The 115,343-nt window shown below is 55.0% G+C and carries 110 protein-coding genes and 1 pseudogene (1 of these 111 only partly in view); 74 read left to right on the top strand and 37 right to left on the bottom strand.

What is annotated here, in order from left to right; all coding sequences use genetic code 11:
- Positions 1-159: 159 nt before the first annotated feature.
- Positions 160-663: a non-heme ferritin-like protein gene (locus ACOTX2_RS00850; RefSeq protein ID WP_022648520.1), complete on the bottom strand. Its 504-nt coding sequence runs from the start codon at positions 661-663 to the stop codon at positions 160-162.
- Between the two features lie 504 nt (positions 664-1,167).
- On the opposite strand from ACOTX2_RS00850, the gene ACOTX2_RS00845 reads away from it, so the two are divergent.
- From ACOTX2_RS00845 to otsA, 6 genes are all read left to right on the top strand, one after another.
- Entirely contained in the window at positions 1,168-1,725 is a 558-nt protein-coding gene (locus ACOTX2_RS00845; RefSeq protein ID WP_045308667.1) for a DJ-1/PfpI family protein, read from the top strand.
- Positions 1,726-2,040: 315 nt separating this feature from the next.
- Positions 2,041-3,030, top strand: a complete 990-nt coding sequence (gene araF, locus ACOTX2_RS00840; RefSeq protein ID WP_023300466.1) for an arabinose ABC transporter substrate-binding protein AraF — start codon at positions 2,041-2,043, stop codon at positions 3,028-3,030.
- 71 nt (positions 3,031-3,101) lie between these two features.
- A complete protein-coding gene (araG, locus tag ACOTX2_RS00835) occupies positions 3,102-4,616 on the top strand; it encodes an L-arabinose ABC transporter ATP-binding protein AraG (RefSeq protein WP_023300465.1) in 1,515 nt (504 codons plus the stop codon).
- Positions 4,617-4,630: 14 nt separating this feature from the next.
- Entirely contained in the window at positions 4,631-5,611 is a 981-nt protein-coding gene (gene araH / locus ACOTX2_RS00830; protein ID WP_022648516.1) for an arabinose ABC transporter permease AraH, read from the top strand.
- A gap of 153 nt (positions 5,612-5,764) precedes the next feature.
- Positions 5,765-6,568 carry a trehalose-phosphatase gene (gene otsB, locus ACOTX2_RS00825; protein ID WP_022648515.1) on the top strand — a complete coding sequence of 268 codons (804 nt, stop codon included), beginning with the start codon at positions 5,765-5,767 and terminating at the stop codon, positions 6,566-6,568.
- On the top strand, positions 6,543-7,967 hold the full coding sequence (gene otsA / locus ACOTX2_RS00820; RefSeq protein ID WP_022648514.1) for an alpha,alpha-trehalose-phosphate synthase: 1,425 nt from the start codon (positions 6,543-6,545) through the stop codon (positions 7,965-7,967). Before otsB ends, otsA begins: the two co-directional genes overlap by 26 nt.
- A 15-nt stretch (positions 7,968-7,982) precedes the next feature.
- On the opposite strand, the gene uspC is transcribed toward otsA, so the two are convergent.
- Positions 7,983-8,411 (bottom strand): universal stress protein UspC, encoded by a 429-nt coding sequence (gene uspC / locus ACOTX2_RS00815; RefSeq protein ID WP_022648513.1) that lies wholly within the window; start codon positions 8,409-8,411, stop codon positions 7,983-7,985.
- A gap of 796 nt (positions 8,412-9,207) precedes the next feature.
- Between uspC and flhD the strand changes: the two genes are divergently transcribed.
- The 6 genes from flhD to cheW all read left to right on the top strand — a co-directional run bounded on the left by flhD (position 9,208) and on the right by cheW (position 14,613).
- On the top strand, positions 9,208-9,558 hold the full coding sequence (gene flhD / locus ACOTX2_RS00810; protein ID WP_074136341.1) for a flagellar transcriptional regulator FlhD: 351 nt from the start codon (positions 9,208-9,210) through the stop codon (positions 9,556-9,558).
- A 2-nt stretch (positions 9,559-9,560) separates the two neighbouring features.
- The gene (gene flhC, locus ACOTX2_RS00805; RefSeq protein ID WP_022648512.1) at positions 9,561-10,139 is read left to right on the top strand and encodes a flagellar transcriptional regulator FlhC; all 579 of its coding nucleotides are present in this window, start codon (positions 9,561-9,563) and stop codon (positions 10,137-10,139) included.
- A gap of 123 nt (positions 10,140-10,262) precedes the next feature.
- Positions 10,263-11,150, top strand: a complete 888-nt coding sequence (gene motA / locus ACOTX2_RS00800; RefSeq protein WP_003859696.1) for a flagellar motor stator protein MotA — start codon at positions 10,263-10,265, stop codon at positions 11,148-11,150.
- Positions 11,147-12,076, top strand: coding sequence for a flagellar motor protein MotB (gene motB, locus ACOTX2_RS00795; RefSeq protein ID WP_022648511.1), 930 nt, complete (start codon positions 11,147-11,149; stop codon positions 12,074-12,076). The genes motA and motB overlap by 4 nt, the downstream gene beginning before the upstream one ends.
- 4 nt (positions 12,077-12,080) lie before the next feature.
- Entirely contained in the window at positions 12,081-14,090 is a 2,010-nt protein-coding gene (cheA, locus tag ACOTX2_RS00790; RefSeq protein ID WP_063147770.1) for a chemotaxis protein CheA, read from the top strand.
- 19 nt (positions 14,091-14,109) lie between these two features.
- The gene (gene cheW, locus ACOTX2_RS00785; RefSeq protein ID WP_003859699.1) at positions 14,110-14,613 is read left to right on the top strand and encodes a chemotaxis protein CheW; all 504 of its coding nucleotides are present in this window, start codon (positions 14,110-14,112) and stop codon (positions 14,611-14,613) included.
- A 96-nt stretch (positions 14,614-14,709) separates the two neighbouring features.
- Here the strand turns inward: cheW and ACOTX2_RS00780 are convergent, their stop codons facing one another.
- Positions 14,710-15,969: a dicarboxylate/amino acid:cation symporter gene (locus tag ACOTX2_RS00780; protein WP_023300461.1), complete on the bottom strand. Its 1,260-nt coding sequence runs from the start codon at positions 15,967-15,969 to the stop codon at positions 14,710-14,712.
- Positions 15,970-16,396: 427 nt separating this feature from the next.
- On the opposite strand from ACOTX2_RS00780, the gene ACOTX2_RS00775 reads away from it, so the two are divergent.
- From ACOTX2_RS00775 to ACOTX2_RS00690, 18 genes are all read left to right on the top strand, one after another.
- On the top strand, positions 16,397-16,969 hold the full coding sequence (locus ACOTX2_RS00775; RefSeq protein ID WP_022648508.1) for a spore coat protein U domain-containing protein: 573 nt from the start codon (positions 16,397-16,399) through the stop codon (positions 16,967-16,969).
- Between the two features lie 7 nt (positions 16,970-16,976).
- Positions 16,977-17,522: a Csu type fimbrial protein gene (locus ACOTX2_RS00770; protein ID WP_022648507.1), complete on the top strand. Its 546-nt coding sequence runs from the start codon at positions 16,977-16,979 to the stop codon at positions 17,520-17,522.
- Between the two features lie 16 nt (positions 17,523-17,538).
- Complete coding sequence (locus tag ACOTX2_RS00765) at positions 17,539-18,300, top strand: fimbrial biogenesis chaperone (RefSeq protein ID WP_023300459.1); 762 nt, start codon at positions 17,539-17,541, stop codon at positions 18,298-18,300.
- Positions 18,260-20,611 (top strand): fimbria/pilus outer membrane usher protein, encoded by a 2,352-nt coding sequence (locus ACOTX2_RS00760; RefSeq protein WP_063843761.1) that lies wholly within the window; start codon positions 18,260-18,262, stop codon positions 20,609-20,611. Before ACOTX2_RS00765 ends, ACOTX2_RS00760 begins: the two co-directional genes overlap by 41 nt.
- Positions 20,608-21,570 carry a Csu type fimbrial protein gene (locus ACOTX2_RS00755; RefSeq protein ID WP_063147773.1) on the top strand — a complete coding sequence of 321 codons (963 nt, stop codon included), beginning with the start codon at positions 20,608-20,610 and terminating at the stop codon, positions 21,568-21,570. Before ACOTX2_RS00760 ends, ACOTX2_RS00755 begins: the two co-directional genes overlap by 4 nt.
- Before the next feature lie 86 nt (positions 21,571-21,656).
- Positions 21,657-23,324 (top strand): methyl-accepting chemotaxis protein II, encoded by a 1,668-nt coding sequence (gene tar, locus ACOTX2_RS00750; RefSeq protein ID WP_063147774.1) that lies wholly within the window; start codon positions 21,657-21,659, stop codon positions 23,322-23,324.
- 44 nt (positions 23,325-23,368) lie between these two features.
- Entirely contained in the window at positions 23,369-24,970 is a 1,602-nt protein-coding gene (tap, locus tag ACOTX2_RS00745) for a methyl-accepting chemotaxis protein IV (RefSeq protein WP_063147775.1), read from the top strand.
- A gap of 19 nt (positions 24,971-24,989) precedes the next feature.
- Positions 24,990-25,856, top strand: coding sequence for a protein-glutamate O-methyltransferase CheR (gene cheR / locus ACOTX2_RS00740; protein ID WP_017384409.1), 867 nt, complete (start codon positions 24,990-24,992; stop codon positions 25,854-25,856).
- Entirely contained in the window at positions 25,853-26,902 is a 1,050-nt protein-coding gene (locus ACOTX2_RS00735) for a protein-glutamate methylesterase/protein-glutamine glutaminase (protein WP_014884341.1), read from the top strand. Before cheR ends, ACOTX2_RS00735 begins: the two co-directional genes overlap by 4 nt.
- A gap of 17 nt (positions 26,903-26,919) precedes the next feature.
- Entirely contained in the window at positions 26,920-27,309 is a 390-nt protein-coding gene (gene cheY, locus ACOTX2_RS00730; RefSeq protein ID WP_000763862.1) for a chemotaxis response regulator CheY, read from the top strand.
- Positions 27,310-27,319: 10 nt separating this feature from the next.
- Complete coding sequence (cheZ, locus tag ACOTX2_RS00725) at positions 27,320-27,964, top strand: protein phosphatase CheZ (RefSeq protein ID WP_022648501.1); 645 nt, start codon at positions 27,320-27,322, stop codon at positions 27,962-27,964.
- A 149-nt stretch (positions 27,965-28,113) separates the two neighbouring features.
- Complete coding sequence (gene flhB, locus ACOTX2_RS00720; protein WP_022648500.1) at positions 28,114-29,262, top strand: flagellar biosynthesis protein FlhB; 1,149 nt, start codon at positions 28,114-28,116, stop codon at positions 29,260-29,262.
- A complete protein-coding gene (flhA, locus tag ACOTX2_RS00715; protein WP_003859723.1) occupies positions 29,255-31,333 on the top strand; it encodes a flagellar biosynthesis protein FlhA in 2,079 nt (692 codons plus the stop codon). The genes flhB and flhA overlap by 8 nt, the downstream gene beginning before the upstream one ends.
- Complete coding sequence (flhE, locus tag ACOTX2_RS00710) at positions 31,333-31,725, top strand: flagellar protein FlhE (RefSeq protein WP_063147776.1); 393 nt, start codon at positions 31,333-31,335, stop codon at positions 31,723-31,725. Before flhA ends, flhE begins: the two co-directional genes overlap by 1 nt.
- A 261-nt stretch (positions 31,726-31,986) precedes the next feature.
- The gene (locus tag ACOTX2_RS00705) at positions 31,987-33,570 is read left to right on the top strand and encodes an MFS transporter (protein ID WP_100148666.1); all 1,584 of its coding nucleotides are present in this window, start codon (positions 31,987-31,989) and stop codon (positions 33,568-33,570) included.
- Between the two features lie 4 nt (positions 33,571-33,574).
- Complete coding sequence (locus tag ACOTX2_RS00700) at positions 33,575-34,714, top strand: glycoside hydrolase family 88/105 protein (RefSeq protein ID WP_063147840.1); 1,140 nt, start codon at positions 33,575-33,577, stop codon at positions 34,712-34,714.
- A gap of 244 nt (positions 34,715-34,958) precedes the next feature.
- A complete protein-coding gene (locus tag ACOTX2_RS00695; protein WP_022648496.1) occupies positions 34,959-35,249 on the top strand; it encodes a hypothetical protein in 291 nt (96 codons plus the stop codon).
- A 45-nt stretch (positions 35,250-35,294) separates the two neighbouring features.
- Complete coding sequence (locus ACOTX2_RS00690; protein WP_063147777.1) at positions 35,295-35,735, top strand: DUF3421 domain-containing protein; 441 nt, start codon at positions 35,295-35,297, stop codon at positions 35,733-35,735.
- A 45-nt stretch (positions 35,736-35,780) separates the two neighbouring features.
- On the opposite strand, the gene argS is transcribed toward ACOTX2_RS00690, so the two are convergent.
- Positions 35,781-37,514 carry an arginine--tRNA ligase gene (argS, locus tag ACOTX2_RS00685; protein ID WP_048966691.1) on the bottom strand — a complete coding sequence of 578 codons (1,734 nt, stop codon included), beginning with the start codon at positions 37,512-37,514 and terminating at the stop codon, positions 35,781-35,783.
- A gap of 238 nt (positions 37,515-37,752) precedes the next feature.
- Between argS and ACOTX2_RS00680 the strand changes: the two genes are divergently transcribed.
- Positions 37,753-38,313 (top strand): VOC family protein, encoded by a 561-nt coding sequence (locus ACOTX2_RS00680; protein WP_015570274.1) that lies wholly within the window; start codon positions 37,753-37,755, stop codon positions 38,311-38,313.
- Between the two features lie 78 nt (positions 38,314-38,391).
- Entirely contained in the window at positions 38,392-39,135 is a 744-nt protein-coding gene (gene cutC, locus ACOTX2_RS00675) for a copper homeostasis protein CutC (RefSeq protein ID WP_023300450.1), read from the top strand.
- A gap of 198 nt (positions 39,136-39,333) precedes the next feature.
- Here the strand turns inward: cutC and cmoB are convergent, their stop codons facing one another.
- Genes cmoB through ACOTX2_RS00650 form a run of 5 tightly spaced genes read right to left on the bottom strand, consistent with a single transcriptional unit; the run spans position 39,334 to position 42,914 of the window.
- Entirely contained in the window at positions 39,334-40,305 is a 972-nt protein-coding gene (gene cmoB, locus ACOTX2_RS00670) for a tRNA 5-methoxyuridine(34)/uridine 5-oxyacetic acid(34) synthase CmoB (RefSeq protein WP_015570275.1), read from the bottom strand.
- Entirely contained in the window at positions 40,302-41,045 is a 744-nt protein-coding gene (cmoA, locus tag ACOTX2_RS00665) for a carboxy-S-adenosyl-L-methionine synthase CmoA (RefSeq protein WP_045345030.1), read from the bottom strand. Before cmoA ends, cmoB begins: the two co-directional genes overlap by 4 nt.
- A gap of 40 nt (positions 41,046-41,085) precedes the next feature.
- Positions 41,086-41,481 carry an MAPEG family protein gene (locus ACOTX2_RS00660; RefSeq protein WP_003859737.1) on the bottom strand — a complete coding sequence of 132 codons (396 nt, stop codon included), beginning with the start codon at positions 41,479-41,481 and terminating at the stop codon, positions 41,086-41,088.
- 51 nt (positions 41,482-41,532) lie between these two features.
- Positions 41,533-42,351 (bottom strand): DUF72 domain-containing protein, encoded by an 819-nt coding sequence (locus ACOTX2_RS00655; RefSeq protein WP_063199258.1) that lies wholly within the window; start codon positions 42,349-42,351, stop codon positions 41,533-41,535.
- Positions 42,348-42,914, bottom strand: a complete 567-nt coding sequence (locus ACOTX2_RS00650) for a hydrolase (RefSeq protein ID WP_023300447.1) — start codon at positions 42,912-42,914, stop codon at positions 42,348-42,350. The genes ACOTX2_RS00655 and ACOTX2_RS00650 overlap by 4 nt, the downstream gene beginning before the upstream one ends.
- A 263-nt stretch (positions 42,915-43,177) precedes the next feature.
- Between ACOTX2_RS00650 and aspS the strand changes: the two genes are divergently transcribed.
- From aspS to ruvB, 6 genes are all read left to right on the top strand, one after another.
- Entirely contained in the window at positions 43,178-44,950 is a 1,773-nt protein-coding gene (gene aspS, locus ACOTX2_RS00645; RefSeq protein WP_023300446.1) for an aspartate--tRNA ligase, read from the top strand.
- A gap of 1 nt (position 44,951) precedes the next feature.
- Entirely contained in the window at positions 44,952-45,395 is a 444-nt protein-coding gene (gene nudB / locus ACOTX2_RS00640; RefSeq protein ID WP_023300445.1) for a dihydroneopterin triphosphate diphosphatase, read from the top strand.
- Between the two features lie 27 nt (positions 45,396-45,422).
- Positions 45,423-46,163, top strand: a complete 741-nt coding sequence (locus ACOTX2_RS00635; RefSeq protein WP_003859747.1) for a YebC/PmpR family DNA-binding transcriptional regulator — start codon at positions 45,423-45,425, stop codon at positions 46,161-46,163.
- Between the two features lie 34 nt (positions 46,164-46,197).
- The gene (ruvC, locus tag ACOTX2_RS00630) at positions 46,198-46,719 is read left to right on the top strand and encodes a crossover junction endodeoxyribonuclease RuvC (RefSeq protein WP_014884319.1); all 522 of its coding nucleotides are present in this window, start codon (positions 46,198-46,200) and stop codon (positions 46,717-46,719) included.
- 80 nt (positions 46,720-46,799) lie between these two features.
- Complete coding sequence (gene ruvA / locus ACOTX2_RS00625; protein ID WP_022648487.1) at positions 46,800-47,414, top strand: Holliday junction branch migration protein RuvA; 615 nt, start codon at positions 46,800-46,802, stop codon at positions 47,412-47,414.
- A gap of 8 nt (positions 47,415-47,422) precedes the next feature.
- Positions 47,423-48,433 (top strand): Holliday junction branch migration DNA helicase RuvB, encoded by a 1,011-nt coding sequence (gene ruvB / locus ACOTX2_RS00620; RefSeq protein WP_006811035.1) that lies wholly within the window; start codon positions 47,423-47,425, stop codon positions 48,431-48,433.
- Between the two features lie 52 nt (positions 48,434-48,485).
- Here ruvB and znuB read toward each other — a convergent pair whose 3' ends face one another.
- Both znuB and znuC read right to left on the bottom strand, forming a co-directional pair.
- A complete protein-coding gene (znuB, locus tag ACOTX2_RS00615) occupies positions 48,486-49,271 on the bottom strand; it encodes a zinc ABC transporter permease subunit ZnuB (RefSeq protein WP_022648485.1) in 786 nt (261 codons plus the stop codon).
- Entirely contained in the window at positions 49,268-50,023 is a 756-nt protein-coding gene (znuC, locus tag ACOTX2_RS00610) for a zinc ABC transporter ATP-binding protein ZnuC (RefSeq protein WP_063147804.1), read from the bottom strand. The genes znuB and znuC overlap by 4 nt, the downstream gene beginning before the upstream one ends.
- A gap of 77 nt (positions 50,024-50,100) precedes the next feature.
- On the opposite strand from znuC, the gene znuA reads away from it, so the two are divergent.
- The 3 genes from znuA to lpxM all read left to right on the top strand — a co-directional run bounded on the left by znuA (position 50,101) and on the right by lpxM (position 53,471).
- Positions 50,101-51,045 (top strand): zinc ABC transporter substrate-binding protein ZnuA, encoded by a 945-nt coding sequence (gene znuA, locus ACOTX2_RS00605; RefSeq protein ID WP_032622452.1) that lies wholly within the window; start codon positions 50,101-50,103, stop codon positions 51,043-51,045.
- A 15-nt stretch (positions 51,046-51,060) separates the two neighbouring features.
- Positions 51,061-52,380, top strand: coding sequence for a murein DD-endopeptidase MepM (gene mepM, locus ACOTX2_RS00600; protein ID WP_022648483.1), 1,320 nt, complete (start codon positions 51,061-51,063; stop codon positions 52,378-52,380).
- A gap of 119 nt (positions 52,381-52,499) precedes the next feature.
- Positions 52,500-53,471 (top strand): lauroyl-Kdo(2)-lipid IV(A) myristoyltransferase, encoded by a 972-nt coding sequence (gene lpxM / locus ACOTX2_RS00595; RefSeq protein WP_022648482.1) that lies wholly within the window; start codon positions 52,500-52,502, stop codon positions 53,469-53,471.
- A 43-nt stretch (positions 53,472-53,514) separates the two neighbouring features.
- Here lpxM and pyk read toward each other — a convergent pair whose 3' ends face one another.
- Positions 53,515-54,957 carry a pyruvate kinase gene (gene pyk, locus ACOTX2_RS00590; RefSeq protein WP_003859767.1) on the bottom strand — a complete coding sequence of 481 codons (1,443 nt, stop codon included), beginning with the start codon at positions 54,955-54,957 and terminating at the stop codon, positions 53,515-53,517.
- 114 nt (positions 54,958-55,071) lie between these two features.
- Entirely contained in the window at positions 55,072-55,941 is an 870-nt protein-coding gene (locus ACOTX2_RS00585) for a MurR/RpiR family transcriptional regulator (protein ID WP_003859769.1), read from the bottom strand.
- Positions 55,942-56,295: 354 nt separating this feature from the next.
- On the opposite strand from ACOTX2_RS00585, the gene zwf reads away from it, so the two are divergent.
- From zwf to ACOTX2_RS00540, 9 genes are all read left to right on the top strand, one after another.
- Positions 56,296-57,771: a glucose-6-phosphate dehydrogenase gene (gene zwf / locus ACOTX2_RS00580; RefSeq protein WP_022648481.1), complete on the top strand. Its 1,476-nt coding sequence runs from the start codon at positions 56,296-56,298 to the stop codon at positions 57,769-57,771.
- A 234-nt stretch (positions 57,772-58,005) separates the two neighbouring features.
- On the top strand, positions 58,006-59,817 hold the full coding sequence (gene edd, locus ACOTX2_RS00575; RefSeq protein WP_063147805.1) for a phosphogluconate dehydratase: 1,812 nt from the start codon (positions 58,006-58,008) through the stop codon (positions 59,815-59,817).
- Between the two features lie 39 nt (positions 59,818-59,856).
- Positions 59,857-60,498, top strand: a complete 642-nt coding sequence (gene kdgA / locus ACOTX2_RS00570) for a bifunctional 4-hydroxy-2-oxoglutarate aldolase/2-dehydro-3-deoxy-phosphogluconate aldolase (RefSeq protein ID WP_023300441.1) — start codon at positions 59,857-59,859, stop codon at positions 60,496-60,498.
- A 338-nt stretch (positions 60,499-60,836) separates the two neighbouring features.
- Positions 60,837-63,350 (top strand): DUF2345 domain-containing protein, encoded by a 2,514-nt coding sequence (locus tag ACOTX2_RS00565; protein WP_063147806.1) that lies wholly within the window; start codon positions 60,837-60,839, stop codon positions 63,348-63,350.
- Positions 63,347-65,461, top strand: coding sequence for a T6SS effector phospholipase Tle3 domain-containing protein (locus tag ACOTX2_RS00560; protein WP_063147807.1), 2,115 nt, complete (start codon positions 63,347-63,349; stop codon positions 65,459-65,461). The genes ACOTX2_RS00565 and ACOTX2_RS00560 overlap by 4 nt, the downstream gene beginning before the upstream one ends.
- 9 nt (positions 65,462-65,470) lie before the next feature.
- Positions 65,471-66,178 (top strand): T6SS immunity protein Tli3 family protein, encoded by a 708-nt coding sequence (locus ACOTX2_RS00555; protein WP_063147808.1) that lies wholly within the window; start codon positions 65,471-65,473, stop codon positions 66,176-66,178.
- Between the two features lie 3 nt (positions 66,179-66,181).
- Positions 66,182-66,901 (top strand): T6SS immunity protein Tli3 family protein, encoded by a 720-nt coding sequence (locus tag ACOTX2_RS00550; RefSeq protein WP_063147809.1) that lies wholly within the window; start codon positions 66,182-66,184, stop codon positions 66,899-66,901.
- Positions 66,902-66,913: 12 nt separating this feature from the next.
- Positions 66,914-67,171, top strand: coding sequence for a PAAR domain-containing protein (locus ACOTX2_RS00545; RefSeq protein ID WP_063147810.1), 258 nt, complete (start codon positions 66,914-66,916; stop codon positions 67,169-67,171).
- Entirely contained in the window at positions 67,171-68,565 is a 1,395-nt protein-coding gene (locus ACOTX2_RS00540) for a hypothetical protein (protein WP_063147811.1), read from the top strand. The genes ACOTX2_RS00545 and ACOTX2_RS00540 overlap by 1 nt, the downstream gene beginning before the upstream one ends.
- A 61-nt stretch (positions 68,566-68,626) precedes the next feature.
- Here ACOTX2_RS00540 and purT read toward each other — a convergent pair whose 3' ends face one another.
- The gene (gene purT / locus ACOTX2_RS00535) at positions 68,627-69,805 is read right to left on the bottom strand and encodes a formate-dependent phosphoribosylglycinamide formyltransferase (protein ID WP_022648471.1); all 1,179 of its coding nucleotides are present in this window, start codon (positions 69,803-69,805) and stop codon (positions 68,627-68,629) included.
- A gap of 172 nt (positions 69,806-69,977) precedes the next feature.
- On the opposite strand from purT, the gene ACOTX2_RS00530 reads away from it, so the two are divergent.
- Both ACOTX2_RS00530 and ptrB read left to right on the top strand, forming a co-directional pair.
- Entirely contained in the window at positions 69,978-70,628 is a 651-nt protein-coding gene (locus tag ACOTX2_RS00530; RefSeq protein ID WP_022648470.1) for a tellurite resistance TerB family protein, read from the top strand.
- A gap of 75 nt (positions 70,629-70,703) precedes the next feature.
- Positions 70,704-72,779, top strand: coding sequence for an oligopeptidase B (ptrB, locus tag ACOTX2_RS00525; protein WP_063147812.1), 2,076 nt, complete (start codon positions 70,704-70,706; stop codon positions 72,777-72,779).
- Here ptrB and exoX read toward each other — a convergent pair.
- The 3 genes from exoX to ACOTX2_RS00510 form a co-directional block, all read right to left on the bottom strand.
- Positions 72,761-73,423 (bottom strand): exodeoxyribonuclease X, encoded by a 663-nt coding sequence (gene exoX, locus ACOTX2_RS00520; RefSeq protein ID WP_022648468.1) that lies wholly within the window; start codon positions 73,421-73,423, stop codon positions 72,761-72,763. The two genes, ptrB and exoX, sit on opposite strands and share 19 nt — an antisense overlap.
- Before the next feature lie 24 nt (positions 73,424-73,447).
- The gene (locus ACOTX2_RS00515) at positions 73,448-74,086 is read right to left on the bottom strand and encodes a nitrilase-related carbon-nitrogen hydrolase (RefSeq protein WP_045623249.1); all 639 of its coding nucleotides are present in this window, start codon (positions 74,084-74,086) and stop codon (positions 73,448-73,450) included.
- Positions 74,087-74,197: 111 nt separating this feature from the next.
- Entirely contained in the window at positions 74,198-74,428 is a 231-nt protein-coding gene (locus tag ACOTX2_RS00510) for a DNA polymerase III subunit theta (RefSeq protein WP_003859784.1), read from the bottom strand.
- 137 nt (positions 74,429-74,565) lie between these two features.
- Between ACOTX2_RS00510 and yobA the strand changes: the two genes are divergently transcribed.
- Genes yobA through ACOTX2_RS00495 form a run of 3 tightly spaced genes read left to right on the top strand, consistent with a single transcriptional unit; the run spans position 74,566 to position 76,163 of the window.
- Complete coding sequence (yobA, locus tag ACOTX2_RS00505; RefSeq protein WP_063147813.1) at positions 74,566-74,937, top strand: CopC domain-containing protein YobA; 372 nt, start codon at positions 74,566-74,568, stop codon at positions 74,935-74,937.
- 1 nt (position 74,938) lies between these two features.
- The gene (copD, locus tag ACOTX2_RS00500) at positions 74,939-75,808 is read left to right on the top strand and encodes a copper homeostasis membrane protein CopD (protein WP_023300432.1); all 870 of its coding nucleotides are present in this window, start codon (positions 74,939-74,941) and stop codon (positions 75,806-75,808) included.
- A gap of 16 nt (positions 75,809-75,824) precedes the next feature.
- Positions 75,825-76,163: a YebY family protein gene (locus ACOTX2_RS00495; RefSeq protein ID WP_022648464.1), complete on the top strand. Its 339-nt coding sequence runs from the start codon at positions 75,825-75,827 to the stop codon at positions 76,161-76,163.
- Between the two features lie 125 nt (positions 76,164-76,288).
- Here ACOTX2_RS00495 and ACOTX2_RS00490 read toward each other — a convergent pair whose 3' ends face one another.
- Together ACOTX2_RS00490 and ACOTX2_RS00485 are read right to left on the bottom strand one after the other, a co-directional pair.
- Positions 76,289-76,486: a hypothetical protein gene (locus ACOTX2_RS00490; RefSeq protein ID WP_032609507.1), complete on the bottom strand. Its 198-nt coding sequence runs from the start codon at positions 76,484-76,486 to the stop codon at positions 76,289-76,291.
- 45 nt (positions 76,487-76,531) lie between these two features.
- Entirely contained in the window at positions 76,532-77,512 is a 981-nt protein-coding gene (locus ACOTX2_RS00485) for a VirK/YbjX family protein (protein WP_063147814.1), read from the bottom strand.
- Positions 77,513-77,679: 167 nt separating this feature from the next.
- Here ACOTX2_RS00485 and pphA point away from each other — a divergent pair, with 167 nt between their 5' ends.
- Complete coding sequence (gene pphA / locus ACOTX2_RS00480; RefSeq protein WP_063147815.1) at positions 77,680-78,324, top strand: protein-serine/threonine phosphatase; 645 nt, start codon at positions 77,680-77,682, stop codon at positions 78,322-78,324.
- A gap of 34 nt (positions 78,325-78,358) precedes the next feature.
- On the opposite strand, the gene ACOTX2_RS00475 is transcribed toward pphA, so the two are convergent.
- The 4 genes from ACOTX2_RS00475 to yebS form a co-directional block, all read right to left on the bottom strand.
- Entirely contained in the window at positions 78,359-78,598 is a 240-nt protein-coding gene (locus ACOTX2_RS00475) for a YebV family protein (RefSeq protein WP_006811010.1), read from the bottom strand.
- A 104-nt stretch (positions 78,599-78,702) separates the two neighbouring features.
- Entirely contained in the window at positions 78,703-80,166 is a 1,464-nt protein-coding gene (gene rsmF, locus ACOTX2_RS00470; protein ID WP_063147816.1) for a 16S rRNA (cytosine(1407)-C(5))-methyltransferase RsmF, read from the bottom strand.
- A 56-nt stretch (positions 80,167-80,222) separates the two neighbouring features.
- Entirely contained in the window at positions 80,223-82,856 is a 2,634-nt protein-coding gene (locus tag ACOTX2_RS00465) for a PqiB family protein (protein WP_022648460.1), read from the bottom strand.
- Complete coding sequence (yebS, locus tag ACOTX2_RS00460) at positions 82,825-84,108, bottom strand: membrane integrity lipid transport subunit YebS (RefSeq protein ID WP_022648459.1); 1,284 nt, start codon at positions 84,106-84,108, stop codon at positions 82,825-82,827. The genes ACOTX2_RS00465 and yebS overlap by 32 nt, the downstream gene beginning before the upstream one ends.
- A gap of 132 nt (positions 84,109-84,240) precedes the next feature.
- On the opposite strand from yebS, the gene ACOTX2_RS00455 reads away from it, so the two are divergent.
- From ACOTX2_RS00455 to htpX, 4 genes are all read left to right on the top strand, one after another.
- A complete protein-coding gene (locus ACOTX2_RS00455; protein WP_023306473.1) occupies positions 84,241-84,738 on the top strand; it encodes a GAF domain-containing protein in 498 nt (165 codons plus the stop codon).
- Positions 84,739-84,834: 96 nt separating this feature from the next.
- Complete coding sequence (gene proQ, locus ACOTX2_RS00450; protein ID WP_063147818.1) at positions 84,835-85,521, top strand: RNA chaperone ProQ; 687 nt, start codon at positions 84,835-84,837, stop codon at positions 85,519-85,521.
- Positions 85,522-85,540: 19 nt separating this feature from the next.
- Entirely contained in the window at positions 85,541-87,589 is a 2,049-nt protein-coding gene (gene prc / locus ACOTX2_RS00445) for a carboxy terminal-processing peptidase (protein ID WP_421625867.1), read from the top strand.
- Between the two features lie 193 nt (positions 87,590-87,782).
- Positions 87,783-88,664: a protease HtpX gene (gene htpX / locus ACOTX2_RS00440; protein WP_003859899.1), complete on the top strand. Its 882-nt coding sequence runs from the start codon at positions 87,783-87,785 to the stop codon at positions 88,662-88,664.
- 50 nt (positions 88,665-88,714) lie between these two features.
- Here the strand turns inward: htpX and ACOTX2_RS00435 are convergent, their stop codons facing one another.
- Positions 88,715-90,088, bottom strand: a complete 1,374-nt coding sequence (locus ACOTX2_RS00435) for an MFS transporter (protein WP_022648456.1) — start codon at positions 90,086-90,088, stop codon at positions 88,715-88,717.
- 178 nt (positions 90,089-90,266) lie between these two features.
- On the opposite strand from ACOTX2_RS00435, the gene kdgR reads away from it, so the two are divergent.
- Complete coding sequence (gene kdgR, locus ACOTX2_RS00430) at positions 90,267-91,058, top strand: DNA-binding transcriptional regulator KdgR (RefSeq protein WP_022648455.1); 792 nt, start codon at positions 90,267-90,269, stop codon at positions 91,056-91,058.
- A gap of 63 nt (positions 91,059-91,121) precedes the next feature.
- Here kdgR and ACOTX2_RS00425 read toward each other — a convergent pair whose 3' ends face one another.
- Positions 91,122-91,361: a YobH family protein gene (locus tag ACOTX2_RS00425; RefSeq protein WP_032624062.1), complete on the bottom strand. Its 240-nt coding sequence runs from the start codon at positions 91,359-91,361 to the stop codon at positions 91,122-91,124.
- Between the two features lie 160 nt (positions 91,362-91,521).
- Between ACOTX2_RS00425 and mgrB the strand changes: the two genes are divergently transcribed.
- From mgrB to rlmA, 6 genes and pseudogenes are all read left to right on the top strand, one after another.
- Complete coding sequence (mgrB, locus tag ACOTX2_RS00420; RefSeq protein WP_003859906.1) at positions 91,522-91,665, top strand: PhoP/PhoQ regulator MgrB; 144 nt, start codon at positions 91,522-91,524, stop codon at positions 91,663-91,665.
- A 74-nt stretch (positions 91,666-91,739) separates the two neighbouring features.
- On the top strand, positions 91,740-92,027 hold the full coding sequence (locus ACOTX2_RS00415; RefSeq protein WP_023300358.1) for a YebO family protein: 288 nt from the start codon (positions 91,740-91,742) through the stop codon (positions 92,025-92,027).
- Between the two features lie 669 nt (positions 92,028-92,696).
- Positions 92,697-92,841, top strand: a pseudogene (locus ACOTX2_RS00410) (DUF2627 domain-containing protein).
- A 12-nt stretch (positions 92,842-92,853) separates the two neighbouring features.
- On the top strand, positions 92,854-93,063 hold the full coding sequence (gene cspE, locus ACOTX2_RS00405) for a transcription antiterminator/RNA stability regulator CspE (protein WP_001062678.1): 210 nt from the start codon (positions 92,854-92,856) through the stop codon (positions 93,061-93,063).
- Between the two features lie 216 nt (positions 93,064-93,279).
- A complete protein-coding gene (gene ftsI, locus ACOTX2_RS00400) occupies positions 93,280-95,025 on the top strand; it encodes a peptidoglycan glycosyltransferase FtsI (protein WP_023300357.1) in 1,746 nt (581 codons plus the stop codon).
- A 39-nt stretch (positions 95,026-95,064) separates the two neighbouring features.
- On the top strand, positions 95,065-95,880 hold the full coding sequence (gene rlmA / locus ACOTX2_RS00395) for a 23S rRNA (guanine(745)-N(1))-methyltransferase (protein WP_100148670.1): 816 nt from the start codon (positions 95,065-95,067) through the stop codon (positions 95,878-95,880).
- Here rlmA and mntP read toward each other — a convergent pair.
- The 5 genes from mntP to manX all read right to left on the bottom strand — a co-directional run bounded on the left by mntP (position 95,877) and on the right by manX (position 100,031).
- Entirely contained in the window at positions 95,877-96,443 is a 567-nt protein-coding gene (gene mntP / locus ACOTX2_RS00390; protein ID WP_032622454.1) for a manganese efflux pump MntP, read from the bottom strand. The two genes, rlmA and mntP, sit on opposite strands and share 4 nt — an antisense overlap.
- A 400-nt stretch (positions 96,444-96,843) precedes the next feature.
- Positions 96,844-97,302: a DUF986 family protein gene (locus tag ACOTX2_RS00385; RefSeq protein ID WP_063147819.1), complete on the bottom strand. Its 459-nt coding sequence runs from the start codon at positions 97,300-97,302 to the stop codon at positions 96,844-96,846.
- Positions 97,303-97,356: 54 nt separating this feature from the next.
- Complete coding sequence (locus ACOTX2_RS00380) at positions 97,357-98,208, bottom strand: PTS mannose transporter subunit IID (protein WP_006810994.1); 852 nt, start codon at positions 98,206-98,208, stop codon at positions 97,357-97,359.
- Between the two features lie 12 nt (positions 98,209-98,220).
- Positions 98,221-99,021: a PTS mannose transporter subunit IIC gene (gene manY, locus ACOTX2_RS00375; protein WP_022648448.1), complete on the bottom strand. Its 801-nt coding sequence runs from the start codon at positions 99,019-99,021 to the stop codon at positions 98,221-98,223.
- 47 nt (positions 99,022-99,068) lie between these two features.
- Positions 99,069-100,031: a PTS mannose transporter subunit IIAB gene (gene manX / locus ACOTX2_RS00370; RefSeq protein ID WP_022651434.1), complete on the bottom strand. Its 963-nt coding sequence runs from the start codon at positions 100,029-100,031 to the stop codon at positions 99,069-99,071.
- 463 nt (positions 100,032-100,494) lie between these two features.
- Here manX and yoaE point away from each other — a divergent pair, with 463 nt between their 5' ends.
- On the top strand, positions 100,495-102,054 hold the full coding sequence (gene yoaE, locus ACOTX2_RS00365; RefSeq protein WP_023300354.1) for a CNNM family cation transport protein YoaE: 1,560 nt from the start codon (positions 100,495-100,497) through the stop codon (positions 102,052-102,054).
- 6 nt (positions 102,055-102,060) lie between these two features.
- Here the strand turns inward: yoaE and ACOTX2_RS00360 are convergent, their stop codons facing one another.
- The 4 genes from ACOTX2_RS00360 to pabB form a co-directional block, all read right to left on the bottom strand.
- The gene (locus ACOTX2_RS00360; RefSeq protein ID WP_023300353.1) at positions 102,061-103,659 is read right to left on the bottom strand and encodes an EAL domain-containing protein; all 1,599 of its coding nucleotides are present in this window, start codon (positions 103,657-103,659) and stop codon (positions 102,061-102,063) included.
- Positions 103,660-103,789: 130 nt separating this feature from the next.
- Positions 103,790-105,154 carry an L-serine ammonia-lyase gene (gene sdaA / locus ACOTX2_RS00355; RefSeq protein WP_022648444.1) on the bottom strand — a complete coding sequence of 455 codons (1,365 nt, stop codon included), beginning with the start codon at positions 105,152-105,154 and terminating at the stop codon, positions 103,790-103,792.
- A gap of 184 nt (positions 105,155-105,338) precedes the next feature.
- The gene (locus tag ACOTX2_RS00350) at positions 105,339-105,917 is read right to left on the bottom strand and encodes a CoA pyrophosphatase (RefSeq protein WP_022648443.1); all 579 of its coding nucleotides are present in this window, start codon (positions 105,915-105,917) and stop codon (positions 105,339-105,341) included.
- Positions 105,914-107,248, bottom strand: coding sequence for an aminodeoxychorismate synthase component 1 (gene pabB, locus ACOTX2_RS00345; RefSeq protein ID WP_063147820.1), 1,335 nt, complete (start codon positions 107,246-107,248; stop codon positions 105,914-105,916). The genes ACOTX2_RS00350 and pabB overlap by 4 nt, the downstream gene beginning before the upstream one ends.
- 61 nt (positions 107,249-107,309) lie before the next feature.
- Between pabB and ACOTX2_RS00340 the strand changes: the two genes are divergently transcribed.
- A complete protein-coding gene (locus ACOTX2_RS00340; protein WP_022648441.1) occupies positions 107,310-107,489 on the top strand; it encodes a YoaH family protein in 180 nt (59 codons plus the stop codon).
- 6 nt (positions 107,490-107,495) lie between these two features.
- Here ACOTX2_RS00340 and ACOTX2_RS00335 read toward each other — a convergent pair whose 3' ends face one another.
- Positions 107,496-107,840: a RidA family protein gene (locus ACOTX2_RS00335; RefSeq protein ID WP_022648440.1), complete on the bottom strand. Its 345-nt coding sequence runs from the start codon at positions 107,838-107,840 to the stop codon at positions 107,496-107,498.
- A gap of 133 nt (positions 107,841-107,973) precedes the next feature.
- Here ACOTX2_RS00335 and ACOTX2_RS00330 point away from each other — a divergent pair, with 133 nt between their 5' ends.
- The 5 genes from ACOTX2_RS00330 (at position 107,974) to rnd (ending at position 114,353) form a co-directional block, all read left to right on the top strand.
- Positions 107,974-109,884, top strand: coding sequence for an ATP-dependent DNA helicase (locus ACOTX2_RS00330; protein WP_421625866.1), 1,911 nt, complete (start codon positions 107,974-107,976; stop codon positions 109,882-109,884).
- 66 nt (positions 109,885-109,950) lie between these two features.
- Positions 109,951-110,646 carry a tRNA (adenosine(37)-N6)-threonylcarbamoyltransferase complex dimerization subunit type 1 TsaB gene (tsaB, locus tag ACOTX2_RS00325; RefSeq protein ID WP_023300348.1) on the top strand — a complete coding sequence of 232 codons (696 nt, stop codon included), beginning with the start codon at positions 109,951-109,953 and terminating at the stop codon, positions 110,644-110,646.
- A gap of 37 nt (positions 110,647-110,683) precedes the next feature.
- The gene (locus tag ACOTX2_RS00320) at positions 110,684-111,265 is read left to right on the top strand and encodes a Slp family lipoprotein (protein ID WP_023300347.1); all 582 of its coding nucleotides are present in this window, start codon (positions 110,684-110,686) and stop codon (positions 111,263-111,265) included.
- 203 nt (positions 111,266-111,468) lie between these two features.
- Complete coding sequence (gene fadD / locus ACOTX2_RS00315; RefSeq protein WP_074136346.1) at positions 111,469-113,154, top strand: long-chain-fatty-acid--CoA ligase FadD; 1,686 nt, start codon at positions 111,469-111,471, stop codon at positions 113,152-113,154.
- Between the two features lie 83 nt (positions 113,155-113,237).
- Entirely contained in the window at positions 113,238-114,353 is a 1,116-nt protein-coding gene (gene rnd, locus ACOTX2_RS00310) for a ribonuclease D (RefSeq protein ID WP_421625874.1), read from the top strand.
- Between the two features lie 86 nt (positions 114,354-114,439).
- Here rnd and minE read toward each other — a convergent pair whose 3' ends face one another.
- Together minE and minD are read right to left on the bottom strand one after the other, a co-directional pair.
- Positions 114,440-114,706, bottom strand: coding sequence for a cell division topological specificity factor MinE (minE, locus tag ACOTX2_RS00305; protein ID WP_003859937.1), 267 nt, complete (start codon positions 114,704-114,706; stop codon positions 114,440-114,442).
- A gap of 3 nt (positions 114,707-114,709) precedes the next feature.
- On the bottom strand, positions 114,710-115,343 hold the 3' portion of the coding sequence (gene minD / locus ACOTX2_RS00300; RefSeq protein WP_003859938.1) for a septum site-determining protein MinD. 179 nt of this gene lie beyond the right edge of the window; 634 of the gene's 813 nt are visible here — the last part of the coding sequence; the start codon falls outside the window, past its right edge; it ends in the stop codon at positions 114,710-114,712.

Below are 115,343 nucleotides of genomic sequence, written 5' to 3'. Positions count from 1 at the left end.
GCCGTGACAGAGTAGCAAGGAACATAAAGTGAACGGAATGACCACCAGAGCCGTATGTTCCCCCTCACCCCAGCCCTCTCCCTCAAGGGAGAGGGGGCCGTCTGTGCAGGCATTATTTTGTGGGGAACTCTCAGCCCTGACGGGAGCGGGTGAAGGGACTTAGTGGTGTTGCACGGTAGCTATGTCGAGAAGATGGCGGTCCGTCTGCTCCAGACAGATCCCCGCGCGTTTCGCGTTGCGGATTTCGTCTGCGAGCGTTTTCAGCAGCATGCCATCCTGCTGCTGCTCTCTGTCCATATCACGTAAAAACTTGAGGGTAATGATGTCCTGTTGCGCTTTGGCTTCATCGGCCAGCTTGTTCAGCTTTGTACAGCGTTGCTCATACTCTTCAAGCGTTTTCTGGAACAGTTCCTCCAGAGAGGAGTAATTATCTTCAATCGTTTCAAGCTCTTTGACTGTGGGATTGGCGCCGATGGCTTTCAAAAAGTTAAAGACACGCATCATGTGCGTGACGTTACTTTGCGCCTGAGTACGAAAGAAGGTGGCAGTGCCGTTGAGGCTTTTTCTGGAACACCAGGCGCTCAAATGCAGATGCAGATTTGAAGCATAAAACTCCAGGTTCATCTGGGCATTCAGTTTTTGCATCATCGTTTGGGTAGTCATACTCATATCCTTATTGACTGTGGGACTTGATGTCCGCTACGAAACCTGACCCGGCAGGTACTGACGATTGAATAACAGAAAAAGATTTCTGCAAGGTAAACAAACTCGAAAATTCACGTCCTGTGTTCGATTTAAATAAGCATACGCTTCTCTTGGAATTAAGAAAACTCTTAGTTGGGCTGTGTTTACCATACATTACAAATTTAAATATAGCGCAGAACAGAAAACAGGTGACGAGATGTAATATTTTTTATCTATATGATTTTAATGATATTAAAATCAGTGCTTCCCATTTTTATCGTTTCAGGAAACCTTCTGTGGCGGGAAATTCTGTGAAAGTGTTAAATCAGAAATAATAACTGCAAATATATCCTGCTGTAGCAAATTTGAGCTAAATCAATTTTCACATAATATACGGTTCTGTGATCGCGTCGTAAGATTGTTATCTAACAAATCTGGAAAATGAAACGATGTTTTATATCTTTTCACCCGTAGAGGTTTATGATGACAAAAGTTGCGGTGCTGCTGGCACCTGGTTTTGAAGAAGCAGAAGCGATTATCACAGTTGATATCCTGCGTCGCTTGCAGATTGAGGTGGAAACGCTGGCCTGCGCGGAGTCCCGTGCGGTAGTGAGTTACCACAATATCCCCATGGTGGCTGACAGTACATTAACGGAACGTATTAATACGCTGTATGACGCGGTCGTGTTACCCGGTGGGCCGCAGGGGAGTATCAATCTTGCGGCTAACCAGGAGGTGATCCGCTTTGTTTCCGCGCATGACGAGCACGGCAAACTCATCTGCCCGATCTGCTCTGCGGCTGCGCGGGTGCTGGGCGCAAACGGGCTACTGAAGGGGCGGCGCTACGTCTGTTCCGGCGATCTGTGGCAGACCGTTGATGATGGAGTATATGTGGATGCGCCGGTGGTGGAGGATAACAACCTCATCAGCGGCAAGGGGCTGGGGCACGCTTTTGACTTTGCGCTGACGCTCTCTGCGCGTCTGTTGGGCGACGATGCCCCCGTGCGCGATCATGCTGAACACATCTATTACCGCTGGTAATTTTCTGCCGGACGCTAAGGCGTCCGGGTTACAGGGATTTCTTAGCTGACCTTATGGATAATCCTGCTTAACTCCTTTCCATTTGTAGGACAATTACGTCCTTTTTTATGTCATTTTTCGCTGAATTTATGTACGCAATTACTGTAATTCTGCGGTGTGATGTCGCTCTCTTATGGATGATTAATTTCCCGCTAAAACTATCTCCAGCAATAACGCTTATAACGAGGTAAGCGCTAATGCCTTGTTTTAAGTCCGATTAAATAAGTTGTTCGCCATTATTCCCTACAGATAAGAATGCTAAAGCTGGAGTTTACCATGCACAAATTTACTAAAGCGCTGGCGGCCATCGGCCTGGCTGCCGTTATGTCACAATCCGCTATCGCTGAAAATTTAAAGCTCGGCTTTCTGGTTAAGCAGCCGGAAGAACCGTGGTTCCAGACCGAATGGAAATTTGCTGATAAAGCCGGAAAAGATTTGGGATTTGAGGTAATTAAAATCGCCGTACCTGACGGCGAGAAAACGCTTAACGCCATTGATAGCCTGGCGGCGAGCGGCGCGAAAGGTTTCGTTATCTGTACGCCGGATCCAAAGCTGGGTTCAGCGATTGCCGCGAAAGCGCGCGGTTATGACATGAAAGTGATTGCGGTGGACGATCAGTTCGTGAATGCCAAAGGCAAACCGATGGATACCGTTCCGCTGGTGATGATGGCGGCCACCAAAATCGGCGAGCGTCAGGGCCAGGAGCTCTATAAAGAGATGCAAAAACGCGGCTGGGATGTAAAAGAGACCGCCGTGATGGCGATTACCGCTGACGAGCTGGATACCGCCCGTCGTCGTACCACGGGCTCCATGGACGCGCTAAAAGCGGCTGGCTTCCCGGAAAAACAAATCTACAAAGTCCCGACCAAATCCAACGATATCCCGGGCGCCTTTGATGCGGCGAACTCCATGCTCGTCCAGCATCCGGAGGTGAAACACTGGCTGGTGGTGGGGATGAACGATAACACCGTGCTGGGCGGCGTGCGTGCAACGGAAGGCCAGGGCTTTAAAGCACCGGACATTATCGGGATCGGCATCAACGGCGTGGACGCCGTGAGCGAACTGTCTAAAGCGCAGGCGACCGGCTTCTACGGCTCTCTGCTGCCAAGCCCGGATGTCCACGGCTATAAATCCAGCGAAATGCTTTACAACTGGGTGACCAAGGGGGTTGAGCCGCCGAAATTCACCGAAGTAACCGATGTGGTGCTGATCACCCGCGATAATTTCAAAGAGGAGCTGGCGAAAAAAGGACTGGGCGGTAAGTAATACGCTGTGATTGCGCCCCTCACACGCCGTGAGGGGCCTGACGTACACACTACAGGAATCACGGAGTCGTTATGCAACAGTCTGATCCGTATCTCTCTTTCCGCGGCATCGGTAAAACATTCCCCGGCGTAAACGCGCTGACCGATATCAGCTTCGACTGCTATGCCGGTCAGGTTCATGCCCTGATGGGGGAGAACGGCGCGGGAAAATCCACGCTGCTAAAAATTCTCAGCGGCAACTACACGCCCACCACCGGCACGCTGGCCATTCGCGGCGAAGAGGTGGCCTTTGCCGATACCACGGCAGCGTTAAACGCGGGCGTCGCCATCATCTATCAGGAGCTGCATCTCATTCCTGAAATGACCGTGGCGGAGAACATCTACCTGGGCCAGCTTCCGCATAAAAGCGGCGTGGTCAACCGCTCGCTGCTCAACTATGAAGCGGGCTTGCAGCTCAGGCACCTTGGGCTGGATGTCGATCCGCAAACGCCCCTTAAGTATCTCTCCATCGGCCAGTGGCAGATGGTGGAAATTGCCAAAGCGCTGGCGCGTAACGCCAAGATCATCGCTTTTGACGAGCCAACCAGCTCGCTCTCGGCGCGTGAAATTGAAAACCTCTTTCGCGTGATCCGCGAGCTGCGCAAAGAGGGCCGCATCATTCTGTACGTCTCCCACCGTATGGAAGAAATTTTTGCCTTAAGCGATGCCATCACCGTGTTTAAGGATGGCCGCTACGTGCGCACCTTCACCGATATGCAGCAGGTCAATCATGACCAGCTGGTGCAGGCGATGGTCGGGCGCGATCTGGGGGATATTTACCACTGGAAGCCGCGCGAGTACGGCCCTGAGCGTCTGCGTCTGGATAGCGTTAAAGCCCCAGGCGTGCGCACACCTATTTCACTCTCGGTGCGCAGCGGCGAAATCGTCGGGCTGTTTGGCCTTGTGGGGGCAGGGCGCAGCGAGCTGATGAAAGGGCTGTTTGGCGGTACGCGCATTACCCAGGGCCAGGTCTTCGTCGACGGTAAAAAGGTCGATATACAGAAGCCTGCGCAGGCGATTAACGCGGGCATCATGCTCTGTCCGGAGGATCGAAAGGCCGAAGGCATTATTCCAGTGCACTCGGTGCGCGACAACATCAACATCTCTGCCCGGCGCAAGTTCATCCGCGCGGGATGTCTGATTAACGACGGCTGGGAGGCGCGCAACGCTGATCACCATATCCGTTCGCTGAACATCAAAACTCCCGGGGCTGAACAGCTGATCATGAATTTGTCCGGCGGCAACCAGCAAAAAGCCATTCTGGGGCGCTGGCTGTCGGAAGACATGAAGGTCATTTTGCTGGATGAACCAACGCGCGGTATCGACGTGGGGGCGAAACACGAAATCTATAACGTCATCTATGAGCTGGCAAAACGCGGCGTGGCGGTGCTGTTCGCCTCCAGCGATCTGCCCGAGGTGCTGGGCGTCGCTGACCGCATTGTAGTGATGCGTGAAGGCGAAATTGCCGGTGAATTGCTGCATGAACAGGCGAATGAACAACAGGCGTTGAGTCTCGCCATGCCTAAAGTTAGCCAGGCTGTCGCCTGAGTAAGGAGTCAATGATGTCCTCTGTTACTACATCCGGAGCGCCGAAGTCGGCTTTCAGTTTTGGCCGCATCTGGGACCAGTACGGCATGTTGGTGGTTTTTGCCGCCCTGTTCGTTGCGTGCGCGATTTTTGTGCCAAACTTCGCGACCTTCATCAACATGAAGGGGCTGGGGCTGGCCATCTCCATGTCCGGCATGGTGGCCTGCGGAATGCTATTCTGCCTGGCCTCCGGCGATTTTGACCTGTCGGTCGCCTCGGTGATTGCCTGTGCCGGGGTCACCACTGCCGTGGTGATCAATATGACCGAAAGCCTGTGGATCGGCGTGCTGGCGGGGCTGATGCTCGGCGTGCTGAGCGGTCTGGTGAACGGCTTTGTGATTGCGCGCCTGAAGATTAACGCCCTGATCACGACGCTTGCGACCATGCAAATCGTGCGCGGTCTGGCCTATATCATCTCCGACGGTAAGGCGGTGGGGATTGAAGACGAGCGCTTCTTTACGCTGGGCTATGCCAACTGGCTGGGCTTGCCTGCGCCTATCTGGCTGACGGTAGCCTGTCTGATCCTGTTTGGTTTCCTGCTTAACCGCACCACCTTTGGTCGTAATACCCTGGCGATAGGCGGGAACGAGGAAGCGGCGCGTCTGGCGGGTGTCCCGGTCGTACGGACCAAGATCATTATCTTCGTGCTTTCCGGGCTTGTGTCGGCAGCGGCGGGGATTATTCTGGCGTCGCGTATGACCAGCGGTCAGCCAATGACCTCTATCGGTTATGAGCTGATTGTCATTTCAGCCTGCGTATTGGGGGGCGTATCCCTCAAGGGCGGCATCGGAAAAATCTCATATGTGGTGGCGGGGATCCTGATTCTGGGGACCGTGGAGAACGCCATGAACCTGCTTAATATTTCTCCGTTCTCTCAGTACGTCGTACGCGGCCTAATCCTGCTGGCAGCAGTGATCTTCGACCGTTACAAGCAAAAAGCTAAGCGTACCGTCTGATTTATTTTTAGCCACTTATCTGCTTAACTATTAACCATAGTTGACCGACTGACCGGCCCGCCAGTTATGCTGACGGGCCGGTTGCTAAATGGCGAGCGCCGTCACACTGTCTATACTTACATGGCTGTTTTGTTCACTGTAAGGAGGATTAGGGTGGCTGACTTGTTAACCGCACCGCCTGTACTGCCCGGAAAATTTGCTTTCTTTTTTGACCTCGACGGGACGCTCGCCGGGATTGAACCGCATCCTGACGACGTCGTTGTACCGGATCTGGTGTTAGAGAATTTGCAGCAGCTCTCCCGACAGAACGAGGGGGCACTGGCATTGATTTCAGGGCGCTCAATGGCCGAGCTGGATGTGCTCGCCAGTCCTTATCACTTTCCGCTGGCCGGTGTGCACGGAGCGGAGCGCCGCGATATCCATGATCAACTGCATATAGTTTCACTCCCCGATACGCTGGTTCAGGCGCTGCATGCGCAACTCTCTTCTGCTCTGGAACTGCTTCCCGGTACGGAACTGGAAGCCAAAGGCATGGCCTTTGCGCTGCACTACCGTCAGGCGCCTCACCATGAGGCGGCGATCTTTTCGGTAGCAAGAAGCGTGGCGGAAGCCCATCCGGAGCTGGCGTTACAGCCCGGTAAATGTGTGGTCGAGATTAAACCAGCAGGAATTAATAAAGGCGCTGCCATTGCAGCGTTTATGGCGGAAGCGCCGTTTAAAGGGCGTACGCCAGTATTTTTTGGGGATGACCTGACCGACGAGGCCGGGTTCAGCGTGGTAAACCAGGCCAGTGGCATGTCTGTCAAGGTAGGGCCGGGTGAAACCGTTGCCGGATGGCGGCTGGAAAACGTCGCCAGCGTCTGGCAGTGGATATCTGATGTCGCTAACCAGCAACAACAACAAATAGCGCAAAACAACGGGAGAAATCATTATGGGTCGCTTAGTCGTCGTCTCTAATCGCATCGCACCGCCGGATGATAAAAAAGCCAGTGCCGGTGGCCTGGCGGTCGGGGTATTAGGTGCCCTCAAAGCCGCGGGTGGTCTCTGGTTTGGCTGGAGCGGGGAAATCAGTAATGATGAGAAACCGCTTAAAAAGGTGTCACGGGGCAATATCACGTGGGCTTCCTTCGCCCTCAGTGAGAAGGACTATGATGAATATTATTCCGAGTTCTCAAACGCCGTGCTGTGGCCAGCGTTTCACTATCGTCTGGATCTGGTGAAATTCCAGCGTGAATCCTATGAAGGCTATATGCGCGTTAATGCGCTGCTGGCAGATAAACTGCTGCCGCTGATCGAAGAAGACGATATTTTATGGATCCACGATTACCATCTGCTGCCTTTCGCCAGAGAGCTGCGAAAACGTGGTGTGAATAACCGAATCGGTTTTTTCCTGCACATTCCTTTCCCGACGCCGGAGATTTTCACGGCACTGCCGCAGCATGAAGAGATCCTTGAGGCGCTGTCCGATTACGACCTGCTCGGTTTCCAGACGGAAAACGACAGGCTGGCCTTCCTCGACAGCGTGTCCGGTAAAACCCGACTGGTCACTCACGGCGGCAAATCTCACACCGCGTGGGGACGTAATTTCCATACCGAGGTCTACCCGATTGGTATTGAGCCAGACGAAATTGCCGAGCAGGCCTCCGGTCCATTGCCTCCGAAGCTTGCCCAGCTTAAGGATGAACTCAAGCACGTTAAGAATATCTTTTCGGTTGAACGACTTGATTATTCCAAAGGGTTGCCGGAGCGATTCCTCGCGTACGAAACCCTGCTGGAAAAATTCCCGCAGCATCACGGCAAGATTCGTTATACCCAGATAGCGCCGACCTCACGCGGTGAGGTTCAGGCCTATCAGGATATCCGTCACCAGCTTGAGACCGAAGCAGGGCGCATCAACGGGCGCTACGGGCAGCTTGGCTGGACACCACTTTTCTATTTGAATCAGCACTTTGAGCGCAAAATTCTAATGAAAGTGTTCCGCTATGCGGACGTCGGGCTGGTCACGCCCCTACGCGACGGGATGAATCTGGTGGCAAAAGAGTATGTTGCAGCACAAGATCCTGCTGACCCGGGTGTGCTGGTGCTGTCTCAATTTGCCGGTGCGGCAAACGAGTTAACCTCAGCGCTGATTGTAAACCCTTACGATCGCGATGACGTGGCAAATGCCCTGAACCGTGCGTTAACTATGCCGCTTGCGGAACGTATTTCACGCCATTCGGAAATGATGGAGACCATCATGAAGAATGATATTAACCGCTGGCAGGCGCGTTTTATTGACGATTTGCGCGCGATCCAGCCGCAAAGTCAGGAAGGTGATCTGCAAAAAAAGATCGCGACCTTCCCTAAACTCGCCTGATTTTCTCCGGGGGCATTAATTGCCCCCAAGAGGCACCAGCAGGACATCAACCTGGCTTGACGAAACGATAGATTTTGCCGAGCATGCCGCACGAGAAAAAAAACTCTGGTTATGATTTCCGCAAATAACCAGGTCAATATTCTCTTTCTGACAGATGTCGAGTATATGCGCGCTTAATTCACCGGTCGCGATAACGGTCTGATGAATCGGATAGTCTGCCCTCTCCACCAACTCTTGCAGGAATTGGTGCGTTTCCTCCTGCAATACCTCACGTATATCTTCCAGCATCGGCGCAGCCAGCTGATTATACATTTCGGGTTCTGCAGCTAGCGTGATCAAGCTGATGCGGGCATTGGCGGGGCGGGCGATGGATACGGCTCGGGCGACAAGCTGGTGGCTTTCGGGAGAAACAGCAACTGAAACAAGCAGATGGGAGTAACTCATCACGCACTCCTTTGATGTCAGAATGACAAGTTTCCCCAGCTTTACCGCGAAACTGCCATTACTGCAAGAGGTGAATGCGTCATTAGTGTGAAGCTTATCATAATTATTCATTAATTATTCTTATAAGAAGAATAACTGAAAAGATGGCCTAAATGAAAAAAATTAACAGCTTAACGTAAATTACACATTTTCCCTTCCGGGTGGTTAACTCGCCTTAACTCATCATCAACCCGGCGTAGATCGTTACGCAACGAAACTGATTTTTGTGTTGCCAGCGTTAACCTCCTGTTTTTACTTTATTAATTAATGGTAGTTTCAACGTGAAGTTTTCCCCATAGCAGATCAATGCGGATTTGCCCTGTCTTTACATTTCCCAGACCCAATTCCCCCGTCCGGATGCATGAGTATTCGTTCCTGAAGAATATAAACAAGCTTGGGTTGGATAAAAAACACCCAAATTACAAGTCACGCTGATGGATTTATGGGTTACATTCGCGTAAATTATGTGACGCAGATCACATTTTTTTTAAATTCCAGGGGGGGCTGCATTGTATGTGTCAAAACTGACGAGTAGAGTTTGCGTCGAATTAGGAAAAATCTTAGTTATTTGTAAGAAAAGATAAAATGTGTAACCGACATTTTGGCCATGTTAACCGGTCACGCGCTTTACGACGTACAAACCTAAATTCAACTATGCATTTGGCCTTTTCTTTTTATACCGGGTGATTTCCCGGCGACATCACGGGGTGCGGTCTTTCCGCATAAAAATAATAGTTGGTTATTCGGGATGGGAAAAATGCATACATCCGAGTTGCTAAAACATATTTACGACATCAATTTGTCGTATTTATTGCTCGCGCAGCGTTTGATTAGTCAGGACAAACCGTCAGCGATGTTTCGTCTGGGTGTTAACGAAGAGATGGCAACCATGCTGGGGGGATTAACACTTCCGCAGATGGTCAAGCTGGCTGAAACCAATCAGCTTGTCTGCCAGTTCCGTTTCGATAACCCGGAGACCATTACGCGTCTGACTCAGGAATCCCGCGTGGACGATCTGCAACAGATCCACACCGGTATTCTTCTCTCCACCCGCCTGCTCAACGAAATCAGCCAGCCTGACGACGTAGCCCGGAAGAAAAGGGCTTAACAATGAGCGAAAAAAGCATTGTTCAGGAAGCCCGTGATATCCAGCTGGCAATGGAACTCATCACGCTGGGTGCGCGTTTACAAATGCTGGAAAGCGAGACGCAACTGAGCCGTGGTCGTTTGATCAAGCTGTACAAAGAATTGCGTGGTAGCCCACCGCCAAAAGGCATGCTGCCGTTTTCGACTGACTGGTTCATGACCTGGGAGCAGAACATCCATGCTTCCATGTTCTGTAACGCCTGGCAGTACCTGCTTAAAACGGGCTTATGCAGCGGCGTGGATGCCGTGATTAAAGCCTACAAACTTTACCTTGAGCAATGCCCGCAGCAGGAACAGGGACCCCTGCTGGCGCTGACCCGCGCATGGACGCTGGTGCGTTTTGTTGAAAGCGGAATGCTTGAATTGTCGCGCTGCAACTGCTGTGACGGCAATTTTATTACCCACGCGCACCAGCCTGCGGGCAGCTTCGCCTGTAGTTTATGCCAGCCTCCATCCCGAGCCGTAAAAAGACGTAAACTTTCCCGGGATGCTGCCGATATTATTCCACAACTGCTGGATGAACAGATCGAACACGCTGTTTAACCCGAACCTGTGGGCAAGATTCCAGCAGCGGTAAGCGATTACCGCTGCTTTTTTTTACCCTGCGTTCAGGTCACGCGCTCGAAATGAACGTCCTGCCATAGTCACTAGCGGAAGGATGATGTCGTGCTTATCTTATTAGGTTACCTGGTAGTTCTCGGTACAGTTTTCGGCGGTTACATGATGACCGGCGGGCACCTTGGAGCACTCTATCAACCGGCTGAACTTGTCATCATCGGCGGTGCAGGGGTAGGGGCTTTTATCGTTGGTAACAACGGTAAATCGATCAAGGGCACGCTGAAGGCGATTCCGCTGCTGTTTCGTCGCTCGAAATACACCAAAAGCATGTATATGGATCTTCTGGCGCTGCTCTATCGCCTGATGGCTAAGTCACGTCAGCAAGGAATGTTCTCGCTGGAGCGGGACATTGAAAACCCGAAAGAGAGCGAAATTTTCGCCAGCTACCCGCGTATTCTGGCTGACGCGATGATGCTCGATTTTATCGTCGATTACCTGCGACTGATCATCAGCGGCAACATGAACACCTTCGAAATTGAAGCCCTGATGGACGAAGAGATCGAAACCCACGAGAGCGAATCCGAAGTGCCAGCCAACAGCCTGGCGCTGGTGGGCGACTCGCTTCCGGCGTTCGGTATAGTGGCGGCGGTCATGGGCGTCGTTCATGCCCTGGCCTCGGCGGATCGCCCGGCGGCTGAACTGGGCGCCCTGATTGCCCACGCAATGGTGGGGACGTTCCTCGGTATTTTACTGGCATACGGCTTTATCTCCCCGCTGGCGAGCGTGCTGCGCCAGAAGAGCGCTGAAACCACCAAAATGATGCAGTGCGTGAAAATTACGCTGCTCTCAAACCTCAACGGTTATGCGCCACCGATCGCCGTCGAATTTGGCCGTAAGACGCTCTACTCCAGCGAACGTCCGTCGTTTATCGAACTGGAAGAGCACGTGCGCGCGGTGAAAAACCCCAACCAACAGACGACAACTGAGGACGCATGAAAAACCAGTCCCATCCGATCGTCATCGTAAAAAAACGCAAGCATAAGGGGCACGGACACGGTTCCCACGGCTCGTGGAAAATTGCTTACGCCGACTTTATGACTGCCATGATGGCGTTCTTTCTGGTGATGTGGCTGATCTCCATCTCCAGCCCGAAAGAGCTTATTCAGATTGCGGAATATTTCAGAACGCCGCTGGCGACGGCGGTCACCGGCGGGCCGCGCATATCGAACAGCGACAGCCCGATCCCCGGCGGCGGTGACGATTACACCCAGCAGCAGGGCGAAGTGAAAAAACAGCCTAACATCGACGAGCTGAAAAAACGGATGGAGCAGGCGCGCCTGAAAAAACTGCGCGGTGACCTGGATCAGCTGATTGAGGCGGACCCTAAACTGCGCGCGCTGCGTCCGCATCTGAAAATTGATCTGGTGCAGGAAGGGTTGCGTATTCAGATCATCGACAGCCAGAACCGACCGATGTTCAAAACCGGCAGTGCCGACGTGGAGCCCTACATGCGCGATATTCTGCGTGCGATTGCACCGGTGCTGAACGGCATTCCGAACCGCGTTAGCCTCTCCGGTCACACGGATGATTTCCCGTACGCCACGGGAGAGAAGGGATACAGCAACTGGGAGCTTTCTGCCGATCGCGCCAACGCCTCGCGTCGCGAGCTGGTGGCGGGTGGGCTTGATGATGGCAAGGTCCTGCGCGTGGTCGGCATGGCTGCAACCATGCGCCTGACCGACCGCGGACCGGATGACGCCATCAACCGTCGTATCAGTCTTTTAGTGCTGAACCAGCAGGCGGAGCAGGCCATCCTGCATGAAAACGCCGAAAGTCAGAATGAGTCACTGGACGATTTAAAACAGCCTGGGGCCGTCCCTTCGGCTGCCGTTCCAACATCGCCACCAGCCAATCCGAGGTGATAGCGTGAGCATGGATATTACCGATTTTTACCAGACATTTTTTGATGAAGCCGACGAATTGTTGGCCGATATGGAGCAACATTTGCTGGATCTGGTGCCCGAGGCACCGGACTCAGAACAGCTCAACGCCATCTTCCGTGCGGCGCATTCCATTAAAGGCGGAGCCGGAACGTTTGGATTTACCATTTTGCAGGAAACGACCCATTTAATGGAAAACCTGCTGGATGAAGCACGACGCGGTGAGATGCAGCTCAATACCGACATTATCAACCTGTTTTTGGAAACGAAAGATATTATGCAGGAACAGCTCGACGCCTATAAAAGTTCGGCAGAGCCTGATGCCGCCAGCTTTGAATACATCTGCAACGCGCTGCGTCAGTTAGCGCTGGAAGCCAAAGGTGAGGCGTCTGCGCCCGTTGTCCCTGCGGCAAAACTGAGCGTTGTTGACGCCGCGGCCAGACCAGACAGTGCGCCTGATGCGCCCGCAGGAAAATTGCGCGTAGTGCTGTCACGGCTGAAAGAGAACGAGGTCAACCTGCTGGAAGAGGAGCTGGGTAACCTGGCGACGCTCAGCAACGTGGTGAAGGGTAAAGACAGCCTGGCCGCGACGCTCGACGGCGGGATCGGTCAGGATGACATTGTGGCGGTGCTGTGCTTCGTGATTGAAGCGGATCAAATTGCGTTTGAAACCGAGGCGGCGGCCGTTGAAGTGCCCGCGCCGGCAGAAATTGCCCCTGCGGTAGTTGCCGCTTCCCCTGCACTGAAAGCCGTGCCCAAAGAGACGGCCGCCCCGGCCCGCGGTGAAAAACCGGCGGCGCGCTCCAGCGAGTCAACGAGCATTCGCGTGGCGGTGGAGAAAGTGGATCAGCTGATCAACCTGGTGGGTGAACTGGTGATCACCCAGTCGATGCTGGCCCAGCGCTCCAACGAGCTGGACCCGGTGACCCACGGCGATCTCATCACCAGCATGGGCCAGTTACAACGTAACGCCCGCGATTTGCAGGAATCGGTGATGTCCATCCGCATGATGCCGATGGAATATGTCTTCAGCCGCTTCCCGCGCCTGGTGCGCGACCTGGCCAGCAAGCTCAACAAACAGATCGAACTCACGCTGATGGGCAGCTCCACCGAGCTGGATAAGAGCCTGATTGAACGCATTATCGACCCGTTAACGCACCTGGTGCGTAACAGCCTCGACCACGGCATTGAGCTGCCGGAAAACCGCGTGGCAGCCGGAAAATCGCCAGTGGGCAACCTGGTCCTGTCAGCAGAACATCAGGGCGGCAACATCTGCATCGAAGTGACCGATGACGGCGCAGGCCTGAACCGCGAGCGCATTCTGGCGAAGGCGATTTCGCAGGGCATGGCGGTCAACGAAAACATGACTGACGAAGAAGTGGGCATGCTGATTTTTGCCCCGGGCTTCTCAACCGCAGAGCAGGTCACCGACGTTTCCGGCCGCGGCGTGGGCATGGACGTGGTGAAACGTAACATTCAGGAGATGGGCGGTCACGTTGAGATCCAGTCTAAGCAGGGCGCGGGCACCACGATCCGTATCCTGCTGCCGCTGACGCTGGCCATTCTTGACGGCATGTCCGTTAAAGTGGCGGACGAAGTCTTTATTCTGCCGCTGAACGCGGTGATGGAATCCCTCCAGCCGCGCGAAGAAGATCTGCATCCGCTGGCGGGCGGCGAGCGCGTGCTCGAAGTGCGCGGCGAGTACCTGCCGCTGGTGGAACTGTGGAAAGTGTTCGAAGTGGACGGGGCAAAAACCGAGGCCACGCAGGGTATCGTTGTGATCCTGCAAAGCGCCGGACGCCGCTACGCGCTGCTGGTCGATCAGCTGATTGGTCAGCATCAGGTGGTGGTTAAGAACCTGGAAAGTAACTACCGCAAAGTGCCGGGGATCTCTGCTGCCACCATCCTGGGTGATGGTAGCGTCGCGCTGATCGTCGATGTATCGGCACTTCAGGGATTAAATCGTGAACAACGTGTGGCGAACACAGCCGCCTGATTAAGTAAAAGGTAATAACATGACCGGTATGAGTAACGTAACGAAACTGGCGGGCGAGCCATCTGGGCAGGAATTCCTGGTTTTCACTTTAGGTGATGAAGAGTACGGTATCGACATCCTGAAAGTGCAGGAAATTCGCGGGTACGATCAGGTAACGCGCATCGCGAATACGCCAGCGTTTATCAAGGGTGTGACCAACCTGCGCGGTGTGATTGTGCCTATCGTGGATCTGCGCGTGAAGTTCAGCCAGGGCGATGTGGAGTACAACGATAACACGGTGGTGATTGTTCTGAATCTGGGGCAGCGCGTGGTGGGGATTGTGGTGGACGGCGTGTCAGATGTGCTGTCGCTGACCGCCGATCAAATCCGTCCTGCGCCGGAGTTTGCGGTCACGCTGTCGACGGAATACCTGACGGGGCTGGGTGCGCTCGGCGAGCGTATGCTGATTCTGGTGAATATTGAGAAGCTGCTGAACAGCGAAGAGATGGCGCTGCTCGATATTGCGGCGAATCACGTGGCATAAAATAATGCCGGGTGGCGGCTTCGCCTTACCCGGCCTACAAATGGCTCCAACACGTAGGCCGGGTACGCGTCAGCGCCACCCGGCTCTTATGTATCTTTACGCCTCCTGCTCCACCAGCTCAGCCTCAACTTCCCGCGCCCCTTCATTCTGCGACAGCATCGCCGTCGCAATCCCGTTCCCCAGCACGTTAATGGCCGATCTCCCCATATCCAGGAAATGATCAATCCCCATCAGCAGCAGGATCCCGGCCACCGGAATATTAAAGCTCGGAATGGTTGCCGCCAGCACCACCAGCGACGAGCGCGGTACGCCCGCAATGCCCTTCGAGGCCAGCATCAGCGTTAACATCAGCACCGTCACCTCGGTAAAACTCAGGTGAATGTTGTACGCCTGGGCAATAAACATTGAGGCGAACGAGCAGTACACCATGGAGCCGACCAGGTTAAACGAGTAGCCGATCGGCAGGACGAAAGAGGCGATATTCCGTGAACAACCAAAGCGCGCTAACTGCTCCAGCGTTTTAGGGTATGCCGCTTCAGAGCTGCTGGTGGTAAACGCCACCAGCACCGGATCTTTCAGCATCGCCACCAGACGGAAAATCTCTTTCTTCAGTACCATGTAACCCACGGCCAGCAATACCAGACAGGTCAGGAGGATCGCCACATAATAACCGCCAATAAACGAGGCATAGTTCAGCAAAATGCCCAGCCCCTGGGTGGCAATGACGGACGAAATCGCCGCGAAAATGGCCAGCGGCGCAACGTACATCACGTAGCCCGTCACCTTCAGCATTATGTGGGATACCACATCCAGCGCCGCGACCAGCGGGGCGTTGAATTTTTGGCCCAGTGACGCGCCGCCAATGCCGAAGAACATCGAGAAGACCACAATTTGCAGGATCTCATTGTTGGCCATCGCGCCGGCAATGCTGGTTGGAATGGTGTGTGACAGAAAGGCTTTCAGCGACATCCCGCTCACGGCCAGGCCGGTATCAACCGTCTCTGTCGGAATGCTCAGGTTCAGACCGCTGCCGGGTTGTTCAAGGGTAACAATAAACAGCCCCACCAGAATGGAAAGTACGGATGAGCTGATAAACCACACCATCGCTTTACCCCCGACACGCCCAATCGTCGACGTTTCACCTAGCCTCATAATGCCCACCGTCAGGGTGCTGAACACCAGCGGGGCTATCACCATCTTGATCAGCCGCAGGAAAATATCGGTCAGCAGGGTGATGTTCTCCGACCAGGCCTGTATCGCGTCGGACGAAGCATACTCATGGATCGCCGCACCGGAAAGAATGCCCGCCAGCATGAAAATCACGATGAAGAGCGTGAGTTTGTTTGCACTTGCCACAAAAAGATCCTCTATGCGCTAAAAGAGTTTCCTGCGTCAATGCATACAAAATTTTTATTTAAGCGCAGGAAAATATTCGGGGCATAAATTGAAGTAAAGCTGCGTGAGTTACAACTTGTTTTTAATTTTTATGAAATTCGTTGTTTTTATCATGACGATATATTGTGACTCAGATCACACTGCAGGCGATATATCCTCAAGTTAAGCAAGAATAATGCCCATTTTTTTTTGCTAACCCTTTGTAATGTTTGTTAATAACCTGTTAATTCGAGCGGGGTTGCCCTCTTTTTGATGAAAGTGGTTGAAGTGCTAACCATAAACTAAATTCTCTGTAACCGCGCCGGGGAATGTTTAAGCGGGGCTAACATACTGAACAGTATGAATAAAATATGGCAAGCGAACCTATATTTCTTCTGGAGGGTGGTAAATGAAAAGAAAACTTCTTTTTATCTGCGCGGGCACGCTGCTGACGGCGGCAACGGTCGGTCAGGCTCTCGCGGTCACCAGTAGCGGCACTATCGGCGCGACGTTGACGCTGACCAACGGCTGCTTGATCAACGGCTCGCCAACGCAAAACGGCATTAACTTCGGGACGCTCGATTTCGGCACTCATCCTGCAACATTCTCCACCCTGACAACCCAGTTAACCGGTGCCAGCGGAGGAAACACCTTTACCATTCAATGTACCACTGCCAGTTACACGGTGGCGATCACCGGCAACACCAACGCTACCGCACCCGGAACCGTTGTCGGCACCCCAGGTACGCCGGGCCGCTATCTGGTCAACACCGCCAATGCGGCGCAGGGCGTTGCCTACAGCCTGTTCAGCGATAGCGGTTACAACAACGTGGTTGCGAACAATGCCGCGTTGCCGGTCGCCTCTACTGCGGGTGGGGTGGATAGCTACACCCTCTACGCACGCATTACGGGCGGCGGCAATAGCGTAACGGTCGTACCGGGAACCTATACCGACACGATTAACGTCAGCGTCACCTACTGATTCAGCCATGAAGGCATTGTTATGTCTGCGCGACAGCGCAGAGGGCGTCGTGCACCCTTTTTTAACCCTGTTGGTCGGGCTGATGTTGATCCCAGACGCCGGGGCGGTGACGTCTCAGTCATTCAGGGTGAGCGCGACGGTTGTGCCTGGATGCTCGGTGAGCACCGGCACCGGCGGGCGTTTCGGTACGCTGAATTTCGGGACCCGCAGCGGCGTGGAGAGCGCACCGGTCAGCACCAGCTTTGTTGCCGACGGCGCGTTGTCCATCGCCTGCACACCGGGTGTGGCGCTAAGTATGAGCATTAATGGCGGTCAGAATTATAGCTCTGTGCGGCGGATGACGCGTTCAGGCGGGACAGAGGTGGTCGGTTACCGGCTCTACAGCAGCAGCTCTCTGGCCGCAAACAGTGAAATTGGGGTTAACCAGGCAATACCGATTACCTATACCAACAGCAATAACATCGCGCTGCCTCTTTTTGGCGTCGCGCTTTTGACCGGGTTTAGCCCGTCAGGAACGTATTCAGATCAACTCACCGTGACCTTGTCATGGTAGGAAAGGGAGAGCATTGATGAAGCCATTTTTCAGGCGGTCAGGCCTGTTGAGTCTGTTGGGGATAACGGCCCTTACAGCGGTTAAGGCGCAAGCAGCCGCAACCATTCTTCTTTGGCCTATCGATCCGTGGCTTTCGGCAGACGCCAGAGCAACTGAATTGTGGATCCAGAATCAGGGCAACAGCGCCACGACAATGCAGATACGCATTGTGCGCTGGAAACAGGAGGGCGGATATGAGCGTTACACCGCCCAGCAGGATGTGGTCGCCAGCCCGCCGATCGTGACTATCGCTAAGGGCAGTAAACAGCTTATTCGCCTGATTAAGCAGGGGACGATCCCGTCCGGCGTCGAGCAAGCCTACCGCATCATTGTGGATGAGATTCCCCAGCCGGATGCAAAAGCGGAACCGTCTATGGGCCTCAAACTGCAAATGCGCTATTCCATTCCCTTATTTGTTTATGGACAGGGGATCCCCACCCTCAACGAAGGAGAGCATCACGCGCTGGCGAACACTCAGCAGCTCAACTGGCGGGTCATTCAGGAGGAGGGGAAACCCGCGCTTGAGGTCCGCAATCAGGGGAACGTTCACGTCAGGCTCAGCCAGGTTGCGGTTGAGCAGGGCGGGCAAAAACGCACGGTTGCCGAGGGGCTGCTGGGTTATGTGCTGCCAGGCAGCACCCGAAGCTGGCCGCTTCCGGCAGGGATTTATCAGCCGAATCGGATGAGCGCGCAAATTAATGCCAGGGATACGCAATGGCAATCGACGCCCGTCAACTGAAACCGGCGACGACAGTTTACCGCCGCCGCCGGACGCGCGGACGATGAACGGCGAAGCTGTATTCCAGCTCGCCCTGGTGCTGAACCACTATGACACGGGTCTGGTGGTGCCGGTGACGCAGCGCGAGGGCGCCTGGTTTATTTCAGGAGCGGATTTGCTTCGCGCCGGACTGCCGCAGGATCATGTGCCTGCCGGAGAGGTGAACCTTTCAACGCTCTCATCGGTACGCGTAGAGTATGACAGCAGCGCCCAGCGGCTCATGCTGACGGTCCCCCGGGACTGGGTTGCGGCGCGGATCACGTCGTTTAGCGGTCAGAGCGCGCAAAGCAAGCCGCATTATGGCCGGGGCGCGCTGCTCAACTACGACGTTTATACCAACCATACCGAACACACGGGCGGCCAGGCGTCGGTGTGGCATGAGTTCCGCTATTTCAACGAAGACTATTCGTTTTCTTCGACAGGGTACGCCCGACAGAATTTCGCCGGAAGCAGCGGGCAGCAGGAAGGATACGTGCGCTATGACTCAACCCTGCTGATCACCAACGAGGAGGATGCCACCACCTGGACCGTCGGGGACGTCATCAGCGATGCGCTGAGCTGGAGCACCAGCGTGCGGATGGGCGGGATCAGCTACGGGCGCGACTTCTCCCTGCGTCCGGATCTGGTGACCTGGCCGCTGCCGGCGTTTTCCGGTGAGGCGGCCGTCCCGACCTCGGTCGATCTCTTTATTAATGGCTACCGTTCCGGCTCCACCCGCCTTCAGCCGGGGCCGTTTACCCTCACTAATCTGCCGTACATCAACGGCGCAGGGGATGCGGTACTGGTCACCACCGACGCGCTGGGACGTCAGGTGAGCACCACGCTGCCGTTTTATGTCAGCAGCGATCTGCTGAAGCAGGGGTTAAGCGACGGCGCCGTGACGCTGGGCAGCCTGCGGCGCAACTACGGTATAGAGAATTTTGACTATGGCCCGGCGGCGGGCAGCGGATCGTATCGCTACGGGGTGACCGACTGGCTGACGCTGGAGGGGCATGCGGAAGGGGCGGAGTCGCTGGCGCTCGGCGGCGCGGGCACGGTGCTGAAGCTCGGGCGTTTTGGCGTGGTGAATACGTCTTATACCCAAAGCCGGATGCGCGGCGACGAAGGGGGCCAGATGAACTGGGGCTATCAGTACAGCACCAGCGAGTTTAGCGTAGCGACCCAGCATACCCGACGCGACCGCGGCTTCGGCAACCTCGCCCTGTACGATCAGCCCACCGTTTATGATGAATATGATAACCCCGTTGCCAGCCTGAGCCGCAATACCGACCAGTACTCCTTAACCTTTAACCTCGGTGATTACGGCAATATCGGTGCGGCGTGGATCGGCGTGGAGAGTTTTGACAGCCGGAAAACCGAGCTGCTCAACCTCTCCTGGAGCCGAAATCTGTGGCGCTCAAGCAGTATTTACCTGGCGGCCAGCCGTGACCAGCAGCGGGACGACTGGACGGTTGCGCTGTCGTTGCAGGTCCCTCTGGGCGAACGTGACAGCGCCGCCGTTACCTTTGAAAACACGCCTGACGCAGGCAGCACTCAACGCATTAACTACAACCACTCGATGCCGTCTGACGGCGGCTTTAGCTGGAACATGGCCTGGGCCAACCAGTCGCGGTCGAGTAACTATCAACAGGCCACGCTCGGCTGGCGGAACAACAATGTTGAGCTTCAGGGCGGCGGCTACGGTGAGAAGGGGATGATGACCTGGTGGGGGGAGGCGATGGGCTCTGTCGTCCTGATGGACGGTGAGCTGTTTGCGGCGAACAAAATCAACGATGCGTTTGTGGTGATCAGCACCGACGGACATCCGGACGTACCCGTCAGCTACGAGAACCAGCCGGTTGGTAAAACCAATAATAAAGGTTATCTGCTGGTCAGCGGCGTTTCCGCCTATTACCCGGCGAGCTACCGCATTGATACCCTAAACTTACCTGCGGATACCCGGCTGAAAGAGACCGAGCGTCGGGTGGCGATTCGTCGGCATAACGGTTATCTGGTGGATTTCCCGATGGAGCAGGAGCGGGTTGCCAGCGTGATCCTGCATGACGCGCAGGGCAATGCGATCCCGGTGGGAAGCCAGGTCAAACGCGCGTCCCGCAGTAGCGCGGTTGTTGGCTACGACGGCCTCGCCTGGCTGGAAAACCTCAACGATGTGAATCCTCTGGAGGTCATCACCCCGGACGGTAAACGCTGTATGGCAACGTTGAACGTGGGCGCAAATCCCGAGCATAAGCTGCAAACCTACGGTCCGCTGACCTGCCGGGAGGCGCCGTGAAACGCCTGATGATAGCCATACTGCTGCTGTTCTCGGGCAGCGGCTGGGCGGCCTGCACCGTCAGTACGGTGAACGCCTCGTTTGGCAGCGTCACCTCATTCGCCCTGAGCAGTACGGGGGAGGTGCAAACCACCGGCACGCTGGTGGTGTCCTGCGATACTGTTCTCAACCTGCTAACCAACGACTCGGTGACGCTGACCTACACCTCGGCGTCGATAGCCGCCAACAGCCGCGCCACCATGAAACGTACCGATAATGCGGCCATCGCGGACGTTATCCCCACGCGCCTGTGCGGTGCCACTGGCTGCGGCGGAAACAGTGAAGTACAAATCAGCAAAACCTATACCTGGAATGGCAACACCCTGCTCGGGCTGCTGGGGTCAAGGCGCTACAACATTCCGCTTTATTTCCGTACTGTGCCGGGGCAGAACGTCACGGCCGGGCCGTACCAGGTGTTGTTAACGTTCAGCATCAACTACAACGTGTGCGCCGTTGGCGCGGGCGGGCTATGCCTGACCCCGCAAACCGGCACGGCAACTACCTCCATTCTCCTCAACATGACCGTCACCAACGATTGCAGCACGATGACCACGCCGGACGTGAATTTTAACAGCGCGCCGCTGGTGCAAAATTTTCCCACCGTTTCGCAGTCGATCGCCGTCACCTGCACCAAGGGCAGCACCTACACCATAGGCATTAATAATGGAGCAAACGCCCTGAACAACGTTCGTCGTATGGTTAGCGGCAGCAATTTTATGAGTTACGACATCTATAAAGAGGCGACCAGCAACCGCTGGGGCGGCAGTGGCAGCGAGCGCTGGGCCAGCGCCAGCTCATCCCAGGTCAGTACCGACGGGCTTTTACGCACCTATAACTACAGCGCTAAGGTCCTGACCAGCCAGGCCACGCCGCCTGCCGGAACCTACACCGACACGCTGATCGTTGACGTCGCGTTCTGACTCCCCGCGCTTTTCCCTTTCGCAAATGTAAAGTTCCCGTGGCCCCTGCCGATAACACCGTTAATCAATCGATGAGAAGGTGTTGTATGTTGAACCGTATCCGCGTTGTCACAATGCTTATGATGGTGCTGGTCATTTTCGCACTTCTTCAGCTTATTTCTGGCGGCCTCTTTTTCTCCTCGTTAAAACAGAACCAGGACAGCTTCGCGGCCTCGAACGACTTGCGGATGCAGCAAAGCGAACTGACCACGACCTGGGATCTGATGTTGCAGACTCGTATCAATCTGAGCCGCTCGTCTGCCCGCATGATGATGGATCCGAACAACCAGCAGAGCAGCGCAAAAACGGAACTGCTGAAGAATGCGCGCGCCACCCTGGTAGACGCGGCGAAACATTACGAGGCCTTCAAAAAAATCGCCCCTCAGCCCGCAATGGCGCAGGCGAGCGCGAACATAGATGAAAAATATCAGGCCTACTTCGCCGGCCTCACGGAGCTGGTGCAGTTCCTGGAGAAGGGCAATATGGATGCCTATTTCGCGCAGCCGACCCAGGGCATGCAGAACGCACTCGGCGCGGCGCTCGGCGAGTACGCCAAAGCCAGCGGCGAGCTTTATCACTCCGCCTTTACGCAAAGCCAGAACGACTACCGTTTCGCGAAATGGCAGATGGCGGTGCTCGCCCTCGCGCTGGTTATCGTGCTGGTGGCCGTGTGGTACGGCATTCGTCATATCCTTCTTAACCCGCTTGGCCGCGTCATTGCCCATATCCGCGATATTGGCCGGGGCGATCTCACGAAAACGCTGACCGTTTCTGGTCGCAACGAGATCACCGAGCTGGCGACCAGCGTCGACCATATGCAGCGTTCGCTGATTGATACCGTCGCCAACGTGCGCGAGGGGGCGGATGCCATCTATACCGGCACGAGTGAAATCGCGATGGGCAACAACGATCTCTCGTCCCGTACCGAACAGCAGGCGTCCGCTCTGGAAGAGACGGCGGCCAGCATGGAGCAGCTCACCGCGACCGTGAAGCAGAATGCCGACAACGCCCGTCAGGCGTCGCAGCTTGCAGAAAGCGCGTCCGACACCGCCCAGCGCGGCGGTCGGGTGGTCGACGGCGTGGTGAAAACCATGCATGACATTGCCGACAGCTCGAAGAAAATCGCCGATATCATCAGCGTTATCGACGGCATCGCCTTCCAGACCAACATTCTCGCGCTGAACGCGGCCGTTGAAGCGGCGCGTGCGGGCGAGCAGGGACGTGGGTTTGCCGTGGTCGCTGGCGAAGTACGTAACCTCGCCAGCCGCAGCGCCAATGCGGCGAAAGAGATCAAAGCCCTGATTGAAGACTCTGTTTCACGCGTGGATACCGGCTCGGTGCTGGTGGAAAGTGCGGGTGAAACCATGAATGACATCGTGAATGCCGTGACGCGCGTGACGGACATCATGGGTGAAATCGCCTCTGCATCGGATGAGCAGAGTCGTGGTATTGACCAGGTCGCTCTGGCGGTATCGGAAATGGATCGTGTGACGCAGCAAAACGCCGCCCTGGTGCAGGAGTCCGCTGCCGCGGCCGCTGCGCTTGAGGATCAGGCGAGCCGCCTGAAAATGGCCGTCTCGGCGTTCCGTCTTACTTCAAAAACAACAAATACGGTCAGCTCGCGGTCGGCGTACAGCGAAGCAACCCCGGCGCCCGTGACAAAACCTACGCGCGCAGCGGTGACCGGACAAGATGAAAACTGGGAAACATTTTGACTGACAATTAAACCGCGGCTGCTTGCCGCTTGATGGGAGCGTGGATGTTAAATCGTATTCGTATCTCGACCACACTGTTTTTGATTCTGATCCTGTGTGGGGTTTTGCAGGTTGGCAGTAACGGGTTGTCTTTCTGGGCGTTTCGCGATGGCTATCAGAATTTGCAGGAAGTTGAGACGAGCAATCAGCAGCGCTCCGCACTGGCACAAACGCGTGCCGTGCTGTTGCAGGCAAGCACTGCGCTGAACAAAGCAGGGACGTTAACCGCGCTGAGTTATCCGCCGGATGATATTAAGGCGCTGATGGTCGTGGCCCGCAACAGCCTGAAGCAGGCCGACGCGCAGTTTAAGGCGTTTACGGCGCAGGAGGCGGTGAGTGAGAAAGAGAAAACGCTGAAGGTCGCCATGAAAAAGAACTTTGATGTGTGGTACGGCGATCTCGACCATCAGGCGACGTGGCTGGAGAACAACCAGCTCTCTGACTTCCTGACCGCGCCGGTGCAGGCGTCTCAGGCGGCATTTGACGACAGCTTTAACGCATGGCAGCAGGATATTAACCAGTTTGTGGCGCGTGCCGGTGCGGACAGCCGTACCAGCTACCGCATGTCAGGGGTGATTTTCCTGACCATGGTGATCCTGGCCGCCCTGCTGACCGGCGGCTCGCTGTGGTGGTCGCGCAAAATGATCGTCCAGCCGCTGGCGATCGTCAGCAGCCACTTCGACAGTATGGCGAAGGGCGACCTGGCGCGTCCGGTGGCCGTGTATGGCAGGAATGAAATATCAGCGATTTTCGCCAGCCTGAAGGCGATGCAGAGTTCGCTGCGGGAAACGGTAAGCAATGTTCGTCAGGGCAGTTACGCCATGCATACCGGGATCTCCGAAATTGCGGCAGGCAATAACGACCTCTCATCCCGCACCGAACAACAGGCGGCATCGCTGGCGCAGACGGCGGCCAGCATGGAGCAACTGACCGCGACGGTAAGCCAGAACGCCGATAACGCGCGTCAGGCGTCCGACTTGTCAAAACAGGCGGCGATGACGGCGAAACGTGGGGGCGACCAGGCTTCTCACGTCGCCAGCACGATGCAGCAGATTGCCGCCAGCTCGCAGAAAATTGGCGACATTATCAGCGTCATCGACGGTATCGCGTTCCAGACCAATATTCTGGCGCTGAACGCGGCCGTTGAAGCGGCGCGTGCCGGAGAGCAGGGGCGCGGGTTCGCGGTGGTTGCCGGTGAAGTCCGAAACCTCGCCAGTCGCAGCGCCAACGCGGCGAAAGAGATCAAAGGGCTGATAGAAGAGTCGGTCTCCCGCGTTCAGCAGGGCTCCGCGCTGGTGGATACCGCCGCGCAGACCATGCACGAGATTGTCACCTCCGTGACGCGGGTTAACGACATTATGGGCGAGATTGCCTCGGCGTCTGATGAACAACGCCGTGGTATTGAGCAGGTGGCGCAGGCCGTTACACAGATGGATCAGGTTACGCAGCAGAACGCCTCACTGGTGGAAGAGGCGGCGGCGGCTACCGATCAGCTGGCAAACCAGGCGGATCACCTTACCGGGTTGGTCGCCGTATTTAATGTGAAAGAGCACGTTGAAGCAGTAACAGAAGTCGGACGGTCACAGGCCGTACCCGTTGTATCCTGAATGTGATTGAGAAGGCGCTATGACATCACCCATGCCCTCAGGGCAAACGTCATTATTGTTGCAGATGACACAGCGCCTCGCGCTGTCCGACGCGCATTTTCGTCGGATATGTCAGTTAATCTACCAGCGTGCGGGGATCGTGCTTGCGGACCATAAGCGAGACATGGTCTACAACCGGCTGGTGCGGCGCTTGCGCACGCTGGGGCTGGATGATTTTGGCCGCTATCTGAGCATGCTCGAAGCGAACCAGAACAGCGCCGAATGGCAGGCATTTATCAACTCATTAACCACCAACCTGACCGCGTTTTTCCGCGAGGCGCATCACTTCCCGGTGCTGGCGGAACACGCCCGTCGCCGTAGCGGAGAGTATCGCGTCTGGAGCGCGGCAGCCTCTACCGGGGAAGAGCCGTACTCGCTGGCCATCACCCTTGCAGACACCCTGGGAATGGCGCCGGGCCGCTGGAAAGTGTACGCCAGCGACATCGACACCGAAGTGCTGGAAAAAGCCCGTAACGGCGTTTATCGCCAGGATGAACTAAAAACGCTGTCTCCTCAGCAGCTACAGCGTTACTTCATGCGCGGTACCGGCCCGCATGAAGGACTGGTGCGCGTACGCCAGGAGCTGGCGAACTGCGTGGAATTTGCTCCCGTTAATTTACTGGATAAGCAGTACAACGTGCCGGGGCCATTCGACGCCATTTTTTGCCGTAACGTGATGATCTATTTTGATAAAACGACGCAACAGGACATTCTGCGTCGCTTTGTTCCGTTGCTCAAGCCTGACGGTTTACTGTTTGCCGGGCACTCGGAAAACTTCAGCAACCTCGTGCGTGAGTTTAGCCTGCGTGGGCAAACGGTTTATGCGCTGAGTAAGGAAAAAGCATGAGTAAAATCAGGGTATTGTCTGTCGATGATTCGGCGCTGATGCGTCAGATCATGACCGAAATCATCAATAGCCACAGCGATATGGAGATGGTGGCAACAGCGCCCGATCCGCTGGTCGCGCGGGATTTAATCAAAAAATATAACCCCGACGTGCTGACGCTGGATGTCGAAATGCCACGCATGGATGGCATCGATTTCCTGGAAAAATTAATGCGCCTGCGCCCGATGCCGGTGGTGATGGTCTCTTCCCTGACCGGGAAAGGCTCGGAGATAACCCTGCGCGCGCTGGAGCTGGGGGCGGTGGATTTTGTCACCAAGCCGCAGCTCGGCATTCGCGAGGGGATGCTGGCGTACAGCGAGATGATCGCCGAGAAAATCCGTACCGCGTCGCGCGCAAAACTGGCGGCCCACAAGCCGATGGCCGCGCCGGCAACCCTGAAGGCCGGACCGTTACTCAGCTCGGAAAAACTGCTGGTCATTGGGGCGTCAACCGGAGGAACAGAGGCAATTCGCCATGTACTCCAGCCATTGCCGCTCTCAAGCCCGGGTATCCTGATTACGCAACATATGCCGCCGGGCTTTACCCGCTCATTCGCGGAGCGCCTGAATAAGCTGTGCCAGATCAGCGTGAAAGAGGCGGAAGACGGCGAGCGCGTGCTGCCAGGTCACGCGTATATCGCCCCGGGTGACAAACATATGGAGCTGGCGCGCAGCGGGGCGAACTATCAAATCAAAATTCATGACGGGCCGCCGGTTAACCGGCACCGTCCGTCGGTGGATGTGCTGTTTCATTCGGTGGCGAAACATGCGGGGCGCAACGCCGTGGGGGTGATCCTGACGGGGATGGGCAACGACGGCGCCGCCGGAATGCTCGCGATGCACCAGGCTGGCGCCTGGACGATTGCGCAGAATGAAGCAAGTTGTGTGGTGTTCGGCATGCCGCGCGAGGCCATCAATATGGGTGGCGTAAGCGAAGTGGTCGATCTTAGCCAGGTAAGCCAGCAGATGCTGGCGAAAATCAGTGCCGGACAGGCAATACGTATTTGACTCAGGAGTATTATTTTATGGCGGATAAAGAGCTTAAGTTTTTGGTTGTGGATGACTTTTCCACCATGCGTCGCATTGTGCGCAACCTGCTAAAAGAGCTAGGCTTCAACAACGTTGAAGAAGCAGAAGACGGGGTGGATGCGCTGAACAAACTCCAGGCTGGCGGGTTTGGTTTTGTGATTTCCGACTGGAACATGCCGAACATGGACGGTCTCGAACTGCTGAAAACCATCCGCGCGGATGCAGGCATGGCCTCTCTGCCGGTGCTGATGGTGACCGCAGAAGCGAAGAAAGAGAACATTATTGCCGCTGCACAGGCGGGCGCAAGCGGCTACGTGGTGAAGCCATTCACCGCGGCGACTCTGGAAGAGAAGCTCGGGAAGATCTTCGAGAAACTCGGCATGTGAGGTGATGGAAATGTTGCAACCTGCTATGAAACCCGTTGAAGAACATTCGCCGAGCGACATTATTGCCCGTATTGGTAGCCTGACCCGCATGCTGCGCGACAGCCTCCGTGAGCTGGGGCTGGACCAGGCTATCGCCGAAGCGGCGGAAGCCATCCCCGACGCGCGCGACCGTCTGGACTACGTGGTGCAGATGACCGCGCAGGCGGCCGAGCGAGCGCTGAACAGCGTTGAGGCGTCACAGCCGCACCAGGATGCGATGGAGAAGGGGGCGAAAGCGCTGACCCAACGCTGGGATGAGTGGTTTGAGAACCCCATTGAGCTGGCGGATGCCCGCGAACTGGTAACGGACACCCGTCAGTTCCTGGGCGATGTGCCAGGACACACCAGCTTCACCAATGCGCAACTGCTGGACATCATGATGGCGCAGGATTTCCAGGACCTCACCGGCCAGGTGATCAAGCGCATGATGGATGTGATTCAGGAGATTGAACGTCAGCTGTTGATGGTGCTGCTGGAAAATATTCCGGAACCGGCTGCCCGACCAAAACGCGAGAACGAAAGCCTGCTCAATGGTCCACAGCTTGACACCAGCAAAGCGGGCGTGGTGGCAAGCCAGGATCAGGTGGACGATCTGCTGGACAGTCTTGGTTTCTGATTGCCCTTCTGCCTCAGGCTGTGAACGCGGCCTGAGGTGGTTCAGAACAAAAACAGCGAAAAGAGCCCGAATAAACGGGCTTTTCCCGCCATTGGATTTTCTCTGCGCTGGCATGATACCCGTGAATTAATGGGCTGCGAGCAGGCACAGTGGCAGAAGAGAACGACGACAAAACAGAAGCCCCCACACCCCACCGACTTGAAAAAGCCCGTGAGGATGGGCAGATCCCCCGATCCCGAGAGCTGACCTCCCTGCTGATCCTGGTGGTGGGCGTCTGCATAATCTGGTGGGGCGGGGAGATGCTTGCCCGCAGACTGGCGGGAATGCTCTCTGCTGGCTTACGTTTTGATCACAGCATGGTCAATGACCCCAATCTGATCCTCATTCAGATCATCAACCTGGTAAAAAGCGCCATGATCGCTCTGCTGCCGTTGATTGCCGGGGTGGTCATCGTGGCTCTTGTTTCGCCGGTCATGCTCGGTGGCCTGGTGTTCAGCGGTAAATCGCTGCAACCGAAATTCTCCAAGCTCAACCCGCTACCCGGTATTGCGAAAATGTTTTCAGCTCAAACCGGGGCTGAGCTTCTTAAAGCGATCCTGAAATCGCTTCTTATGGGCAGTGCTGCCGGGTTTTTTCTGTGGCACCACTGGCCGGAGATGATGCGTCTGATCAGTGAATCCCCCATGACGGCGATGAAGAATGCCCTGAACCTGGTCGGATTAGGCTCGCTGCTGGTGGTTCTCAGCATTATTCCGATGGTGGCGTTCGACGTTATCTTCCAGATCTTTTCCCATATCAAGAAGCTGCGAATGTCGCGTCAGGATATTCGCGATGAATATAAACAGATGGAAGGCGACCCGCACGTCAAGGGCCGTATCCGCCAGATGCAACGTGCTGCCGCGCGTCGTCGCATGATGGAAGATGTGCCGAAAGCCGATGTGATTGTCACTAACCCGACCCACTACTCCGTGGCGCTTCAGTACGACGAAAACAAAATGAGCGCACCGAAAGTGGTGGCGAAAGGGGCCGGGCTGATTGCGCTGCGCATTCGTGAAATCGCGACGGAAAACCGCGTACCGATCCTTGAAGCACCGCCATTAGCCCGTGCGCTGTATCGCCACGCGGAAATTGGACAACAGATCCCGGGCCAGCTCTACGCCGCTGTCGCAGAGGTGCTGGCCTGGGTGTGGCAACTGAAACGCTGGCGTTTAGCGGGCGGTCAACGACCTGTAAAACCTGAGAACCTTCCGGTGCCTGAAGCACTGGATTTTTTGAACGAGAAGGACACTGATGGCTAATCTGGTGGCAATGTTGCGCCTGCCCGGCAACCTGAAATCGACGCAATGGCAGATCCTTGCCGGACCGATTCTGATCCTGCTAATTCTGTCGATGATGGTGCTGCCGTTACCGGCATTTATCCTCGACCTGCTTTTCACCTTCAACATTGCGTTGTCCATCATGGTGCTGCTGGTGGCGATGTTCACCCAGCGCACGCTGGAGTTCGCCGCGTTTCCAACGATCCTGCTGTTCACCACGCTGCTGCGCCTCGCGCTGAACGTTGCCTCCACGCGTATCATCCTGATGGAAGGGCACACCGGCGCGGCGGCGGCGGGAAAGGTGGTCGAAGCCTTCGGTCACTTCCTGGTGGGCGGCAACTTCGCCATCGGTATCGTGGTGTTCGTCATTCTGGTGATAATCAACTTCATGGTTATCACTAAAGGGGCGGGGCGTATCGCAGAAGTGGGCGCGCGCTTCGTGCTCGACGGGATGCCGGGCAAGCAGATGGCAATCGACGCCGACCTGAATGCCGGGCTGATTGCGGAAGATGAAGCAAAAAAACGCCGTGCCGAAGTGACCCAGGAGGCAGATTTCTACGGCTCCATGGACGGTGCGAGTAAGTTTGTGCGCGGTGACGCCATCGCGGGCATTCTGATCATGGTGATTAACGTCGTCGGCGGCCTGCTCGTCGGCGTGCTGCAACACGGCATGGACATGGGCCACGCAGCCGAAAGCTATACGCTGCTGACCATTGGTGATGGTCTGGTGGCGCAGATCCCGGCACTGGTGATCTCCACCGCGGCGGGCGTAATTGTGACCCGCGTCAGCACCGATCAGGATGTAGGCGAGCAGATGGTGGGGCAGTTGTTCAGCAACCCGCGCGTTATGCTGCTCTCCGCGGCGGTACTGGGCCTGCTCGGTATGGTGCCGGGCATGCCAAACCTGGTATTCCTGCTGTTCACTGCCGCGCTGCTGGGCCTTGCCTGGTGGATGCGTGGCCGCGAAACGCAGCCTAAGGCAGAGCCAGCGCCGGTCAAAATGCCTGAGAACACCCAGGCGGTGGAAGCCACCTGGAACGACGTTCAGCTCGAAGATTCGCTGGGGATGGAAGTGGGGTACCGCCTTATCCCGATGGTGGACTTCCAGCAGGATGGCGAACTGCTTGGCCGTATCCGCAGCATTCGTAAAAAATTCGCCCAGGACATGGGCTTCCTGCCGCCGGTGGTGCATATCCGGGACAATATGGATCTCCCGCCCGCACGCTATCGCATCCTGATGAAAGGGGTGGAAATCGGCAGCGGTGATGCGTACCCCGGCCGCTGGCTGGCGATTAACCCTGGCACGGCCGCAGGCACGTTGCCGGGTGAGCAGACGACCGACCCGGCCTTTGGTCTGGCGGCCATCTGGATTGAGAGCGCCCTGAAAGAGCAGGCGCAGATCCAGGGTTACACGGTTGTTGAGGCCAGTACCGTGGTCGCGACGCACCTCAACCATCTGATTGGCCAGTTCTCCGCGGAACTGTTTGGACGTCAGGAGGCGCAGCAGCTGCTTGACCGCGTAACGCAGGAGATGCCGAAGCTGACCGAAGATTTGGTGCCGGGCGTGCTGACCTTAACCACCCTGCACAAAGTGCTGCAAAATCTGCTCGATGAGAAGGTGCCGATCCGCGATATGCGCACCATTCTGGAAACACTGGCCGAGCATGCGCCGCTCCAGAGCGATCCACATGAGCTGACGGCGGTGGTGCGCGTGGCGCTCGGGCGCGCCATAACCCAGCAATGGTTCCCGGGAACCGGCGAAGTGCAGGTGATTGGCCTGGACACGCCGCTGGAACGTCTGCTGCTTCAGGCCCTACAGGGCGGTGGCGGGCTGGAGCCGGGTCTGGCGGACAGATTGCTGGCGCAAACCCAGGAGGCGCTGGCGCGTCAGGAGATGTTGGGCGCGCCGCCGGTGCTGCTGGTGAATCATGCGCTGCGTCCGTTGCTGTCGCGCTTCCTGCGCCGGAGCCTGAACCAGCTGGTGGTGCTGTCGAATATGGAGCTGTCCGATAACCGCAATATTCGCATGACGGCGACCATAGGAGGGAAATAATGCGTAAGTGGCTGTGGATCTTATTTTTCCCGCTGGCGGTGCAGGCCGCAGGCGAGGGGGCATGGCAGGCCAGCAGTATCGGCTTAACGCTCAACCATCGGGGGGAGTCGATCTCCTCCCGTCCGCTGTCAGCCTCTGAGCCCGTCTCCGGGCAGATGACGCTGGTGGCCTGGAATTACACCCTGACGGGACCCACACCGGCCGGGTTGCGGGTGCGGCTGTGCTCGCTGACCCGCTGCGCGGAAATCGAGGGCCAAAGTGGCATCACCCAGGCCTTCAACGGGGTGTCTGCTCAGGAACCTTTACGCTTTATCTGGGAAGTGCCAGGCGGCGGACGTCTGATCCCGGCGCTGAGGGTTCAGCGCAACGAGGTGCTCGTCAACTACCGCTAACTGCCCGCCTTTTCGCCAGTCTTCAGGCATTTCTGAAGGCTGGCTCGCAAAATTGACCTTCCCTTTTGATACAAAAGAAACGCTGTTTTATAAATCAGTGACACGCGTATTGACACTCTTTGCATTTTTGCCATTCACCACCCTGAGATGGCAGAAACAGAAAGGTTTCACCAGGTCGATACTTTTACTGTAGCCGTGTAAAAACTCCCGGACGAGGTTTGCTTACAGGGAGTCTCCCAAAACTGATTAGGGTTGACGGCAATGAAAACACGTAAAATTGGACTCGCAAATTATCTTGCTTACGGTTCAGGGGACTTCCTCGGAGCGGGGACTACCGCCCTGACGGCCGCCTGGCTTTTGTATTTTTATACGACCTTCTGTGGACTCACACCGATTGAAGCAACCTTTATCTTCGCCGCCGCAAGGGTGCTGGATGCGGTTGTCAGTCCGTTAATGGGCTTCTTAACCGATAATTTTGGTACCACCTGGCTGGGTAAGCGTTTTGGCCGGCGTAAGTTCTTCATCCTGCTCGGTATTCCCTGCGTTTTCAGCTACTCGCTGATGTGGGTAGGGGACATGAGTTTCTGGTATTACCTGCTGACGTATCTGATCTTTGATATTGTTTACACCATGATTCTGGTGCCGTATGAAACGCTGGTGCCGGAAATGACTGACGATTTCAAACAAAAAACCAAATTCTCCGGGGCGCGTATCTCCATGGCCCAGATGTCAGCCATTCTGGCCTCCTTTCTGCCGGGGATCCTGCTCACGCATTTCGGCAAAGACAACGCGATCTCCTTCTTCTATGCAAGCCTGGTCTTCTCCGTACTTTGCGCGCTGATGCTTACTTTCGTCTGGTTCTTCACCTGGGAGCGTCCGCGGGAAGAGTGGTCTGAAGCAGCCCTGCGCGCTGAAGAAGAGAAGAAAAAGCTGACCCTGGGACAGAGCCTGAATCGTCTTTTTGTCGAATTAAGTTCGACGCTGCGTATCAAGATTTTCCGCCAGCATCTGGGCATGTATCTCGGCGGCTATATTGCCCAGGATGTGTTCAACGCCGTATTCACCTATTACGTGGTGTTTGTGCTGATGCAGGAAGCATCCATGGCGTCCAACCTGCTGGGCACGATGGCCATCTTCCAGTTCCTCGCCGTGATTGGCATGATCCCGCTGTGCATTCGCTTCGGACCTGCGCCGTCTTACCGCATGGTGGTCGTGCTGTTTGGCCTGGCCTCGCTCTCTTACGCGGTGCTTTATTACGCGGGCCTGAGCGACGTTTACGCTCTGCTGCTGCTGATCTCTGCGGTTGCCGGTCTTGGCCGCGGGGGTATCAACTACGTACCGTGGAATACCTACACCTACATTGCTGACGTGGACGAAGTGATCACCGGTCAGCGTCGCGAAGGGATCTTCGCGGGCATCATGACGCTGACCCGTAAAGCGTCCCAGGCCGGTGCGGTAATGCTGGTGGGGATCGTGATGCAGATGTCTGGCTTTGTCAGCGGTCAAAAAGTGCAGCCTGCGGAAGTGAGCCACACTATCCTGATGATCCTGAGCGTCGGCACCATTCTGGTACTGTTCTGCGGCTTCCTGGTCTCCCTGCGCTTCAAACTCAATTTGCAGACCCACAGCACCCTGCGTGAAGAGACCGCGAAAATGCGCGAGTCCGGCCATGCGATGCCGGAGGCGGCGACCCCGCAGGCCCGCGCCACCGTGGAGATGCTGGTCGGTATGCCGTATGAATCCCTGTGGGGCAACAACAATATCGGTTACCTGAATCGCAACAAGCCGGCGGCCCCTTCACTGAAGGATCGTGCGGTACTGAATTCGACATACAACAGAGGTTAAGATGATGAAAGTTTGGCCTGTCAAACATAGCCCGTTACTGCGTCAGCCTGAGCGCTTTATCGCCAGGGATGAACTGAAATCGCTGATTCAAAAGGTGACGCATAATCTGGTCAATATCCACGACAAAACGGGCGAGTTTTTGCTGCGGCTGGACGACGGGCGCGTGATCGACACCAAAGGCTGGGCCGGATGGGAATGGACGCACGGCGTTGGTTTGTACGGTATCTGGCAGTATTACTGCCAGACCGGTGACGCAGGCATGCGCGAGATTATCGACAGCTGGTTTAATGACCGTTTCGCAGAAGGCGCAACCACCAAAAACGTGAATACCATGTCGCCGTTCCTGACACTGGCGTATCGCTACGAAGAGACCAAAAACCCGGCCTGGCTGCCGTGGCTGGAAAGCTGGGCGGAATGGGCGATGAAGGAGATGCCGCGCACCGAACATGGCGGCATGCAGCACATCACACTGGCGGAAGAGAACCATCAGCAGATGTGGGATGACACGCTGATGATGACGGTGCTGCCGCTGGCGAAAATCGGCAAGCTGCTTAACAAGCCGGAGTACGTCGAGGAGGCGATCTATCAGTTCCTGCTCCACGTACAGAACCTGATGGATCGTGAGACGGGGCTGTGGTTCCACGGCTGGAATTACGACGGCAATCACAACTTTGCCCGGGCCCGCTGGGCGCGCGGCAACAGCTGGCTGACCATCGTGATCCCGGATTTCCTCGAACTGGTGGATCTGCCAGAAAACAACGCCGTTCGTCGCTATCTGGTGCAGGTGCTAAATGCGCAGATCGCCGCACTGGCAAAATGTCAGGATGAGAGTGGATTGTGGCATACGCTGCTGGACGATCCTGATTCTTATCTGGAGGCGTCGGCCACGGCAGGGTTTGCCTACGGCATTCTGAAAGCCGTGCGCAAGCGGTATGTCGGCGCAGAGTATGCAGAGGTGGCGGAGAAAGCGATCTGCGGTATCGTGCAAAACATCTCGCAGGAAGGGGAACTGCTGCAAACGTCCTTCGGGACGGGGATGGGCAGCGATCTGGCGTTTTACCGCCAGATACCGCTGACCTCGATGCCGTATGGACAGGCAATGGCGATTCTGTGTCTGACGGAATATTTACGGAAATATTTTTAATACCTGAATAATAATCTCATTACTGCAAAGCCTCTTTTAGAAGAGGCTTTTTTTATAATGGCACCGGGAAAATACCTTACGCCATCAATATCAGACGTGTTATATATTGATGGGGTGAATACTAGGCTGGCAATACATTACGCTTAGTATTAAATCGTGATTTTCTTCACAAAACACAATCCGTATTTATCCTATTTTTTATCTGCGTTAAGATTCTTCTAATATTCATGCAAGGAGTGATGCAATGGAAAATACAATGGGCGGTATTATCGTTAACCCTGCTGTAAATATGCATGCCGATAAAATGTCTGATGAACATATCAATATGTTCGACACGGTTTTCAAGGATATTGATGGTGCGGGTTATTTCCCACTACTGTATGTCGGAAGCCAGCTTGTGGCTGGCCAGTTCCATACCTTTATTGCGCTTCGCCGTTTTATCCATGCGGAAGGCCCGGAAAAATCACTGGTTAAGGTGATTATTTTTCAAAGCCTGAATAATGACTTTGCCATTCATTCAATTTCTGAGTTTTAATGATTTTAACTACGGATGATTATTTAGACTGAAAAGGACATCATTATGTGGAAATCAGCGAAAAGGGATGAGTTTATCCCATTGGACGCGCCTGTAGCAGGTTATGAAATAGGTGTTCCTGGTATCAAAGGACCATCTCCATTGTTTATTATTTGCGCAAAAGTGAATGGTGGGATTCATCCGGGGAAATGGGTGTTCGGCAATACGGCATGGGTCCCATGGGGAGGAAGAGAGCACTTTTGTAATGAATTTGAAGTTTACGTGGGCGCTTTAAAATGGGTAGACGTTAAGGATAAACATTTCCCACCGAATATGGTTGAGGCGGGACATGAGGCCAATGGCACTAAGCTCTACGTTGCCCGTGCAAAATTCGATAACGGTCTCTTTGTGGGTAAAGCTGGAAGTCACCTCAGCAGAGGTTGCTGCATCGGCTATAACGGCAGAGAGTATGAATTAGATACCTTCCAGGTACTCGTTCACGACTGATGGCGTTCATTTATAAAAAAACCCGGCAACCGCCGGGTTTCTTTTTTACATACGTTCTATGGTTTCGATACCCAGAGTATCCAGACCCAGTTTCAGGGTCTTCGCCGTCAGCTGCGCCAGCTTCAGGCGGCTGTTACGCACCGCTTCGCTCTCGGCGGTCAGGATAGGGCAGTGTTCGTAGAAGCCAGAGAACAGACCGGCCAGATCGTAAAGGTAAGCACACATAACGTGCGGCGTACCGTCGCGCGCGACCACAGAGAGCGTCTCTTCGAACTGAAGCAGGCGGGCAGCCAGCTGTGCTTCACGGTCTTCGGTAAGGGTCACCGTGGCGTTCGCCAGCACGCTTTCGTCAATACTGGCTTTACGGAAGACGGAGAGTACGCGGGTGTAAGCGTACTGCATGTATGGCGCCGTGTTGCCTTCAAACGCCAGCATGTTGTCCCAGTCGAAGATATAGTCGGTGGTACGGTTCTTGGAGAGATCCGCGTATTTTACCGCACCGATCCCAACCGCGTTAGCCAGTTTCTCCAGCTCGTCAGCAGGCATATCCGGGTTCTTCTCGGCCACCAGGCGACGGGCGCGCTCCAGCGCTTCATCCAGCAGATCGGAGAGCTTCACGGTGCCGCCCGCACGGGTTTTGAACGGCTTACCGTCTTTACCCAGCATCATGCCGAACATGTGGTGTTCCAGCGGCACGGAATCCGGCACATAACCCGCTTTACGCACGATAGTCCACGCCTGCATCAGGTGCTGGTGCTGACGGGAGTCGATGTAATACAGCACGCGGTCCGCATGCAGGGTTTCGTAACGGTATTTCGCACAGGCGATATCGGTGGTGGTGTAGAGATAGCCGCCATCCTTTTTCTGGACGATCACGCCCATCGGTTCGCCTTCCTTGTTTTTATACTCATCAAGGAATACTACCGTTGCGCCTTCGCTTTCCACCGCCAGGTTTTTGGCTTTCAGGTCCGCCACAATGCCCGGCAGCATCGGGTTATACAGGCTTTCACCCATTACGTCGTCGCGGGTCAGGGTCACGTTCAGACGGTTATAGGTAAGCTGGTTCTGGGACATGGTGATGTCCACCAGCTTGCGCCACATCTCGAGGAAGTACGGATCGCCGCCTTGAAGTTTCACCACGTAGCTGCGCGCGCGCTCGGCAAAGGCTTCGTCTTCGTCGTAGTGTTTTTTGGCTTCACGGTAGAAACCTTCCAGGTCTGCCAGCGCCATTTCGCCTGCGTTTTCCTGCTGCTGTTTTTCCAGATATGCGATCAGCATACCGAACTGCGTGCCCCAGTCGCCTACGTGGTTAGCGCGGATCACCTTGTGACCGAGGAACTCCAGGGTACGCACGGCCGCATCACCGATAATGGTGGAGCGCAGGTGACCGACGTGCATCTCCTTCGCCACGTTTGGCGCGGAGTAGTCAACCACCACAGTCTGCGCTTCTGGCTGAGCCACGCCAAGACGGTCAGATTTCAGCGCCGCGTCAACGTGGCTTGCCAGGAACGCAGGCTCAAGGAAAATGTTGATAAAGCCCGGACCGGCGATTTCGGTTTTGCTGGCGATGCCGGTGAGATCCAGATGCGTCAGTACCTGCTCAGCGAGCTGTCGCGGCGGCATGCCCAGTTTTTTAGCCACTGCCATCACGCCATTAGCCTGATAGTCGCCAAACTGTACTTTCGCTGACTGACGAACCTGTGGTTCGCAATCCGCAGGCGCACCTGCGGCAATCAGTGCCTGACTGACTTTTTCTGAGAGAAGAGCCTGAATATTCACCTGGATACCTTACGTTTTTGATGCGGGTAAAAAACACCCACGCCAGTTTAAGAATTTAGGGCGGGAGTATACTGCAAATGGCCTCGGGCGTCAGCCCTGCGGGGGGCGAAGATCGCTCAGAATCCAGGCGAAGACGGTATGCATAATCATGCAGTCGAAAAAACCGTGATTATGCGGTTGGTCGACAGAGGGCAACAGAGTAAATTAGCGGCTTTGCGACACGAAACGAGACTGACCTATGGCGAACTGGCACACCATTGACGAACTGCATGATATTTCCGCAGATTTACCGCGCTTCACCCAGGCGTTCACAGAACTTGCGACCCGTCTCGGGCTGGATATCGCGCCGCTTGAGGCCGATCACATCTCTTTGCGCTGCCACCAGAATGCCACCGCAGAACGCTGGCGGCGTGGCTTTGAACAGTGCGGTGAACTGCTGTCAGAGAATATCATTAACGGTCGCCCGATTTGCCTGTTCAAACTTCACGCGCCGGTTACGGTGGCGCACTGGCAATTCACCGTTGTGGAACTGCCCTGGCCAGGAGAGAAGCGTTATCCGCACGAAGGCTGGGAGCATATCGAAATTGTTCTGCCTGGGGAGCCCGAGACGCTGAACGCCCGTGCGCTGGCGCTGCTTTCCGACGAGGGGTTAAGCCAGCCGGGTATTTTCGTCAAAACCAGCTCGCCAAAAGGTGAGCGCGAACGCTTACCGAACCCTACGCTTGCCGTAACGGACGGCAACGTGACGGTGAAATTCCATCCCTGGACTATTGAGCAGATCGTCGCCAGCGAAGCGTAAGCACTGTGAGCGTCGATCCAGACACGAATCGGGCAACGTGCCACGATGGTACGTTGAGTGAAATTTAAGGAGGATGACATGGCGCTGCTGGAAATTTGTTGTTACAGCGTGGAGTGTGCCGTCACTGCGCAACGGCAGGGGGCCGATCGCATCGAGCTTTGCGCGGCACCGAAAGAAGGGGGATTAACCCCGTCCTTTGGCGTGCTGAAATCAGCCCGTCAGGCCATCACCATTCCGGTGCACCCGATTATTCGCCCGCGCGGCGGTGATTTTTGTTATACGGCGGGTGAGTTCAGTGCCATGCTTGAGGATATCGCCCTCGTCCGTGATTCCGGTTTTCCGGGCCTGGTGATCGGTGTGCTGGACGAAGACGGAAACATCGATCTTTCGCGTATGCGCCAGGTCATGCGTGCAGCCCAGGGAATGGCGGTCACTTTTCATCGTGCGTTCGATATGTGTCAGGATCCGATACAAGCCTTTGATACGCTGGCAGAACTGGGCGTGGCGCGCGTTCTGACGTCAGGCCAGCAGCCCTCGGCTGAAAAAGGACTGAAATTAATTACGGAACTAAAAGCACATTCCGGTGTTCCAATAATCATGGCGGGCGCAGGAGTACGCGCCAGCAATCTGGAACTGTTTTTAAACGCAGGGGTGGAAGAGCTACACAGCTCGGCGGGTAAATGGATACCTTCACCCATGCGTTATCGCAATACAGGGTTGTCAATGTCGACGGATGCTGAAGCGGATGAGTACTCGCGCTACGGTGTGGATGGAGAGTCGGTTGCGGAAATGAAATCGCTGATTGAACGTCATCACGTGTAGCAACGTACCGATTTTTACCGCGCATCATGTCGCCCAATATGATGCTTGCTTGTACCAGGCCCCTGCAATTTCAACAGGGGCCTTTTTTTATTCTTGCCCCTCACCCTAACCCTCTCCCCACAGGGGAGAGGGGACTGCACGGTGCGGTCTTTTCACCCTCGCCCCTTTGGGGAGAGGGCCGGGGTGAGGGGATAAATACTACGGCTTCGTTGCAATCAGCACCGCACGCATCGGGGCCGGATAGCCTTCGATGGTTTTACTGTGATCGTCCGGGTCGAGGAACTGCTCCAGCGATTCGGTGATCATCCAGTCGGTGCGACGCTGTTCCTCAACCGACGTCACGCACACATCGGCGATGCGTACATCGACAAACCCACATTTCTCCAGCCAGTTCTTCAGCGCCAGCGCGGAAGGGATGAAGTAAACGTTGCGCATCTGCGCATAGCGATCGCCTGGCACCAGAACGGCATGTTCATCCCCTTCGATGACCAGCGTTTCCAGCACCAGCTCACCGCCGCTGACCAGCTGATCTTTCAGTTGCCAGAGATGCTCCAGCGGGGAACGACGGTGGTACAGCACGCCCATCGAGAACACGGTATCAAAGGCTTTCAGAGCAGGGAGTTGCTCGATACCCAGCGGCAGCAGGTGCGCGCGCTGGTCGTTACCCAGCAGCTTTCTCACCGCTTCAAACTGGCACAGGAACAGCTGCATCGGATCGATACCGACGGCCAGATGCGCGCCTGCGCCGATCATGCGCCACATGTGATAGCCGCTACCGCAGCCCACGTCCAGAATGGTGCGCCCGGTCAGGTCGGATAAATGCGGCAGAACGCGATCCCACTTCCAGTCTGAGCGCCATTCGGTATTGATGTTCACGCCGTACAGCGAGAACGGCCCTTTGCGCCACGGCATCAGGTTACGCATCAGCGTTTCGATGCGGTTGATCTGCCCGGCCGGGAGCGGCTCTTCGCTCTCCGCCGTCACGCTGTGCAGTAAATCCAGACGATGAGGCGTCAGTTCAGGCAGAAACTCCACGGCGTTGGACCACTGCTTCAACAGACCATGCTGCTGATCGCGCTGCCAGGTGGCAATTTGCGCAGGCAGGGTTTCCAGCCAGTGGGATAGGTGGTTTTTGGCAATCAGCTGATAGAAATTACCGAACTCGATCATGCTGCGTCTCCGGCTTTCAGCGCCACCAGAGAACCAAAGTTAAAGCACTGGAACCACAGTTCGCTGTGTTCAAATCCGGCTTTGCGCAGGCGCGCTTTGTGTGTTTCAACGGAATCCGTCAGCATGACGTTTTCAAGCATGCTGCGCTTCTGGCTGATCTCCAGCTCGCTGTAGCCGTTTGCACGCTTGAAATCATGGTGCATGTTGAACAGCAGTTCGCCCACGCTGGCGTCTTCAAAGCTGAATTTCTCAGACAACACCAGCGCGCCGCCCGGGTTCAGGCCCTGATAAATTTTATCCAGCAACCGCTGACGATCGTCCGGCACCAGGAACTGAAGGGTAAAGTTCAGGACCACCATCGAGGCGTTCTGGATGTCGATATCGCGGATATCGCCTTCCACCACCTCCACAGGCGTAGGGGCTTTATACGCGTCAATGTGGCGACGGCAGCGCTCAACCATGGCCGGTGAGTTATCGACAGCCACAATCTTGCAGCCTTTGTGATGAACGTTACGACGAATGGACAGCGTTGCCGCTCCCAGCGAACAGCCCAGGTCATAGACCTGCGTGCCGGGTTGAACAAAACGCTCCGCCAGCATGCCGATCATGGAGATGATATTGGAATAACCGGGAACAGAGCGCTGGATCATATCCGGGAAGACTTCGGCTACCCGTTCATCAAAGGTCCAGTCGCCCAGGCTGGCGATAGGCGCGGAAAAAAGCGTGTCGCGATCTGACATAACGTAAAAATCCGGGAAAAATAAAGGGGCATATTGTGCGCTAATGGAAGGAGAAAACCAACTCCCACGGCATATACCAAAGGTTAGCCAGCACCATCAGCAAAAGCGAGCACCAGGTCGCGCTCATGCCGGAACGACGCCAGCGGATCAGGCGGTGGTGAAAACCATAATAATGCATCAAACGACCTGCAATCAGCAGCAGCCCACAGACGTGCACCATCCAGGTTTCAGCGCCATCCATCTCCATTAACAGCAGTAAAATTAACGCGACGGGAATGTACTCGACCGCGTTGCCGTGGATCCGGATTGCGCTTTGCAGCTCAGAAAAGCCCCCGTCACCGTAGGAGACGCGGTACTGCATTCTCAGGCGCACAACATCAAATGAAAATTTAATCAGCAGTAATGCACCTAACACCGCGTACAGCGCGCTGACCATACTAACTCCCTGTTTTTGGCAGATGGCACGTCTCTATGATAGGGGGTGATTTCAGAAAAGAGAAGATTGTTGTGGGATGGACGGCGCGGGGCCAACCGACGGAACCGCCTGCTGCAAGGCCTGCCAGAGAGCATCGACCAGTTCAGGTGCCTGGGCAATATCCGGCGTATGTAAAAACAGGTACGGGGTGGTGGTTTGCTCCCATTTCGCGAGCGTTTGCAGCCAGACGGCGAACATCTCTTCATTCTGTTGCATGTTATCGCTGCCGATAAACCGCACCATCGGGTTCTGCGCGGTAACAATGGCGTGAACCGGTACTTTCGGTTTTTTGCGCTGGGCATCAACAACGGCTTCGCTGTGCGGGATTGCGCTGTGCACGGGGCGGCTGTCGAGGATCACGCGGTTGACCGATCGTTCATGCAGGCCGCGATTCAGCGCTTTCTCCGCGTCGCCTTTGGCAAAGAAATCTGGATGCCTCACCTCCACACCGTACGTGAAATCGTGGGGCAGGGCGTCGAGAAACTGCCAGAGGGCTTGTAGATCGCGCGGACCGAACGTGGCGGGAAGCTGGAGCCAGTACTGGCCAACACGGTTTGCCAGGGGCGACATCCGGGTGAAAAACTCGTGGGTTAAATCATCGCAGTTTCGCAGTGCGGCGTTGTGGGAGATGGTTGCCGGAAATTTGAAGCAAAAGCGGAAATCGTCGGTGGTTTGCTCGCGCCAGCGCTCGACGATCTCCGCGCGGGGCAAGGCGTACAGCGTGGTATTGCCCTCCACGCAGTTAAAGTGTCGGGCATACTCTTCAAGGCCAGTAATACCCAGGCGCACCCATTTCGGGTGCGACCACTGGGGCAAACCCACGTACATCATAGCGCGCTGAGGATCTCATCCGTGCTGCGCACGCGACCAATACGCGGGAAGATATGGGTCATGCTGCCCTGATGCTGATCCGCAGAGGCTGCGCTGCACGCATCTTCCGCTATCACCAGGTTAAAGCCCAGCTCCCAGGCGTTACGGGCGGTGGATTCCACACCGATGTTGGTGGAGATCCCGCACAGAATAATAGTGTCTATCCCGCGACGGCGCAGCTGGAGCTCCAGGTCAGTGCCATAGAATGCGCCCCACTGGCGTTTGGTGACTTCTACATCGCTGTCGCGTTTACCGAGTGAGACCGGGTACGTCCACCAGTTGTCCGGCAGCGCATGCGCCGGGGCCTGAGCATCAACTGGCTGCTTTAGCGCTTCGGCGAAATCAGTGGACCAGCCGACGCGCACCATGACGACAGGCGCACCGCTGGCCCGGCATTTTTCCGCCAGACGCGCAGCGCGGCTTACGACATCGTCAGCGGTGTGTGGACCACCGGCAAAAGGCAGGATCCCTTCCTGTAAATCAATGACCACAAGGGCGGTTTTGGTGGCATCAAGCGTTAACATTGTCACTCCAGTAAAATTAATTGCTTTTTTACACCTTACGACGGGATGGCCTGTTATCGGTCGGATAATTTTGTTAATTTTTGTGAGAATAGACAATAAGAGCACAGCAAACACGCGTCAGGCCGTGCTTCGCTCTTATCGTGCGGCAGAATTTCCAGTATAATAGCCGCCTTTTTTCATCCAGTTGTGACATACAGAAAGCTGCGACATCGTAGCCTGTAAGACAGGCGACAATCAGCCTGCGGCTAATTAAGGGATATCTCATGCGTACAGAATATTGCGGGCAGCTGCGTCAGTCCCACGTCGGGCAGCAGGTCACCCTGTGTGGTTGGGTCAATCGTCGTCGCGATCTTGGTAGCCTTATCTTTATTGATATGCGTGACCGCGAAGGTATCGTTCAGGTGTTCTTCGATCCGGATCGCGCTGATGCGTTGAAGCTGGCCTCTGAGCTGCGTAATGAGTTCTGCATTCAGGTGACGGGCACCGTGCGTGCGCGTGACGAGAAAAACATCAACGCCGACATGGCGACCGGTGCTATCGAAGTGCTGGCGTCCGATCTGGTGATTATCAATCGCGCAGAAGCGTTGCCGCTGGACTCCAACCACGTCAACACCGAAGAAGCGCGTCTTAAATACCGCTACCTGGATCTGCGTCGCCCGGAGATGGCTCAGCGCCTGAAAACCCGTGCGAAAATCACCAGCCTGGTGCGTCGCTTTATGGATGACCACGGTTTCCTCGATATCGAAACCCCGATGCTGACCAAAGCCACGCCGGAAGGCGCGCGCGACTACTTGGTGCCATCCCGCGTCCATAAGGGCAAATTCTACGCGCTGCCACAGTCACCACAGCTGTTCAAGCAGTTGCTGATGATGTCAGGCTTCGACCGCTACTATCAGATCGTGAAATGCTTCCGCGATGAAGATCTGCGTGCAGACCGTCAGCCAGAATTTACCCAGATCGATGTGGAAACCTCCTTCATGACCGCCGAGCAGGTGCGTGAGGTGATGGAAGCCCTGGTGCGTAGCCTGTGGAACGACGTAAAAGGCGTTGAGTTGGGCGATTTCCCAATCATGACCTTCGCGGAAGCCGAGCGTCGCTACGGCTCCGACAAACCAGACCTGCGTAACCCGATGGAGCTGGTGGACGTGGCAGACCTGGTGAAAGCCGTTGAGTTCGCGGTCTTTGCTGGTCCGGCTAACGATCCGAAAGGCCGCGTGGCTGCCCTGCGCGTACCGGGCGGTGCTGCGCTGAGCCGTAAGCAGATTGACGACTACGGCAACTTCATCAAGATCTACGGTGCGAAAGGTCTGGCCTATATTAAAGTAACCGAGCGTGCTAAAGGTCTGGAAGGCATTACCAGCCCTGTTGCGAAATTCCTGAATGCGGACATCGTGGAAGCTATTCTGGAGCGCACCGGCGCGCAGGACGGCGACATGATCTTCTTCGGCGCAGACAACAAGAAAGTCGTTGCGGATGCGATGGGCGCGCTGCGTCTGAAGCTCGGCAAAGACCTGAACCTGACCGATGAAAGCAAATGGGCGCCGCTGTGGGTGATCGACTTCCCGATGTTTGAAGACGACGGTGAAGGCGGCCTGACCGCGATGCACCACCCGTTCACCTCGCCAAAAGACATGACGGCGGCGGAACTGAAGGCTGCACCGGAAGATGCGGTAGCGAATGCCTACGATATGGTTATCAACGGCTACGAAGTGGGCGGCGGCTCCGTGCGTATTCACAGCGGTGAAATGCAGCAGACCGTGTTCGGCATTCTGGGCATTAACGAGCAGGAGCAGCGCGAGAAGTTTGGCTTCCTGCTGGACGCCCTGAAATACGGTACGCCTCCGCACGCGGGTCTGGCCTTTGGTCTTGACCGTCTGACCATGCTGCTGACCGGCACCGACAACATCCGTGATGTTATCGCCTTCCCGAAAACCACCGCAGCGGCGTGTCTGATGACTGAAGCGCCAAGCTTTGCCAACCCGGCCGCGCTGGCTGAGCTGGGCATTGAGGTGGTGAAGAAGGAAGAGAAAAACTGATATGGCATATAAGCGTCCCGTTTCGGTTCTGGTGGTCATTTATGCAGAAGACTCGAAGCGGGTGCTGATGTTGCAGCGGCGCGACGATCCTGATTTCTGGCAGTCGGTTACCGGCAGTCTGGAAGAGGGGGAGTCCGCGCCGCAGGCCGCCGCGCGTGAAGTAAAGGAAGAGGTCGCCATTGACGTTGCTCGCGAGCAACTGACCCTGAAGGACTGTCAGCGCACGGTGGAGTTTGAAATTTTTAGCCATTTACGTCATCGCTATGCACCGGGAATTGAGCGCAATACGGAATCGTGGTTCTGCCTTGCGCTTCCCCATGAGCGGGAGATCGTGTTCACGGAACACCTGACCTACCGCTGGGTGGATGCGGCGGATGCCGCCGCACTGACCAAGTCATGGAGCAACCGGCAGGCGATAGAAGAATTTGTAATTAACGCTGCCTGAGAAGGCGCGATTTTTGGAGAACTTTTTATGGCAGGTCATAGTAAGTGGGCCAACACCAAACACCGTAAAGCGGCACAGGATGCCAAACGCGGTAAAATCTTTACCAAAATCATTCGTGAGCTGGTAACAGCGGCGCGTCTGGGTGGCGGCGATCCGGCCTCTAACCCACGTCTGCGCGCGGCGGTGGATAAAGCCCTGTCCAACAACATGACGCGAGACACCCTGAACCGTGCAATCGCACGTGGCGTGGGCGGTGATGAAGACGCGAACATGGAAACCATCATTTATGAAGGTTACGGTCCTGGCGGTACGGCGGTGATGGTAGAGTGCTTGTCCGACAACCGTAACCGTACCGTTGCGGAAGTGCGCCACGCGTTCACCAAAACCGGTGGTAACCTGGGCACTGACGGTTCCGTTGCTTACCTGTTCAGCAAAAAAGGCGTCATCTCCTTCGAGAAAGGCGACGAAGATGCGATCATGGAAGCGGCGCTGGAAGCCGGTGCGGAAGACGTAGTGACCTACGACGACGGCGCTATCGATGTCTACACCGCATGGGAAGAGATGGGTGCCGTGCGCGATGCGCTGGAAGCGGCAGGTCTGAAAGCGGATAACGCTGAAGTGTCCATGATCCCTTCCACAAAAGCGGACATGGATGCAGAAACCGCACCGAAACTGCTGCGTCTGATCGACATGCTCGAAGACTGCGACGACGTGCAGGAAGTGTATCACAACGGTGAAATCTCTGATGAGGTTGCAGCGACTCTCTGATGAGAGCCTGTAAACCGTTTATGGGAGACGCGTGATGTCGATTATCCTCGGGATTGACCCCGGCTCACGCGTCACCGGTTATGGCGTTATCCGTCAGGTGGGACGCCAGCTAACCTACCTCGGCAGCGGCTGTATTCGTACCAAAGTGGACGATCTGCCGTCGCGCCTGAAGCTCATTTATGCGGGCGTGTCGGAGATCATCACCCAGTTTCAGCCGGACTTTTTCGCCATCGAGCAGGTCTTTATGGCGAAGAACGCTGACTCGGCGTTAAAGCTCGGGCAGGCGCGCGGCGTGGCGATAGTTGCCGCCGTGAACCAGGACCTGCCAGTGTTTGAATACGCGGCCCGTCAGGTTAAGCAGACGGTGGTGGGCATAGGTAGCGCGGAGAAAAGCCAGGTGCAGCACATGGTGCGTACCCTGCTGAAGCTCCCGGCGAACCCGCAGGCCGACGCCGCCGATGCGCTGGCCATTGCGATTACCCACTGCCACGTCAGCCAGAACGCGATGCAAATGAGCGAGTCGAGGCTCAATCTGGCGCGAGGCAGATTACGATAATGACAAATCAGGCTGGATGTTTATCCAGCCTTTTTTTATTATGTCGGCAGTTAATTTCATCCAGAACGCAGGAGCGTCACGTGATAGGCAGACTCAGAGGCATCATCATTGAAAAACAACCCCCGTTAGTGCTGCTGGAAGTGGGTGGCGTGGGCTATGAAGTCCATATGCCGATGACCTGCTTCTACGAGTTGCCGGAGGCGGGCAAAGAGGCGGTTGTCTTTACCCAGTTTGTGGTGCGTGAAGACGCTCAGCTGCTGTACGGATTCAATAACAAACAGGAACGCACCCTGTTCCGCGAATTAATTAAAACCAACGGCGTCGGGCCCAAGCTGGCGCTGGCGATTCTGTCCGGTATGTCAGCGCCACAGTTTGTGAATGCCGTTGAGCGCGAAGATCCGGCTGCGTTAATTAAACTTCCGGGCATCGGCAAGAAAACCGCCGAGCGCCTGATTGTCGAGATGAAGGACCGCTTTAAAGGTCTGCATGGCGATCTGTTCACTCCGGCAGCCGATCTGGTGCTGACTTCACCGGGCGGGCCAGCGACGGATGATGATGCCGAGCAGGAAGCGGTTGCCGCGCTGGTGGCGCTGGGCTATAAACCTCAGGAGGCCAGCCGTATGGTGAGTAAAGTTGCCAAACCGGATGCCAGCAGTGAAACTCTGATTCGTGAAGCGCTGCGCGCTGCATTGTGAGGTAAAGGATGATTGAAGCAGACCGCCTGGTATCGGCAGGCACCATTCAGCCAGATGACGTGGTGGATCGCGCGATCCGTCCCAAACTGCTGGATGAGTACATCGGCCAGCCGCAGGTTCGTTCTCAGATGGAGATTTTCATCCAGGCGGCAAAGCTGCGCGGCGATGCGCTCGATCACCTGTTGATTTTTGGTCCGCCGGGGTTAGGTAAAACCACTCTGGCGAATATCGTCGCCAACGAAATGGGCGTTAACCTGCGTACCACCTCCGGCCCGGTGCTGGAGAAAGCAGGGGACCTGGCGGCGATGCTGACCAACCTCGAACCGCATGACGTGCTGTTTATCGATGAAATCCACCGCCTGTCCCCGGTGGTGGAGGAAGTGCTCTATCCGGCGATGGAGGATTACCAGCTGGATATCATGATCGGCGAAGGCCCGGCCGCGCGCTCGATCAAAATCGATCTGCCACCGTTTACCCTGATTGGTGCCACGACCCGCGCCGGCTCGCTGACCTCACCGCTACGCGACCGTTTTGGTATCGTGCAGCGTCTGGAGTTTTATCAGGTGCCCGACCTTCAGCATATTGTGGGGCGCAGCGCGCGCTACATGGGGCTGGATATGAGCGAAGAGGGAGCGTTTGAAGTGGCGAAACGTTCCCGCGGTACGCCGCGTATCGCCAACCGCCTGCTGCGTCGCGTGCGTGATTTTGCCGAGGTGAAGCACGATGGCACCATTTCGGCTGACATTGCTGCGCAGGCGCTGGATATGCTGAACGTTGATGCCGAAGGCTTTGACTATATGGACCGTAAGCTGCTGCTGGCGGTGCTGGATAAGTTCTTTGGCGGGCCGGTGGGGCTGGATAACCTGGCGGCGGCAATTGGCGAAGAGCGTGAGACTATCGAGGACGTGCTGGAGCCGTATCTAATCCAGCAGGGCTTCTTACAGCGTACCCCGCGTGGTCGTATGGCGACGGTGCGGGCGTGGAATCATTTCGGCATTACGCCGCCCGCGATGCCGTAAGTAGCGATTAATGGTAGCCCCGGTAAGCGAAGCGCCACCGGGGACATGCTGACTACTGCGCGGTCTTTTTCATCATACTGAAAATAAACAACACCGCCGCGCACAATACCACCGACGGCCCTGCTGGCGTGTCATAGAACGCCGAGAAGGTTAAGCCGCCCGTCACCGCGATCATTCCGATAATCACCGCGATACCGGCCATTTGCTCCGGCGTACGCGCAAAACGACGCGCCGTGGCGGCAGGGATTATCAACAGCGACGTGATGATCAGCGCGCCAACAAATTTCATCGCCACCCCGATGGTTAACGCCGTCACCAGCATCAAGAGCAGCTTCACGCGCTGAAGCTTCACGCCGTCGACAAAGGCCAGATCGGGGCTGACGGTCATTGCCAGTAAATTCCGCCACTGCCACAGCAGGATCCCGAGCACCACCACCACGCCAATGGCAATGGAAATCAGATCTTCGGGCGTGACGGCCAGCAGATCGCCGAACAGATAAGCCATCAGGTCCACGCGGATGTTTGACATCAGGCTCACCACCACCAGGCCCAGCGACAGGGCGCTGTGCGCCATAATGCCGAGCAGGGTATCAATGGCCAGGTGAGGGCGTTTTTCCAGCCAGACCAGACCGGCGGCCAGCAGCAGCGTGACGACAATCACCGCATAAAACGGGTTTACGTCCAGCAACAAACCAAACGCGACACCCAGCAATGACGCATGGGCCAGCGTATCGCCGAAATAGGACATTCTGCGCCAGACGACAAACGAGCCGAGTGGACCCGCGGCGCAGGCAAGCATAATCCCGGCCAGCCAGCCGGGCAGTAACAGTTCAATCATGAGTGTCCATTTCCCCGACGCAGGACAATTCGTCCCTGTAAATCATGGCGGTGATTGTGATTATGGCGATAGATGCCCAGCTGTTCGGCGCCACGATGGCCAAACATGGAGATAAATTCGGGATGCATTGACACCACTTCCGGCGTGCCGGAACAACAGATGTGATGGTTCAGGCACAGCACTTCGTCGGTTTTGGCCATTACCAGATGCAGATCGTGGGAGACCATCAGCACCGCGCAGTTAAGCTCCCGACGGAGCTGGTCGATAAGATCGTACAGCGCAACCTGACCGTTGACGTCGACACCCTGCGTCGGCTCGTCCAGGACCAGCAGCTGAGGGCTGCTGAGCAGGGCGCGGGCAAGCAATACGCGCTGGGTTTCACCGCCCGACAGCTTTTGCAAAGGCGCCTCAACAAGATGTCCCGCCTGAACGCGTTTTAGCGCCGGTAGGATATCCGCTTTACGCGTACCGGGACGGATACGCAGGAAGCGGCTCACCGTCAGGGGCAGGGTGGCATCAAGATGTAATTTTTGCGGCACATAGCCGATACGCAATTTGTCCTCGCGGACGATAACACCTGCGTCAGGGGCTACCAGGCCTAATACGACGCGCACCAGCGTCGATTTGCCTGCACCGTTAGGGCCGAGCAGCGTGAGTATTTTGCCGGGCTTCAGATTCAGCGACACGTCAGAAAGGACGCGGCGCTGGCCGAATGAGACCGAAACATTTTCAAGAGAAACTAAAGTCGTCATGTCAATTTAAGCTTGCAGAAGTCATCGAATGTTATAATATCACATTCCACGCATTCATTACGATGATTAGTCGCATTATGTTACAGAAAAATACGCTTCTTTTCGCAGCTTTATCCGCTGCTCTTTGGGGGACAACAGCACAAGATGTTAACGCTGCCGTTGTCGCTTCGCTTAAACCACTTGGCTTTATCGCCGCTGCCATCGCCGACGGTGTGACGGACACAGAGGTTCTTCTGCCTGACGGGGCCTCCGAGCATGATTATTCTCTGCGTCCGTCTGATGTAAAACGCTTACAGAACGCGGACTTAGTCGTCTGGATTGGTCCTGAGATGGAAGCGTTCATGCAGAAATCCGCTAAACAGGTCCCTGCGGAGAAACAGGTGACGATTGGTGAGCTGTCCGCTGTGAAACCGTTGCTGATGAAAGGGGCTGAGGACGAGGGCGACGAACACGACCACGACCATGCTCATGGCGAAAAAGGTGACGACCATCACCATCACGGTGAATACAACATGCATCTCTGGCTCTCCCCAGAGATAGCGCGGCTTACAGCGGTTGCAATCCACGACAAATTAGTGGAACTTATGCCGCAAAGTCGAATCAAACTCGACGCCAACCTGAAGGATTTTGAGGCTCAATTAGCCGCAACCGACAAACAGGTGGGTAACGAGCTCGCACCGCTTAAAGGAAAAGGGTACTTCGTTTTTCATGATGCCTACGGGTATTACGAGAAACATTACGGTCTGACCCCATTGGGGCATTTTACCGTCAACCCTGAAATTCAGCCTGGTGCGCAGCGTTTACATGAAATCAGAACACAGTTGGTTGAGCAAAAAGCGACATGCGTTTTTGCTGAGCCACAGTTCAGGCCAGCGGTCGTAGAAGCCGTGGCCAGGGGAACATCCGTGCGCATGGGAACCCTTGACCCGCTAGGTACGAACATCCAGTTGAGCAAAGCGAGCTATTCGCAGTTCCTCAGCCAACTGGCGAATCAGTATGCGAGCTGCCTGAAAGGAGATTAACGAGGAAGTGAATACGTGCAACAGATAGCCCGCTCTGTCGCCCTGGCATTTAACAATCTGCCTCGACCCCACCGCGTTATGCTGGGGTCGCTTACAGTTCTCACGTTAGCGGTCGCCGTCTGGCGGCCCTATGTTTACCACCCGAGTTCTGCCCCTATTATTAAAACCATCGAACTGGAGAAGAGCGAGATCCGCTCTCTGCTGCCTGAGGCCAGCGAGCCTATCGATCAGGCCGCACAGGAAGATGAAGCTATTCCCCAGGATGAGCTGGATGACAAGATCCAGAATGAAACCGGCATTCATGAATATGTTGTTTCTACTGGCGATACGCTGAGCAGCGTCCTGAACCAGTACGGTATCGACATGGGCAACATTAGCCAGCTTGCCGCATCCGATAAAGAGCTGCGTAACCTGAAAATTGGTCAGCAGCTTTCCTGGACCTTAACGCCCGACGGCGATCTGCAACGTCTGACCTGGGAGATGTCCCGTCGCGAAACCCGCACCTACGATCGCACCGCAAACGGTTTCAAAATGACCAGTGAAATGCAGCAGGGCGACTGGGTTAACAGCGTGATGAAAGGGACCGTCGGCGGCAGCTTTGTTTCCAGTGCCCGCGATGCTGGCCTGACCAGCGCTGAAATCAGCTCGGTGATCAAAGCCATGCAGTGGCAGATGGATTTCCGCAAACTGAAAAAAGGCGATCAGTTCTCTGTCCTGATGTCCCGCGAAATGCTGGACGGTAAGCGCGAGCAGAGCCAGCTGGTGGGTGTTCGCTTGCGTTCAGACGGCAAAGACTACTACGCCATTCGCGCGGAAGACGGTAAGTTCTATGACCGCAGCGGTACGGGCCTGGCAAAAGGCTTCCTGCGTTTCCCAACGGCGAAACAGTTCCGCGTCTCCTCCAACTTTAACCCGCGTCGTCTGAACCCGGTAACGGGTCGCGTAGCGCCGCACCGTGGCGTTGACTTCGCCATGCCGCAGGGCACGCCAGTGCTGGCGGTAGGTGATGGTGAAGTGGTCATGGCGAAACGCAGTGGTGCTGCTGGCTACTACGTGGCTATTCGTCACGGTCGTACGTACACCACCCGCTACATGCACCTGCGTAAACTGCTGGTCAAACCGGGCCAGAAAGTGAAACGTGGCGATCGCATCGCGCTGTCCGGTAACACAGGCCGTTCGACGGGGCCGCACCTGCACTACGAAGTGTGGATCAACCAGCAGGCGGTTAACCCGCTGACGGCGAAACTGCCGCGCACCGAAGGGCTGACCGGGAAAGATCGCAAAGATTACCTGGCGCAGGTGAAAGAGGTGATGCCACAGCTGCGCTTCGACTAAGCTAACACCCTCAAAAATAAGCCGGCGTCAGTGTGCGCCGGCTTTTTCTTTTGTACGCGGACGGCTGCCTCGCTACACTATCTGAATATATTTTTGCGTCACCAGACCCTGGAACCCGCATGGAAACCAAAAAAAACAATATTGAGTACATTCCCGAGTTTGAAAAATCCTTTCGCCACCCGCGTAACTGGGGCGCCTGGCTTGGCGTATACGCGTTTGCTGGCATGGCGTTACTACCTGCTTCCCTCCGCGATCCGGTTCTCGGAAAAGTGGGGTGCCTGGCAGGGCGCTTAGGTAAAAGCGCACGCCGCCGGGCGCAAATAAACCTTCTGTACTGCTTCCCGGATAAAACCGACGTCGAACGCGAAGCAATCATTGATGACATGTATACCACCGCGCCACAGGCCATGGCGATGATGGCGGAACTGGCGCTGAAAGGGCCGGAAAAGATCGTCGACCGCGTTGACTGGAAAGGGCTGGAAATCATCGACGAGATGCGTCGCAATGATGAAAAAGTGATTTTCCTGGTGCCGCACGGTTGGGGGGTCGACATTCCGGCAATGTTAATGGCATCGCAGGGCCAGAAAATGGCGGCGATGTTCCATAATCAGGGAAACAAAATCTACGATTTCGTCTGGAATACCGTGCGCCGTCGCTTTGGCGGACGTCTGCACGCCCGTAACGATGGCATTAAGCCTTTCATTCAGTCGGTACGTCAGGGTTACTGGGGCTACTATCTGCCCGATCAGGACCACGGTCCTGAGCACAGCGAGTTCGTCGATTTCTTCGCGACCTATAAAGCTACGCTACCCGCGATTGGTCGCCTGATGAAAGTCTGCCGTGCCCGCGTGATCCCGCTGTTCCCGGTTTATGACGGTAAAACGCATCGCCTGAGCATTGAGGTACGTCCGCCGATGGACGACCTGCTGACCGCGGACGATCGCACCATTGCACGCCGCATGAATGAAGAGGTGGAAGTGCTGGTGGGGCCACATAAGGAGCAATATACGTGGATCCTGAAGTTGCTCAAAACGCGTAAACCTGGCGAAACAGAGCCGTACAAGCGTAAAGAGCTTTTCCCGAAGAAATAGGAAACCTTCACCCCTCTCCCCTTAGGGGAGAGGGGATCGGAGCTTACTCTACGGTTAGTACGCGGGTGGTATTGGTTGAGCCGATGGTGCTCATCACGTCACCCTGCGTCACGATAACGATATCACCGGATACCAAATAACCTTTGTCGCGCAGCAGGTTCACGGCATCGTGCGCGGCGGCCACGCCATCGTTGGTGCTGTCGAAGTAGACTGGCGTCACGCCGCGATACAGCGCCGTCAGGTTCAGCGTACGCTCGTGACGGGACATGGCGAAGATCGGCAGACCGGAGCTGATGCGAGACGTCATTAGCGCGGTACGGCCAGATTCGGTCATGGTGATGATCGCCGTGACCCCTTTCAGGTGGTTGGCTGCGTACATCGCGGACATCGCAATCGCTTCTTCCACATTGTCGAACTGGATATCCAGGCGGTGCTTGGAGACGTTAATGCTTGGGATCTTCTCCGCACCCAGGCAGACGCGCGCCATGGCGGCCACGGTTTCCGCCGGATACTGACCCGCAGCGGTTTCGGCTGACAGCATCACCGCGTCAGTACCATCCAGCACGGCGTTCGCCACGTCCATGACTTCCGCACGGGTTGGCATTGGGTTGGTGATCATGGATTCCATCATCTGGGTGGCGGTGATCACCGCGCGGTTCAGCTGACGCGCGCGACGGATCAGCGCTTTCTGGATACCGACCAGTTCAGGGTCGCCAATTTCCACGCCCAGATCACCACGGGCAACCATCACCACGTCAGACGCCAGGATCACGTCGTCCATCGCGTCCTGATCGCAGACCGCTTCAGCGCGTTCCACTTTCGCAACGATTTTCGCATCGCAGCCTGCATCACGCGCCAGGCGGCGAGCATAGTTCAGATCTTCGCCGCAGCGGGGGAAGGAGACGGCCAGATAATCCACGCCGATCTGCGCTGCGGTCACGATATCCGCTTTGTCTTTATCGGTCAGCGCTTCGGCAGACAGGCCACCGCCGAGTTTGTTGATGCCTTTGTTGTTGGAGAGCGGGCCGCCGACGGTCACTTCGGTGAACACCTTCATACCCTGAACTTCCAGCACTTTCAGCTGTACGCGTCCGTCGTCCAGCAGCAGGATGTCGCCAGGCACAACGTCAGCAGGCAGACCTTTGTAGTCGATACCCACTTTTTCCTTATCGCCTTCGCCTTTGCTCAGGTTGGCATCCAGCAGGAATTTATCGCCGATGTTGAGGAAGACTTTGCCCTCTTTAAAGGTCGATACGCGGATTTTTGGACCTTGCAGGTCACCGAGGATAGCAACATGGCGGCCCAGTTTAGCTGCGATTTCACGCACTTTGTCGGCACGTAATTTATGGTCTTCTGGCGTACCGTGAGAGAAGTTCATGCGCACCACGTTGGCACCCGCGGCGATAATCTTCTCGAGGTTATTATCGCGGTCGGTGGCCGGGCCTAGGGTGGTGACGATCTTGGTTCTGCGAAGCCTTCTGGACATGTAATACTCCGTTGACTGAAACAACTTTGGTGTTGCGTGAACATAGAATCGGCCTTCATCTATCGCAAGGCAGTAGCGAGGGGACCGAATGCCGTAAATCGTACATCGTCGTTATTAGGGAACATCGCTCTTTATAAGCAATTCTTTATCAAAACGCGATTCTTTCAGGGCTTCCTTGACCCGCTTCAAGTTATCCCGGAATTTTGCGCCCCGGCGTAAAGTAAAACCGGTCGCCAGCACGTCGATGACCGTCAGCTGCGCCAGGCGGGAGACCATCGGCATGTACATGTCGGTGTCTTCCGGTACGTCCAGGGTAATGGCGAGCGTTGCTTCCCGGGCCAGCGGCGTACCTGCCGTCGTCAGGGCGATGACCATCGCATCGTTGTCACGCGCGAGTTGCGCCAGCTCCACCTGGCTCTTGGTGCGGCCCGTATGGGAGATGAGTACCACGACATCATCTTCGCTACAATTCATACAGCTCATGCGTTGCAGCACAATGTCATCGGAGTAAATCACCGGCACGTTAAAGCGAAAGAACTTATTCATGGCGTCATGCGCCACGGCGGCGGACGAGCCAAGGCCAAAGAAGGCAATCCGTTTGGCCTGCGTAAGAAGATCGACCGCGCGATTCACTGAACTCATGTCCAGAGACTGGCGAACATGGTCGAGCGTGGCCATTGCCGATTCAAATATTTTTGCGGTGTAAGCATCAACACTGTCGTCTTCATCTACATTGCGATTAACATACGGGGTACCGTTTGCCAGACTTTGTGCCAGATGCAGTTTAAAATCAGGAAAGCCGCGGGTGTCCAGACTACGACAGAATCGATTGACCGTCGGTTCGCTGACGCCCGATTCCTGTGCCAGAGCGGCGATGCTTGAATGAATCGCCTGAGCGGGCGCGGCGAGAATAACTTCGGCCACTTTGCGCTCGGATTTGCTAAGGTGTTCCAGTTGAAACTGGATTTTTTCCAGCATGTTCATTGTTAACAAGACGCTCATGAGGGCATAAACGATTTCATAGAGATGAAACCTTGATTCGATTTAGCCGATATTACCCCCGGGACACCCGAAAGGGTAATCGTCGACAAGAAATGTTGTTGTTTTTTTTCATTACTTGATCGACGTCGGGTTTTGCTCTGACCCTGTTGCGCAAAGAATCGACGTTTGTTGCGTCACCAGACGGGCGTAATGGCCCGCGCGACGAAAAATCACCGTATCGCACGCGTCGTTAAGCGCTAATGGTTTCAGGAAACGCGTAAAAGCAGTACAGTGCATTGTAATAAAATTACAACGATACCTGGCAGAGTACCAGGAGATCTAACTGAGGAGAATGACATGGCGGTAACGCAAACAGCCCAGGCATGTGACCTGGTCATTTTCGGCGCGAAAGGCGATCTTGCACGCCGAAAATTGCTGCCTTCCCTGTATCAGCTCGAAAAAGCGGGCCAGATTCATCCCGATACCCGAATTCTTGGGGTAGGGCGCGCCGACTGGGATAAGGAGGCTTATACCAAAGTCGTGCGCGAGGCGCTCGAAACCTTCATGAAAGAGAAAATCGATGAAAGCCTTTGGGATAAGCTGAGCGGGCGTCTCGATTTCTGCAATCTGGACGTCAACGATGTAAGCGCCTTTACCCGTCTGGGTGAAATGCTGGACCAGGAAAATCGCGTCACCATTAACTATTTCGCCATGCCGCCAAGCACCTTCGGCGCCATCTGCAAAGGTCTGGGCGAAGCGAAGCTGAACGCCAAACCGGCGCGCGTGGTGATGGAGAAGCCGCTGGGTACGTCGCTGGCAACCTCGCGTGAAATCAACGACCAGGTGGGCGAGTTCTTTGAGGAGTGTCAGGTTTACCGTATTGACCACTATCTGGGTAAAGAGACGGTTCTGAACCTGCTGGCGCTGCGTTTTGCCAACTCCCTGTTTGTGAACAACTGGGACAACCGCACTATCGACCACGTGGAAATTACCGTGGCGGAAGAAGTGGGCATCGAAGGCCGCTGGGGCTACTTCGACCAGGCCGGCCAGATGCGTGACATGATCCAGAACCACCTGCTGCAAATTCTGTGCATGATTGCCATGTCTCCACCGTCAGATCTGACGGCCGACAGCATTCGTGACGCCAAAGTGAAAGTGCTGAAATCACTGCGCCGTATTGACCGCTCCAACGTGCGTGAGAAAACCGTGCGCGGCCAGTACACCGCAGGTTTTGCCCAGGGGAAAAAAGTCCCTGGCTATCTGGAAGAAGAGGGCGCGAACAAGTCCAGCAACACCGAGACGTTTGTGGCGATCCGCGTGGATATCGACGACTGGCGCTGGGCCGGCGTGCCGTTCTACCTGCGTACCGGGAAACGTCTGCCGGCAAAATGCTCCGAAGTGGTGGTCTACTTCAAAAATCCGGAACTGAACCTGTTCAAAGAATCCTGGCAGGAACTGCCGCAGAACAAACTGACCATCCGTTTACAGCCGGACGAGGGTGTGGATATTCAGATCCTGAACAAAGTTCCGGGTCTTGATCACAAACACAACCTGCAAACCACCAAGCTCGACCTGAGTTACTCTGAAACTTTCAACCAGACGCATCTGGCCGATGCTTACGAGCGCCTGCTGCTGGAAACCATGCGTGGTATCCAGGCGCTGTTCGTCCGCCGCGATGAAGTGGAAGAGGCGTGGAAGTGGGTCGACTCAATCACCGAAGCGTGGGCAGCCGACCAGGACGCGCCAAAACCGTATCAGGCGGGAACATGGGGACCTGTCGCCTCCGTTGCGATGATCACCCGTGATGGCCGCTCCTGGAACGAGTTTGAATAACCCCCATCTCTAGCCCAAAGGTGTTATTTTACCGGTAACATGATCTAACACAGCAAGTGGCATAATTTTTAATCTTTTAAGCTCCGCGTGGATTCACCCGCGGAGCTTTTTTTATTACACTCCCTTCAGACATTTTGCCCCTGCGCTCCGGATATCAGGCGTTTCAGCGTTGTTAACAACCGTCAGAAACTGTGTAAACTCCCGAGCCTGGACAGATAAATTAGAGGAGCTTTTATGAATCCGACATTGTTACGCGTAACACAACGCATCGTTGAACGCTCGAAAGAGACCCGTGCTGCCTACCTTGCCCGCATCGAACAGGCGAAGAGTGAAACGGTCCATCGCTCACAGCTGGCCTGCGGGAATCTGGCCCACGGCTTTGCCGCCTGCCAGCCTGGTGATAAAGACGCGCTGAAAAGCATGCTGCGTAACAATATCGCCATCATTACCTCCTATAACGACATGCTTTCAGCCCACCAGCCGTATGAGGTTTACCCGTCTATCATCCGCAATGCGCTGCACAGCGTGAACGCGGTGGGCCAGGTTGCAGGCGGCGTGCCGGCCATGTGTGATGGCGTGACTCAGGGACAGGACGGTATGGAGCTGTCTCTGTTGAGCCGCGAAGTGATCGCCATGTCGGCGGCAGTGGGCCTCTCTCACAATATGTTTGATGGCGCGCTCTACCTGGGCGTATGCGACAAAATCGTCCCGGGGCTGGTGATGGCCGCGCTGTCGTTTGGCCATCTGCCAGCGATTTTTGTGCCGTCAGGCCCGATGGCAAGCGGTCTGCCAAACAAGGAAAAAGTCCGTATCCGCCAGCTGTATGCCGAAGGAAAAGCGGACCGTCAGGCGCTGTTGGAAGCGGAAGCCGCGTCCTATCACGCGCCGGGCACCTGTACGTTCTACGGTACGGCTAACACCAACCAGATGGTGGTGGAGTTTATGGGGATGCAGCTACCGGGCTCGTCGTTCATCCAGCCGGATGCGCCACTGCGTAAAGCGCTGACCGAAGCCGCAGCCCGTCAGGTGACGCGTCTGACCGGTAACGGCAACGAGTGGATGCCAATGGGCAAAATGGTGGATGAAAAAGTCATCGTCAACGGGATTGTCGCCCTGCTGGCGACCGGCGGTTCAACCAACCATACCATGCACCTTGTCGCGATGGCGCGCGCGGCGGGCATTCTGATCAACTGGGATGACTTCTCCGAGATCTCCTCCGTGGTACCGCTGATGGCGCGTCTGTACCCGAACGGTCCGGCGGACATTAACCACTTCCAGGCCGCGGGCGGCGTGCCGGTGCTGATGCGCGAGCTGCTGAAAGGCGGCCTGCTGCATGAGGATGTTAACACGGTGGCGGGCTTTGGCCTGCATCGCTATACCCTTGAGCCGTGGCTGAACAACGGTGAGCTGGACTGGCGCGAGGGGGCGAGCAACTCGCTCGATCCTCAGGTTATCGCGACCTTCGAACAGCCGTTCTCTCCTCACGGCGGCACCAAAGTGCTGAGCGGTAACCTTGGGCGTGCCGTAATGAAAACTTCTGCCGTGCCGGAAGAGAATCAGGTTATCGAAGCCCCGGCGGTGGTGTTTGAAAGCCAGCACGACGTTTTACCTGCCTTCGACGCGGGTCTGCTTGATAAAGACTGCGTAGTCGTGGTGCGTCATCAGGGACCAAAAGCGAACGGGATGCCAGAATTACATAAACTTATGCCGCCGCTTGGTGTATTATTGGACCGCCGTTTCAAAATTGCGCTGGTGACCGATGGACGCCTCTCGGGGGCATCCGGTAAAGTGCCTTCAGCGATTCATGTCACCCCGGAAGCCTACGACGGCGGCCTGCTGGCGAAAGTCCATGATGGAGACATGATCCGCGTTAACGGTCAGACAGGCGAGTTAACCCTGCTGGTGGACGAAGCAGAGCTGACGGCGCGTCAGCCATATATTCCTGACCTGAGCGCATCCCGCGTGGGTACCGGACGCGAAATGTTTGGTGCGTTGCGTGAGAAACTCTCCGGTGCGGAGCAGGGCGCAACCTGTATTACGTTTTAAGACGACTTGATTTTAACGATCTGGCGAGAGAAAACTCTGATGAAAAACTGGAAAACAAGTGCAGAAGCAATCCTGACTACTGGCCCTGTCGTGCCGGTTATTGTGGTAAACAAACTGGAGCACGCTGTCCCAATGGCGAAGGCGCTGGTTGCGGGTGGCGTTCGTGTTCTGGAAGTGACCCTGCGTACTGCCTGTGCGATGGATGCGATTCGCGCTATCGCCAAAGAAGTGCCGGAAGCGATCATCGGTGCTGGTACGGTTCTGAATGCGCAGCAGCTGGCGGAAGTGACCGAAGCGGGCGCACAGTTTGCCATCAGCCCGGGCCTGACCGAGCCGCTGCTGAAAGCCGCAACCGAAGGTACTATTCCGCTGATCCCGGGTATCAGCACCGTTTCTGAACTGATGCTGGGCATGGACTACGGCCTGAAAGAGTTTAAATTCTTCCCGGCTGAAGCGAACGGCGGCACCAAAGCGTTGCAGGCGATTGCAGGCCCATTCTCCCAGGTGCGTTTCTGCCCAACGGGTGGCATCTCTCCGGCCAACTACCGCGACTACCTGGCGCTGAAAAGCGTGCTGTGCATCGGTGGCTCCTGGCTGGTTCCGGCGGATGCGCTGGAAGCAGGCGACTGGGATCGCATTACTAAACTGGCTCGCGAAGCGGTAGAAGGCGCGAAACAGTAACAAATGCTCAATGCATAAAGCAGGCCCTCTGGCCTGATGCTGGTCACTTTATGTGACCAGCATGTATAAGTTCTTCTTCTTCTTCCCACAAACATTTTTAATATCCCTAACCCCCAGGCGTATCATTCTTCATTATTAAATAATCCCTCACTTATATACTTGATGAATAATTCATTCTTAATTTATCTGTGATGAGATTGTCTGGGCTCTTTTTATTTATTTTGTGAATAATGTTACTTCCTTTGAGTCAATTCAACTTGAGGTTGGGTATTTTAATAGGAGAACGATAGGTGTATTGTTTTTAATAAACGGAACGTTTGTTAAAAGGATAGATAATAATGTCAGGGGAATCTGAGGTGGCTCAACGGCGGGACACGTTAAACAGATACTTATTGTATTTCCCGCGTAGCAAAAATGTTATTTCTGATGTTCATTCTTTTACAGGAAAAGAGATATTAAGCGAGCCTTATCGCTATACCATTCGCTTTACCAGTCCGGATCAAAACATTGCCATTAATGCTGTTCTTAATCAAAGGGCTGAGTTTATTCTGCGTGCACCCAATCTGGAAGCCTCATGGCATGGGCAAACCTCCTGGCTGCCGGTTCGCCAGATTAATGGCACGATCACCCAATTTTCCCGGCTGATGTCTTCAGGTGACGAAGCACTGTATGAATGCGTGCTGGAGCATGAGCTGGCGCTGCTGGATCAAAATTACCGTTCTGCGGTTTACATGAACATGACAGTCCCGGAGCTCGTTACAAAGCTGATGAAGGACAGTGGTCACTTTGACGGCTACAACATTGATTTTGACCAACTGAGCCACAGTTATCCACGACGGGAAATGATCGTTCAGTGGAAAGAAACCGATTTGCGGTTCATCCGTCGGCTGCTAGCAGAGATAGGGATCTGGTTCCGTTTTGAGAATCACAACAAAGTGAAAACGGAAACCGTCGTTATTTTTGGGGATTCTGCGCGTCGTTACAACTTCAGCGACAAACAGATGCCTTATGTCCGACATTCAGGCATGACCAGTTATAACGAATACATCACCGATCTGGAGGAGCAGCACGGCCTGATCCCAAAAAATGTGTTGGTTCGCACCTATAACTACCGTGACCCGCAATCGCCGCAGACGGATAAGACCGTTAAAACGAGCGATATTCCCGAAGGTGTAACGACAGGCCAACACTATCACTATGCCGATCACTATCTTGCTGCGGGGGATTTTCACGGTGAAGAGGCGGAAACCGCCGCATTTTACGCCCGTCTGCGTTATGAACGCCTGTTGAACGGACAGAGTGTTCTGGGGGCGACAACCAGCGATCCCGAGCTTCAGCCAGGCATTATGTTTTATCCTGCAGGGCCTGTACCTGACGGGTTTAAGTCCGGGTTTGTGATAAATGCGATGACTATCCGCGGCAGCCGTGCTGAACACTATCGCGCCGTACTTTCTGGGATCCCCTATATCCACGGCTATAGCTTCCGTCCTGAATACATATCCCGGCCGGTGATAGCCGGAACGGTGCCCGCCAGAGTGATGGCTATCGGGGGAGATAAAACCTATGCCGGAATTGATGCGGTTGGACGCTACCGGGTTAAGTTCGATTTTGACCTTGATGAAAAACGGGTCGGGTTTGAAAGCGCCCTGGTACGCCTCGGCAGGCCGTACGCCGGTGACACTTTTGGTATTCACTTTCCGTTGCTGGAGGGGACTGAAGTTGCCGTCGGTTTTGAAGGCGGCGACCCGGACAGACCTTTTATCGCCCATGTCATGCACGACGGCAGCCACCCGGATTTAGTCACAAACCGTAACGATACCCGAAACGTGATCCGCACGGCCGCGTTGAACAAGATCCGTCTTGAAGATCGTCGCGGGCAGGAACACATCAAAATCTCTACCGAGTACGGCAAAGGGCAAGTGAGTGTGGGCCACCTGGTTGATGCTGAGGGCAAAAAGCGCGGGGAAGGTGTGGAGGCTCGCACCGACGACTGGATGGCGCTGCGTGCTGCCAAAGGCGTGATGATCACCACGGAAGCACAGCCCCGCGCGGGGGGTAAGCAACTGGATATGACAGCGGCTATTGCACAACTCGAAAAGGCGTTATCGCTGGCGATGACCCTACAACAAAGTGCGCTTACGGCAGGTGCGAGTAATGTGGAAACCGATCGGCAAAATGCGCTCAGCCAGACGCTGAGTCATCTCGCGGAGCCCGGTATTTTGGCATATGGAAAAAGTGGAATTGCGCAGGTTACGCCGGACAGCCTGCAATTGTCAGCCGGGAAAGACCTGATTGCCACAGCGGGCGGGAATGCCAGCGTGAATGTGGTGAAAAAATTCTCGCTGGCCGTAGGGGAAAAACTGTCGCTGTTTACCCGCAAACTCGGCATCCAGATGATTGCCGGTGCGGGGGATATTACGACGCAGGCGCAGCGGGGCGAAATGCACATGCTGTCGCAGCAGGATTTCACGCTGACGAGCACCGCCGGGAAAATGAACGGCAGTGCCAGAAAGGGAATGCAGTTTGTCTGCGGGGGCGGCGGGATCCGGATCAGCCCGACCGGACTGGTCACGATTTTCTCGCCGACGGGCATTGAGCTCAAAGCGCCGAGCCTGAAATACGACGGTCCGGAAAGTGTGTCGGTACCGACGCCATCCTTTGAGAAAGGCGCCTTTAAACTTCGCTACAAACTGCACGCCGGCGATGATCCGGAGCAAATTCTGGCAAACAAAAAATTCAGGCTGACCAGTGCATCCGGACAGGTGGTGGAAGGCGTGACGGACAGCTGCGGTCGTTCACCACTGCTCGATGCTGACGACCTCGACAGCTATAAAATGGAGATAATGGAATGACGGAGGCGAAGACAAAACCCTACGCTCCACGGGTGGTATCAGAAGGCGATATTCCGGTACACAAAACCCTGGGCGAAGTCGCCCAGACGCGCAACGTCGGGATACCGCGTCCGATGCCCGGCATTGTGATCCTCGTCCATGGCGTGAACGACGTGGGTGAAGCTTACCAGAATCAGGAGAAAGGAATACTTGTCGGGCTGGGTAAGCGACTCAACCGGCAGGATTTTTACGCCCACGAATGGAAAGACTACAGAATTATCACTCCCGGGCGTTCCCCCATCATCCCGTTTTACTGGGGATATAAACCGGTTACGCATGCTGACTACCGGGCGGACCAGAAGCGCTACCGGGAGGAAGTCGGGAAGCTGAGTGACAAAGCGCATCTGCCCTATGATGCGTACCAGGAAGATAACGAGACGAATAAAAAGTCGCTGGGTAATGACGGGAAAGGGCCGTTTCAGTACCAGAACGATAACTTTAAAAATGCACTTGATACGAGTTTTGCCAAGGGGGGCGGGACCTTTGCCAACGCAACGACGACGATCCCGGATATGCTGGGACCCGGCGCCGGTGGCTTCGGCGTTGCCGCTGCGGGATTTGCCTCGCTGCACTTCAATGATGGCGATTTTACCCATCCCATTTATGAAAACCCGCACCGCATTTACCAGTTTTTTGCCGCTCAACGGCTGGCGGATTTGATTATTCAGGTTCGAAGTGAGCCGATTACGGCGAAAGATGTGATTAACATTGTGGCCCATAGTCAGGGCACGATTATTACTATGCTGGCAAATATGCTGGTGAAACAGGCCGGGTATGCTCCGGTAAACTGTGTGATTCTTAATCACTCACCGTATTCTCTTGAGTCGCGCGTGGCTGAAAATATTCAGCCGGGTTATCAACAGACCGACGATGCCAGACAGCAGACATTTAAAAATTTCTGTCGCCTGATGCATACGCAATGGAAAGGTGGCGGGAAAATGGCCGAGAGCGAATTGCTGGCCCTGGAGGCCTCCTGTACCCTGCGTAAACCTTCCGATAATCCGCTACGAACGGATGACAGATATTGCCGAAGCAACGACGGTAAAGTGTATAACTACTTTTGCCCAAATGATGGCGTCGTGTCGCTGGAGAATGTGCAGGGGGTTGGCTGGCGGGGCATTCCTCAGAATATTGCCAGTGATATACCGAATCTGTTTCAGCGCGTGTTTTACCAGCATGGTGAAGTAGGAAACATCCCTGATGCTAACCCCTTTGAGTTACCGCCGCGAAATGAGGGGGATGCAAAATATGCCTTTCTCACGAACGCCAGTTACAGCGCTCGCGATGTGGTGATAAATGGTGAGGAGTTACCGGAACCTTTTATTTTCAAACTTCAGGGGGAGGATAATCACCCGGATAACGATCCTAAAACCAGTGATAAACCGTATACCTATTATGTCGATCCGGACAGCCCGGACGCCTACATTTCCTATTCCGCCAAAGCCAGCGCCATTAAGCGCACAGTTACGACAACCTTTGCTGTGAACCGCTATCAAAATATTGGCTGGCAGCCTGGTCACGTTTTATCTGCTTCAGAGCTTAAAGAAGAGAGTTTTGAACGCAAGCATGAAGTTATTTATGGTGAGGTGTCAGGTTCGCGAGATTTTCAGTTAGTCACACTTACCTGGAAGAAAACACCGGAAGAACTGCAAGCGGAATGGCAGAAAATTGACCCGGTGGGCTACAGCCAGCACTCCTCTATTGTGATGAGCGAATTTGTGCCATCGCACGCTATGGCGTTTGATTTGGCTATTGGGCAGTGCAAATCATTCGATTATCAGGCAGGGAAATTTTGGGAAGGGTTGTTACATCGTGCGGACTGGCGCGATCCGCAGAACGGTTATCCTGCCGCTAAAGAATATTACCGTACCGGAATACTAGATGAACAGCGTACGAAATGGTTTATGAATAAGCCTGATGAGGTGCTTCCAAAAGGGGAGTACGGTGTGGAAAACCACTTTAATAATGCCTCGCCAGCCATGCCGTCTCGCGAACTGTCCATCAGAAATCAGGATGTGGCAAATTTGCAATGGGATATGCCAAAGCCCATGAGTGATAGTCAACTTGCTTAAGGATAGAGCATGAAAATATTTTTTATCGGCCTGACGACCTTTGCTATTTTGCTTGTGACCGGATGCCTGGCGAAAGAACCGCCGACGCAGGTAGTTTATCGATTCGATGATCATCGTTATCTCGAACTGAAAGGGTGGGATTGTGAAGGCGAACTCTGGTACACGGATACTAAGCGAGGCATTCACACCGAACCCGTTAGTCAGTTTTATCGACTCTTTACCCGTAAATTTATTCATCCATCAGAGCGATATATTGCACTGACGGGATGGGGAGTGAGTGGATTCATAGTATCTAAGGACTATGGGAAAACGTGGCGCTCTGTAGCGTTTTCACCAAATCATAATGAACCCAATGGTGATGACTACGCGCCGTATGAGGATATTATTTCTTTCACCGTCGTCAACGATCAGGGCTTTTTACTGACCAAACACCGGCTGTATATGTCATCAAAGCCATTTGAAGACCCGCGCATTCTGCCCGGTGGGCCGGGGATTACCTATACCGTGGATGACGGAATGGGAAATAAAGTAAGCGATACGCTGGACCCCCGTTTCCCTGGCTGGGCCTGGGGAATGGTCTATATGACTAAGCAGGGGCTTAAGCACAGCACACAGCAATTTAAGGCTAACTGGCAAGATTTACCCGACAGCGTACCCGAAGTGAAGGGGTACACCGGCTGGGATCATATGCGCTGTGATATGGATGCGGGGCGATAACTGATGAAAGGATTATGTACCGTTCTCGCAGCTACGTCCGTTGTGCTGGCAACCGAATGCCAGGCGAAAGAACCGCCGACACAGGTTGTTTACCGGTTCGATGATCATCGTTATCTCGAACTGAAAGGCTGGGATTGCGAAGGTGAACTCTGGTTTAGCGATACTAAGAAAGGTATCCATTCACAAATTGCCAGTCAGTTTTATCGAATCTTCACCAAAAAATTCGTGCATCCTTCAGAGCACTATCTTGCTATTCCGTGGTGGGGAAATGTTACTGGTGGTTTTTCAGTATCAAAAGACTATGGGAAAACGTGGGAAAGAGGTGGTGCATCTATGTCACCAGGGAGCAATGAACCTGATGGAAGTAACGCTCCTTATTATGATGATGTCATATCTTTCACCGTCGTCAACGATCAGGGCTTTTTACTGACCAAACACCGGTTGTATATGTCATCAAAGCCATTTGAAGACCCGCGCATTCTGCCCGGTGGGCCGGGGATTGCCTATACCGTGGATGACGGAATGGGAAATAAAGTAAGCGATACGCTGGACCCCCGTTTCCCTGGCTGGGCCTGGGGAATGGTCTATATGACTAAGCAGGGGCTTAAGCACAGCACGCAGCAATTTAAGGCTAACTGGCAAGATTTACCCGACAGCGTACCCGACGTGAAGGGCTATACCGGCTGGGATCATATGCAATGCAACATGGATGCGGGAAAATAGGGAGATAAAGTGATGAAAGGCGTCATTAGGTTAAACGATCCGCTGATAAGCGGAGGAAAAGTCACTAAGGCCTCTGGGGCAGACTTTATGGGTCAGCCCGTGGCCTTGAAAGATGATCTTGCGCAGTGTCCGCTCCATAAAGGGACGTTCCCAATCACTGAATGTCACCCAACCTGGACCATGCATGGCCGTGGGGTTGTGGTAGATGGCTGTCGCGCGGCGTGTGGATGTGAAATCAAAAGTACCTTACCTGTGGCGGGAGCTTCGTAATGCGCGCGTGGTGGTTATACAAAAAACAGCCAGACCCGGATTCCACTCTGCCAGTCGTCATGATTGTTTTCCTCTATGTGATAGCCGTCGCAATGGGCCTCGCGATCCGGGCTCTCACCTGGCCTGAACAGGAACACGTTACGGCTCTCTTTTTTGTGCCTTCAGTTATTCTGCCCATCTGTGTTGTGTCGTTGCTAGTTTTTACAAGTTTCATATTTCATGACGCCAACATTCATTATGCTGAAACCCGAAAATTCATAGCAAAAGAGCAAGAGATTAATTTAAAGGCGTATGCGCGAAAAAATATCGCTATCGCAGCATGGTCTGCAATCACCCCCCTGGAGCAACCCGCGCTGAATATGTTGAAACTGGAAGGCGAATTTCCGCTGGCACCGAAAACGCCGGTTAACATTCAGCTGGAAGATCGCTTCGACCAGACCAGGAATGAACAGATGTTTTACCGCTTACTGGACCCGATGGCAGAAAAATTGAAGGGCTATAACTACCGTATTTTTGAAACCGTTGTCTGGGTTCGCGGAGGGAGTGGATCCTGCATTGATGAACTGAGACGCACTCTGGAGCGGTTGGGTATTGAAACGGCCAGCACGTGTAAAATTGAGTACAGCACAGAATGCCCTGACTACGCGATCGTTAGCCAATGGATGAACTTATCTGATTACAGAGTTGAAAACCGGCTGATTGTTATCGTTCATTTACATGAAGAAAGCGGCGAATCAAAGAGCATGGAAAATGCATGTGCATTCCTGCTGACCAGTCATTATGTCCGGGAGGAGGGCGAAAAACCGGTATATTTATATCAGCCTATGTCTGATGTGACCGATGTAGAGGACAAAATGGCGGTCTTCCTTGAGACGGGTTCGGTACTTACGCCGAAAAATCTCTGGTATACCGGGCTGTCCCGTATTGAAAAATATCCATTAATGCAGGCACTGGACAAAAAAGCGCTCACGGTGGAACGGCTGGATATCGATGCCTCTCTGGGCGCAAAGAGTGCCGGGTATCGGTGGCTGGCTCTGGCATTTGCGGCGGATGCGGTAAAATATGCCCAGGGGGAGCAACTGGTAGCATATTCAGACAAAAACAAATTTTGTATTACTGCGCTTTCCTCCATGAAGACAGCTATCCCAAATAAACTTACCTGGTGTAACTGGAGTAATCCCCTTTATCCTGCGGGGATGGCGGCTTTATTCTGCGTGTTATCCCTCATTGCCTATCGTATCAGTTTCCTGGCGCAAAACGATCCGCCAGCAATCTGGGAACTGATTGCGAGCATAATCATTCCCTTCGTTATTTTTATAGGCCTCGGTAGTTTTGTTTTCATCTCGAAAACGAATGAAGCCTACGAGGACATGGAATACGAATGGAAGCGATAGAAACGAAACAACGTTAATCATGCTATGTGGCTGGTTGCTTACTTGACCAGCCTTTAGTTATTTACCCTGTCACTTTCACCGCAGTGGCCGCTTTTTTCGCTCTCGCGACGGCTTCGTCCACGTTTTCCCCGGTCGCTAATGCCACGCCCAGACGACGGCTTCCGTCGATCTCCGGTTTGCCGAACAGCCGAACCTGCAAGCCTGCGCCTACCGCACCTTCGACGTTATCAAAGGTGACATTCTGGCTGGTCAGTTGCGGCAGGATCACCGCCGAGGCTGCCGGGCCGTACTGACGGATGCCGCCAACCGGCAGGCCGAGGAAAGCACGTACGTGCAGCGCGAACTCAGAGAGATCCTGCGAAATCAGCGTGACCATCCCGGTATCGTGCGGGCGAGGGGAGACTTCGCTGAAGATCACCTCGTCGCCGCAAACAAACAACTCCACGCCGAACAGGCCGTAGCCGCCCAGCGCCAGCACCGTTTTGCGGGCGATCTCCTGCGCGCGTGCCAGCGCCAGCGCGCTCATTCGCTGCGGCTGCCAGGATTCGCGATAATCGCCGTCTTCCTGGCGATGACCAATCGGGTCGCAGAAATAAACACCGTCCACGGCGCTGACGGTGAGCAGGGTAATTTCAAAATCAAATTTCACCACGCCTTCTACGATGACGCGCCCGGCACCGGCACGGCCGCCCTGCTGGGCATAGTCCCAGGCCTTGTCCAGCGTGCTGCTGTCGCGGATAAAGCTCTGCCCTTTGCCAGAGGAGCTCATTACCGGCTTAATGATGCACGGGTAGCCAATCTCCTCTACGGCCTGGAGAAACGCAGCTTTATCCCCGGCAAAACGGTAGCTGGAGGTCGGGAGCTGTAATTCTTCTGCCGCCAGGCGACGAATGCCTTCCCGGTTCATGGTCAGTTTTGCCGCTGTGGCACAGGGCACCACGCGCTGGCCTTCCTGTTCAAGGGCAACCAACATCTCAGTGGCAATGGCCTCAATTTCAGGTACCACGAAATCCGGTTTTTCGTCGGCAATTAACGCCCGCAGGGCATTACCGTCAAGCATATCGATGACGTGCGAGCGATGCGCGACGTGCATGGCGGGCGCATTCGCATAACGGTCCACCGCAATCACTTCCACACCCAAACGCTGGCATTCAATGGCCACTTCTTTACCCAGTTCACCCGATCCCAACAGCATGACGCGGGTCGCGGCAGGACGCAGCGCAGTTCCTAAACGAGTCATAAAAATCCCCCTGAAAAAGATGCGGGCAGTATAAACGAAAACGTTTGCGTATGTCTTGTATAGGGATAACCCGGACAGGGGAGAAATTTGCGCTTCTTTAGCACTGACAGACATTTCCTGACACCCGCTCGCTTAGGCTGTGAAGGTTATGCACTGTTACGTGAGGAAAAATATGTCAGGCTGGATGAATCAACTGCAATCCCTGTTGGGACAAAAAGGCTCGTCGTCCGGCGAGCAGGGTCTGAGCAAGCTGCTTGTGCCGGGTGCGCTCGGCGGGCTGGCCGGTTTGCTGGTTGCCAATAAATCATCGCGGAAACTGCTTACCAAATACGGTACCGGCGCGCTGCTGGCGGGCGGAGGGGCTATTGCAGGCTCCGTCTTATGGAACAAATACAAAGACAAGGTGCGCAACGCGCATCAGGATGAACCGCAGTACGGGAAGCAGGTTTCGCCGTTAGATTTACGTACCGAGCGCCTGATCCTCGCCCTGGTCTTTGCAGCCAAGAGCGACGGACATATTGATGCCAGTGAACGTGCCGCGATTGAACAGCAGATGCGGGAAGCGGGCGTTGAGGAGCAGGGCAGGGCGCTGGTGGCGCAGGCCATCGAACAGCCGCTCGATCCGCAGCGGCTGGCGCAAAGTGTGAAAAACGAAGAAGAGGCGCTGGAACTCTATTTTCTGAGCTGTGCTGCCATCGATATCGATCACTTTATGGAGCGCAGCTACCTGAACGCCCTGGGTGATGCGCTGAAGATCCCACAGGACGTTCGTGAGGGAATTGAGCAGGATATTCAGCAGCAGAAGCAGACCCTCGCGGGCTAGAAGGCCATGTTTCGCTTGCATCATACGCGTGTTTTGCCAACCTTATAGGATGTAAAACGAAAAAGTAAGAATGCCATGCCTCCAAAAGCCCGACGTACTCCTTATGCGATCACCACGCATGGCGATACGCGTATCGATAACTACTACTGGCTGCGGGACGATTCCCGTTCCCGGCCAGAGGTGCTCGACTATCTGCACGAGGAAAACGACTATGGCCGCCAGGTCATGGCCAGCCAGCAGGCGCTTCAGGATCAGCTCCTGAACGAAATGGTGCAGCGTATCCCCCAGCGTGATGTCTCTGCCCCGTGGTGCAAAAACGGTTATCGCTATCGCCATATTTATGAGCCGGGAAACGAATATCCCATCTACCAGCGCCAGTCTGTGCTAAGCGCCGAGTGGAACGAATGGGAGATCCTGCTGGATGCTAACAAACGTGCTGCCCACAGTGAGTTTTATACGCTGGGCGGCATGTCCATTTCCCCCGATAACGCCATTATGGCGCTGGCTGAGGATTACCTCTCCCGCCGCCAGTACGGTTTGCGTTTCCGCAATCTTGAAACGGGAAACTGGTATCCCGAAATGCTGGATAATGTCTCCCCCGATTTCGTCTGGGGTAACGATTCAGAAACGGTCTACTACGTTAAAAAGCATGCCTCAACGCTGCTACCTTATCAGGTCTGGCGTCATACGGTGGGGACCGATTCCGCCGATGATGAGCTTGTGTATGAAGAAAAAGACGAGACGTTCTACGTCAGCCTGCATAAAACCTCGTCTCGCCACTACGTGATTATCTTCCTTGCCAGCGCCACCACCTCTGAGGTGCTGCTGCTGGATGCCGAACTGCCGGATGCCCAGCCGCTGTGCTTCCTGCCGCGCCGTAAAGATCATGAGTACAGTCTGGATCACTTCCAGCACAGCTTTTACCTGCGTTCGAACCGCGAGGGCAAAAACTTTGGCCTTTATAAAACCAAAGTGCGCGATGAACGGAAGTGGGAAGTGTTAATTCCTGCGCGCGATCAGGTGATGCTGGAGGGGTTCACCCTGTTTACCGACTGGCTGGTGGTGGAAGAGCGTCAGCGCGGACTGACCAGTATCCGCCAAATCAACCGCAAAACCCGCGAAGTGGTGGGCATTGCGTTCGATGACCCGGCTTACGTGACGTGGATCGGCTTTAACCCGGAACCGGAATCGTCCCGCCTGCGGTACGGCTATTCGTCAATGACTACCCCGGACACGTTGTTTGAGCTGGATATGGACACCGGGCAGCGTCAGGTGATTAAACAGGCTGAGGTCCGGGGATTTGAGTCGGAAAATTATCGCAGTGAACACCTGTGGGTGACCGCGCGCGACGGCGTTGAAGTCCCCGTGTCTCTCGTCTACCACAAGGATCACTTCAACAAAGGTAAAAACCCCATCCTCATCTACGGTTACGGCTCCTACGGATCCAGCATGGACGCCGATTTCAGCAGCAGCAGGCTGAGCCTGCTCGACCGCGGTTTTGTTTATGCGATTGCCCATATTCGCGGCGGCGGCGAGCTGGGTCAGCACTGGTATGAAGACGGAAAATTTCTCAAAAAGAAAAATACCTTCAATGACTACCTTGATGTCTGCGATGCGCTGATCGCGCAGGGTTATGGCGATCCGCAACTCTGCTTTGGCATGGGGGGCAGCGCCGGAGGCATGTTAATGGGAGCCGTGGTAAACCAGCGGCCTGAACTGTTTAAAGGCGTTATCGCTCAGGTGCCGTTTGTGGACGTGGTGACGACCATGCTGGACGAAACCATTCCGCTGACCACCGGGGAGTTTGAGGAGTGGGGGAACCCGCAGGATGAAACCTATTACCGCTACATGAAAGAGTACAGCCCGTACGATAACGTCGAGGCGAAAGCCTATCCGCATATGCTGGTGACCACCGGCCTGCACGATTCCCAGGTGCAGTACTGGGAGCCCGCGAAATGGGTGGCGAAGCTGCGTGAGCTAAAAACTGACGATAATCTGCTGCTGCTGTGTACCGATATGGACTCGGGGCACGGAGGGAAATCAGGGCGATTTAAATCCTATGAAGGGGTGGCGCTGGAGTACGCCTTTTTGATTGGCCTGGCGCAGGATACGCTGCCAGGCCGCGCGGGAACTCAGGCTTCGCCTAAATAATGCTTCAGCGTCAGGCGCAGTTCCGGGCTCATTCTGTCGAGGTTGTTGTACAGCCAGCGCAGATAGCCCGGATCGTTGTCCGCCACTTCCGATACCGGTTTTCCACGATATTTACCGAACGTGAAGGTGGTCAGTAGGGCGGGGCGGCCGGTAATGGTCGCCATATCGTCCGGCGTCCAGCCGGAAGTATTCATGATATCAATCAGGAGCGCTGCGGTGATGTAGCAGTCATAGAGGGCGCGGTGATGATGCAGCCCTTCCGGCGTCCGCACGCTTAGTTTGCGCGACTTATACAGCGCCATATTGCTGTATTTGATCCCCGGCCACAGACGGCGCGCCAGCTTCATGGTGCAAATCCATTCACCGGGCATCTCCGGCAGCACGCGGCGGTCAAAGCTGGCGTTATGGGCGACATACCACTGGCTACCGTGGTAAAGAGGGATGATCTCTTCAATCCACGGCTTATCCGCCACCATCGATTCCGTAATGCGATGAATTGCCATCGCCTGCGCACTGATGGGACGGTCCGGGCGCACCAGGTGGCTCATTGGATTGACTATCTTTCCGTCAACCACGTCGACAGAGGCGACTTCCACAATTCCACCCTGCAAATCGCAGGTTTCGGTATCGATAACGCGCAGCATTGATCGCTCCTGATCCTAAAATGCCTAGCCTAATGGAATGATATCCCCTTGCCAACCCTGTCGGCCCAAAGAACCGGTTAACAGCAACTCTCCCTTATCGGCACGCACGATCAGCTGACCTTTTTCATCCCATAAGGCGCTACCGCTGCGCGCGTTCGCCATTAATACCGCGATGGCGTACTTATGCGCGAAGCGTTGTAACGAACTGATGGATTGCCGCCAGCGTTGCTCACCCACCGCCAGGCTGCTGGTGAACAGCGTTGCCTCTGGGTCCAGTTCCGGGGCGTCAGCCTGATTATCAACGATGGTTAACCGTTTATTGCCAGGAATAACACCCGCACCGTTACCCTGCGGATAACGCCGGATGGTCGACAGGTTAGGGGTGAATAGCGCGAGTCCTTTCTGTTGCTGGAGCGTAATACCGGCAATCACCGTGATGAAACGTGACTGCGCCGCGTGAAGGAGGGGGGCAAGCTGCAAATCGTCAGGGGGTGGGGGTAAGGTTGTTCCGCCAGGGCCAGTAAGCGAAAGCTCCGGAAAGACGACTAAATCGCACCCATGTGAGGCAGCCTCGTCAATAAAGTGCAGGTGATGTTTTACGTGCTCATCAACACAGTTGTGCCGCGGAGCATACTGAGCCGCGGCAATAGTCCATCGTGACATCGTGACTTCCTTATACACTAAGTCGCTGGGATTTTAAGATTACACCTAAATTTATCAGGGTTTTCTTATCCTGCCACATAACGCGTAAGGAAGTGTAACGGGACGTTAAGCTTATTTAACTTTAGGTTCGTACGGCAGGCGCGAGAGATTAACGGAGGCGAGGCGATGCGCAATAAGACGTTCGCGGAACCAGTCGCGCAGATGCGCGGGTTGTTCACGCTCTACCACTTCAGCCACGACGGGCATGTTGTAACGCTCTTTGAATGCGACCCCCGCGGCGGCGAGATCGACATTCACTTTGTCCATCTCGTCCTGAGGAAGGGCGGCCAGGTTAACGTTCATTTCCTTCTCCTTTTTCTGCGGCGGCAACGTTACCGCGATTGTTCAACGATGACAAGGGAGCAAAGGATGTTCCTCGACTCGTTAATTATACAGAGTTATTCTTTAGCATTCAGGCATAACGAAAAGGAATGATTGTGATGCACTTTACCCCTTCCCGCTTCGCGTGTGCGCTGGTGTTTCTGCTCTCTTCGGCAATCGCGCCATCAGCTCTGGCCCATGCGCACCTTAAGCAACAATCCCCGCAGGAAAATACCGTCGCGACGGCACCCGACGTCATTACCCTGAATTTCTCGGAAGGCATTGAACCTGCCTTCAGCGGCGTCGTGGTGACGGACGCGCAGCAGCACAAAATCCAGACCGGCGCGGTGAAGCGTGACGAGAAGGATAACGCAAAGCTGATTGTTCCTCTTGAGAAACCGTTGACGACCGGCACCTATACGGTGGACTGGCATGTGGTCTCCGTGGACGGCCACAAAACCAAGGGCAGCTATCACTTTAGCGTGAAATAGTATGCTGGCCCTGAGCTACGTAGCGTTTCGCTTTATCCATTTTGTTGCGCTGATACTACTGTTCGGCAACGCGTTATACAGTGTCTGGTTTGCACCGTCTTCGTTGCAGCGCCTCATGACGCAGCGTTTCCAGCGCCAGCAGAATATCGCGGCCTTAATCAGCCTGATGGCTGCTCTGCTGATGTTCGGCCTGCAAAGTGGGTTAATGGGTAACGGCTGGGGGGATGTCATTCGCCCGGCGGTCTGGCGCAGCGTGCTGGGCACGCAGTTTGGTGGCGTCTGGCTGTGGCAAATGGTGCTGGCCGCTGTGACCGCGGGCGCTGCATGGCTTACCCCGCAAAAGGGCTCACGTCTATTACTGCTCGCGATGGGGCAACTGGTGCTGCTGGCGGGTGTGGGACATGCCGCGATGAACGGTGGCGCGCCGGGTGCGTTGCATCGTCTGAACCATGCGCTTCACCTGCTCTGCGCCGCCACCTGGGTGGGCGGTTTACTGCCGCTGCTGTTCTGTATGCGGCTGGCGAAAGGCCGCTGGCAGCCAGCCGCTATCTTTACCATGATGCGCTTCTCCCGCGTGGGGCATTATGCCGTGGCGGGCGTGCTGCTGACAGGGATAATCAATACGCTCTTTATTGTGGGCATAGACGTGCCGTGGGAAGCGCCTTATGTACGGCTGTTGTTGTTCAAATGTGCGCTGGTCATCATGATGGTGGCAATTGCGCTGGCGAATCGGTATTTTCTTGTGCCACGCTTTCGCCCTGATGCCGGGCGGGAACAACAGATTTTTATCAGGATGACACAGGCAGAAGTGGTGCTGGGCGCGCTGGTACTGGCGGCCGTCAGCCTGTTCGCGACCTGGGAACCCTTCTGACAAGGTTTAATAACTTATGAAAAAGACACTGCTTTCTCTTTTACTTCTCACCTGTGCCAGCAGTGCGCTGGCCGCGCCGCAGGTCATCACCGTCAGCCGGTTTGAAGTGGGTAAGGACAACTGGGCATTTAATCGTGAAGAGGTCATGCTCACCTGCCGTCCCGGTAACGCGCTGTATGTCATCAATCCCAGTACGCTCGTGCAGTATCCGTTAAATGACGTAGCGGAGCAGCAGGTTGCCAGCGGGAAAAGTAACGGACAGCCTGTCAGCGTGATCCAGGTGGATGACCCGGCAAACCCCGGGCAGAAGAAGAGTCTGGCACCGTTTATTGAGCGCGCTAAAAAGCTCTGCTAGCCGTCAGGTTTCCAGTAAAAAAAAACCGCAGGTGCTTGTAAAAGCTCTGCGGTTTTTCACATTTAGTGATGTTCTGACGCTTTTTTTCAGACCACTTTTACTGTGGACTGGAAAACCTGACGTCGTCATCTATTCTTAAAGGGCAAGGCGATTGAGCCTGCATTAATGCCAACTTTTAGCGCACGGCTCTCTCCCAAGAGCCATTTCCCTGGACCGAATACAGGAATCGTATTCGGTCTCTTTTTATCTGCATGAAAATAAACGATAAAATCCGGTTTTCGTCTCAGCAGAAGGTTCACTTCCTGTGCGCCTGCTTCAAACATACCACAACCCGGCAGGCGTAAGTCCAGTCCTTTTTGGCTGTTTTGTTAAATTTTTGTTTGTATTTTGCCTGAGACGAGTGCGGGATCAATGCGCGCATGTACGGAAGCCGCAATATCATCAAGTAACGCAAAGCGGCGACGGTATTCGGCGCGTTTTTTGCTGGCAATCTCCTCCAGTGCTTTACGCTCCATCTGGAGCGGCAACTGCCAGCAGAAGGGGGAGAGTTTCTTTCCGTTCAGGCCTTCCCAGAACTCGTCGTAGCTGGCGTGAAAATGACGCCCTTTGCTCAGACGGTAGCGCAGCGCGCGGAAAACATGGCCTTCATCGCTGACGGCAAAAATCGCGCTGATGTTCGAGCGTGAGGCAAGCTGGAAGATCACCTCCATCAGCACGCGTTTCGGGAAAAGCCCATGGCAGGCACGGGTAGCCTGCTTAATCACCTCCCGTGAAACATGACGACGGGGACCCTGGAGGCCGCCGATCACCAGCACCATACGGCCGTTACTGCGTGCGACACAGAACGTCAGGCTGGCAAGCAGCGTGTTGTCATTGTCATGCAGCCAAAGCGTGCTTTCGCCTTCACGTTCAGCCTTACCTGCGGACGAGGCGTGGACGGTATAGATTTCGCCGTTTTTTGCCTCGAACCGGACAACCGGCACCTCTTGCGGATTGGTCAGCGCGTGGGTGAGGGCGGTATTTTTCAGACTATCAATCCACTGATAGTGGCTGACGATAGCATCGGCCCGGTCGTTTGAGTTCAGGCCACGCATCAGATACTGGCGGTGAGTTTTGCTCGGCAAGGTAATTTGAGAGGTGATCAGCCTGTCGAAATCATCGCGCCCGGATAGCGCCTCCAGCATGCGATGGGTGGAGGACCAGAATAAAAGCGAGCGCAGAAGGAACTTTAACCGGTAATCACGTTTGTGCCAGATTGGGCCGGGAACGCGTTTCCCTCTCACCAGTTCAGAAATAATATTTGTGCGATGCGGATAAAAAACATCGTTTTGCAGGTGTATGTTTGACACGTGAAAATCCCTCTTTTTATTCCGCACTATTTTAAAGGCCAGGGAATAAGGGATTAATAGCGCAGCGATCTTTATTTCCGGCTGGTTTATGGTTTGTTTGGATTCGCGATATCGATCGTCGGCTCATGACATTTTCTGTGGCAGCTATACTTCTTACAGGAGGCGTTATGTATCAGAAAATAGAGGGAGAACACTGGCGTCATGTCTGGGTTGTCAGCGATATTCATGGTTGCTATCAGTGGCTTATGGATGAGCTGAAACGACGGCATTTTAATCCTGCTTCGGATCTGCTTATCTCGGTGGGGGATATTATCGACCGCGGTCCCGACAGCGTGAAATGTTTACAGCTGATGCAGGAAAAGTGGTTTTATGCGGTACGCGGTAATCACGAGCAAATGGCGTTAGATGCGCTTGAAAATAATGATTTTAGTCTCTGGAAGATAAATGGCGGTAACTGGTTTACCGGGCTTACGGTCGCTCAACAAAAGCAGGCGAAGGATTTACTCGACGCGTGTCGGGACTTACCGCACATTATTGAAATAACCTGCAAAAACGGGCTGAACGTGATTGCTCATGCGGATTATCCCGCCGCCGAATATGCCTGGCATAAGCCGGTAGATGCCCAGCGGGTGCTGTGGGATCGCGACCGGTTAATGGGCTTTATGGTGGGTAAAGGGCAGGGCATTAGCGGTGCGGATCACTTCTGGTTCGGACATACGCCTGTGGACAAGCGCTACGATTTCAACAATCTGCACTACATTGATACGGGAGCGGTGTTCGGGGGCGTTCTGACGCTGGCGCAGCTTCAGTAATAAATAACCCGCCTTCGGGCGGGTTCTCTTTGGGTTATGCAAGACGCAAGACCCAGGCATCGGTTTTACTGTCGTAATGTTCACGGTACAGAACGGAATGTTCCCCATCAAGGATCGCCGGGACGCTGGTATCTGCATCCCAGGCGTCCAGTTGCATGCACAAATCCGGATCGGATTTGCAGGGAATACTTAACGTTCGTTCACCTTGTGCTTCGCCGCGCAATTCAGCGTCGTCGATTTCAAAAGCGCCAATGCGTACGCTGGTTTTCGTCATAATGCTCTCCGGTTTGTTGCCCAAAATCTGGTATGACCAGTGCAGTCATCCATTTTTGATCCTAGACAAGGAGAGCGAAATCGCCAGTAAAAAAATGCGTTTTTTCAGTCAGTGCGGCTGTTACCGGTAAACAGGCGACCATCGCGTACCAGTTCACGCGGATAGCTGTTTTTCAGCCGCGAGCCGACTTTTTTCGCCAGCCCGAGCGGATAGCCCTGATACGTCACAATGACTTCATCCTGTGACGGGCCGTCTTCCGGGTAAACGTCACGACCGCGATACCACTCTTCCGCTTCATGATGCGTCAGGGCGAAGGAGTTCTCATTGCCGGCCAGCGCAATGACCGCTTCGTGCTGCCAGCGATAGCCTTTGTTGTGGATCTCCGCCAGGCGAATACCGAGGCGGGAGAAACGCACCTTACCAATCAGCGGTTCGATGTTGACCGGGAACAGCCACAGCTCTTTGTCACGCATCCAGAGGCGCAGGCTCTCATCCCAGTGCAGTCCCACTTTGCTGGCAGCCGCTTGCGCCTGTGCCGCCTCACGGCCTTTGACCGGCGCGAACGGGAAGTTGCCGACCTTAAACTTAGGGACAGGCAGCGGATCGACGGCGCGGGTTTTACGCAGTCGTGCGACAAAGAACCCCTCGCAATCGTAAATCTGCGGGAAGACGTGCAGGAAGCCTTCAGGGGTGGCCGCGTGACTGGCCGAATCGAAGAGGGTGTCCAGCGGCAGAAACTCGACGGCATCCGCATAGCGTTGCCTGAGCCACAGGCAGACGTCCTCGTTTTCATCGCGATTCAGCGTGCAGGTGGAGTAAACCAGCGTTCCACCGGGGCGCAGGGCATGAAACGCACTGTCGATCAGTTCACGCTGCGTGGCGGCGATCTCCAGGTTGCTTTCAACGGACCAGTTTTTTAACGCATCAGGATCTTTACGCACTACGCCTTCGCCGGAGCAGGGCGCGTCGAGCAGGATGGCATCAAAAGCTTCCGGCAAGGCAGCGCCAAACACGCGACCGTCGAAGTGTGTTAACGCGACGTTGTGGATCCCGCAGCGGCTGATATTGGCGTGCAGGACTTTGACGCGGCTGGCGGAAAATTCGTTGGCGAGGATCGCGCCGCGGTTGTTCATCCGGGCGGCAATTTGCGTGGTTTTAGAGCCCGGCGCCGCCGCGACATCCATCACCCGCTCAGGCTGGTTTCCGTCGGCAAACAGCGCGGCAACCGGCAGCATGGAGCTGGCTTCCTGAATATAAAACAGCCCGCTCAGGTGCTCGGCGGTGCTGCCGAGCGGCAGGCTCTCCTCGTCATCCCGCTCGATCCAGAACCCTTCCTCACACCACGGCACCGGCGTCAGCTGCCAGCTGTAGGAGGAGACGAGATCCAGAAACGCTCCGACGCTGATTTTCAGCGTATTGACGCGAATACTTCGACGCAAAGGGCGCTGGCAGGCGGCGACGAAATCGTCGAAAGAGAGATGAGCAGGAAGCGCCTCGCGCATCTGTGCGAGGAATTGTTCAGGAAGAAATACGGAGTTTTGAGCCACGGGCACACCACAGGGAAACATTCAGGCGCGCAGTGTAACATAAAGGCTCCGGCGCGTTGACACCGGAGCCTGCGAGATTAACGCGGCAGCGCCGTTCCCCATTCGCGCCACTCTTTCGGTTCACTTTCCAGCAGCAGGAAGTGTTTTCCTGCCTGCGCCTTAGGCGCCAGAGGCGTGCCAGGCGGCGTCGCGAAGGCAATGCCGCCGCGAATGAACTGGTTAAAGGTCCCCGTTTTGACCACGCCACCGGTCAGGCCGAAGTCCAGCGAGTAGCCTGAAGCGAGCCAGAACACTGAGTTGTTGCGAACCAGATGCTGATAACGCTGGCTGATGCGCAGGCCGACCATCACGCGGTCGGACAGATTACCCAGCGTCAGGCTTGTTACTGTCCCCACTTCAATACCGCGGAACAGGACCGGCGTACCGATGCCCAGCGAACCGGCTTCCGGTACTTCAACCACAATGCTCAGACCGTCCAGATAACGGGAATCGGTGATGGTCGCCTCCTGCAACTCAAACTCACGACGCGCGTTGCCCCGACCCGGTTCAACGTTAATGTACGGCTGAAGTATGGTGTCGAGATGCTCAACCCCTGCGGCAGAAATTTGCGGCGTAACCACCGAGAAGCGCGAGCCTGCCCGGGCGAACGTCTGTACATATTCCGGATAAAGCACGGCGGTAGCCTGAACTTCATTGCGCGCGGTGATCAGCGTCAGCTTCTGAACCTGCCCGATATCAATTCCGAGATAGCGGATAGGCATGCCTTCTGCCAGTTTACCGGCATCAAAGGTGTGCAGGGTAATCTGTCCCCCGACGGCGCGCGCCGCGGTTTCAGACGGGAAGAGGATCCGCTTGTCACCTTTACGCATGTTGCCGCCCGCGCCGCTCAGGTTATCGAAGCTGATCGCACCGCGCAGGGCACGGGAGAGGGGAGACGCCTGTACGGTCAGCCCGTTGCCATTGAGCTGCACTTTCGCGCCGCCTTCAGCCCAGAACACGCTGTTTGGCGTGAGCAGCTTGCGATACTCCGGCTTGATATGCAGTTCGATATCAAACGCGTCCGCACGAGGACGAACGGTGATCACTTCTCCGACCTCAAACTTACGATAAAGCACGACGGAGCCTGCCTGGACATCCGGCAGCGTTTCAGCGCTTAAGGTCAGCGTGGTGGTCGGCAGGTCGCCGAGGCTGTTTTCAATGGCTTTGTCCAGATTGGCGAACAGTGGATAGCTCTCACGCAGCGCGCCTTTGCTGCCCGGCAGAATGCGGATCCCGCCGTTAACCCACTCGCTGGCGCTGGCGCCGAGGAACTCAACGCCGTCCAGACCCACCTTCACGTCGACCCGGCTGTTCACCACAAATTTACTGTCGCCGTGCACAAGGTTGCCGTACTGCGGATCGATGGCGGCGGAGAAGGAGACCCCTTTTTCCGTCAGCTTTCGTTCCAGAACCTGACCCACCTGCACACCGTGCAGGATTAGCGGTTGACCGGCTTCGATACCATAGCTTTCCGGCGCATTCAGCTTAACCGTCAACACGCCCGGTTTTTGCAGCAGAGCTTTATCCGCCGGCGCGATGACAAAGTTTTTATTCGGCGCACCTTCACCGGGGATCAGCTCAAAGGTGCTTCCCGTCAGCAGGGAACTGATGCTGGCGTCGCTGAGGGAGAGCTTCGGATTACGCAGCTCGATGCGTGTTTTTTCCCGCAGGAGGTCCACAACGCTCGGATCCACCGTCATTTCGCCGGTAACGGAGCCGCCCGCGTTGAGGGTTAATTTTGTCAGTTGCCCGACCTCTAAACCCTGGTACATCAGCGGGGTCGAACCGGCTTTCAGGCCTTTGGCATCCGGCAGGGTCAACTTGACGATGACACCGCGCTGGCTGTGTGCCAGGTCGGCGTACAGACCAAAGGTATCCTCTGCGGCGGCAGGGCTGGAGTCAGCAGGTGAGTCGAAGGCGATAGCGCCATTCACCAGCGCCGCCAGGCTCTCAAGCTTCACTTTCGCACCGCTTAAGCTCAGGTCGGCATCGACACCGGAGACGTTCCAGAAGCGGCTGCCTTTTTTTACCAGGTTGGTAAAACGGCGATCGATCAGTACATCAATGGTCACGCCATCTTTGTTCGGGTTAATGGCGTAGTCGTAAACGCGGCCAACCGGAATTTTGCGGAAATAGACCAGAGAACCACTGTTCAGCGAGCCCAAATCCGGCGCGCGGAGGTGGATCATCAGATCGCCGTTATTCAGCCGATATTTCGGCTGGGTATCCAGCGCAACAAAGTGATCCTGTGGCTCACCTTTGCCAGGCATCATGCCGATATAGTTACCGCCCACAAGCGCATCCAGCCCGGAAACGCCGGCCAGGGAGGCTTTAGGCGTGACCAGCCAGAACTGCGTTTCGGCGCGCAGGGCATCCTGCATGTCAGACTTAATGCTCGCCCGGACCTGGATTTTGTTCAGCCCTTTGCCGAGGGAAATATCCTGCACGGTACCCACTTCCACCCCCTGGAAGCGAACGGGGGTACGTCCGGCGACAATGCCGTCCGCAGACTGGAAATCAATCGTGATGGTACTTCCGCGATCTTCATAGCTCGTCCAGATAAGCCAGCCTGCGATCATCAGCGCGATGACAGGCAGCAACCAGAATGGCGAAATGCGGCGTTTTGTTTTAATTCTCGCTTCAGTCGGCGAAGCGGGCGTTTCCTGACTCATGTGCGTCCCAAAGTAAGCGGCTGTCCAGCCATTCCACTGCAAGAATAGTCAATATCACCGCAGAGCCGAAATAAAAAGCTGCGGGTCCCATGGTAAAAGCAAGTAACTGATCGCGATTGATGAGCGACATCATCAGCGAAATCACGAACAGATCCAACATCGACCAGCGACCAATCCAGGTCACGAATCGCAGAAGCAGGATGCGGGTGCGTAGTCCTTGTTCGCATTTAAAGTGAATGCTGATAAGTAGCGTAAACATCACCACCACTTTGGTAAAGGGCACCAGAATACTGGCGATGAACACAATGGCGGCAACCCCCACGTTACTGTGCGCCAGAGAGATAATCCCCGAAAGGATAGTATCTTCCTGTCGGGCGCCGTTCACATAAATTACGGAGATCGGCAGCATATTGGCCGGGAATAAAAATATCAGTGAGGCGATAAGCGCCGCCCAGCATTTTTGCAGGCTGTTGTTGCGCCGCAATCTTAACGGAATGTGGCAGCGAGGACACCTCCCGCGTTTATCCGGAAAACCGGTGTAATGGCACCCCAGGCAGACGCGCAGGTTTTCATCAGGCCGGGTCGCGGGACGCTGAGGGTAAAATCGCTCCCAAAGCTGTTCAACATTCAGATGAATCAGGGTCAAAATACTCAGCAGGACCAGTGAAATAAACGCAAAAAGGCCAATGCCGGGTTGTAAAAACGCATAATCCTGCACCTTAATGGAGGCCACGCCGACGCCCACCAGATAGATGTCCAGCATCACCCACTCCTTGAGCTTTTCCAGCATGAGCAGGACAGGGCGCAGGTTCATCCCCAGAATGTTGCCAAACCACAGGTAGGCAATTGCCGCGACCAGCACCAGCGGTGCGCCGACGACGCAGAACAGCACCATAGCGCCGGTGAGCGGATCGCCCTCGCGCGTCATCTGCCAGATCCCCTGCAATACGTTAGCGTCAATACGCACGCCAAGCAGGTAGAGCTTTAACAGCGGCTCGGTCCAGGCGAACGGCATCAGCAGCAGCATGGTAACCGCCATTGCCGCCAGACGCGTCAATGACCAGTCCCGGCCGTCGCGAATTTTGGCATCGCAGCAAGGGCAAAAAGCACTTTGGTGCGATTTCATCTTCGGCAACATAAAAAGCGTATCGCACTGGGGACAACGCTGATAATGTGCACGAGGCAGAGCCTGGCTTACCGTACGGACAACGATCTTTCTTGTCGGCGTAATTTGGGGTGTTTTTAGGGCCATCAGTCGCACACAGATAAGTATTGTTGAAAGTTATAATAACTCATGAACGGATTCATCTTGAGCATGAGCGCATTTAATGCTTATTTTAATAGGCTATGCGGTAATTATGTAAGATAACTAAGTGATTGAATAATGAACAAAACAGAATTCTACGCGGATCTGAATCGCGATTTTAAGGCATTAATGGCAGGGGAAACCAGTTTCTTAGCCACTCTGGCAAATACCAGTGCGTTACTGTTCGAACGCCTTTCTGGCGTGAACTGGGCGGGCTTTTATCTGCTGGAAGGCGACACGCTGGTGCTGGGGCCTTTCCAGGGGAAACTCGCCTGCGTACGCATCCCGGTAGGTCGCGGCGTGTGCGGTACCGCAGTGGCGACCCGTCAGGTTCAGCGTGTCGAAGATGTACATGCGTTTGACGGCCACATTGCCTGCGATGCCAGCAGCAATTCTGAAATCGTACTGCCGCTGGTGGTTAAAAATCAGATTATTGGCGTTCTGGATATCGACAGCACGGTCTTCAGCCGCTTTACTGCCGAGGATGAGCAGGGGCTGCGCGCGTTGGCCGCAAACCTGGAAAATGTTCTGGCAGAGACCGATTATCATAAATTCTTTGCGAGCGTCGCAGGATAATCAACGGATAACGTAGCATTTACTGATAGCGTCATTATAATGTCGCCTGTTCATGCCTGCGCTTGTTGGCAACGTCCGTTGTAATCAGGAAATTTCATGGAAAATCAACCTAAGTTGAATAGCAGTAAAGAAGTTATCGCATTTCTGGCCGAGCGTTTCCCGCAGTGCTTCAGCGCTGAAGGTGAAGCGCGTCCTCTGAAAGTCGGTATCTTTCAGGATCTGGTCGCGCGCGTTGAGGGGGAGATGAACCTCAGCAAAACGCAGCTTCGTTCTGCCTTGCGCCTTTATACCTCGAGCTGGCGTTACCTGTACGGTATCAAGCCGGGTGCGACCCGTGTCGACCTTGACGGCAACCCGTGTGGTGAGCTGGACGAGCAGCACGTAGAACATGCGCGTAAGCAGCTTGAAGAAGCTAAAGCTCGCGTTCAGGCACAGCGTGCTGAACAGCAGGCCAAAAAACGCGAAGCCGCAGCGTCAAACGGTCAGGAAGACGCCCCTCGTCGCGAGCGTAAACCGCGTCCGGCACCGCGTCGTACTGAAAATAACGATCGCAAACCGCGTGCTGACAAACCAGCAGCTAAAGCCCCACGTGCGCCGCGCGAAGAGCCGCGCCACACCCCAGTTTCGGACATCAACGCCCTGAGCGTAGGTCAGTCTCTGAAGGTTAAAGCGGGTAACAATGCGATGGATGCCACCGTACTGGAAATCACCAAAGATGGCGTTCGTGTACAGCTGACTTCTGGTATGTCAATGATTGTACGCGCAGAACACTTGTTGTTCTGAAACGGAGGCCGAGCCTGGCATGAACACTTTTTTTAAGCTCACCGCGCTGGCTGGCCTGTTTGCTATAACAGGCCACGCTTTCGCTGTGGACGATATTACGCGTGTTGATCAAATTCCGGTTCTTAAGGAAGAAACTCAGCACGCGACGGTGAGTGAGCGCGTGACGTCGCGCTTTACTCGTTCGCACTATCGTCAGTTCGATCTCGATCAGGCCTTTTCGGCCAAAATCTTTGACCGTTATCTGAACTTGCTGGATTACAGCCATAACGTACTGCTGGCCAGCGATGTCGAACAGTTCGCTAAACGCAAATCCGAAGTGGGTGATGAGCTGCGCTCCGGAAAGCTGGATCTTTTCTACGATCTGTACAACTTATCGCAAAAGCGCCGTTTTGAGCGTTATCAATACGCGCTGAAAGTGCTGGAACGTCCGATGGACTTCACCGGCAACGACACCTTTAATCTGGACCGCAGCAAAGCGCCATGGCCGAAAGATGAGGCTGAACTGAATGCGCTGTGGGACGGAAAAGTCAAATATGACGAACTGAGCCTCAAGCTCACAGGCAAAGACGAGAAAGAGATCCGTGAGACGTTAAACCGTCGCTACAAATTCGCAATTCGTCGTCTGGCGCAGACCAACAGTGAAGATGTTTTCTCGCTGGCGATGACCGCGTTTGCGCACGAAATTGATCCGCACACTAATTATCTCTCTCCACGTAACACCGAACAGTTCAATACCGAAATGAGCCTGTCTCTGGAAGGTATCGGTGCTGTGCTTCAGATGGATGATGACTACACCGTTATCAACTCCATGGTGGCCGGTGGCCCTGCGTCGAAAAGCAAAGCGATCAGCGTAGGCGACCGTATTGTCGGTGTAGGTCAAACCGGAAAGAGCATGGTGGACGTGATTGGCTGGCGACTTGATGACGTAGTTGCGCTGATCAAAGGGCCGAAGGGCAGCAAAGTTCGCCTGGAGATCCTGCCTGCCGGAAAGGGGACCAAAACCCGTATCGTTACTCTGACCCGTGAGCGTATCCGTCTGGAAGATCGCGCGGTGAAAATGTCGGTGAAAACCGTGGGTAAAGAGAAGGTTGGCGTTCTGGATATCCCTGGTTTCTACGTCGGCCTGACCGATGATGTGAAAGTGCAGCTTCAGAAGCTTGAAAAGCAGAATGTCAGCAGCGTGATCATTGACCTGCGCAGCAACGGCGGCGGGGCATTGACCGAGGCCGTCTCGCTCTCCGGGCTGTTTATCCCGTCTGGCCCGGTGGTTCAGGTGCGCGATAACAACGGTAAAGTGCGTGAAGATGCCGATACCGATGGCGTGGTCTACTATAAGGGGCCGCTGGTGGTGCTGGTCGATCGCTTCAGCGCCTCTGCATCGGAAATCTTCGCTGCTGCAATGCAGGATTACGGCCGGGCGTTTATCGTCGGCGAACCGACGTTTGGCAAGGGCACCGTTCAGCAGTACCGCTCTCTGAACCGTATTTACGACCAGATGCTGCGTCCTGAATGGCCGGCGCTGGGCTCAGTACAGTACACCATTCAGAAGTTTTACCGTGTTAACGGCGGCAGTACGCAGCGCAAAGGCGTGACGCCGGACATCATGATGCCGACAGGTACCGAAGAGACGGAAACGGGCGAGAAGTTTGAAGATAACGCGCTGCCGTGGGATAGCATTGATGCCGCGACATTCGTGAAATCGGGTGATATGAAACAGTTCGGTCCGGAACTGCTGAAAAATCACAACGATCGCATCGGGAAGGATCCGGAATTCCAGTACATCATGAAGGACATCGCGCGTTTCAACGCTCTGAAAGCGAAACGGAACATTGTCTCTCTGAACTACGCCCAGCGTGAGAAAGAGAACAATGAAGATGACGCGACACGTCTGGCGCGTATCAACGATCGCTTCAAACGTGAAGGCAAGCCTCTGCTCAAAAAACTGGACGATCTGCCTAAGGATTACCAGGAGCCCGATCCGTATCTGGACGAGACGGTGCATATCGCGCTTGATCTCGCGAAGCTGGAAAAAGAGAAACCTGCCGTACAACCTGCTCCGACAAAATAATCCCCCAACAGGCACAAGAAATTGTGCCTGTTTCTTTTTGTTCCTCATCCTTCCGTCAGGCAGATTTCCAATTGTGTAAAGTTGTGTCTTTCTGGTGACTTACGCCGTCTGGATGCTTGAAAATAGCCGCAATACCCATACGATGTGGGTAATCGCATAGTGCGTTTTGTTAAACTGAGGTTAAAAGAATATTATGATGCGAATCGCGCTCTTCCTGCTCACCAACCTGGCGGTGATGGTGGTATTCGGGCTGGTGCTAAGCCTGACGGGAATTCAGTCGAGCAGCGTTCAGGGTCTGTTGATTATGGCGCTGCTGTTTGGTTTCGGTGGCTCTTTCATTTCACTGCTAATGTCGAAGTGGATGGCACTGAAATCCGTGGGCGGTGAAGTTATTGAGCAACCGCGTAACGATATGGAGCAGTGGCTGATGAGCACGGTTGCTCAGCAGTCAAAGCAGGCAGGCATTGCCATGCCACAGGTAGCCATCTACCACGCGCCGGATATCAACGCGTTTGCTACCGGTGCGCGTCGTGACGCGTCCCTGGTGGCCGTCAGCACCGGTCTGCTGCAAAACATGAGCCGTGACGAAGCGGAAGCGGTTATTGCTCACGAGATCAGCCACATCGCTAACGGCGATATGGTCACCATGACCCTGATCCAGGGCGTGGTGAACACCTTCGTTATCTTTATTTCCCGTATTCTGGCGCAGATTGCTGCCGGGTTTATGGGTGGCAACCGTGATGAGGGTGAAGAGAGCAACGGTAACCCGCTGATCTATTTTGCTGTTTCAATGGTGCTGGAGCTGGTGTTCGGTATCCTGGCAAGCATCATTACCATGTGGTTCTCCCGTCATCGTGAGTTCCACGCGGATGCCGGTTCTGCGAAACTGGTGGGTCGTGAGAAGATGATTGCTGCGCTGCAACGTCTGAAAACCAGCTACGAGCCGCAGGAAGCAAACAGCATGATGGCCTTCTGCATCAATGGTAAATCAAAGTCGCTGAGCGAGCTGTTTATGTCACACCCGCCGCTGGATAAACGTATTGAAGCGCTGCGAAGCGGCGAATACCTGAAGTAATCCCGCCGGATGAAAAAAACCGGGCAGGAGACAATCTCCGCCCGGTTTTTTTATGCCTGCGCCTTTGGCTGGGTCACACGAAGGCCGCTAATGATAGCCGCGAGGGTCGCCAGTGTCCCTGCGGTAATCAGCGCAACGTGTGTCGCATTTTGCCCGGCAAGGTTAAACATCAACGCCACCATTGCGGCCCCGGTGCTTTGCCCTAACAGTCTTGCCGTACCCAGCATCCCGCTGGCACCACCGCTGCGATGACGTGGGGCAGAGGTGATAATTGTGTGGTTGTTAGGTGACTGGAACAGACCAAAACCTGCCCCGCACAGGATCATGCGCCAGATAATATCCAGATCCCCCGGCGAGGAGGGCAGGAGCGACAGCGCAAACAGTCCTGCTGCCATGACGATCAGCCCGATAGCCCCCAGCAGTCCGGCATGAACGCGCTCAATAAGGTACCCGGCCAGCGGGGCCATCACCATGGTTGCCAAAGGCCAGGGTGTGAGCAACAAGCCTGTTTCCACTTCCGAACGGCCAAGCACGCTCTGCAAAAAGAATGGCAGCGCAACCAGCGCCAGCATCTGGGCGCAGAACGAGCAAATGGAGGTACAAATTGATAGCGAAAACAGCGGGATACGCAGCAAATCGACCGGCAGTAACGGCACGGGCAGCGCCAGCTGGCGTCGTACAAAGAAAAAGCCGATGATAAGCAGGGCAACGATTTCTGCGGCAATGAGCGACAAAGACTGTCCCTGCGCAAATCCGCTCAGCGCAGTAATCAGCAGGCCAAAGGTCAGCGCGTTCATCACAGCGCTGGGCAGGTCAAAACGTGGCATGGTGTTTTTCGGACCATTTTCCGGAAGATAGCGCAGGGCGAAGAAGATCGCCACAATGCCCAGCGGCACGTTAATGGCAAACAGCCACTGCCACGAGGCAACGGACAGAATGGCGGCGGCAATCGTCGGCCCGGCGGCGGACGACACGGCCACAATAAAGGAGTTAATGCCCATGCCGCGCCCCAGATGGCGATGAGGATAGATAAGCCGTATCAGGGCCGTGTTCACGCTCATTAGCGCCGCACCGCCAAAACCCTGTGCGATACGCGCAAGCGTAAGGGTGTGCAGTGAATCGGAAAGGGCACAGAAGAGCGAGGTGAGAGTAAAGACCACCAGCCCGCACTGATAAACCCGGCGATAACCAAACATATCGCCCAGGAAAGAGAGTGACAAAAGGGAAATCACAATCGCTATCTGGTACGCGTTCACAATCCAGATGGAGCTTGCCGGAGAAGCATTAAGGTCTTTGGCAATGGTAGGAAGAGCCACATTGGCAATCGCACCGTCAAGGACAGCCATCGAAATGCCGATGACAATAGTGGCAATTGCCCCGTACCGCTGGGGTAAGGGCAGGCCATCAGAAACGTTTTTTTGCATGGGAAAAGAATGACTCAGTGTGAAATTATTTTCAGAGTAACTATTTTAGCATCGTTATTTCGGTTTTATGTCGCAGATTTGTAACGAAGTAAACCCAGATAGATTGCAGCGCGCATCACACGAATTTATAATAAAAACCGGTTCTGATTTTTATAAAACACTCTCCATGAGGTGATAAATGGCAATCGCAGATTTGGATAAGCAGCCAGATTCTGTTTCTTCCGTGCTGAAGGTGTTTGGCATCTTGCAGGCGCTCGGAGAAGAGCGTGAAATTGGTATTACAGAGTTGTCGCAGCGTGTGATGATGTCGAAAAGCACCGTTTATCGCTTTTTGCAGACGATGAAATCATTGGGTTATGTCGCGCAGGAAGGAGAATCAGAAAAATATTCTCTGACCCTGAAACTGTTTGAATTGGGCGCCCGCGCCTTGCAGAACGTGGATCTGATCCGCAGCGCTGACATTCAGATGCGTGAACTTTCGCGGTTGACGAAAGAGACCATTCACCTCGGCGCACTGGATGAAGACAGCATCGTTTACATCCACAAAATTGACTCCATGTACAACCTGCGCATGTATTCACGCATCGGTCGTCGTAACCCGCTGTACAGTACCGCAATTGGTAAAGTCCTGCTGGCCTGGCGCGATCGTGAAGAGGTTAAGCAAATCCTTGACGGTGTGGAATACAAACGCAGCACCGATCGCACGATTACCAGTACGGATGAACTACTGAGCGTGCTGGATAAAGTGCGTGAGCAGGGTTATGGGGAAGATAACGAAGAGCAGGAAGAAGGGTTGCGCTGCATCGGTGTGCCGGTGTTTGACCGCTTCGGCGTTGTCATTGCGGGACTGAGCATCTCTTTCCCAACGCTGCGTTTCTCCGAAGAGCGTCTTCATGAGTATGTGGCAATTCTGCATACCGCAGCGCGCAAAATTTCAGAGCAGATGGGCTATAACGAATACCCGTTCTGATCAATGCCTCCAATAAAAACGCCGCACTCTTGCGGCGTTTTTGTAAGCGAAATTTAGCTCTGATTAGCCGTTATCCACCACAACAGATGATTTACGCAGCACAGGACAGTTGGTTAACCCGATGATCCCGCTGTCGGAATGGATGTACTGAGCCGTGCTTACCCCCTGGGCGGTGAGATATTTACACTGAATACCCAAACCCGCGGCATTCTCTTTGCTTCCCATTAATATGCCATACCCACTTAACAGCAGGCCGATCCACACAAGTGCCAGTACAATTATCGTACGAACGAGTAAACGCATCGATGCCTCTTTTTTCTTTGTTGTCATGGAGTAAGCGTAACGGGTTTACGCAGTGAAACAAGTGCACGATTCCGAAAAGCGTCTGTTGAAGGTACAGTTAGCCCCTGTTTAAGATAGCCGTGATAACCTGGCTACATCAGGTCATAAGACGGAGTGTGGAGTGAAAAAAATACGCTGGGTAATTCTGATTATAGTGCTGATAGCATGCGTGGTGCTGTGGACGCAGACTATCAATGTGATGTGCGATCAGGATGTACAGTTCTTTAGCGGCATTTGTTCAATCAATAAGTTTATCCCCTGGTAGTGGCTATTTTTGCACTGAGCGATGTCCTTACGTGGCTGCAGTGGTAAAATGACTGTTTTTACTGAGGTGGTGAAATGGGTGAGTTAATGAATTCGGGGCTGCTGAGCATTGCATCCCTGGTAATGTCTTTAGTGGTGCTGGTCGTTGGACTGGTGCTGTGGTTCTTCGTTAATCGCGCCAGCTCCCGCACAAACGAGCAGATTGAGCTGCTGGAAGCATTGCTCGATCAGCAGAAACGGCAGACTGCGTTGCTGCGTCGTCTGTGCGAAGCCAACGAGCCGGAGGAGAAAGCGGTGCCGAAGGAAGCTGATGCTCAAAAACAAGACGAGGAAGAGTTCATTCGCCTGGTGGCCGAACGATAGTCTGCCCGGAACGGGGAGGTGGCCTGACGTGCGGCGTAAATCTCCTCCCTTATCAAATGAGACCCATAACATCCCAACATATAATTAAGCAGCAGTTAACTACTGTTTCAGTATACTGAAAACTGGCGAATATTTATCCTTATACAAGTCATACCGTTTCGTTGAATAAATTGTGAGCTTTAACTTTCCTGAAGTGTTTTATTTTTATCGAAACGTTTTGCTTGCCTTGTTTTGAGGCAGAGTCATAAAAATTTCATTATTTTGGTGCAGAATAACGCTTATTAAATGGTGGATTTTAATACAGTTAGCAAAATGTATTTAACATCGTTTATTCACTGTCACACTCTGGTGCATTGCGATGTTTTCAGCATAACTTTTCACAAAATGTTCTAACTCAGTCATTCCTTTAAAGAAATTCAGGGATTGGGATGGACGCTTTGAAATGATTGAGCTATGTTTAAAAAGTCTTTGATTACAGGGCGCGTCAGCGCACCCTGTGGGCGGTGAGGTCAGGTGGCGCTTCATTTGACAATTCGCATAACTGTGCAGATTGTTATGGAGTAACGCCTGAATTTGTGCGGCGGATCGAGACACGTTTAAAAATGGCTTGCCATATTAAACGTTGTGTGTGATAACACGTTTTGGGTCAAACGAGGTACAGTTCTGTTTATGTGTGGCATTTTCAGTAAAGAAGTCCTGAGTAAACACGTTGTCGTTGAATACCGCTTCTCTGCCGAACCTTATATTAGTGCCTCAAGCAGTAATGTCTCAGTTTTATCTATGTTAAAGCCTGCGGGCTAAGAAAACACTCTAAGGAATTTTGCAAATGGCAAAGATTAAAGGTCAAGTTAAGTGGTTCAACGAGTCTAAAGGTTTTGGTTTCATTACTCCTGCTGACGGCAGCAAAGACGTGTTCGTACACTTCTCTGCAATCCAGGGTAACGGCTTCAAAACTCTGGCTGAAGGCCAGAACGTTGAGTTCGAAATTCAGGACGGCCAGAAAGGCCCAGCTGCGGTTAACGTAACTGCTATCTGATCGAATCACTGCTGACTGAAGCGCTTAGCGCTTCGATCTCAGACATAAGCCTCGCCGATGCGGGGCTTTTTTATTCACTTATTTTTCAAAATGTTACGTATTCCTCCTCTGTTATTATCTTGTTGCAAACCCGCGAGATTATTAGCATTGTTTTCCCGCCTTATTATCCCTTTTTCCCGTTAAATCAGGGCGTTGATTAACAGCCCTGGGGTTAAAGTGAAAAAAAAGACAATAACGGCCAACGGAAACTTTACACCGGCACGTTTTGCACTTCTGTGTCTCGCCATCTTTTGTAGCCTTGCTTTTCTGTTAGGCCGCGTGGCATGGCTACAAATTATCAAACCGGATAATCTGGTGAAGCAGGAGGATATGCGTTCTCTGCGCGAAGTGGCGATAGACGCCCCGCGTGGGATGATTGTTGACCGTGAAGGGCGTCCCCTTGCGGTAAGCGTACCTGTCCAGGCCGTCTGGGCCGATCCCAAAACTGTGCTTGATAAAGGGGGGATCGGCTTTGATTCGCGCTGGCAGGCCCTGGCAAATGCTTTACACCTTTCTCTGAGCACGCTCGCATCGCGAATAAACAGCAATCCGCACGGGCGATTCATTTATCTAGCTCGTCAGGTTGATCCCTCCCAGGCAAAGTGGATTGATAAGCTGCGTCTTCCCGGTATCAACCTACGCGATGAGTCCCGTCGCTTTTATCCTGCCGGACACGTGGCGGCAAACCTGATTGGCTTCACTAATATTGATGGTCAGGGTATTGAGGGCGTCGAGAAAAGCTTTAACACGCAGCTCACCGGGAAGGCAGGCGTGCGGCTGGTCAGGAAAGATCGATACGGGCATGTGGTTGAGAACCTCACGGAGGTGGCGCCCGTACCGGCACATAATATCCAGCTTAGTATCGATGAACGCCTGCAAACTATCACCGAAGACGCGCTGGATAATGCCGTGGCGTGGAATAAAGCCGAGTCAGGCGCGTCGGTGCTGATTAATATCCAGACGGGCGAAATTCTGGCGATGGCGAGCTTCCCTGACTTCAACCCCAACAATCGGGAAGGGGCAACGCTGGATGACTTTCGTAATCGCGCGATCAGCGACACCTTTGAACCGGGTTCGACCGTTAAGCCTCTGGTGCTGATGACGGCGCTACAGCAGGGGCTGGTGCAGCCTGACAGCGTGATAGACACGCATCCCTACACCATTGATGGTCATCGTATTCGCGATGTGGGCTACTACCCCGAGCTGACCATGACCGGGATCCTGCAAAAATCCAGCGACACGGGCGTATCCCGTCTTTCTCTCGCGATGCCCGTGCAACGGTTACTTGATACCTATAAAAACTTTGGTTTTGGCGAGAGTACCGGGCTTGGCTTAACGGGAGAAAGCTCAGGTTTACTGCCGCAGCGAAAATTCTGGAGTCAGTTAGACAGGGCGACCTTTGCCTTTGGGTATGGCCTGATGGTTACCCCCCTTCAACTGGCGCATGTGTATGCCACCATCGGTAGCTATGGCATTGAACGGCCTCTGTCCATCACCCGTATCGATCCCCCCGTGATTGGCAAACGGGTGATGCCCGGGGAGATTGTTCACGAGGTGGAACACATGATGGAGAGCGTCGCGTTACCCGGCGGTGGCGGGATCAAAGCGGCGGTGCGTAACTATCGTGTGGCGATTAAAACCGGGACGGCCAAAAAAATCGATGAACACGGTAAGTATGTGGATAAATACGTCGCCTACACAGCAGGCGTTGCGCCCGCCAGCGATCCCCGTTTTGCACTGGTGGTGGTGATCAACGATCCGAAAAACGGAGCCTACTACGGCGGGGCCGTTTCCGCGCCCGTGTTCAGCGAAATTATGGGTAACGTCTTGCGCCTGGAAAACGTGAAGCCAGACGGGCTGCCGGCAGATTCTGACCATCTGATCGTGATGCGTCACCCAGCCGTTTATAACCCTGGCGAATAGCGGTACACTTCGCCTTTTGGTTTTCGCCCTGGAGCTGTCATGTCTTTCAGTTGTCCCCTTTGCCACGCGCCGCTGACGCGCGCGGAGAAAACGTTTATCTGTCCACTGGGACATCAGTTTGACCGGGCTAAAGAGGGCTATGTCAATCTTCTGCCGGTACAGCACAAGCGCTCCCGGGATCCGGGTGACAGCGCGGAGATGATGCAGGCGCGCCGGGCGTTTCTTGACGCCGGACACTATCAACCGCTCAGGGATGCCGTTGTCGACTTACTCCGTCAATATCTGACAGAAGGCGCATCCGCCATGCTGGATATCGGCTGCGGTGAGGGCTACTACACCGCCACGTTTGCTGACGTCGCGGCTGGGAAGGGCGCCGAAACTTACGGGCTGGACGTGTCGAAAGTGGCTATCCGTGCAGCAGCAAAACGCTACTCAGCGGTAACGTTCTGCGTGGCCTCCAGCCACCGCCTGCCGTTTGAGGAAGCGAGTATGGACGCCGTAGTGCGTATCTATGCCCCGTGCAAGGCAGAGGAGCTGGCGCGCGTCGTTAAGCCCGGCGGGTGGGTTATCACCGTTACGCCGGGACCGCGTCATCTGCTGGAGCTAAAAGGGCTGATCTATGATGAAGTTCACCTGCATGCGCCGCACTCTGAACAGCTGGCGGGCTTCGCGTTAAAGCAGGGGCAGTCAGTGGCGTATGAGATGACGTTGCAGGGAAGTGAAGCGGTGGCGTTACTGCAAATGACGCCGTTTGCGTGGCGGGCAAAACCAGAGGTGTGGGAAACGCTGGCAGCACAGACAGAATTTCGCTGCCAGACGGATTTCAGCATCCATTGCTGGCAGCGCGAAGATTAACCCGCGAAGTGTGCCCAGAGTATTTGGGCACCAATTCCGATCAACACGATACCGCCCAGAATTTCGGCGCGTTTGCCTAACAGCGGGCCAATGAACCGCCCCACCATCATCCCCAGCGTTGACATAATCAGCGTGGCGCAGCCAATCGCCAGCGCGGTGGCGATAATATTGACCTGCAAAAACGCCAGACCGACACCGACAGCCATTGCGTCCAGGCTGGTTGCGATAGCGGTTGTCACCAGAAGCCAGAAGCCGTGGCGTTGCAGCGGCGCATCATCTTCATCGCTGTTGCCACGAAAACCTTCAATTACCATGCGTCCGCCGAGGAACACCAGCAGCACGAAGGCGATCCAGTGGTTCCACTCCAGCACAAACTGGCTGGCGAGCATCCCCAGACCCCAGCCAATAAGCGGCGTCAGCGTTTCGATTGCGCCAAAGATGAGACCGGTGCGCAGGGCTTCGGAAAATTTAGGTTTATGGAGGGTGGCACCTTTACCGATAGAGGCGGCAAATGCGTCCATGGACATGCCAAAAGCCAGAAGGATCGTAGCGGAGATGTTCATAAGTGCGTCCAGACCGGGGATATCCATATGACACATCACTGCCCCCAGTAAACAGCAGTTGATGTATCTATGGTCTCGCCTGATCGCTTTTGGCACAGTAAGTGTGCTGAAAACGATCCGTACGCGCCACGTTTTGCAACGAGTATGTTGACACGTACATTTCCCGCAGGCAGGAAATCGGCTACTCCCCAACGACGGGCGCAACCTTAACATATTTTGAGAATATAAAACAACAACGAAGATGGCTTTATAAAGCCACTATGTTGATAACGATTTTCATTTAGGTTTATGCGTAAAAGTATCGTTAATAAATATAAGTTAATTCGCAGGGGAGATATAGCATCGGCTATATTTCTGGTTTGAGAATAATACAATACATAGCCGATGCTATAAAATTAATTCATTGAGTTTTAAGGAGTAATTTGTAGATTTTTTCCAGGTCGTCAATATTTTTGACCCGAATGAGCAGGCGGCGTTGTTCTAATTGCATCACCAGAACTCCGTCTTCGGATAAATTCATCTCTTTAATGCGGTTATATTCTATCCAGACATTAGCGAAGAAGAATCCGTGTTTTTTAAAAATGAGTTTTGGCGAGCGGATCCAGAACAGGTAAATCGCCATTAATGCCAGCGCACATAATAACCATGTGGTTAATATTGCGCCGTGGCTGGTCACATTATTGTAAATCAGGATGACTACCAGACCGGCGAAGATAAACGCATCAATGCGCCCACGGCGTAAGAGGGGAAGGGTCAGCAGCGTCTCGCCGTGGCGGTGAGGCATAATGAACTCGTCATAGATCGCGTAAGCCAGAAGGGCAACAATAAATAAAACCAGTACGGTGTCCGTGACAGTCATTCATCCTCCAGATAAAAAGACCGGGGGCAAGCCCCCGGTCGGTAACTCATTTTATTACAGACCCAGCAGGCCGACGGCGTAGCCCGCGATACCGATGACGAAGAAGCCAACGATGATCCACAGCGGGTTCACTTTCTTACGCAGCAGCCACATACAGGCGAAGGTTAACAGCAGCGGTACCAGGCCAGGCATCAGCTGGTCCAGAATGGTCTGCACGGTGGTGACGCGCGTCTGACCATCCTGACCGGTGATCGTCGATACCACCAGCGGGATGTTCACGTGCGTCCACTTGTTAACCAAAGCCCCCATTACAAACAGGCCGAGGATTGACGCCCCCTCAGTCAGTTTTTGCAGGAAGCCGCCGCCCATATCCTTAACGATATCCACCCCTTTACGGTAACCGTATGCCACGCCGTAGTAGCGGGTCAGCAGACGCACCGCGTTGAACAGGATAAAGAACAGCAGGGGACCAAGCAGACTGCCGCTCATGGCGATCCCGGCGCCCAGTGCCGCAAAGACCGGACGCACGGTACCCCAGAAGATCGGGTCGCCCACGCCTGCCAGCGGCCCCATCAGACCGACTTTAATACCGTTGATAGCACCATCGTCGATCTCAGCCCCGTTTGCACGCTGCTCTTCCATCGCCAGCGTTACGCCCAGAACAGGCGCCGCTACGTAAGGGTGAGTGTTGAAGAATTCCAGGTGACGCTTAATTGCCTGACGGCGTGCTTCGTTGTTTTCCGGATACAGGCGTTTGATTGCCGGCACCATGGAGAAGCAGAAGCCGAGCGCCTGCATACGTTCGAAGTTCCATGAACCCTGAAACAGGTTAGAACGGATGAACACGCCACGAATATCACCCGGAGTGAGTTTTTTCTCAGTGGTAGTTTTTGTCATATCAACCATTTCGCTCACCTGTTAGTCCAGTTCGTTATCGAGATCGTTGTTACCAGCAGCCTGCGCAGGGGCACCCGCGACACGGTTGTATTTCGGGCTGAGCTGGATATAAAGAATCGCCATCACCGCACCAATCACACCCAGCGCAACCAGGTTGAAGTTGGTGAATGCAGCGGTAACGAAGCCAAGGTAGAAGAACGGCATCAGATAGCCTGCGCGCATCATGTTGATGACCATCGCGTAACCTACGACCACAATCATACCGCCCGCGATATTCAGACCGCCGGTGACCACTTCTGGTATGGCGTTCAGCATACTTTGAACTTCACTGGTCCCAACGGAAATCGCCACGATAACGGCCGGAATAGCGATACGCATCGCCTGCAGGAACAGGGACGAGACGTGGATCCAGGAGAGCGCTGTCAGGTTGCCGTTATCGGCCGCCTTATCCGCCGCGTGCTGGAAGGCAACGGTGATGGTACGAACAATGATGGTCAGCACCTGGCCTGCCGCGGCCAGTGGAATGGCCAGCGCGATACCGGCACCGATACTCTGATGACCGGCGATAACCAGAACGGTCGAAATAATGGACGCCAGCGCGGCATCTGGCGCAACTGCCGCACCGATGTTCATCCAGCCGAGGGCGATCATTTCCAGGGTACCACCGATGATGATACCGGTTTTCATGTCACCGAGAACGGCGCCAATCAACGTACAGGCCACCAGAGGGCGGTGGAACTGAAATTCATCAAGTACGGACTCCATACCCGCAATACACGCGACGATGAACACCAGCACAATCTGAAGAGTAGTAATCTCCATTGCACTTCTCCTATTACATAAGCTCTATATGAAAAACCGGCCCGGGCTTATTTCCCCACTTTGCCGATCAAATCCATCATTTTCAGTTTCTGATCCGTGGAAACCTTACGGGCTTCCAGCTCGATACCGCGTGCATTCAGCTTGTTGAAGGCCTCGATATCTTTCGCATCCACTGAAATCGCGTTGTTGACCTGCGTTTTGCCCTGACGGAAAGCCATACCGCCAATGTTAACGGAGGTGATTTTCACGCCGCCTTCAACAATGCGTTCAACGTCTGTCGGGTTGGTGAACAGAAGCATCACGCGTTCGCCCGCATATTTCGGGTTGTTGTAAACGCGGATCATTTTGGCGACATCCACGACGTGCGCGGTGACGCCCGGCGGTGCAACCTGGGTAAGAAGGGTTTTACGGACAGTGTCGGCGGCCACTTCGTCACTGACCACGATGATGCGTTGTACGTTGGTCTCTTTGGTCCAGCGCGTCGCCACCTGGCCGTGGATCAGACGGTCATCAATACGCGCAAGGCCGATAACCATGTAATCGTTCGGCCCCATTGGCTTCGCCGGTGCCGCGGCTTTTGGAGCAGCAGGGGCAGGGGCAGGTTTTTCAACCGGCTGTGCTTTCAGCGCCTTCACGCCTTCGCGACCGGTTTCCACCGCCAGCGCCACCAGCTCGTCAAAGCCTGGGTTGTCGTCACGCGCCATGAAGGTTTCCACCAACATTGGGATATTTACCCCGGCGACGACTTCATAATGCTCTTTATCGACGACAATGCGGCTGGCAGCGTTGAACGGGCTGCCGCCCCATGTATCCACGAGAAACAGCACGCCTTTGCTGGTATCCAGCTTCTCAAGCTGAGCAGTGTACTTTTCAATCAGCGTCTCGGCGTTTTCACCGGGAACGAAATCGATCCAGCCGACGTTTTCCTGCTCGCCCAACAGCATTTCTGCCGTTTTGAGTAACTGCTCCGCAGCCCAACCATGTGTGCCTATGACAATAGCAATGGTCACTTGCTACCTCCTATTATTATCATTTATACGTCTGCCAGGCAGGCGTACTGAGAATCGTATTGGCGAACCGAATCGATTCAGATAAGGGTTAGAGTTCTAAAAAACCAAGACTTCCGCGAATTATTTTAGATAGTGAAAAAATAATTTATGTGATGAAGATCCGTAATTTAGCTACGCCTTACAGATTTTTCTGTAAGATAAACCACGTGTGTTACAGAAGTTTGCAAAGGAACGTAAATCTTTGCTAAAAACCCATTGTCTCTGATATGTTTAGCGTCCGTTTAATTATTCAGGAGTATAGGGCTACAGCCCACTATATGGACCGTCACCGACGTCAGTCATCTTCCAGGCCATTCCGCGCCTTATTCACCGGCGACCTTCGCCACGCATCGACCCCCATTCCCTTTGAAATGCCCGAAATTAGCGGGGCACCGTTTTGTCATTCCTTTAGCAGGAGCGTGTCATGGAATTCTTAATGGACCCGTCAATCTGGGTAGGCTTGCTTACGCTGGTCGTGCTGGAGATCGTTCTCGGTATTGATAACCTGGTGTTTATTGCCATCCTTGCGGATAAGCTGCCGCCGAAACAGCGTGATAAAGCCCGTCTGATCGGCCTCTCGCTGGCGCTGATCATGCGACTGGGCCTGCTGTCCGTGATCTCGTGGATGGTTACGCTGACTAAGCCTCTGTTCACCGTCATGGATTTCACCTTCTCCGGCCGTGATTTAATCATGCTGGTGGGGGGGCTTTTCCTGCTGTTCAAAGCTACAACAGAGCTGCATGAACGGCTGGAGAACCGGCAGCATGATGATGGCCACGGTAAGGGGTATGCCAGCTTCTGGGTGGTGGTCCTGCAGATTGTGGTGCTTGATGCGGTCTTCTCACTGGATGCGGTGATTACAGCGGTTGGCATGGTGAACCATCTGCCGGTGATGATGGCGGCGGTTGTGATTGCGATGGCGGTAATGCTGCTGGCGTCGAAACCGCTGACGCGTTTCGTCAACCAACATCCGACGGTCGTCGTGCTGTGTCTGAGTTTCCTGTTGATGATTGGTCTGAGCCTGGTGGCAGAAGGTTTTGGTTTCCATATACCGAAAGGCTACCTGTACGCCGCGATTGGCTTCTCGATTCTGATCGAGCTGTTTAACCAGATTGCGCGCCGTAACTTCATTAAGCAGCAGTCGAATCAGCCGCTGCGCGCGCGTACCGCCGATGCGATCCTGCGCCTGATGGGCGGGCGTCGTCAGGTGAACGTGCAGGCGGATAACGAGAACCGTAACCCGGTTCCGGTGCCGGAAGGTGCGTTTGTGGAAGAAGAACGCTACATGATCAACGGCGTGCTTTCGCTGGCCTCCCGCTCCCTGCGCGGCATTATGACGCCGCGCGGTGAAATCAGCTGGGTGGACGCCAACCTGAGCGTCGACGAAATTCGCCAGCAGCTGCTCTCCTCGCCGCACAGCCTGTTCCCGGTCTGCCGGGGTGAGCTGGATGAGATCATCGGTGTGGTACGCGCGAAAGAGATGCTGGTGGCGCTGGAAGAGGGCGTTAACGTCGAGGCCGTAGCGGCCGCGTCGCCTGCCATCGTGGTGCCGGAGACGCTGGATCCGATTAACCTGCTGGGCGTGTTGCGTCGTGCTCGCGGGAGCTTTGTTATCGTCACCAACGAATTTGGTGTGGTACAAGGTCTGGTAACGCCGCTGGACGTGCTGGAAGCCATTGCCGGTGAATTCCCTGATGCGGATGAAACGCCAGAAATCGTTGCCGACGGTGACGGCTGGCTGGTGAAAGGCACCACCGACCTGCATGCGCTCTCGCACACGCTGGGCGTCGAAAACGTGGTCAATGACGATGAAGACATCGCCACGGTAGCGGGGCTGGTGATTGCCGTTAACGGGCAGATCCCGCGTATCGGTGATGTGCTTGAGCTGCCGCCGCTGCAAATTACTATCGTTGAAGCCAACGACTATCGCGTTGATATGGTTCGTATTGTTAAAGAGCACTCTGTACACGACGAAGAAGAGTAACGCTATCTAGCGTAACGGCAATAAAGGCACGATGTGTCCGTTGTGACGGGCTGGCGGAGGGTTACTTTCCGCCAGCCATTTCGGAAACTCCCGCAGCGGCATCGGCCGCGCATACAAGTACCCCTGCAAAATATGTACGCTGTGGCGGCGCAAATAGCGTGACTGCTCCTCGGTTTCAACCCCTTCTGCAACCAGTTCAATATTCAACCTCTGGCCCAGCGCAATAATAATATCCGTTACCGTTGAGTTCACGGCGTCGGTGCCGATCGCGGTGGTGAAGGATTTATCAATTTTCAGCACGTCCGGGTGAAGTTTTTCAAGCCACGAAAGAGAACTATTGCCCGTACCAAAATCATCAATCGCAAGCTTCACCCCTTTGCGGTGCAGCTCCCGCACGATGCGGTAATCCACATCGAGCAACGCATCGCGCTCGGTTAACTCTACAATCAACTTTTGAACAGGGTTCGCCTTAAACCAGATGCGGTTGAGATCCCTGATCAGCGCAGCGCGGCGAAAATGGCTGGCAGCCACGTTGATGCCAATATGGAAATCCCGTGAGGCCGGGAAAAAGCCTATCTGCCGCACCGTTTCGCTGATGACGTAGCGGGTAAGCGGAACAATCAGGCTATGTTCTTCAGCCAGGGGGATAAAGACATCGGGAGAAATCCAGCCCTGACGCGGGTTGTTCCAGCGCAGGAGGATCTCGACGCCAACGCATTCCCGGGTGCGGGCGTTTACCAGCGGCTGGCAGAAGAGTTCAAACTCCCGGGCAGCAATCCCCATATTAATTTCCCAGGTGAAACTTATGCGTCGCGCCGTGGCAAGCCAGGCGATATAGCCCATCAGTAAACTGAGCATCAACGCCAGCGGTAGCTGGGTAGGCAGATTTTTCAATGCCATTTGGCCTGCCCCAGGGCCGCTGACCGTGACGCTGAAAGGGTAGTGCTGTGAAGACTGTTCCAGCAGGGAGGCGTGTTCATCGAAGGTCGGCGTATTCGTCACCTGCTGCCCGTCGCGGAGAAAATTATCGCCTACTCTCAGGACCACGTCGGTGATTTGTGGCCGCTGTGGCTCCAGAATCATTTTGGTGATGAGATCGATATTCACTACCTCCATCAACCCGTCACTGCCGTCGCCCGCAAGGGGTGACCACTGAATCAGTACCGGACTGCCCTTTAACAGCCACCGATCGGTCAACAAGATCAGTCTGGGTTCACTGGACGGAAGCATCGGCTCAATGTCACTGACGGGCATATTTCGGCTGCCAAATACGCTCGAGCAATACAGTATTCCGTCTTTGACGAGGGCGATGGAGCGCACGGTCTGGAGGATCGCCGCCTGTTTTCGCAGAATCGGATTCGCTTCAGCGCAGGGCATATCAACCAGAAAACGTAGAGTTTCACGCTGGGTTTCTAACGCAAGAAGCACCTTATCAAGCGCACGCACGGTGTGGTGAGTAAAGTCGTGGATCCGATCCTGATTAATGTTGCGCTGTGAAATAAAGCGAATGCCCAGCGTCAGGACGAGCGTAACGAGCGCAACCGTAACACAGACGATAACGCGTTTTCGGCGATAGTCTTTAATGATCGTTTGTGCAGTTTGCATGAACGGTCGCCTGATAAGCACCGGCCGGAAAAGCCAGACGCAACAGTGACAGTGTAGTGGGGAATACGTGAAGCGACGAGAGGCGGTGTGAAAATTCGCCCATCTGTTGCAGATGGGCGAAAAGGAAGGTTTAGTCGCACTGCACCTTAATGGCCAGACCGCCGCGCGAAGTCTCACGGTACTTCGCGTTCATGTCCTTGCCGGTTTCGTACATGGTTTCAATAACCTTATCCAGTGACACGCGTGGCTCGCTGGTACGGCGCATCGCCATACGCGAGGCGTTGATCGCTTTGACGGAGGCGATGGCGTTACGCTCAATGCACGGTACTTGCACCTGGCCGGCAACCGGGTCACAGGTCAGACCGAGGTTGTGCTCCATGCCGATTTCCGCCGCCACGCACACCTGCTCAGGGCTTGCGCCCAGCAGTTCCGCCAGACCGGCCGCCGCCATAGAGCAGGCCACGCCCACTTCACCCTGACAGCCTACTTCGGCACCGGAGATGGAGGCATTCATCTTGTACAGCGCGCCGATAGCGCCTGCCGCGAGGAAATAACGGATATAGATCTCCGGTGTCACGGGCTCAATAAAGTGATCGTAGTAGGCCAGCACCGCCGGAACGATACCGCACGCGCCGTTGGTTGGCGCCGTCACCACGCGACCACCCGCTGCGTTCTCTTCGTTAACCGCCAGCGCAAACATGTTCACCCAGTCAACCACATTCATTGGATCATTGGAGAATTTGTCGGTGGTGACCAGCATACGGCGAAGCGCAGAGGCACGACGTGGCACACGCAGTGGCCCAGGCAGAACCCCCTCGGTGTTCATCCCGCGGTCAATACAGGCGCGCATGGTTTGCCACACGTTAGCAAAATAGTCTTCGATCTCTTTCTTGCTGTGCAGCGCCAGTTCGTTCTGCATCACCATACCGGAGAGGGAGAGACCGGTCTCTTTGCAATAGGCCAACATCTCGGTGGCAGATTTAAACGGATAGGGCACATTCACATCGCCCGCGCTCTCTTTGCCAAAGTGTTCTTCGTCAACGATAAAGCCGCCGCCGATGGAGTAGTAGGTTTTACTGTAGATCTCTTTTTCGCCGCTCCAGGCGTGGATGGTCATACCATTTTCATGCAGCGGCAGGTTGTCGCTACGAAAACGCATCCCGTCATCCTGCGGGAAGTCCACTTCGTGCTGACCGTTAGCCAGCAGCAGACGACCGCGCGTTTCCACGTCGCGGATAAATGCCGGAATGGCATCAATATCAACTGTGTCCGGCATATTGCCCGCCAGACCCATAATAATGGCGATATCGGTGTGGTGGCCTTTACCCGTTAATGACAGTGAACCGTAAACGTCTACGGCGACACGGGTAACGCTTTCCAGTAATCCTTTTTCGACCAGATCATCGACGAACTGTTTACCGGCCTTCATCGGCCCTACAGTGTGGGAAGAAGATGGACCAATCCCCACTTTGAACATGTCGAATATACTAATCACTTTCACACTCCTGACAGGGTTACTGGGGTTCCAGTAACGATGTTATAACTGCGCATAGTGTAAGAGGGAACACTAACCTCGGCTTAACTATTCACATGAATTAAACTAATGGTTAACGATGGTTTAGCTAATAGCGCGACGCCGATCGCAAACCTGCCAGAAAAGGGTGGAATGTAAAGTATAGTCAAGGCTTCAGGCCGATTTGTAGCGCAAGCTCACGAATGATGCCTGCCGTCATGCCCCAGACAAAATAATGCTGATACCACGACAGCCAGACCCGATGATCGTGCCCGCGGCGGTGAATATCCAGAGGATGATAGCGGCCCAGACGAAGGGCCTCTTCAAGCGGCATTTCGAACACCGCTGAAACTTCATCGACGCTGGCGTGATACTGAAGATCGGGCGGAATAATGCCGACGACCGGCGTGACCTGAAAACCGGTTACGCTGTCCACTGGCGGCAGCACGCCAATTACCTCGACCGCCTCCGGGGGGATCGCCACCTCCTCATGCGCTTCGCGCAGCGCGGCGGCAATCAGGGAAGCATCGGTGCTGTCCACCGCGCCGCCCGGAAACGCAACCTGACCGGCGTGTTTTCGCATATGCGGTGAGCGCTGGGTAAGCAACAGACCCGGCTGTTCACGACGCACGACCGGGATCAGTACCGCCGCCTGACGTTGATTCAGCGCGGCGCGGTTAACCTGGGGCCGCAGAAGCTGAAAACGCGACAGAAAATCATCCAGCGTCAGGTTGTCTTTCTTCACCGTGAGTTCTCCAGTTGTTTCAGGATACGATTCACTTTATCAAAGGTTTCCTGATATTCCGCCCCGGCCTGGCTGTCGGCTACAATGCCGCCGCCTGCGGAACAGTAAAGGTTACCGTCGCAGGCCGTCAGGGTGCGAATAGTGATGCTGGTATCCATGGTTCCGCACAGGCTCACATAGCCGATGCTGCCGCACCAGGCGTTGCGGCGATGCGGTTCCAGTTCGTCGATAATCTCCATCGCGCGGACCTTCGGCGCGCCGGTGATGGAGCCGCCCGGAAACGCGGCGCGGAGCAGATCGCAGGCGGTCCGCGAGGCCGGCAGGCGTGCAGTGATAGTACTGACCAGATGATGTACCGCCGGGAAAGGTTCCACAACGAACAGCTCCGGCACGCGCACGCTGCCCGGCTCGGCGACGCGGCCAATATCATTGCGCATCAGATCGACAATCATCAGGTTTTCAGCGCGATCTTTCGGCGAGGCCGCCAGCGTCTCCGCCTGCTGGCGGTCGGCGTTAGCATCGGCAAGGCGCGGCAGGGTGCCCTTGATCGGGCGGGTCTGAATAATACCGTCAGCCAGATGAATAAAACGCTCAGGCGAAAGGCTGAGGATGGCACCGTGTTCAAGGCGTAAAAATGCGCTAAACGGGGCCTTATTGCTGGCATTGAGGCGAGTAAATGCCTGCCATTCGTCTCCCCGGTACGCCGCCTGGAAACGCTGGGCAAGGTTGACCTGATAACAGTCGCCGCTGTGAAGATACGCCTGCACGCGAGAGAATTTTTCCGCATATTCCGCCGCGCTCATGTTCGAGTGCCAGCCAGAGGTCAGCATAAAGTGTTCCGCTGTGGCGGGCCGTTGCGCCTCAAGCCAGGCCAGACGCGCCTGTACGTCTCGGTGGCTAAGCAGGGAAACCGTCTGCTTACGGTGATCCACGATTAGCGCCCAGTCATACAGCCCCACCGCCATATCCGGCAGGGAAATATCCGCCTGTGCATGCTCGGGCAGCTTTTCGAAACGGCGACCCAGATCGTAACCAAACAGGCCCAGCGCGCCCCCCAGGAAAGGCAGATCCGGATCCGGTGTGGCAGATAAGCCCAGAGCATGGATCTCGTTCTGAAGCCGCATCAGCGGATCGTCCGTGGGTGACAGCGCATCGGTAGTCAGCGTTTTAACCGGGTCGGCCACCAGAATATCAAAGCGGCTGTAGGGGTGATCCGCATGCCCGGAGTGCAGCAGCATGGCAAAAGGAAGGTGGCTCAGACGGGCAAACCAGAACTCGGCGGCGTCTGCACGCCAGGGTAAGGTCATAACAGTGGGGAAGCGCATGTTCATGTATGGCATACTACCGGGTAGCGTGAAATAATTAGCGCGAATAATTTAGCAGGAGTTAACGATGTTTGCAGGTTTACCTTCTCTCAGTCATGACCAACAGCAGAAAGCGGTAGAGCGGATTCAGGAACTGATGGGCCAGGGTATGAGCAGCGGAGAAGCGATCACCGTCGTCGCTCAGGAAATTCGCGCCAGTCATACCGGCGAACGGATTGTGGCGCGATTTGAAGATGAAGATGAATAACCGGGCTTAAACTGCCGCGATAATCTTAATCTCCACCTTATACTCCGGTTTCATCAGCGTGGCCTGTACGGTGCAGCGTACAGGCGCGTGACCCGCCACTACCCACGCATCCCAGGCTTTATTCATCTCCGCGAAGTCGTCTTTATTCGCCAGGAAAATCGTCGCGTCCAGAATGCGGGATTTATCGCTGCCCTGTTTTTCCAGTACGGCGTCGATCTGCGCCAGGGTGTTAGCGGTTTGCTCGAAGGCGTCGGCGTCCAGATTGGCAGGGACACCGGTGTAGTACAGCGTCTGGTTGTGGATCACCACATCAGACCAGCGGGCTTCGGCATCAATGCGCGTAATTGTCATAAACGTATCCTCGTTATCTTTCATCGTCAGGCGGCAAGACTGCCATATTGTTCCGCCGTCGTCACTATTTGGGGTGGCACCGGAGAGAAGGGGCTGACATAATCCCTGTGCAAAAATACAGTGAGAGAACACCGTGGCAGACGATTTTTCCCCTGAAGGTCAGTTAGCACAGGCAATTCCCGGTTTTAAACCGCGCGAACCCCAACGTCAGATGGGGGATGCAGTCGCACACGCCATCGACAAGGCGCAGCCGCTGGTTGTGGAGGCCGGCACCGGTACGGGGAAAACCTACGCTTACCTCGCTCCTGCGCTGCGGGCGAAAAAAAAGGTGATCATCTCTACGGGATCAAAAGCGCTCCAGGATCAGCTCTACAGCCGCGACTTACCCACGGTGGCGAAAGCGCTAAAATACAAAGGGCGTCTGGCCTTGCTGAAAGGGCGTTCTAACTATCTGTGTCTGGAGCGTCTCGAACAGCAGGCACTGGCGGGCGGTGACCTGCCGGTACAAACACTCAGCGATGTGATCGTCCTGCGCGCCTGGGCCAACCAGACGGAGGAGGGGGACATCAGCACCTGCGCGAGCGTGCCGGAAGACTCCCCGGCCTGGCCGCTGGTGACCAGCACCAACGACAACTGCCTCGGCAGCGACTGCCCGCTGTATAAAGACTGCTTTGTGGTGAAAGCGCGTAAAACGGCGATGGAAGCCGATGTGGTGGTGGTGAACCATCACCTGTTTCTTGCGGATATGGTGGTCAAGGACAGTGGTTTCGGCGAGCTGATCCCGGAGGCGGAGGTGATGATCTTCGATGAAGCCCATCAGCTACCGGACATCGCCAGCCAGTATTTTGGCCAGTCGCTCTCCAGCCGTCAGCTTCAGGATCTGGCGAAAGATATTACCATTGCCTATCGCACCGAGCTCAAAGATACCCAGCAGTTGCAGAAGTGCGCGGACCGCCTGGCGCAATGCGCACAGGATTTCCGCTTACAGCTTGGCGAGCCGGGCTATCGCGGCAACCTGCGCGAACTGCTCGCGGACAAAAATATCCAGCGCGCGCTGCTGCTGCTCGATGATGCCCTTGAACTCTGTTACGACGTGGCGAAGCTGTCCCTCGGACGTTCAGCGCTGCTGGACGCCGCCTTCGAGCGGGCCACGCTCTACCGTGGGCGGCTGAAGCGGCTGAAAGAGATCAACCAGCCGGGCTACAGCTACTGGTATGAATGTACCTCGCGCCACTTCACCCTGGCGCTCACGCCGCTGACCGTTGCCGATAAATTCAAAGAGGTGATGGCGCAAAAGCCCGGCACCTGGGTCTTTACCTCGGCCACGCTGTCGGTCAACGACGATCTGCACCACTTTACCGAGCGTCTCGGCATTGAGCAGGCTGAATCCTTACTCCTCCCAAGCCCGTTCGACTATGAGAAACAGGCGCTGCTGTGCGTGCCACGCAATCTGCCGCTGCCTAACCAGCCAGGGGCGGCGCGCCATCTGGCGGCCATGCTAAAGCCGATGATTGAGGCCAACAACGGACGCTGCTTTATGCTCTGCACCTCTCACGCCATGATGCGCGATCTGGCCGAGCAGTTCCGCGCGACCATGACGTTGCCGGTGCTGTTGCAGGGGGAAACCAGCAAAGGCCAGCTGCTCCAGCAGTTTGTCAGCGCCGGTAATGCCCTGCTGGTGGCGACCAGCAGCTTCTGGGAAGGGGTGGACGTGCGCGGCGATACGCTCTCGCTGGTGATTATCGATAAGCTGCCATTCACATCGCCGGACGATCCGCTCCTGAAAGCACGCATGGAGGACTGCCGTCTGCGGGGGGGCGATCCGTTCGACGACGTCCAGTTGCCGGACGCGGTTATCACGCTTAAACAGGGGGTAGGGCGACTGATACGCGACGTCACCGACCGCGGAGTGCTGGTGATCTGCGACAATCGCCTGGTGATGCGCCCCTACGGCGCCACCTTCCTCGCCAGCCTGCCGCCTGCGCCGCGCACACGGGATATTAAACGCGCGGTCCGCTTCCTGGCGAACCCGACGGCGGAGTAATTCTTCCCGGAGTGTGTTAAGATGCGCGCCATTTTGTGACTGACCATTGCGAGAGCGCGACGACTGATGCGAATTCTGGCTATTGATACCGCGACAGAGGCCTGTTCCGTTGCCCTGTGGAACGACGGTACGACTTTTGCTCATTTCGAAGAGTGCCCACGGGAACACACCCAACGTATTCTGCCCCTGGTAAAAACCATTTTAACCGAGGGCAACACCGCCCTGACTGACCTCGACGCGCTGGCCTACGGCCGTGGCCCGGGCAGCTTTACGGGCGTACGTATCGGGATTGGCATTGCGCAGGGGCTGGCGCTGGGCGCTGACCTGCCGATGATCGGCGTTTCAACGCTTGCGACCATGGCTCAGGGTGCCTGGCGCATGACCGGCGCCAGCCGCGTGCTGGCCGCGATTGATGCCCGCATGGGTGAAGTCTACTGGGCGGAGTACACCCGTGACGAAAACGGCGTCTGGCACGGCGAAGAGTCGGAAGCCGTGCTTAAACCTGAAGCCGTCACCGAGCGCCTGAAACAGCTCACCGGTGAGTGGGCGACGGTCGGAACCGGCTGGCCGGCATGGCCTGAGATGGCGAAGGACACCGGCCTTACGCTGGTGGACGGTAACATGCTCCTGCCTGCCGCCGAAGATATGTTGCCTGTTGCCTGTCAGCAGCTTGCCGCAGGAAAAACCGTGGCCGTTGAACACGCCGAGCCGGTTTATTTACGAAACACCGTCGCGTGGAAGAAACTTCCTGGCCGCGAGTGAATCTCAGTAACAGGAACTGAGAAAAAGGAGTCGCATCATGGCGGTTCAGACTAAAGTTGTACGCTTTTTTATGGCAGGCGCGGTTGCCATAGCACTGAGCGGGTGCGTCACCGTTCCTGATGCGATCAAGGGCACCAGCCCGACGCCACAGCAGGATCTGGTACGCGTGATGAATGCTCCGGAGCTGTATGTCGGGCAGGAAGCGCGCTTTGGCGGCAAGGTGGTTGAAGTGCTAAACCAGCAGGGGAAAACCCGGCTGGAGATTGCCACCGTTCCACTGGACAGCGGCGCACGGCCTGTTCTGGGTGAAGCCTCGCGCGGGCGGATCTACGCTGACGTCAGCGGCTTCCTCGATCCGGTAGATTTCCGCGGGCAGCTGGTGACCGTCGTCGGGCCGATTACCGGTTCGGTGGCGGGGAAAATCGGCAATACGCCATACAAATTTATGACCATGCAGGTGAACGGCTATAAACGCTGGCGTATCGCCCAGCAGGTGGTGATGCCGCCACAGCCAATCGATCCGTGGATGTGGGGTCCGCATCCGTATCGTTACGGCTACGGTGGCTGGGGTTGGTACAATCCAGGCCCTGCACAGGTTCAAACAATTGTAACTGAGTAAGTTACTGTTATTGTTAGGAAAGAGACAGCGGCTCAGCCGCTGTCTCTGTTTTTTTACGGATAAAACGAAAAAAAAGAGTGACGCGCTTCGCAACCTGCAATCTGAACAATTAATAAACTGGTACGCTGAGTTAATATAATGTTAACAAACTGTTTATTATCGGGGCTGTGATGACGACGAACACTCATTTCAGAGGTGATGCATTGAAAAAGGTTTGGCTTAACCGTTATCCCGCGGATGTCCCTGCGGAGATCAATCCTGACCGTTATCAATCCCTGATTGAATTATTTGAACACTCGGTACGGCGCTACGCTGACCAGCCCGCATTTGTGAATATGGGCGAAGTGATGACTTTCCGTAAGCTTGAAGAGCGCAGCCGGGCGTTTGCGGCCTATTTACAGGAAGGGTTGGGCTTGCAGAAAGGGGATCGCGTCGCGCTGATGATGCCAAACCTGCTGCAATACCCGGTGGCGCTGTTCGGGATCCTCAGGGCGGGGATGATCGTGGTTAACGTTAACCCGCTCTATACCCCGCGCGAGCTGGAACATCAGTTGAATGACAGCGGTGCGGCGGCGATTGTGATTGTCTCCAACTTTGCCCACACGCTGGAAAAAGTCGCTGAAAGAACCCAGGTTAAGCACGTCATCCTGACGCGCATGGGCGACCAGCTCTCTACCGCGAAAGGTACGCTGGTCAACTTTGTCGTGAAATACGTTAAGCGGCTGGTGCCGAAATACCACCTGCCGGATGCCATCTCCTTCCGCCGCGCGCTGCATGCGGGCTACCGGATGCAGTACGTTAAGCCGGAGATCGTGTCAGAAGATCTGGCGTTCCTGCAATACACCGGCGGTACCACCGGCGTGGCTAAAGGGGCGATGCTGACCCATCGTAATATGCTGGCGAACCTTGAACAGGTGAACGCCACCTACGGGCCACTGCTGCACCCGGGCAAGGAGCTTGTGATCACCGCGCTTCCGCTGTATCACATTTTTGCGCTGACCATGAACTGCCTGCTGTTTATCGAGCTTGGCGGTCAAAACGTATTGATCACCAACCCGCGCGACATTCCGGGGCTGGTTAAAGAGCTGGCGAAATACCCGTTCACCGCCATGACCGGCGTGAACACCCTGTTTAACGCGCTGCTTAACAATAAAGAGTTCCAGCAGCTCGATTTCTCCACGCTGCATCTTTCTGCGGGCGGCGGGATGCCGGTTCAGCAGGCGGTTGCCGAGCGCTGGGTAAAACTCACCGGACAGTATCTGCTGGAAGGCTATGGTCTGACGGAGTGCGCCCCGCTGGTCAGCGTCAACCCGCATGACATCGACTACCACAGCGGCAGTATCGGTCTGCCGGTCCCGTCGACGGAAGCTAAACTGGTGGACGATGAGGGTAACGAAGTGCCTCACGGCGAACCGGGCGAGCTGTGCGTCAGAGGGCCGCAGGTGATGCTGGGCTACTGGCAGCGCCCAGATGCCACGGATGAGATCATCAAAGACGGCTGGCTGTACACCGGCGACATCGCGGTGATGGATGACGAAGGTTTTCTGCGTATCGTCGATCGCAAGAAAGACATGATCCTCGTTTCCGGTTTCAACGTCTATCCGAACGAAATCGAAGACGTGGTGATGCAGCACAGCGGCGTGCTGGAGGTGGCAGCGGTGGGGGTTCCTTCCGGCAGCAGTGGTGAAGCGGTGAAGATATTTGTGGTCAAGAAAGATCCTTCTCTTACCGAGGAAGTGCTGATAACGTTTTGTCGCCGGCAGCTGACGGGCTATAAAGTGCCGAAGCTGGTGGAATTCCGCGATGAGCTGCCGAAATCCAACGTCGGGAAGATATTACGACGAGAATTACGTGACGAAGCCCGTGCCAAAGTGGACAATAAGGCCTGAGCTTCACGTTAATCGCCCAGACGCCGGTTAAGCCGGCGTTTTTTATGGGCGCAAACAAAAGAGAGTCCGATTTGAATTACCAGATGATCACTACCAACGACGAGCTGGCTTCGCTGTGCGAGGTGACGCGTGATTTCCCCGCTATCGCCCTGGATACGGAATTTGTCCGTACCCGCACGTACTACCCGCAACTGGGCCTGATCCAGATGTATGACGGCAAACACGTGTCGTTGATTGACCCCCTCGGCATTACCGACTGGGCGCCAATGCGCGAGCTGTTGCTTGATACCGCCGTGACCAAATATCTGCACGCCGGCAGTGAAGATCTGGAAGTCTTTCTCAACACCTTTGGCATCATGCCGCAGCCGCTGATTGATACCCAGATCCTCGCGGCGTTCAGCGGTCGTCCGCTCTCCTGGGGCTTCGCGGCGATGGTGGAAGAGTACACCGGTCTGACGCTGGATAAGAGCGAATCGCGTACCGACTGGCTCGCGCGCCCGCTGACGGCGCGTCAGCTTGAATACGCCGCGGCAGATGTATTCTACCTGCTGCCGATTGCTGGCCAGCTTATGAAAGAGGCTGAGGCGTCCGGTTGGCTGTCTGCCGCCCTGGACGAGTGCCGCATGACGCAGCAGCGTCGTCAGGAAGTGGTTGATCCGAAAGAGGCCTGGCGTGACATCACTAACGCCTGGCAGCTGCGCACCCGTCAACTGGCCTGTCTGCAACTGCTGGCTGACTGGCGGCTGCGTAAAGCACGTGAGCGCGATCTGGCGGTTAACTTCGTGGTGCGTGAAGAACACCTGTGGGCGGTAGCGCGCTATATGCCGGGTAGCCTTGGCGAACTGGACAGCATTGGCCTTTCCGGGAGTGAGATCCGTTTCCACGGTAAAACGCTGCTCGCGCTGGTAGAGAAAGCTCAGCAGCTGCCGGAGGACGCACTGCCAGAACCACTGCTTAACCTGATGGATATGCCGGGCTACCGCAAGGCGTTCAAAGATATCAAAGCGCTGGTGCAGACGGTGGCGGGGGAAAGCAAACTGAGCGCCGAGCTGCTGGCTTCACGTCGTCAGATTAACCAGCTGCTGAACTGGCACTGGAAGTTGAAACCGCAAAATGGCTTACCGGAACTGGTCGCCGGATGGCGGGGGAAACTGATGGCTGAACGCCTGAACACCCTGCTGGAAGGGTATCCGCGCTAAAGAATTGTAGCCCCGGTAAGCGCCGCGCCACCGGGGAAATTGCCGGGCGGTACGATGCTTGCCCGGCCTACAAAACCACAAACGGATTAACGTGACTCTTCCGCTTCCGGAAGCGTCACGTTCAGCTCCAGAATCGAAATATCCCCGTCTTTTTGCTCCAGCTGAACGGTGACCATTTCCGGGTCAATCTGCACGTATTTGCAGATCACTTCCAGAATGTCTTTGCGCAGCTGCGGCAGGTAGTGCGGTTCGGCGTCGCTACGACGACGTTCCGCCACAATGATTTGCAGACGTTCTTTTGCGATGTTGGCGGTGCTTTTTTTCCGCGAGAGAAAAAAGTCCAGTAATGCCATAACTTATCCTCCGAACAGGCGTTTGAGGAAACCTTTCTTCTCTTCTTCAATGAAGCGGAAAGGACGTTCTTCTCCCAGCAGACGGTCAACGGTATCCGCATACGCTTTACCCGCGTCTGCCTGTGTATCCAGGATCACGGGCTCGCCCTGGTTAGAGGCGCGCAATACGGACTGATCTTCCGGGATCACGCCAACCAGTTTGATGCGCAGGATCTCCAGCACGTCTTCCATGCTCAGCATGTCACCTTTGTTCACCCGACCCGGGTTGTAGCGGGTCAGCAGAAGGTGCTCTTTGATCGGCTCCTGGCCATTTTCCGCGCGACGAGATTTCGAGGCCAGAATGCCGAGAATACGGTCGGAGTCACGTACTGACGAGACTTCCGGGTTAGTAGTGATGATGGCTTCATCCGCGAAGTAGAGCGCCATCAGCGCGCCGGTTTCGATGCCGGCCGGGGAGTCGCAGACCACGAAGTCGAACTCCATCTTTTTCAGATCGTCGAGCACCTTTTCCACGCCTTCACGGGTCAGCGCGTCTTTATCACGGGTCTGGGACGCCGGGAGAATGTAGAGGTTCTCGGTACGCTTATCTTTAATTAGCGCCTGGTTAAGCGTGGCATCGCCCTGAATGACGTTCACG

It is taken from the genome of Enterobacter cloacae complex sp. IR5412, assembly GCF_049237385.1.
Classification (GTDB): Bacteria; Pseudomonadota; Gammaproteobacteria; order Enterobacterales; family Enterobacteriaceae; genus Enterobacter; species Enterobacter intestinihominis.
Note: the sequence above shows the minus strand (reverse complement) of the source record. Positions and strands in the feature narration are given on the sequence as shown.

Excerpts from the sequence above, each read along its gene's own strand:
- rnd (WP_421625874.1), top strand. The coding sequence starts at position 113,238 with ATGATCACTACCAACGACGAGCTGGCTTCGCTGTGCGAGGTGACGCGT.
- ACOTX2_RS00850 (WP_022648520.1), bottom strand. The coding sequence starts at position 663 with ATGACTACCCAAACGATGATGCAAAAACTGAATGCCCAGATGAACCTG.
- ACOTX2_RS00465 (WP_022648460.1), bottom strand. The coding sequence starts at position 82,856 with ATGAGTCAGGAAACGCCCGCTTCGCCGACTGAAGCGAGAATTAAAACA.
- ACOTX2_RS00690 (WP_063147777.1), top strand. The coding sequence starts at position 35,295 with ATGTGGAAATCAGCGAAAAGGGATGAGTTTATCCCATTGGACGCGCCT.
- ACOTX2_RS00515 (WP_045623249.1), bottom strand. The coding sequence starts at position 74,086 with ATGTCACGATGGACTATTGCCGCGGCTCAGTATGCTCCGCGGCACAAC.
- pabB (WP_063147820.1), bottom strand. The coding sequence starts at position 107,248 with ATGAACATGCGCTTCCCCACTGTTATGACCTTACCCTGGCGTGCAGAC.
- purT (WP_022648471.1), bottom strand. The coding sequence starts at position 69,805 with ATGACTCGTTTAGGAACTGCGCTGCGTCCTGCCGCGACCCGCGTCATG.
- ACOTX2_RS00550 (WP_063147809.1), top strand. The coding sequence starts at position 66,182 with ATGAAAGGATTATGTACCGTTCTCGCAGCTACGTCCGTTGTGCTGGCA.
- htpX (WP_003859899.1), top strand. The coding sequence starts at position 87,783 with ATGATGCGAATCGCGCTCTTCCTGCTCACCAACCTGGCGGTGATGGTG.
- ACOTX2_RS00760 (WP_063843761.1), top strand. The coding sequence starts at position 18,260 with ATGCCAGGGATACGCAATGGCAATCGACGCCCGTCAACTGAAACCGGC.
- ACOTX2_RS00845 (WP_045308667.1), top strand. The coding sequence starts at position 1,168 with ATGACAAAAGTTGCGGTGCTGCTGGCACCTGGTTTTGAAGAAGCAGAA.
- mntP (WP_032622454.1), bottom strand. The coding sequence starts at position 96,443 with ATGAACATCTCCGCTACGATCCTTCTGGCTTTTGGCATGTCCATGGAC.
- ACOTX2_RS00650 (WP_023300447.1), bottom strand. The coding sequence starts at position 42,914 with ATGTTAACGCTTGATGCCACCAAAACCGCCCTTGTGGTCATTGATTTA.
- manY (WP_022648448.1), bottom strand. The coding sequence starts at position 99,021 with ATGGAGATTACTACTCTTCAGATTGTGCTGGTGTTCATCGTCGCGTGT.
- araH (WP_022648516.1), top strand. The coding sequence starts at position 4,631 with ATGTCCTCTGTTACTACATCCGGAGCGCCGAAGTCGGCTTTCAGTTTT.
- yoaE (WP_023300354.1), top strand. The coding sequence starts at position 100,495 with ATGGAATTCTTAATGGACCCGTCAATCTGGGTAGGCTTGCTTACGCTG.
- tar (WP_063147774.1), top strand. The coding sequence starts at position 21,657 with ATGTTGAACCGTATCCGCGTTGTCACAATGCTTATGATGGTGCTGGTC.
- ACOTX2_RS00655 (WP_063199258.1), bottom strand. The coding sequence starts at position 42,351 with ATGATGTACGTGGGTTTGCCCCAGTGGTCGCACCCGAAATGGGTGCGC.
- edd (WP_063147805.1), top strand. The coding sequence starts at position 58,006 with ATGAATCCGACATTGTTACGCGTAACACAACGCATCGTTGAACGCTCG.
- cutC (WP_023300450.1), top strand. The coding sequence starts at position 38,392 with ATGGCGCTGCTGGAAATTTGTTGTTACAGCGTGGAGTGTGCCGTCACT.
- rlmA (WP_100148670.1), top strand. The coding sequence starts at position 95,065 with ATGTCTTTCAGTTGTCCCCTTTGCCACGCGCCGCTGACGCGCGCGGAG.
- rsmF (WP_063147816.1), bottom strand. The coding sequence starts at position 80,166 with ATGTTTCCCTGTGGTGTGCCCGTGGCTCAAAACTCCGTATTTCTTCCT.
- exoX (WP_022648468.1), bottom strand. The coding sequence starts at position 73,423 with ATGCTGCGCGTTATCGATACCGAAACCTGCGATTTGCAGGGTGGAATT.
- minE (WP_003859937.1), bottom strand. The coding sequence starts at position 114,706 with ATGGCATTACTGGACTTTTTTCTCTCGCGGAAAAAAAGCACCGCCAAC.
- ACOTX2_RS00380 (WP_006810994.1), bottom strand. The coding sequence starts at position 98,208 with ATGGTTGATATGACAAAAACTACCACTGAGAAAAAACTCACTCCGGGT.
- ACOTX2_RS00360 (WP_023300353.1), bottom strand. The coding sequence starts at position 103,659 with ATGCAAACTGCACAAACGATCATTAAAGACTATCGCCGAAAACGCGTT.
- znuA (WP_032622452.1), top strand. The coding sequence starts at position 50,101 with ATGTTACAGAAAAATACGCTTCTTTTCGCAGCTTTATCCGCTGCTCTT.
- araG (WP_023300465.1), top strand. The coding sequence starts at position 3,102 with ATGCAACAGTCTGATCCGTATCTCTCTTTCCGCGGCATCGGTAAAACA.
- ptrB (WP_063147812.1), top strand. The coding sequence starts at position 70,704 with ATGCCTCCAAAAGCCCGACGTACTCCTTATGCGATCACCACGCATGGC.
- ACOTX2_RS00775 (WP_022648508.1), top strand. The coding sequence starts at position 16,397 with ATGAAAAGAAAACTTCTTTTTATCTGCGCGGGCACGCTGCTGACGGCG.
- ACOTX2_RS00585 (WP_003859769.1), bottom strand. The coding sequence starts at position 55,941 with ATGAACATGCTGGAAAAAATCCAGTTTCAACTGGAACACCTTAGCAAA.
- ACOTX2_RS00560 (WP_063147807.1), top strand. The coding sequence starts at position 63,347 with ATGACGGAGGCGAAGACAAAACCCTACGCTCCACGGGTGGTATCAGAA.
- ACOTX2_RS00495 (WP_022648464.1), top strand. The coding sequence starts at position 75,825 with ATGAAAAAGACACTGCTTTCTCTTTTACTTCTCACCTGTGCCAGCAGT.
- flhE (WP_063147776.1), top strand. The coding sequence starts at position 31,333 with ATGCGTAAGTGGCTGTGGATCTTATTTTTCCCGCTGGCGGTGCAGGCC.
- ACOTX2_RS00540 (WP_063147811.1), top strand. The coding sequence starts at position 67,171 with ATGCGCGCGTGGTGGTTATACAAAAAACAGCCAGACCCGGATTCCACT.
- motB (WP_022648511.1), top strand. The coding sequence starts at position 11,147 with ATGAAAAACCAGTCCCATCCGATCGTCATCGTAAAAAAACGCAAGCAT.
- kdgA (WP_023300441.1), top strand. The coding sequence starts at position 59,857 with ATGAAAAACTGGAAAACAAGTGCAGAAGCAATCCTGACTACTGGCCCT.
- ruvB (WP_006811035.1), top strand. The coding sequence starts at position 47,423 with ATGATTGAAGCAGACCGCCTGGTATCGGCAGGCACCATTCAGCCAGAT.
- cheW (WP_003859699.1), top strand. The coding sequence starts at position 14,110 with ATGACCGGTATGAGTAACGTAACGAAACTGGCGGGCGAGCCATCTGGG.
- aspS (WP_023300446.1), top strand. The coding sequence starts at position 43,178 with ATGCGTACAGAATATTGCGGGCAGCTGCGTCAGTCCCACGTCGGGCAG.
- ruvC (WP_014884319.1), top strand. The coding sequence starts at position 46,198 with ATGTCGATTATCCTCGGGATTGACCCCGGCTCACGCGTCACCGGTTAT.
- ACOTX2_RS00700 (WP_063147840.1), top strand. The coding sequence starts at position 33,575 with ATGAAAGTTTGGCCTGTCAAACATAGCCCGTTACTGCGTCAGCCTGAG.
- ACOTX2_RS00565 (WP_063147806.1), top strand. The coding sequence starts at position 60,837 with ATGTCAGGGGAATCTGAGGTGGCTCAACGGCGGGACACGTTAAACAGA.
- cheR (WP_017384409.1), top strand. The coding sequence starts at position 24,990 with ATGACATCACCCATGCCCTCAGGGCAAACGTCATTATTGTTGCAGATG.
- uspC (WP_022648513.1), bottom strand. The coding sequence starts at position 8,411 with ATGAGTTACTCCCATCTGCTTGTTTCAGTTGCTGTTTCTCCCGAAAGC.
- nudB (WP_023300445.1), top strand. The coding sequence starts at position 44,952 with ATGGCATATAAGCGTCCCGTTTCGGTTCTGGTGGTCATTTATGCAGAA.
- ACOTX2_RS00735 (WP_014884341.1), top strand. The coding sequence starts at position 25,853 with ATGAGTAAAATCAGGGTATTGTCTGTCGATGATTCGGCGCTGATGCGT.
- cmoA (WP_045345030.1), bottom strand. The coding sequence starts at position 41,045 with ATGTCAGATCGCGACACGCTTTTTTCCGCGCCTATCGCCAGCCTGGGC.
- cheY (WP_000763862.1), top strand. The coding sequence starts at position 26,920 with ATGGCGGATAAAGAGCTTAAGTTTTTGGTTGTGGATGACTTTTCCACC.
- ACOTX2_RS00770 (WP_022648507.1), top strand. The coding sequence starts at position 16,977 with ATGAAGGCATTGTTATGTCTGCGCGACAGCGCAGAGGGCGTCGTGCAC.
- znuB (WP_022648485.1), bottom strand. The coding sequence starts at position 49,271 with ATGATTGAACTGTTACTGCCCGGCTGGCTGGCCGGGATTATGCTTGCC.
- cheZ (WP_022648501.1), top strand. The coding sequence starts at position 27,320 with ATGTTGCAACCTGCTATGAAACCCGTTGAAGAACATTCGCCGAGCGAC.
- ACOTX2_RS00435 (WP_022648456.1), bottom strand. The coding sequence starts at position 90,088 with ATGCAAAAAAACGTTTCTGATGGCCTGCCCTTACCCCAGCGGTACGGG.
- ACOTX2_RS00490 (WP_032609507.1), bottom strand. The coding sequence starts at position 76,486 with ATGTTTGAAGCAGGCGCACAGGAAGTGAACCTTCTGCTGAGACGAAAA.
- ACOTX2_RS00475 (WP_006811010.1), bottom strand. The coding sequence starts at position 78,598 with ATGACGAAAACCAGCGTACGCATTGGCGCTTTTGAAATCGACGACGCT.
- prc (WP_421625867.1), top strand. The coding sequence starts at position 85,541 with ATGAACACTTTTTTTAAGCTCACCGCGCTGGCTGGCCTGTTTGCTATA.
- ACOTX2_RS00695 (WP_022648496.1), top strand. The coding sequence starts at position 34,959 with ATGGAAAATACAATGGGCGGTATTATCGTTAACCCTGCTGTAAATATG.
- ACOTX2_RS00510 (WP_003859784.1), bottom strand. The coding sequence starts at position 74,428 with ATGAACGTTAACCTGGCCGCCCTTCCTCAGGACGAGATGGACAAAGTG.
- lpxM (WP_022648482.1), top strand. The coding sequence starts at position 52,500 with ATGGAAACCAAAAAAAACAATATTGAGTACATTCCCGAGTTTGAAAAA.
- yobA (WP_063147813.1), top strand. The coding sequence starts at position 74,566 with ATGCACTTTACCCCTTCCCGCTTCGCGTGTGCGCTGGTGTTTCTGCTC.
- ACOTX2_RS00545 (WP_063147810.1), top strand. The coding sequence starts at position 66,914 with ATGAAAGGCGTCATTAGGTTAAACGATCCGCTGATAAGCGGAGGAAAA.
- ACOTX2_RS00680 (WP_015570274.1), top strand. The coding sequence starts at position 37,753 with ATGGCGAACTGGCACACCATTGACGAACTGCATGATATTTCCGCAGAT.
- ACOTX2_RS00320 (WP_023300347.1), top strand. The coding sequence starts at position 110,684 with ATGGCGGTTCAGACTAAAGTTGTACGCTTTTTTATGGCAGGCGCGGTT.
- znuC (WP_063147804.1), bottom strand. The coding sequence starts at position 50,023 with ATGACGACTTTAGTTTCTCTTGAAAATGTTTCGGTCTCATTCGGCCAG.
- pphA (WP_063147815.1), top strand. The coding sequence starts at position 77,680 with ATGTATCAGAAAATAGAGGGAGAACACTGGCGTCATGTCTGGGTTGTC.
- ACOTX2_RS00555 (WP_063147808.1), top strand. The coding sequence starts at position 65,471 with ATGAAAATATTTTTTATCGGCCTGACGACCTTTGCTATTTTGCTTGTG.
- ACOTX2_RS00425 (WP_032624062.1), bottom strand. The coding sequence starts at position 91,361 with ATGCGTTTACTCGTTCGTACGATAATTGTACTGGCACTTGTGTGGATC.
- pyk (WP_003859767.1), bottom strand. The coding sequence starts at position 54,957 with ATGTCCAGAAGGCTTCGCAGAACCAAGATCGTCACCACCCTAGGCCCG.
- kdgR (WP_022648455.1), top strand. The coding sequence starts at position 90,267 with ATGGCAATCGCAGATTTGGATAAGCAGCCAGATTCTGTTTCTTCCGTG.
- flhD (WP_074136341.1), top strand. The coding sequence starts at position 9,208 with ATGCATACATCCGAGTTGCTAAAACATATTTACGACATCAATTTGTCG.
- flhC (WP_022648512.1), top strand. The coding sequence starts at position 9,561 with ATGAGCGAAAAAAGCATTGTTCAGGAAGCCCGTGATATCCAGCTGGCA.
- proQ (WP_063147818.1), top strand. The coding sequence starts at position 84,835 with ATGGAAAATCAACCTAAGTTGAATAGCAGTAAAGAAGTTATCGCATTT.
- ACOTX2_RS00415 (WP_023300358.1), top strand. The coding sequence starts at position 91,740 with ATGGGTGAGTTAATGAATTCGGGGCTGCTGAGCATTGCATCCCTGGTA.
- araF (WP_023300466.1), top strand. The coding sequence starts at position 2,041 with ATGCACAAATTTACTAAAGCGCTGGCGGCCATCGGCCTGGCTGCCGTT.
- ACOTX2_RS00455 (WP_023306473.1), top strand. The coding sequence starts at position 84,241 with ATGAACAAAACAGAATTCTACGCGGATCTGAATCGCGATTTTAAGGCA.
- yebS (WP_022648459.1), bottom strand. The coding sequence starts at position 84,108 with ATGGCCCTAAAAACACCCCAAATTACGCCGACAAGAAAGATCGTTGTC.
- copD (WP_023300432.1), top strand. The coding sequence starts at position 74,939 with ATGCTGGCCCTGAGCTACGTAGCGTTTCGCTTTATCCATTTTGTTGCG.
- tap (WP_063147775.1), top strand. The coding sequence starts at position 23,369 with ATGTTAAATCGTATTCGTATCTCGACCACACTGTTTTTGATTCTGATC.
- cspE (WP_001062678.1), top strand. The coding sequence starts at position 92,854 with ATGGCAAAGATTAAAGGTCAAGTTAAGTGGTTCAACGAGTCTAAAGGT.
- flhA (WP_003859723.1), top strand. The coding sequence starts at position 29,255 with ATGGCTAATCTGGTGGCAATGTTGCGCCTGCCCGGCAACCTGAAATCG.
- otsA (WP_022648514.1), top strand. The coding sequence starts at position 6,543 with ATGGGTCGCTTAGTCGTCGTCTCTAATCGCATCGCACCGCCGGATGAT.
- ACOTX2_RS00340 (WP_022648441.1), top strand. The coding sequence starts at position 107,310 with ATGTTTGCAGGTTTACCTTCTCTCAGTCATGACCAACAGCAGAAAGCG.
- ACOTX2_RS00660 (WP_003859737.1), bottom strand. The coding sequence starts at position 41,481 with ATGGTCAGCGCGCTGTACGCGGTGTTAGGTGCATTACTGCTGATTAAA.
- cmoB (WP_015570275.1), bottom strand. The coding sequence starts at position 40,305 with ATGATCGAGTTCGGTAATTTCTATCAGCTGATTGCCAAAAACCACCTA.
- ACOTX2_RS00705 (WP_100148666.1), top strand. The coding sequence starts at position 31,987 with ATGAAAACACGTAAAATTGGACTCGCAAATTATCTTGCTTACGGTTCA.
- ACOTX2_RS00335 (WP_022648440.1), bottom strand. The coding sequence starts at position 107,840 with ATGACAATTACGCGCATTGATGCCGAAGCCCGCTGGTCTGATGTGGTG.
- ACOTX2_RS00385 (WP_063147819.1), bottom strand. The coding sequence starts at position 97,302 with ATGACTGTCACGGACACCGTACTGGTTTTATTTATTGTTGCCCTTCTG.
- zwf (WP_022648481.1), top strand. The coding sequence starts at position 56,296 with ATGGCGGTAACGCAAACAGCCCAGGCATGTGACCTGGTCATTTTCGGC.
- ACOTX2_RS00530 (WP_022648470.1), top strand. The coding sequence starts at position 69,978 with ATGTCAGGCTGGATGAATCAACTGCAATCCCTGTTGGGACAAAAAGGC.
- tsaB (WP_023300348.1), top strand. The coding sequence starts at position 109,951 with ATGCGAATTCTGGCTATTGATACCGCGACAGAGGCCTGTTCCGTTGCC.
- ACOTX2_RS00635 (WP_003859747.1), top strand. The coding sequence starts at position 45,423 with ATGGCAGGTCATAGTAAGTGGGCCAACACCAAACACCGTAAAGCGGCA.
- ACOTX2_RS00765 (WP_023300459.1), top strand. The coding sequence starts at position 17,539 with ATGAAGCCATTTTTCAGGCGGTCAGGCCTGTTGAGTCTGTTGGGGATA.